At 73.1% G+C, this 113,900-nt stretch carries 93 protein-coding genes and 2 pseudogenes (2 of these 95 cut by a window edge); 46 read left to right on the plus strand and 49 right to left on the minus strand.

What is annotated here, in order from left to right:
• The 4 genes from IE178_RS08195 to IE178_RS08210 form a co-directional block, all read right to left on the minus strand.
• Positions 1-2,767 carry the 5' portion of a family 78 glycoside hydrolase catalytic domain gene (locus IE178_RS08195; protein WP_193511772.1) on the minus strand. Its footprint begins 482 nt before the window's first position, so the window shows 2,767 of its 3,249 coding nt (coding positions 1-2,767); its start codon is at positions 2,765-2,767; its stop codon lies off the left edge, out of view.
• 265 nt (positions 2,768-3,032) lie between these two features.
• The gene (locus IE178_RS08200; RefSeq protein WP_193511773.1) at positions 3,033-6,461 is read right to left on the minus strand and encodes a glycosylhydrolase-like jelly roll fold domain-containing protein; all 3,429 of its coding nucleotides are present in this window, start codon (positions 6,459-6,461) and stop codon (positions 3,033-3,035) included.
• Positions 6,462-6,521: 60 nt separating this feature from the next.
• Positions 6,522-9,086 (minus strand): glycoside hydrolase family 127 protein, encoded by a 2,565-nt coding sequence (locus IE178_RS08205; RefSeq protein WP_193511774.1) that lies wholly within the window; start codon positions 9,084-9,086, stop codon positions 6,522-6,524.
• A gap of 284 nt (positions 9,087-9,370) precedes the next feature.
• Positions 9,371-12,376 (minus strand): glycosyl hydrolase, encoded by a 3,006-nt coding sequence (locus IE178_RS08210; protein ID WP_193511775.1) that lies wholly within the window; start codon positions 12,374-12,376, stop codon positions 9,371-9,373.
• 192 nt (positions 12,377-12,568) lie between these two features.
• Here IE178_RS08210 and IE178_RS08215 point away from each other — a divergent pair, with 192 nt between their 5' ends.
• The 5 genes from IE178_RS08215 (at position 12,569) to IE178_RS08235 (ending at position 17,402) form a co-directional block, all read left to right on the plus strand.
• Positions 12,569-13,225 carry an HAD family hydrolase gene (locus IE178_RS08215; protein ID WP_193511776.1) on the plus strand — a complete coding sequence of 219 codons (657 nt, stop codon included), beginning with the start codon at positions 12,569-12,571 and terminating at the stop codon, positions 13,223-13,225.
• Positions 13,226-13,319: 94 nt separating this feature from the next.
• Positions 13,320-14,486: an FUSC family protein gene (locus tag IE178_RS08220; RefSeq protein WP_318279928.1), complete on the plus strand. Its 1,167-nt coding sequence runs from the start codon at positions 13,320-13,322 to the stop codon at positions 14,484-14,486.
• A 464-nt stretch (positions 14,487-14,950) separates the two neighbouring features.
• Positions 14,951-15,925, plus strand: coding sequence for an SDR family NAD(P)-dependent oxidoreductase (locus IE178_RS08225; RefSeq protein ID WP_193511778.1), 975 nt, complete (start codon positions 14,951-14,953; stop codon positions 15,923-15,925).
• Positions 15,926-16,005: 80 nt separating this feature from the next.
• Positions 16,006-17,037: an SDR family oxidoreductase gene (locus IE178_RS08230; protein WP_193511779.1), complete on the plus strand. Its 1,032-nt coding sequence runs from the start codon at positions 16,006-16,008 to the stop codon at positions 17,035-17,037.
• Between the two features lie 68 nt (positions 17,038-17,105).
• Positions 17,106-17,402: a hypothetical protein gene (locus IE178_RS08235; protein ID WP_184762645.1), complete on the plus strand. Its 297-nt coding sequence runs from the start codon at positions 17,106-17,108 to the stop codon at positions 17,400-17,402.
• A gap of 15 nt (positions 17,403-17,417) precedes the next feature.
• Here the strand turns inward: IE178_RS08235 and IE178_RS08240 are convergent, their stop codons facing one another.
• Both IE178_RS08240 and IE178_RS08245 read right to left on the minus strand, forming a co-directional pair.
• The gene (locus IE178_RS08240) at positions 17,418-18,707 is read right to left on the minus strand and encodes an ROK family transcriptional regulator (RefSeq protein WP_193511780.1); all 1,290 of its coding nucleotides are present in this window, start codon (positions 18,705-18,707) and stop codon (positions 17,418-17,420) included.
• Positions 18,708-18,798: 91 nt separating this feature from the next.
• On the minus strand, positions 18,799-19,779 hold the full coding sequence (locus IE178_RS08245; RefSeq protein WP_193511871.1) for a phosphotransferase family protein: 981 nt from the start codon (positions 19,777-19,779) through the stop codon (positions 18,799-18,801).
• A gap of 169 nt (positions 19,780-19,948) precedes the next feature.
• On the opposite strand from IE178_RS08245, the gene IE178_RS08250 reads away from it, so the two are divergent.
• The 4 genes from IE178_RS08250 (at position 19,949) to IE178_RS08265 (ending at position 24,204) form a co-directional block, all read left to right on the plus strand.
• Positions 19,949-20,437 (plus strand): FBP domain-containing protein, encoded by a 489-nt coding sequence (locus IE178_RS08250; protein ID WP_184762643.1) that lies wholly within the window; start codon positions 19,949-19,951, stop codon positions 20,435-20,437.
• Positions 20,438-20,563: 126 nt separating this feature from the next.
• On the plus strand, positions 20,564-21,799 hold the full coding sequence (locus IE178_RS08255; RefSeq protein ID WP_193511781.1) for an aromatic acid exporter family protein: 1,236 nt from the start codon (positions 20,564-20,566) through the stop codon (positions 21,797-21,799).
• Between the two features lie 55 nt (positions 21,800-21,854).
• Positions 21,855-22,913 carry a hypothetical protein gene (locus tag IE178_RS08260; RefSeq protein ID WP_193511782.1) on the plus strand — a complete coding sequence of 353 codons (1,059 nt, stop codon included), beginning with the start codon at positions 21,855-21,857 and terminating at the stop codon, positions 22,911-22,913.
• A 94-nt stretch (positions 22,914-23,007) separates the two neighbouring features.
• Positions 23,008-24,204: a lactonase family protein gene (locus IE178_RS08265; protein WP_184762640.1), complete on the plus strand. Its 1,197-nt coding sequence runs from the start codon at positions 23,008-23,010 to the stop codon at positions 24,202-24,204.
• Here IE178_RS08265 and IE178_RS08270 read toward each other — a convergent pair.
• Together IE178_RS08270 and IE178_RS08275 are read right to left on the minus strand one after the other, a co-directional pair.
• The gene (locus tag IE178_RS08270) at positions 24,172-24,900 is read right to left on the minus strand and encodes a DUF2470 domain-containing protein (RefSeq protein ID WP_193511783.1); all 729 of its coding nucleotides are present in this window, start codon (positions 24,898-24,900) and stop codon (positions 24,172-24,174) included. The two genes, IE178_RS08265 and IE178_RS08270, sit on opposite strands and share 33 nt — an antisense overlap.
• Positions 24,901-24,987: 87 nt before the next feature.
• Positions 24,988-25,596, minus strand: coding sequence for a TetR/AcrR family transcriptional regulator (locus IE178_RS08275; protein WP_193511784.1), 609 nt, complete (start codon positions 25,594-25,596; stop codon positions 24,988-24,990).
• A 109-nt stretch (positions 25,597-25,705) separates the two neighbouring features.
• Here IE178_RS08275 and IE178_RS08280 point away from each other — a divergent pair, with 109 nt between their 5' ends.
• Complete coding sequence (locus IE178_RS08280) at positions 25,706-27,196, plus strand: cytochrome P450 (RefSeq protein ID WP_193511785.1); 1,491 nt, start codon at positions 25,706-25,708, stop codon at positions 27,194-27,196.
• 209 nt (positions 27,197-27,405) lie between these two features.
• Here IE178_RS08280 and sigJ read toward each other — a convergent pair whose 3' ends face one another.
• The 10 genes from sigJ to IE178_RS08330 form a co-directional block, all read right to left on the minus strand.
• Positions 27,406-28,311 carry an RNA polymerase sigma factor SigJ gene (sigJ, locus tag IE178_RS08285; RefSeq protein ID WP_193511786.1) on the minus strand — a complete coding sequence of 302 codons (906 nt, stop codon included), beginning with the start codon at positions 28,309-28,311 and terminating at the stop codon, positions 27,406-27,408.
• The gene (locus IE178_RS08290; RefSeq protein ID WP_193511787.1) at positions 28,308-29,051 is read right to left on the minus strand and encodes a PIG-L deacetylase family protein; all 744 of its coding nucleotides are present in this window, start codon (positions 29,049-29,051) and stop codon (positions 28,308-28,310) included. Before IE178_RS08290 ends, sigJ begins: the two co-directional genes overlap by 4 nt.
• Positions 29,052-29,130: 79 nt before the next feature.
• The gene (locus IE178_RS08295; protein ID WP_193511788.1) at positions 29,131-30,432 is read right to left on the minus strand and encodes an alpha/beta fold hydrolase; all 1,302 of its coding nucleotides are present in this window, start codon (positions 30,430-30,432) and stop codon (positions 29,131-29,133) included.
• A 101-nt stretch (positions 30,433-30,533) separates the two neighbouring features.
• On the minus strand, positions 30,534-31,559 hold the full coding sequence (locus IE178_RS08300; RefSeq protein ID WP_184762633.1) for a LacI family DNA-binding transcriptional regulator: 1,026 nt from the start codon (positions 31,557-31,559) through the stop codon (positions 30,534-30,536).
• A 122-nt stretch (positions 31,560-31,681) separates the two neighbouring features.
• Positions 31,682-31,834, minus strand: coding sequence for a hypothetical protein (locus IE178_RS08305; protein WP_193511789.1), 153 nt, complete (start codon positions 31,832-31,834; stop codon positions 31,682-31,684).
• A gap of 14 nt (positions 31,835-31,848) precedes the next feature.
• Complete coding sequence (locus tag IE178_RS08310; protein WP_184762631.1) at positions 31,849-32,169, minus strand: L-rhamnose mutarotase; 321 nt, start codon at positions 32,167-32,169, stop codon at positions 31,849-31,851.
• Positions 32,170-32,199: 30 nt separating this feature from the next.
• Complete coding sequence (rhaS, locus tag IE178_RS08315; protein ID WP_184762630.1) at positions 32,200-33,285, minus strand: rhamnose ABC transporter substrate-binding protein; 1,086 nt, start codon at positions 33,283-33,285, stop codon at positions 32,200-32,202.
• 28 nt (positions 33,286-33,313) lie between these two features.
• On the minus strand, positions 33,314-34,327 hold the full coding sequence (locus IE178_RS08320; protein WP_193511790.1) for an ABC transporter permease: 1,014 nt from the start codon (positions 34,325-34,327) through the stop codon (positions 33,314-33,316).
• Positions 34,320-35,360, minus strand: coding sequence for an ABC transporter permease (locus tag IE178_RS08325; RefSeq protein WP_184762628.1), 1,041 nt, complete (start codon positions 35,358-35,360; stop codon positions 34,320-34,322). Before IE178_RS08325 ends, IE178_RS08320 begins: the two co-directional genes overlap by 8 nt.
• Entirely contained in the window at positions 35,357-36,874 is a 1,518-nt protein-coding gene (locus IE178_RS08330; protein WP_184762627.1) for a sugar ABC transporter ATP-binding protein, read from the minus strand. Before IE178_RS08330 ends, IE178_RS08325 begins: the two co-directional genes overlap by 4 nt.
• A gap of 261 nt (positions 36,875-37,135) precedes the next feature.
• Between IE178_RS08330 and rhaI the strand changes: the two genes are divergently transcribed.
• The 9 genes from rhaI to IE178_RS35785 all read left to right on the plus strand — a co-directional run bounded on the left by rhaI (position 37,136) and on the right by IE178_RS35785 (position 47,399).
• Positions 37,136-38,296 (plus strand): L-rhamnose isomerase, encoded by a 1,161-nt coding sequence (gene rhaI, locus IE178_RS08335; RefSeq protein ID WP_193511791.1) that lies wholly within the window; start codon positions 37,136-37,138, stop codon positions 38,294-38,296.
• 117 nt (positions 38,297-38,413) lie between these two features.
• Positions 38,414-40,453, plus strand: a complete 2,040-nt coding sequence (locus IE178_RS08340; protein WP_193511792.1) for a bifunctional aldolase/short-chain dehydrogenase — start codon at positions 38,414-38,416, stop codon at positions 40,451-40,453.
• Complete coding sequence (locus tag IE178_RS08345) at positions 40,450-41,898, plus strand: rhamnulokinase (protein ID WP_184762624.1); 1,449 nt, start codon at positions 40,450-40,452, stop codon at positions 41,896-41,898. Before IE178_RS08340 ends, IE178_RS08345 begins: the two co-directional genes overlap by 4 nt.
• 73 nt (positions 41,899-41,971) lie before the next feature.
• Positions 41,972-42,727, plus strand: a complete 756-nt coding sequence (locus tag IE178_RS08350) for a (Fe-S)-binding protein (protein ID WP_184762623.1) — start codon at positions 41,972-41,974, stop codon at positions 42,725-42,727.
• On the plus strand, positions 42,724-44,211 hold the full coding sequence (locus tag IE178_RS08355) for a LutB/LldF family L-lactate oxidation iron-sulfur protein (RefSeq protein WP_193511793.1): 1,488 nt from the start codon (positions 42,724-42,726) through the stop codon (positions 44,209-44,211). Before IE178_RS08350 ends, IE178_RS08355 begins: the two co-directional genes overlap by 4 nt.
• A complete protein-coding gene (locus IE178_RS08360; protein WP_193511794.1) occupies positions 44,208-44,849 on the plus strand; it encodes a LutC/YkgG family protein in 642 nt (213 codons plus the stop codon). Before IE178_RS08355 ends, IE178_RS08360 begins: the two co-directional genes overlap by 4 nt.
• A gap of 125 nt (positions 44,850-44,974) precedes the next feature.
• The gene (locus IE178_RS08365) at positions 44,975-45,766 is read left to right on the plus strand and encodes an ABC transporter ATP-binding protein (protein WP_438874356.1); all 792 of its coding nucleotides are present in this window, start codon (positions 44,975-44,977) and stop codon (positions 45,764-45,766) included.
• 3 nt (positions 45,767-45,769) lie between these two features.
• Complete coding sequence (locus IE178_RS08370; protein WP_193511796.1) at positions 45,770-47,080, plus strand: FtsX-like permease family protein; 1,311 nt, start codon at positions 45,770-45,772, stop codon at positions 47,078-47,080.
• A 91-nt stretch (positions 47,081-47,171) separates the two neighbouring features.
• Complete coding sequence (locus IE178_RS35785; RefSeq protein WP_438874357.1) at positions 47,172-47,399, plus strand: VWA domain-containing protein; 228 nt, start codon at positions 47,172-47,174, stop codon at positions 47,397-47,399.
• A 25-nt stretch (positions 47,400-47,424) separates the two neighbouring features.
• Here IE178_RS35785 and IE178_RS08380 read toward each other — a convergent pair whose 3' ends face one another.
• Entirely contained in the window at positions 47,425-48,264 is an 840-nt protein-coding gene (locus IE178_RS08380; RefSeq protein WP_193511797.1) for a patatin-like phospholipase family protein, read from the minus strand.
• 134 nt (positions 48,265-48,398) lie between these two features.
• On the opposite strand from IE178_RS08380, the gene IE178_RS08385 reads away from it, so the two are divergent.
• Positions 48,399-50,165 (plus strand): PASTA domain-containing protein, encoded by a 1,767-nt coding sequence (locus tag IE178_RS08385; protein WP_193511798.1) that lies wholly within the window; start codon positions 48,399-48,401, stop codon positions 50,163-50,165.
• A 10-nt stretch (positions 50,166-50,175) separates the two neighbouring features.
• Here the strand turns inward: IE178_RS08385 and IE178_RS08390 are convergent, their stop codons facing one another.
• The 5 genes from IE178_RS08390 to IE178_RS08410 all read right to left on the minus strand — a co-directional run bounded on the left by IE178_RS08390 (position 50,176) and on the right by IE178_RS08410 (position 55,353).
• Positions 50,176-50,535 (minus strand): cupin domain-containing protein, encoded by a 360-nt coding sequence (locus tag IE178_RS08390; protein ID WP_184762616.1) that lies wholly within the window; start codon positions 50,533-50,535, stop codon positions 50,176-50,178.
• 143 nt (positions 50,536-50,678) lie between these two features.
• The gene (locus tag IE178_RS08395; protein ID WP_184762615.1) at positions 50,679-51,293 is read right to left on the minus strand and encodes a sigma-70 family RNA polymerase sigma factor; all 615 of its coding nucleotides are present in this window, start codon (positions 51,291-51,293) and stop codon (positions 50,679-50,681) included.
• Between the two features lie 154 nt (positions 51,294-51,447).
• Positions 51,448-52,104 (minus strand): hypothetical protein, encoded by a 657-nt coding sequence (locus tag IE178_RS08400; protein WP_193511799.1) that lies wholly within the window; start codon positions 52,102-52,104, stop codon positions 51,448-51,450.
• A 339-nt stretch (positions 52,105-52,443) separates the two neighbouring features.
• The gene (locus IE178_RS08405; protein WP_193511800.1) at positions 52,444-54,345 is read right to left on the minus strand and encodes an SMI1/KNR4 family protein; all 1,902 of its coding nucleotides are present in this window, start codon (positions 54,343-54,345) and stop codon (positions 52,444-52,446) included.
• 42 nt (positions 54,346-54,387) lie between these two features.
• Positions 54,388-55,353, minus strand: a complete 966-nt coding sequence (locus IE178_RS08410; RefSeq protein ID WP_193511801.1) for a pirin family protein — start codon at positions 55,351-55,353, stop codon at positions 54,388-54,390.
• Between the two features lie 87 nt (positions 55,354-55,440).
• On the opposite strand from IE178_RS08410, the pseudogene IE178_RS08415 reads away from it, so the two are divergent.
• Positions 55,441-55,595 (plus strand): annotated as a pseudogene (locus tag IE178_RS08415) (MarR family transcriptional regulator); the annotation flags it as partial.
• A gap of 165 nt (positions 55,596-55,760) precedes the next feature.
• Positions 55,761-56,108: a tetratricopeptide repeat protein gene (locus tag IE178_RS08420; protein WP_184762609.1), complete on the plus strand. Its 348-nt coding sequence runs from the start codon at positions 55,761-55,763 to the stop codon at positions 56,106-56,108.
• 69 nt (positions 56,109-56,177) lie between these two features.
• Here IE178_RS08420 and IE178_RS08425 read toward each other — a convergent pair whose 3' ends face one another.
• Positions 56,178-57,593 carry a PepSY-associated TM helix domain-containing protein gene (locus IE178_RS08425; RefSeq protein WP_193511802.1) on the minus strand — a complete coding sequence of 472 codons (1,416 nt, stop codon included), beginning with the start codon at positions 57,591-57,593 and terminating at the stop codon, positions 56,178-56,180.
• A gap of 129 nt (positions 57,594-57,722) precedes the next feature.
• Here IE178_RS08425 and IE178_RS08430 point away from each other — a divergent pair, with 129 nt between their 5' ends.
• The gene (locus IE178_RS08430; RefSeq protein WP_184762607.1) at positions 57,723-58,367 is read left to right on the plus strand and encodes a peptide deformylase; all 645 of its coding nucleotides are present in this window, start codon (positions 57,723-57,725) and stop codon (positions 58,365-58,367) included.
• Positions 58,368-58,891: 524 nt separating this feature from the next.
• Here the strand turns inward: IE178_RS08430 and IE178_RS08435 are convergent.
• On the minus strand, positions 58,892-60,337 hold the full coding sequence (locus tag IE178_RS08435) for a dihydrolipoyl dehydrogenase family protein (RefSeq protein ID WP_184762606.1): 1,446 nt from the start codon (positions 60,335-60,337) through the stop codon (positions 58,892-58,894).
• A 118-nt stretch (positions 60,338-60,455) separates the two neighbouring features.
• Here IE178_RS08435 and trxA point away from each other — a divergent pair, with 118 nt between their 5' ends.
• Positions 60,456-60,851, plus strand: coding sequence for a thioredoxin (trxA, locus tag IE178_RS08440; RefSeq protein ID WP_184762605.1), 396 nt, complete (start codon positions 60,456-60,458; stop codon positions 60,849-60,851).
• A gap of 42 nt (positions 60,852-60,893) precedes the next feature.
• On the opposite strand, the gene IE178_RS08445 is transcribed toward trxA, so the two are convergent.
• The 3 genes from IE178_RS08445 to IE178_RS08455 form a co-directional block, all read right to left on the minus strand.
• Complete coding sequence (locus IE178_RS08445) at positions 60,894-62,327, minus strand: aldehyde dehydrogenase family protein (protein WP_193511803.1); 1,434 nt, start codon at positions 62,325-62,327, stop codon at positions 60,894-60,896.
• 122 nt (positions 62,328-62,449) lie between these two features.
• Positions 62,450-63,490, minus strand: a complete 1,041-nt coding sequence (locus tag IE178_RS08450; protein ID WP_229875813.1) for a LacI family DNA-binding transcriptional regulator — start codon at positions 63,488-63,490, stop codon at positions 62,450-62,452.
• 60 nt (positions 63,491-63,550) lie between these two features.
• Entirely contained in the window at positions 63,551-64,213 is a 663-nt protein-coding gene (locus IE178_RS08455) for a TetR/AcrR family transcriptional regulator (RefSeq protein WP_193511804.1), read from the minus strand.
• 119 nt (positions 64,214-64,332) lie between these two features.
• On the opposite strand from IE178_RS08455, the gene IE178_RS08460 reads away from it, so the two are divergent.
• Positions 64,333-64,896 carry an NAD(P)H-dependent oxidoreductase gene (locus IE178_RS08460; protein ID WP_184762601.1) on the plus strand — a complete coding sequence of 188 codons (564 nt, stop codon included), beginning with the start codon at positions 64,333-64,335 and terminating at the stop codon, positions 64,894-64,896.
• Between the two features lie 182 nt (positions 64,897-65,078).
• Here the strand turns inward: IE178_RS08460 and IE178_RS08465 are convergent, their stop codons facing one another.
• From IE178_RS08465 to IE178_RS08480, 4 genes are read right to left on the minus strand one after another with little or no spacing between them, the layout of a single operon-like run.
• A complete protein-coding gene (locus IE178_RS08465) occupies positions 65,079-66,254 on the minus strand; it encodes an XdhC family protein (RefSeq protein WP_193511805.1) in 1,176 nt (391 codons plus the stop codon).
• Positions 66,247-68,379: a xanthine dehydrogenase family protein molybdopterin-binding subunit gene (locus IE178_RS08470; RefSeq protein ID WP_193511806.1), complete on the minus strand. Its 2,133-nt coding sequence runs from the start codon at positions 68,377-68,379 to the stop codon at positions 66,247-66,249. The genes IE178_RS08465 and IE178_RS08470 overlap by 8 nt, the downstream gene beginning before the upstream one ends.
• Positions 68,376-69,368 carry an FAD binding domain-containing protein gene (locus IE178_RS08475; protein WP_193511807.1) on the minus strand — a complete coding sequence of 331 codons (993 nt, stop codon included), beginning with the start codon at positions 69,366-69,368 and terminating at the stop codon, positions 68,376-68,378. Before IE178_RS08475 ends, IE178_RS08470 begins: the two co-directional genes overlap by 4 nt.
• Positions 69,365-69,922 (minus strand): 2Fe-2S iron-sulfur cluster-binding protein, encoded by a 558-nt coding sequence (locus IE178_RS08480; protein WP_184762597.1) that lies wholly within the window; start codon positions 69,920-69,922, stop codon positions 69,365-69,367. Before IE178_RS08480 ends, IE178_RS08475 begins: the two co-directional genes overlap by 4 nt.
• Positions 69,923-70,190: 268 nt before the next feature.
• Between IE178_RS08480 and IE178_RS08485 the strand changes: the two genes are divergently transcribed.
• Positions 70,191-70,784, plus strand: coding sequence for a TetR/AcrR family transcriptional regulator (locus IE178_RS08485; RefSeq protein WP_193511808.1), 594 nt, complete (start codon positions 70,191-70,193; stop codon positions 70,782-70,784).
• 6 nt (positions 70,785-70,790) lie between these two features.
• Here the strand turns inward: IE178_RS08485 and IE178_RS08490 are convergent, their stop codons facing one another.
• On the minus strand, positions 70,791-71,696 hold the full coding sequence (locus IE178_RS08490; protein WP_184762847.1) for a LysR family transcriptional regulator: 906 nt from the start codon (positions 71,694-71,696) through the stop codon (positions 70,791-70,793).
• 174 nt (positions 71,697-71,870) lie between these two features.
• On the opposite strand from IE178_RS08490, the gene IE178_RS08495 reads away from it, so the two are divergent.
• Positions 71,871-72,107: a hypothetical protein gene (locus IE178_RS08495; RefSeq protein WP_193511809.1), complete on the plus strand. Its 237-nt coding sequence runs from the start codon at positions 71,871-71,873 to the stop codon at positions 72,105-72,107.
• A gap of 78 nt (positions 72,108-72,185) precedes the next feature.
• Positions 72,186-73,376, plus strand: a complete 1,191-nt coding sequence (locus IE178_RS08500; protein WP_193511810.1) for a CaiB/BaiF CoA transferase family protein — start codon at positions 72,186-72,188, stop codon at positions 73,374-73,376.
• 69 nt (positions 73,377-73,445) lie between these two features.
• On the opposite strand, the gene IE178_RS08505 is transcribed toward IE178_RS08500, so the two are convergent.
• Entirely contained in the window at positions 73,446-74,093 is a 648-nt protein-coding gene (locus IE178_RS08505) for a phosphoribosyltransferase (RefSeq protein ID WP_193511811.1), read from the minus strand.
• A 130-nt stretch (positions 74,094-74,223) separates the two neighbouring features.
• Here IE178_RS08505 and IE178_RS08510 point away from each other — a divergent pair, with 130 nt between their 5' ends.
• Positions 74,224-74,679 carry an archease gene (locus IE178_RS08510; RefSeq protein WP_193511812.1) on the plus strand — a complete coding sequence of 152 codons (456 nt, stop codon included), beginning with the start codon at positions 74,224-74,226 and terminating at the stop codon, positions 74,677-74,679.
• Positions 74,680-74,719: 40 nt separating this feature from the next.
• Positions 74,720-75,172, plus strand: coding sequence for a YbhB/YbcL family Raf kinase inhibitor-like protein (locus IE178_RS08515; protein WP_184762592.1), 453 nt, complete (start codon positions 74,720-74,722; stop codon positions 75,170-75,172).
• A 12-nt stretch (positions 75,173-75,184) separates the two neighbouring features.
• Here IE178_RS08515 and IE178_RS08520 read toward each other — a convergent pair whose 3' ends face one another.
• Positions 75,185-75,610: a CBS domain-containing protein gene (locus tag IE178_RS08520; RefSeq protein WP_184762591.1), complete on the minus strand. Its 426-nt coding sequence runs from the start codon at positions 75,608-75,610 to the stop codon at positions 75,185-75,187.
• Positions 75,611-75,804: 194 nt separating this feature from the next.
• Here IE178_RS08520 and IE178_RS08525 point away from each other — a divergent pair, with 194 nt between their 5' ends.
• A complete protein-coding gene (locus IE178_RS08525) occupies positions 75,805-77,064 on the plus strand; it encodes an MFS transporter (protein WP_193511813.1) in 1,260 nt (419 codons plus the stop codon).
• A gap of 49 nt (positions 77,065-77,113) precedes the next feature.
• Here the strand turns inward: IE178_RS08525 and IE178_RS08530 are convergent, their stop codons facing one another.
• The 3 genes from IE178_RS08530 to IE178_RS08540 all read right to left on the minus strand — a co-directional run bounded on the left by IE178_RS08530 (position 77,114) and on the right by IE178_RS08540 (position 79,074).
• A complete protein-coding gene (locus tag IE178_RS08530; protein ID WP_193511814.1) occupies positions 77,114-77,542 on the minus strand; it encodes a VOC family protein in 429 nt (142 codons plus the stop codon).
• A 159-nt stretch (positions 77,543-77,701) separates the two neighbouring features.
• Positions 77,702-78,499 carry a nucleotidyltransferase domain-containing protein gene (locus tag IE178_RS08535; RefSeq protein WP_193511815.1) on the minus strand — a complete coding sequence of 266 codons (798 nt, stop codon included), beginning with the start codon at positions 78,497-78,499 and terminating at the stop codon, positions 77,702-77,704.
• 38 nt (positions 78,500-78,537) lie between these two features.
• Positions 78,538-79,074, minus strand: a complete 537-nt coding sequence (locus IE178_RS08540; RefSeq protein WP_184762846.1) for a cysteine hydrolase family protein — start codon at positions 79,072-79,074, stop codon at positions 78,538-78,540.
• 144 nt (positions 79,075-79,218) lie between these two features.
• Between IE178_RS08540 and IE178_RS08545 the strand changes: the two genes are divergently transcribed.
• Complete coding sequence (locus IE178_RS08545; RefSeq protein ID WP_193511816.1) at positions 79,219-80,646, plus strand: amidase; 1,428 nt, start codon at positions 79,219-79,221, stop codon at positions 80,644-80,646.
• Between the two features lie 45 nt (positions 80,647-80,691).
• Positions 80,692-81,138 (plus strand): type II toxin-antitoxin system PemK/MazF family toxin, encoded by a 447-nt coding sequence (locus IE178_RS08550; RefSeq protein WP_184762586.1) that lies wholly within the window; start codon positions 80,692-80,694, stop codon positions 81,136-81,138.
• Here the strand turns inward: IE178_RS08550 and IE178_RS08555 are convergent.
• Positions 81,092-81,976 (minus strand): TIGR02452 family protein, encoded by an 885-nt coding sequence (locus tag IE178_RS08555; protein WP_193511817.1) that lies wholly within the window; start codon positions 81,974-81,976, stop codon positions 81,092-81,094. The genes IE178_RS08550 and IE178_RS08555 overlap by 47 nt on opposite strands.
• A 302-nt stretch (positions 81,977-82,278) precedes the next feature.
• On the opposite strand from IE178_RS08555, the gene egtA reads away from it, so the two are divergent.
• Genes egtA through egtD form a run of 4 tightly spaced genes read left to right on the plus strand, consistent with a single transcriptional unit; the run spans position 82,279 to position 86,712 of the window.
• Positions 82,279-83,637: an ergothioneine biosynthesis glutamate--cysteine ligase EgtA gene (gene egtA, locus IE178_RS08560; protein WP_318279916.1), complete on the plus strand. Its 1,359-nt coding sequence runs from the start codon at positions 82,279-82,281 to the stop codon at positions 83,635-83,637.
• Complete coding sequence (egtB, locus tag IE178_RS08565; RefSeq protein WP_193511818.1) at positions 83,634-84,950, plus strand: ergothioneine biosynthesis protein EgtB; 1,317 nt, start codon at positions 83,634-83,636, stop codon at positions 84,948-84,950. The genes egtA and egtB overlap by 4 nt, the downstream gene beginning before the upstream one ends.
• Positions 84,950-85,753, plus strand: a complete 804-nt coding sequence (egtC, locus tag IE178_RS08570; RefSeq protein WP_184762583.1) for an ergothioneine biosynthesis protein EgtC — start codon at positions 84,950-84,952, stop codon at positions 85,751-85,753. Before egtB ends, egtC begins: the two co-directional genes overlap by 1 nt.
• Positions 85,750-86,712 (plus strand): L-histidine N(alpha)-methyltransferase, encoded by a 963-nt coding sequence (egtD, locus tag IE178_RS08575; RefSeq protein WP_193511819.1) that lies wholly within the window; start codon positions 85,750-85,752, stop codon positions 86,710-86,712. Before egtC ends, egtD begins: the two co-directional genes overlap by 4 nt.
• A 63-nt stretch (positions 86,713-86,775) precedes the next feature.
• Here the strand turns inward: egtD and IE178_RS08580 are convergent, their stop codons facing one another.
• Positions 86,776-88,029, minus strand: a complete 1,254-nt coding sequence (locus tag IE178_RS08580; protein ID WP_193511820.1) for an extracellular solute-binding protein — start codon at positions 88,027-88,029, stop codon at positions 86,776-86,778.
• 227 nt (positions 88,030-88,256) lie between these two features.
• Between IE178_RS08580 and IE178_RS08585 the strand changes: the two genes are divergently transcribed.
• The gene (locus IE178_RS08585; RefSeq protein WP_184762580.1) at positions 88,257-88,472 is read left to right on the plus strand and encodes a dodecin; all 216 of its coding nucleotides are present in this window, start codon (positions 88,257-88,259) and stop codon (positions 88,470-88,472) included.
• A 78-nt stretch (positions 88,473-88,550) separates the two neighbouring features.
• Here IE178_RS08585 and IE178_RS08590 read toward each other — a convergent pair whose 3' ends face one another.
• On the minus strand, positions 88,551-89,042 hold the full coding sequence (locus tag IE178_RS08590; protein ID WP_184762579.1) for a phosphatase domain-containing protein: 492 nt from the start codon (positions 89,040-89,042) through the stop codon (positions 88,551-88,553).
• A 65-nt stretch (positions 89,043-89,107) separates the two neighbouring features.
• On the opposite strand from IE178_RS08590, the gene IE178_RS08595 reads away from it, so the two are divergent.
• The 3 genes from IE178_RS08595 to IE178_RS08605 all read left to right on the plus strand — a co-directional run bounded on the left by IE178_RS08595 (position 89,108) and on the right by IE178_RS08605 (position 91,957).
• On the plus strand, positions 89,108-90,127 hold the full coding sequence (locus tag IE178_RS08595) for an LLM class flavin-dependent oxidoreductase (protein WP_193511821.1): 1,020 nt from the start codon (positions 89,108-89,110) through the stop codon (positions 90,125-90,127).
• Between the two features lie 565 nt (positions 90,128-90,692).
• Positions 90,693-91,037, plus strand: coding sequence for a thioesterase domain-containing protein (locus IE178_RS36900; protein WP_438874358.1), 345 nt, complete (start codon positions 90,693-90,695; stop codon positions 91,035-91,037).
• Positions 91,028-91,957 (plus strand): beta-ketoacyl-[acyl-carrier-protein] synthase family protein, encoded by a 930-nt coding sequence (locus IE178_RS08605; protein WP_193511823.1) that lies wholly within the window; start codon positions 91,028-91,030, stop codon positions 91,955-91,957. Before IE178_RS36900 ends, IE178_RS08605 begins: the two co-directional genes overlap by 10 nt.
• Positions 91,958-92,128: 171 nt before the next feature.
• Here IE178_RS08605 and IE178_RS08610 read toward each other — a convergent pair whose 3' ends face one another.
• From IE178_RS08610 to IE178_RS35795, 4 genes and pseudogenes are all read right to left on the minus strand, one after another.
• Positions 92,129-92,743 (minus strand): TetR/AcrR family transcriptional regulator, encoded by a 615-nt coding sequence (locus IE178_RS08610; RefSeq protein WP_184762845.1) that lies wholly within the window; start codon positions 92,741-92,743, stop codon positions 92,129-92,131.
• Between the two features lie 160 nt (positions 92,744-92,903).
• On the minus strand, positions 92,904-94,340 hold the full coding sequence (locus IE178_RS08615; RefSeq protein ID WP_184762575.1) for a flavin monoamine oxidase family protein: 1,437 nt from the start codon (positions 94,338-94,340) through the stop codon (positions 92,904-92,906).
• A 250-nt stretch (positions 94,341-94,590) separates the two neighbouring features.
• Positions 94,591-101,292 (minus strand): type I polyketide synthase, encoded by a 6,702-nt coding sequence (locus tag IE178_RS08620; protein WP_193511824.1) that lies wholly within the window; start codon positions 101,290-101,292, stop codon positions 94,591-94,593.
• Between the two features lie 49 nt (positions 101,293-101,341).
• Positions 101,342-106,999, minus strand: a pseudogene (locus IE178_RS35795) (type I polyketide synthase); the annotation flags it as partial.
• A 303-nt stretch (positions 107,000-107,302) separates the two neighbouring features.
• On the opposite strand from IE178_RS35795, the gene IE178_RS08645 reads away from it, so the two are divergent.
• From IE178_RS08645 to IE178_RS08665, 5 genes are all read left to right on the plus strand, one after another.
• Entirely contained in the window at positions 107,303-107,680 is a 378-nt protein-coding gene (locus IE178_RS08645; RefSeq protein ID WP_184762572.1) for a YybH family protein, read from the plus strand.
• Positions 107,681-107,732: 52 nt separating this feature from the next.
• Positions 107,733-108,149 carry a YybH family protein gene (locus tag IE178_RS08650; RefSeq protein ID WP_184762571.1) on the plus strand — a complete coding sequence of 139 codons (417 nt, stop codon included), beginning with the start codon at positions 107,733-107,735 and terminating at the stop codon, positions 108,147-108,149.
• Between the two features lie 204 nt (positions 108,150-108,353).
• On the plus strand, positions 108,354-109,529 hold the full coding sequence (locus IE178_RS08655; RefSeq protein WP_193511825.1) for an acyl-CoA dehydrogenase family protein: 1,176 nt from the start codon (positions 108,354-108,356) through the stop codon (positions 109,527-109,529).
• A 21-nt stretch (positions 109,530-109,550) separates the two neighbouring features.
• Positions 109,551-110,768: a cytochrome P450 family protein gene (locus IE178_RS08660; protein ID WP_193511826.1), complete on the plus strand. Its 1,218-nt coding sequence runs from the start codon at positions 109,551-109,553 to the stop codon at positions 110,766-110,768.
• 17 nt (positions 110,769-110,785) lie between these two features.
• Complete coding sequence (locus tag IE178_RS08665) at positions 110,786-111,040, plus strand: ferredoxin (RefSeq protein ID WP_184762568.1); 255 nt, start codon at positions 110,786-110,788, stop codon at positions 111,038-111,040.
• 202 nt (positions 111,041-111,242) lie between these two features.
• On the opposite strand, the gene IE178_RS08670 is transcribed toward IE178_RS08665, so the two are convergent.
• From IE178_RS08670 to IE178_RS08680, 3 genes are all read right to left on the minus strand, one after another.
• Positions 111,243-112,115 carry an NAD(P)-dependent oxidoreductase gene (locus IE178_RS08670; RefSeq protein ID WP_184762567.1) on the minus strand — a complete coding sequence of 291 codons (873 nt, stop codon included), beginning with the start codon at positions 112,113-112,115 and terminating at the stop codon, positions 111,243-111,245.
• Between the two features lie 530 nt (positions 112,116-112,645).
• Positions 112,646-113,593 (minus strand): DUF2382 domain-containing protein, encoded by a 948-nt coding sequence (locus IE178_RS08675; RefSeq protein WP_193511827.1) that lies wholly within the window; start codon positions 113,591-113,593, stop codon positions 112,646-112,648.
• Between the two features lie 103 nt (positions 113,594-113,696).
• Positions 113,697-113,900: the end of a lysophospholipid acyltransferase family protein gene (locus IE178_RS08680; RefSeq protein ID WP_193511828.1), read on the minus strand. It continues 597 nt past the right edge of the window; the window shows 204 of its 801 coding nt (coding positions 598-801); the start codon falls outside the window, past its right edge; the stop codon is at positions 113,697-113,699.

Consider the following 113,900-nt stretch of genomic DNA (forward strand, 5'->3'; position numbering starts at 1 on the left):
TGTCGTCGCGCCCCGCCCCGCTCAGCACCCGGAAGGCGGCGGGCAGGGAGATCTCGCCCAGGATCAGGTGGTTGCCCGCGTCCTTGATCGCGGTGGTGAGGTGGGTGAGCAGGCGGTCCCGCTCCCCCTCCGGGTAGGCGCCCATGTCGAGGGCGAGCGCCTCGGCCCCGTGACCGCCGCCGCCGAAGGTGCCGGTGCCGGCGTCGTAGTACTTCGCGGACAGGGCCTTGGCGCTGGCGTCGGCCTTGGCGCGGTACTCGTCCGCGGCACCCTCGTCGCCGAGGACGGTGGCGATGCGGCTGAGGGCGTCGGCGACCCGCCAGTAGCCGTACGTGCCGGCCACGGCGCGCGGGAAGGTCCGGTCGGGCGTGAACCAGTCGCCGAGGCCGTAGTCGAGGATGCCGTCCTTGACCTGGGTCTCCAGGAAGGCCGCGTACTGCCGCATGCGCGGGTAGTACGTCTCGAGGGTCTGCTTGTCACCGTAGGTGGTGTAGAGCTGCCAGGGGACGAGGACGAAGGCGCCGCCCCAGTTGGAGTCGTTGCGGTAGCCGCCGGGCAGGCTGGTGTACTCCGGGACCGTGCTCGGGATCAGCCCCTCGGTGGTCTGCGCGTCCGCCATGTCCTGGACGATCTTGCGCAGGTAGGCCTGCATGTCGTAGTTGCCGGCGAGGGCCGGGAAGACCAGCTGGTTCTGTTCCAGCCAGCCCAGCTTCTCGCGGCTCGGACAGTCGGTGAGGACGCTCATCATGTTGCCCTCGATGGAGCGGCGGATCAGCGAGTGGATGTCGTTGATCAGCGGGTCGGAGCTGGTGAAGTCACCGGCGGAGGTGTTGTCGGTGTGCAGGACGTGTCCGCGCACGCTCACCGTCGCGCCCTCGGGCACACCCCTCAGTTCGAGATAGCGGAATCCGTGGTAGCTGAAGCGCGGGTGCCAGGTCTCGTCGCCGCGGCCCCGGGCGGTGTAGGAGTCCCACAGGGGGGCTCCGACGTTGCTGATGGACTGGAAGGCGTGGCCGTCCTTCAGGCTCTCCGCCGGGTAGACGCGGATCGCGGTGCCCTCGGGCGCGCTCACGGTGATCTCCGGCCAGCCGGCGATGTTGCGTCCGAGGTCGAAGACCCGGCTGCCCTCGGCGCCGTCCACCTCCCGGCCCTGGAGCGTCTCGACGACCCGGATGGGCTCGGTCTCCCGGGCGCTGAGCGCGGCGGGCCGTTCGGTGGTGCCGGGGCCCGCCACCACGGTCGCATGCCGCCAGTCGGAGTGGTCGCCGGCGGGCTCGTCCCAGCGGGGGATCTCCCGGCGGGCGTCGTAGTCCTCGCCGCCGTACCAGTTCGAGGAGGTGGTGGGCCCGAGGGTGGTGCGCCAGTCGTCGCCGCTGGTCAGGGTGCGGACCCGGCCGTCGGCCAGGGTGACTTCCAGCCGGGCGATCAGCTTGGGGTCGGACAGGTTGCCGTAGAGCTTGCGGTAGCGGTCGGCGGTGCTGACGACGTTGGACATGCCGTTGCCCAGGGCCACGCCGATGGTGTTGGAGCCGGTGCGCAGGCGCTCGGTGACGTCGTAGGTGGCGTACTGGACGCGCTCGGCGTAGTCGGTGTTGGCCGGTTCGAGGACCGCGTCGCCCACGGGCTCGCCGTTGACGCTGGCGTCGTAGATGCCGAGTCCGGCGATGTAGAGGCGGGCGCTGCGCACCGCCTTGGGGAGGGTGAAGTCGTCGGCGAGCAGGGGCAGTCCGGCCGGCAGGTACGGGGTGGGCGGCCGCTGGCCGGTGACCCGGGTGAGCGTGGTGAACGGGCCGGTCGCGCTGTCCGCGGAGGAAACGGAGTAGTCGACGGGGAAGTTGGGCACGCGTCCGTCGTCGGTGAGGACGTCGGCGCGCGGGTACAGCGCCAGTTCGTCGAAGGTCTTCACCGACTTCAGGTCGAGCGTGAGGGTGACCGGGGCGGCGGAGACGTCCGGGCCGGTGTGCGGGGCGCTCGCGTAGCCTGCCGCGGTCTGCAGGGCGCTGTTGGGCAGGCCGTCCACCGTCAGGGCGGGTTCCCAGGTCTTGCGCAGCGTGTTGCTCTCGGACGCGGTGACCGCGGCGCCGCGGGCGAGGCCTGTGGTGGAGGTGGTGGAGTCGCGGACGTCGATCTCACCGAGCTGGAGCCGCCAGGCCCGGTCGGGGAAGGACTCGGCGAGCGGCAGGCCGAGCCGGGTGACGTCCAGGCGGACGTAACGGGCGGTGGTCCTGGGGAGCCGTACCACGACGGGTTCGGCCGTGCGCTTGCTCAACTGCCAGTCGGGGTGGGTGATCCAGTCGGCTCCCCAGTCGGACCGCTTCGTCAGGCCGGTCTCGAAGACGGCGGTACGGCTCCAGTCGCCGTCCCTCTGTCCGGGCCCGGACCAGAGCATGACGCGCCAGTAGACGCGTGCGCGGGACCCCAGTTCCTTGCCGTCGTACGTGGTCCCCGGCACGGCCGAGTCGACGCGGCCGGAGTCCCACAGGTCGGGGCGGGAGGAGTGGAGCAGCCGGGGCGAGGTGGCGGCCTGCACCCGGTAGGCGGACTGCCGGGCGTTGGGGTTGTCGGCGTCGATCTCCCAGCTGAGTTCGGGGGTGGTGTCGTCGATGCCGAGGGCCTGGGTGAGGTGCTGGGTGCGCAGCCGGGTCGGGGAGACGCTGCCGGTGGCGGCGTCGGCGGTGACCGCGCCGGCGAGCACGGTCGCGAGGGCGGTGGCCGTGGCCAGGGCGGCGGACCACCCGGGTCTGCGGTGCGGGTGCGGTATGGACATGTGGCTTCCTGCCGGATGTAGGTGGGACGGACGGGGACGGGGGTCACTGCACGGTTCCGGGACCGCGGTCCTTCGCGGCCTCGGAACCCGGGGGCTTCGCAGCCTCGGGATTCGGGGCCTTCGCACCCTCGAAACCGGCGGGCCTCGCGGCCTCGGAACCGGGGGTTCCGCACGGTCCTGAGGACGGAGGCCTGCCCCGGTCGCGCGGGCCGGGGCAGGCCTTCGCGGCGTCGGCGCGGAGGCCCGTCGAGGTCCCGGAACGGGCTCAGACGCGGCGCAGTTCGACCGTGACGCGGCGCCGGAACCGTAGGGTCACGGGGCCGAGCAGGCCGGACGGCAGGGGCTTCTTGCGCTCGTTGGACAGCGTGTTGGAGACGCGGACCCGCAGGGTGTTGCGTCCGGGGCGGAGCCGTTCGGTGACGTCGGCGACGAATGGTGCCCACAGCAGCGGCGGCAGCGCGGTGCCGTTGACGGTGACCTCGGCGACGTCGCGCACGTCCCCGAGGTCCAGCAGGACGCGGCGTCCGCGCAGCCGGGCGGCGTCGACGTCGATCTCGGTGGTGTAGGTGCCGCTGCCGGAGAACAGCGAGTCGTGCACGGTCCAGCTGCCCAGCGGGGCGGTGACGGGGGTGGCACCGTCGCGTTCGAAGGTGAACGTCCAGTCCCCGGTCACCGGGACGGGCTCGAGCGGGTCGTCGACGCGTACGGTGCCGCGGTGCAGGTGGCTGCCGTCGGTGCCGGCGAGGGTGTGGGTGCCGGGCGCGGCGGCCTCCACGGTGGCCCTGAGCACCGCTGCGTGGCGTTCCACGGACAGCACCGGCAGGGGGGAGTCCGTGAGGTGGGGCTCGTGCCGGACGCCGGGGCGCACCACGACGACCACGGTCTGGTAGGGCTCCAACTCCAGCGGCAGCCGTACGCCGTCCTTGGTGCTCCGGTGCAGCGGCGCCGGGCCGCCGGTGCCGGTCTGCGGGTCCCAGATCTGCGGCGCGCCGACGACGGGCAGGGCGGCGACGGTCTCGACCCGTTCGCCGCTCTCGTTGTTGAGCAGGAAGACGGTGTCCGCGCCCTGCCGTACGCGCAGCACCCGGACGGCGTCCCGCGGCGGGTCGAGGACGGCGGCGGCCGTCCCGGCGTCGGTCGCGGCGGCGCCCAGCGCGCCGGTGTCCGCGACGCGTACGGCCTGTCCGCGCCCGAGGGTGCGGCTGCCGGGAACCCGGTCGCCGAAGAGGTCGCGCAGTCCGTGCGTGAGGGTGCGGTCGCCGCCGTCGGCCTCGTCGGTGTCCAGGGCGCCCACCGCGATCACGGTGCCGCCCGCGCGGACGAACTCGCGCAGCACCCGCAGGCCGTCCGCGTCCAGGGTCGGCGTCTCGGGAATCACGACGAGGTCGTAGGCGGCGGCGCCGACCACGAGCCTGCCTCCCCGGACGTCGGCGTGGGCCCGCAGGGCCGGGTCCCCGGTGAGGGCGCCCTCGTGCAGCAGGTCGAAGTCGACCTGGGACCGTTCCAGGGCGTAGGCGGCGTCGGCGAGCGGGCCGTCGACGTCGCCCTGCCGGTCGGTGCCGGTCGACTGCTCGGCTGCGCGCTGCGGTTGCAGCAGCGCGGTGCGGGCGGCGGAGGTGCCGCGGCCGGCCTCCATGAGCCGTCCGATCCACTCGGCGAGCGGGCGCATCGCCCACCACCAGGGCGCGCGCGGGCCGAACGGCGGCGGGAAGTACACGCGGGTCTCGTCGGTCCACAGCGCGTGCAGCACCGTCAGGTTGACGCCGCGGGCCGCCTGCGCGCCCACGGTCGCGTGCACGAACCCGGGGGTGACCTGCCAGCCCATGTTGCCGAACATCTCCAGCAGGGCCCGTTCGCGGCCCATCTGGTGGGCGACGGAGACCGGGTTGCGGGGGATCATGGTGGGCTCGCCGGCCTTGTACTCGGCGGTGATGATGTCGCCGCCGGGAACCTGCGCCCACTGGTTGACCTTGTGCAGGTCGCCGGTGGTGACGATGCGCTTGGCGGGCGCCGTCTCGTCGTAGAGCGGGTTGGTGATGAGGGCGACGCCCCACTCGTCGTACAGCCGTGCCTGCTTCTCGAAGGCCTTGGCGAAGCGGTCGGAGACGGCCTGCCAGAAGCGGCCGCGGACGGTGCGGCCCGCGCGGCCGAGGTCGTCGAAGGCGGCGGCGTAGGCGGCGCCGGGGGTGACTCCGACGGCGCGCAGGGCCCCTTCGAGGGAGGGCGACCACGGCAGGCGCTTGAAGTGGGCCTCGGCGGAGGCGAAGAAGGGCTCGTCGTCCCAGAAGCCGGGGACGACCGTGCCGAAGTACCGTCCGAAGCGGCGGTGGTACTCGGCGGGGACGATGTCCAGGAACAGCTCGACCGGTTCGTCGTCGAGCAGGTCGACGTAACTGCGGCTGTAGCCCTGGGAGTCGTCGACGAGGAGGACCCCGCCGAAGAGGTCCACCTGCCACTCCCCCGCGGGCACCTGCCAGGTGTGGTCGCCGGAGAGCCGGCCGGTGAGGTCGGTGACGTCGGCCGCGTCGGCCGATCCCACGGGGCGTGCGGCAGCGGCGGCGACCGTGAAGTCCCCGGTCGGCAGCTCCTTGTCGGGGAAGGCCCGTGCGGCGGAGGCCTCGTCGAAGGCCGCGTCGTACAGGACGGCCCCGTCGGCGCCTTCGACGGTGAGGTTCTCCCAGAGGGCGCGCTGGTCGTCGACGGCGCGCACGCCGGCTCCGCCCGTGGCGTGGGCGGAGTCCCGGACGGTGCCCTTGTCCCGGCCGTCGAGGGTGACGGACACCGTGTCGGCGCGGACGGTGACCCGCAGGGTGTGGAACTTGGTCTTGTTGAAGCCGTCGGTGCGGGTGCTGCGCAGCAGCTCGGCGGGTTCCGCGCCGGGGGCCAGCCGGTGGACGGTGGTCACGCCGGTCTGGTCGAAGGTGACGGCGTACCCGGAGCGTCCGTCGGCCGAGCCGCGTACGACGAGTCCGGCCGCGCCGTGCTCGGCCTTGGCGCTGCCGGTGACGGTGTAGTCGCCCCAGTCGGCGCTGTCGCGCAGGACGGTGGCGCCGTGGAGGACCGCGGAGTCGGCCACCAGGCGTCCCGCCTCTACCCCGACTCCGGTGCTGCGGCGCAGGTCGACCGTGGCCGGTCCGCGCACCACGGTGGTCGAGCGGGCCAGTGCCTTCAGGCGCAGGTCGGGCCGGGGGGCGTAGGTGCGGCTGCCGACCTGTCCGCCCTTGACGATGAACTCCCCCGCGCGTCCGCTGGGGAAGTGGTCGTCGTTGAACAGCCACACGCGCATGCCGGTGCGCTCGGCGGTGCGCAGGACGTGGCCCACGATGTCGAACCACTCCTCGGTGAAGAACACCGGGCGCATCTCGGCGTTGTCGAAGGAGAAGAGGATGACTTCGTACATGCCCTTGTCCCGGAGGTCCGCCATCTGGCGGTCCACCAGTTCGGGCGTGACGGGGCCGTTCCAGTACCAGTAGACGGTGGGGCGGCTGTCGCGGCGCGGGTCGGCGAAGTGCCGGGGGGAGAAGGCGTCCTGCTGGTGTCCGGCGGGTGCCTGCGCCGCCGCGGCGGCGTGGGCGGCCTCGGGGATGCCGACGGCGACCAGGGCGCCGGTGGCGCCGGCGGCTGCCACGAACCGGCGTCGGGAAAGGGCGCCCTCGGTGCCAACGGTGCGTTCGGGTGTCGCCTCTTCGGGCATGACGGAACTCCTGGAGTGGGTGGTGGTGGGGCGGGCGGACCGTGGGCGCGGGCGCGCCGGTCAGCCCTGGGCGAGCTGCCGGACCTCGTCGGCGGTGAGGGCCCGGTTGCCCAGCCGGAAGTCGCGGAACGCTCCGCTCAGGCGGGGGTGGGTGCTGTTCTGCGAGCGGCCGAGGAAGTTGCGGCTGGTGCGGCCGAGCAGGAGGGGGCCGGCCACCATGGCCGTGTTGCGGCCCGCTTCGGCCCCGTCGATGTAGAGCACGCCGGTGCCGCCGCCGAGGGTGAGTGCCACGTGGATCCACCGGCCGGTCGGCAGCGGGCCGGTGGCGTCGATGACGTCCTCCCGCTCCATGCCGGAGATCTTCAGGGCCGCGCGGGCGCGGCCGGCACCCGTGGTCGCGGCGAGGAAGAGGTAGGTGTCCTTGTGGTAGCCGAGGTCGAAGACGCGCGCGGAGGGCACGAGGGCGTCCACGCGGACGCGTACGGCCACGGTCACCTCGTCGAGGCCGCTGGGCAGTCCGGCGGGGAGCGCGATGTGGCCGTCTCGTCCGTCGAGGGCCACCGCACTCAGGCCGCCGTCGGTGCTCCATGCGGCGCCGCCGGCGAGGGTGGCGTCGGCGAAGGTTCCGGTGCGGTCCGCGGCCGAGGTGCCGGTCCCCTCGTCGAGGGGGTAGTGGGCGACGTCCCGGGCGGGCGTGCGGCGCGGTGTGACGGCCCAGTACACGTTGTAGTGCTGGTGGTGGACCTCGTGGAAGGGGCGCAGCGAGACGCGCCGTCCGTCCGCCACGGCGCTGAACACGGTGCTCCCGCCAGGCGTACGGCGCAGTGTGTCGGGGCGCACGGTGGGCAGGACCGCGAGGTCGGTGTCGCCGTACTCCCCGGCCAGCACCAGCGGGCCGTACGACAGCGATGCCACCTGTGGATTGTCGGGCGCCGGGCGCCAGACGGGGACCCGGGGCAGGACGAGTTCCACGCGGTCTCCGGTGCGCCAGTGCCGCGTGACGGTGGCGTAGGTGCCCGGTTCGAGGCGCGTCCCGGCGGTGCGGCCGTTGACCTTCAGCACGGCCCGTCCCCCGGTCTCGGCGACCCACGCGGGGATGCGGATCCGCAGCGAGAAGCGCGCCTGTCCGTCGGTGACGGTGAGCCGGGTGCGGTCGCCCGTGGGGTACCCGGTCTCCTGGCGGAGCGTCACCCCTGTTTGTTCCCAACGGACTTCGGACGGAATGAACAGGTTGACGTACAGCTCGGGTCGGCGTGTGCCGCCGGTGCGGAAGTAGATGGTGTCGGCGAACTTGGTGTGGGTCTCCAGGCCGGTGCCGTGGTCGCAGGAGAAGTTGTCGTAGTCCCCGCTGTAGCTGCCGGGGGCGGCGCCCAGTCCCCCCTTGGGCTCCCGCTGCGAGCCTGCCCACAGTCCCGTGTAGTAGGTGACGAAGCCGTGGGCCGAGTCGGGGTCCTGCTCGCCGAGCATCTGGTTGTACAGCGTCCACTCGTAGTGGTCCAGGTACTCCGTGCGTTCCGGCTGGTGGCGGAAGAGGTGCCGGCCGAGCTTGAGCATGTTGTAGCTGTTGCAGTTCTCGCAGGTGACCTCCGAGAGCCGGCTGACGATCTCGTCCGGAGGGCCGAAGAGCTCCTTGTCGGAGTTGCCGCCGATGGCGTACGAGTGGTGGCGTACGACGGTGGTCCAGAAGGTGTCGGCGATGTCCAGGTAGCGCCGGTCACCGGTGGCCTCGTAGCTCGGCACGGCTCCGACCACCTTGGCGATCTCCGTGTTGGCGTGGCGGCCGGCGAGTTCGTCGCGGCCGGCGGCCAGGGGCGCGTAGAGCTCGTCGTGGTCGAAGCGCAGGGCGGTGCGCAGGTGCACCGGGTTGCCGGTCTCCAGGTACAGCTGGGTGAGTACGTCGTTCATGCCGCCGAACTCGACCTTCAGCACGCTCTGCATCCGCTCGCGGGACAGCGGCGCCGTGCGCGCCTCGGTCCAGGCGGCCATCTCCAGCAGGACGTCCAACGCCTGCTTGTCGCCCGCCAGCCGGTACTGGTCGAGCAGACCGGCCATGATCTTGTGCAGCGTGTAGTACGGCGCCCACGGCTTCCCGCCGGCCTCCAACTGGTCGAAGACCGACTCGGGGAACGCCGAGAGATAGCCCCGGTGGAATCCGGCCGCCGGAGCCGCCCGCTGGCACTCGGCCAGCGCGGAGACGAGGGAGCGGGCCTTGTCCGCGTAGGCGGTGTCGCCGGTGTGGGCGTGGGCCTGGGCCAGGGCGCTGAGGAGGTGTCCGGTGGTGTGGCCGCGCAGTTGGACGTCGGGGGCCTCCCACCCGCCGCACGGTTCCGCCGAGGTCGGCAGGCCGACGTTCAGCCGGAAGGTGTGCAGCAGCCGGTCGGTGTCGACGAAGAGCAGATAGGCGCAGGTGCGGCGCATGTTGGCGAGGAAGGGGCTGTCGAGCAGCCGGACGTCGGAGAGCGCGAACGCGTCCAACACCGGTGCCGGGCCGCCTCCCTTGACGGGTCCTGCGGGTGCGGCGGCGGCAGCCGGTGCGGTGGTCACCGCCGCGGCGGCGGCCGCGACGGATGCGGTGAACAGGATCTGACGTCGGGACGGGGCGGGTCTGCCGGACTCTGCGGGCATGACACGTGGCTCCCTTCACTGGCAACGGCGGCGGGCTGATAAGGGACGGCGCCGGGAGACCGACGGGAAGATTGAATCGTTTTACTCGACTCGGCGCAGACGCTAAGTGCCGCTCCCGCGAGCGTCAAGAGTTCTCACAAGATGCGAGCGAGACAGCAACTGACACGATGACGTGCACGGCTGTGGCGCCAAGCGGGCATGCCGCGGTGCGGACGGGCGCTCGCACCGTCCGCACCGCGGATACCTCATCGTCGGGTGGAAAGAAGGACGATTGAATCGTTCAATCAGATGGCGGTCTGCGCGTACGGCACCAGCCGCACCGGCCCCACGAGGCCATGGTCCTGGCGGGCGAGGGAGCCGAAGACCTCCGGACGGGTCGTCCTGAGGCGGTTCACGAGCGGCGTCGCCACCTCGACCTCGATCGTGTTCTCGCCGCGCCGCAGCAGCGGTCCGACGTCGATGACGGGGCACAGGCGGTCGGCGGGGCCCGTGTCCCTTCCGTTGACCGTCACGCGGAAGGTGTCACTCACCTGTCCCAGGTCCAGGAAGGCTCCGTGGGAGGAGGTCCAGTCGTCCGGGAGCACGACGGTGGTGCGGTACCGGCCGATGCCGGCGGAGTCCGCCAGTTCGGGAATGCGCGACCAGGGCAGCAGCGTGTCCAGCACCAGGTTCCGGCGCACGGTCTCGGTCCGGGTCACATCGGAGCCCGGGAACCAGTCCTCCACCTGAACATCCCATCGGTCCGGCTCGATCGCGGCCGGCACGGACGGGAGGGTGGTGGTGACCGTGCGGCCCTGGGACAGCCGCGTCCGGTACGTACCCGCCGTACCGGCCCGCACGGTGAGTCCGTCGCGGGTGAACAGCACGTCGTCGGCGTCCGACGAGACGGCGTGCGGACGCGCGCCGTTCCGGTCGCCGAACAGTCCCGGACGCCCCAGTGCGACGATCATCGTCTGGCCCGGCCGGAGCGCGACGCGCAGGGTGATCTCGTCGCCCTTCTGCGTGTAGCGGCCCACCCGTACGGCCTTTCCGGTCCAGGCATCGAGCAGATAGGGCACCGACCGGCGTCCGCGGGTGCAGCGCAGCGTGACGTCGTGGTCGATCGCGGCGACGGGCGGCTTGACGGTCTCGGCGTGCTTGCCGTTGCACAGGTAGTAGAAGTCCGCCTCCTCCGTCACACGGTGCGCGTTGAGGAGCGTCGAGGAGGACGCGTAGCGGGTGTCGGGGCTGACACCGAGGGCGGTGAGGGCGTCGCCGACCGCGGCCTTCTCGGTGACACGGACCACGTTGGACAGGGCGAGCAGGCGGGTCAGGACCTCCCGCAGCCGCTCCGTCTCGCCCGACGCCGGCACACCCGGCGTGAGCGCCTGGTCGAAGGCGCCGAGGAGCACCATGGGCAGCCCGGCCTCGGCGAGGCGGAGCAGCTTGCGGGCGTCGGCCAGGGCGAGGGTCGGGGTGGAGCCGTAGAAGAAGTCGCCCTCGACGAACAAGGCCTTGTAGGCCGGACCGTCCGGGGCCAGGCGCCCGCCGGACACCTTGGCGCTCGGCAGGTCCAGCAGCGGACCGCTGAGGAACTGGTGGGTCCACCCGAGCGGGACGCCGGTCGAGGTGAACCAGGACGCGCCGATGCCCGTGGCGGTGTAGCCGGTCTGCCGGTAGACGGCCACGTCCGCGCGGACCGTGCCGGCCTGCAGGACCTGGTGCACGCGGCCGAGGTAGCCGGAGATGTCCTCGACGTGCCGCCAGGTCGGCTGCCGGGGCCCCCATGACTCGCCGTATCCGGGGGTGCCGTTGTAGGGGCTGAAGGCGGCGAAGCCGGGCCACTGCGCCTCCGGGGCCTTCGCGTAGGAGAACCCGTGCAGGACGGTCTGGTTGACGCCCGCCGCGTAGGCACCGCCCATGGTGCGCAGTACGCGGTCCCAGGTCGTGCTGTAGGCCGAACCGTTGTACGCGCCCGACTCGCAGGAGAGCACGGTGTGCCCGGCCATGTCCCGGCCGCCGGCCAGGCACCGGTAGTCGTCCAGGTTCTTGAAGCCGAGGGACTCCCCCTCGGCGATGTCGAGGATCGCGGCGGACTGAATGGCGTCCGTCTGCAGGCCGTAGGGCTGCGAGCGCAGGGTCATGTCCAGGGTGTGCGCCCAGTCCCGGAGGGCGCGCAGGTGGTGACGGTTGAACAGGTCGGACACGGTGGCCCAGAAGTCGTGCCTGATCTGCCGGGTCAGCTGGGCATCGAAGGCGAACACCTGGTTGCTGTCGTCCAGGACGACGGCGGGCAGGTGGGGCAGCAGCGGGCGCCCCGTGCGCTTCTCGAACTCCTCCGGCAGCCGCTCCGTCCAGAGCAGCCCTTCGGTCTCCATTTCCACGGAGTCCTCGAAGAAGGCACCGCCCGCCGCTGCCAGCAGGCGCCGCAGGGAGTCGGTCAGGATCCGGCGCTCCCACAAGTCCGTGACGGCGGTGGTGCCGGCCTGGCTGAGGTGGTCGACCACGTAGGCGGCGGGGGCGGAGTGCGGTCCGGATTCCGGCTGCTGGCCGGAACCGCGCTGCCAGTAGGAGAGCAGCACCCACTCACCCTCGGCGGGCGCCGTCCAGGTCAGGGCACCGTCGGTGACGTCGGCGGTCAGGTCGCGGACGCTGTCCGGGTCGAGTCCGGTCTCCTTGCGCGTGGAGTGGGCGGCCTCGACACGAGCGGCCTGTACGGCGAGGAGACGCGCACCGGTGACACCGTGGGCTGCCTCACGCACGGGCGGGGGCACCGGCCCCCGGTAGGTGGCGCCGCCGGCCAGGGAGACGCGTCCGTGGACGAGTTCCTTGGCCGCGGCCTCGTCGTCGGGGGTGACACCGGGGACGGCCACCGGCCAGCTCGGGCCGAGGGTGATGTCCACGGTCAGGCCGCGTCGCGCCGCCCGGCGCAGCGCCGCCTCGACGCCGTCGCGCCAGGGTCTGCTGCCCCAGCCGTGCCGGGCGGTGTCCAGCAGCGACTTGTCCCTGATGCTGTGGTGAACGGCGGCGATCTCGACGCCGCCGAAGCCCGCGTCCGCGATCTGGTCGATCTCGCGGGCTATCTCGTCGGTGTCCACGAGACCGTCCGGCCACCACCACCGGAACTTCGGACGCACCGACCGGTCGGGGGCGGCGAACCAGTCGGCGGTGGGCCCGGTGCCGCCCGCGCCGGGAAGTGCGGCGGCGCCGGGCGAGGCCGCTCCGAGGGCGGCCGCGGCCCCCACGGTCACTGCCGCGGCCAGGACCGTGCGCCGGGACATCCCGCCACGCTGCGAGACGGATTCGTACATGAGTGCACCCCAGAGGAGAAGTTCAAAACGCGTTGAATCGTTTCAATCGCTACTAAACGCGGGAACGCTAAACCGCGCGGCTCGGCCTGGTCAAGGTGTAAAGCACCAGGTGTTTTTCGGAAGGCGCCTTCCGGAGTGACGGACGGCCGAGGTGGTACCCGTACGGCACACGAGGAGACGGAGGGACCACCTATGGAACGGGCGGCCGTGTTCGACGTCGACGGCACTCTGGTCGACACCAACCATCTGCATGTGACGGCCTGGTGGGAGGCCTTCCGGCAGGCGGGCCACCGGGTGCCGATGCACGCCGTCCACCGGGCCGTGGGCCTGCCCTCCTCCGACCTGGTCGCCCAGCTGCTCGGCGAGGACCGGGACACGGACCGCGACGGCGAACTGAGCGCCGCGCACAAGGCGTTGTACGGGCAGTACTTCGACCGGCTGCCCGCGCTCCCGGACGCCGGCCGGCTGCTGAAACGATTGCACCGGGAGGGCTGGACCGTGGTGCTCGCCACCTCGGCCGGGGGTGCCGAGCTGAGCGCGCTGCGCCGCGCGATCGACGCGGACGAGGCGATCCGCGCGACGGCGAGCGCCGACGACGTCGAGGAGGGAAAACCCGCCGCGGAGCCCGTCGAGCACGCGCTGGAGCTGGCCGGGGTGCCCGCGGAGCGGGCGGTGTTCGTCGGTGACACGGTGTGGGACATGCGGGCGGGCAGCCGCGCCCGCGTGCGCTGCGTCGGCGTGCTGTGCGGAGGCATTCCGCGCATCGACCTGCTGGAGGCCGGCGCGGACGCGGTCTACGACGACCCGGCGCATCTCCTGGCGTCCCTGGCGGACAGTCCCCTCGCATGAGGTACCGGTGGCATGAGGTCCCTCACGATGGGAGTACCCACAGCGCATGACGTGTATGAAGGAAGAGCTGCGGCAGGGGCACGCCGTCCGGCGGATGGCCCCGGTGACCCGGGTGGCGGGCGCCGTACGGCGTGACGCGCGGTCCTGCGGCCGGGCGGCGCGGGCCGCGTGGCGGGGGCCCGGGCGGGAGCGGGATCTGCTGGTCCAGTCCCTGAAGGCGGCCGGGGCGGCGCTGCTGGCCTGGCTGGTGGCACGGGTCTGGCTCGCCGACCCGATGGCCCTGATGGCGCCCTGGGTGGCGCTGGTCCTGGTGCAGGCCACCGTCTACAGCTCGCTGGTCCAGGCGGCTCGGCAGTTCACCGCCATCTGCATCGGGGCCCTGGTGGCGTCCGGGGCGCAGGCGGTCACCGGCGACACGACGGGCGCCCTCGCGCTGTCGGTACCGGTGCTGGTGCTGCTGTCGAACTGGCCGCGCTTCGGCGACCAGGGCATCTACGCCGCCACCACGGCGGTGTTCACGATCGCCTCGGGGACGGTGAGCGCGGTCGCCGTCGGGCACCGGCTGGGGCAGGCGGCGCTCGGCGCGGTCATCGGTGTCGCCGTGAACGCGCTCGTCCTGCCCCCGATCCATCTGCGGGACGTACGGGAGAACCTGGCGGCGCTCGCCCGGGAGGCGGGCGATGTGCTGCACGCCGTCGCCGCGGATCTGCGCGAGGGCGAGTGGGACGCGCAGACCACCGCCCGCCGGCTCGACGCGTCGACGCGCCTGCACAACCGGGTGGACGCCCTGAGGTCGGCCCGCAGCTGGAGCAGGGAGAGCCTGCGGCTGACCTCGGGCGCCCTGCGCGCCCTGCACCGGGTGCCGACGAAGGCCGTACCCCCGGAGGACGAGGACGAGCGGTTCGGCCGCGTCACCGGCCACGTCACGGCGCTGACCCGCACGCTGGCGGTGGCCGCCGACGAGAAACGCACACCCGCCGCACCGGACGCCGAGGTGCTGCGCTGCTACGCGGAACTGCTGGAGCTCATCGGCGACAGCTGCCGCGCGGAGGCGGACCGGCTGCTGGACGGCGGTGCGCGAACGGACCCCCTCCTGGATGAACGGACCGACGCGGTGATGCGGGACCTGCACGCGAGGCTCCAGGACGGGTTGCGGGAACACGCCGGGCAGGGCGCCGCGCGGACGGCCGTCCTGGGCACACTGCTGCTCCAGGCCGAGAACCTCTGGGCCGAACTCGACGACGGGGCGCGGGGGCGATGACGGCCGCCGGGGCCCCGACGACCGTGCGCCGGTGACACACGTCACCTTCACAGTTCGGCGAGCGCGGAACAGCCGGAGCTGGTTGCCCGTTGAACAGATCGTGGGTGCGGATGGGACAGTGTCCCCGGGCCTCACCATCCGCCCACAGGGACGATCGTTCGGCTGAAGCCCTGTGGAGCCTTCCGCCGAGAGGCGACCGCCATCCGTGCCCACCACTTGGCCGCCCCGGCCGTGATTCCCCCGTCGCGGTCGGGGCTTCCCCTTTTCACCGCACCGCTGCCTTCGTCGCACCGGTGTCATCACGGGCCCCGGTGTCTTCCCGGGGGCGTGTTGTTTTCCCGGGCCCCGATGTTTTCCCGGGGCCTGTTGTTTCCCGGGCGCCGGTGACTTCCCGGGCCCCCGTGTCTTCGCCGCCCCGGGCGTCGCTTGACTTCGAGAACGCTCCAATTCGTAGCGTGACGGACATGAACAACAGCAGCACCGCACAGCACAGGATCGGCTCGGGCTTCGGTGCCCGCAGCACCGCGGACGACGTCCTGCACGGCATCGATCTGACCGGCCGGGTCGCACTCGTCACCGGCGGCTACTCGGGGCTCGGCCTGGAGACCACCCGCGCCCTCGTCAAGGCCGGCGCCCAGGTGGTCGTCCCCGCCCGCCGCCCGGATTCCGCGCGGGAGGCCCTGGACGGCCTGCTCCGCGTCGAGGTGTCCGGGCTGGACCTCGGCGACCTCGAGAGCGTGCGCGCCTTCGCCGACGGCTTCCTCGCGTCCGGACGGACCCTCGACATCGTGATCGGCAACGCGGGAATCATGGCCTGCCCCGAGACCCGGGTCGGGCCCGGCTGGGAGGCGCAGTTCGCCACCAACCACCTCGGTCACTTCGCCCTCGTCAACCGCCTGTGGCCGGCCATCGAGCCCGGCGGCGCCCGCGTCGTCTCCGTCTCCTCGCGCGGACACCATGCCTCCGGCATCCGCTGGGACGACATCCACTGGGAGCGCGGCTACGACAAGTGGGAGGCGTACGGGCAGGCGAAGACCGCCAACGTGCTGTTCGCCGTCCACCTCGACCGGCTGGCCCGGGACCGCGGCGTGCGCGCCTTCTCCCTCCACCCCGGCGGCATCCTCACCCCGCTCCAGCGGCATCTTCCCCGGCAGGAGATGGTGGACCGGGGCTGGATCGACGAGCAGGGCGCACCGCTGAACCCCGAGGGTTTCAAGACCCCGCAGCAGGGCGCGGCCACCCAGGTCTGGGCCGCCACCTCCCCCCGGCTGGACGGCATGGGAGGGGTCTACCTGGAGGACTGCGACATCGCCGAACCGGCCCCGGACGGCGAGGAGCGCACCGGCGTCAAGGACTGGGCGGTCGACCCCGGGCAGGCGGCCCGTCTGTGGGAGCTGTCGGCCCGTCTGACGGGCGTGGACGCGTTCGCCGCGCGGTAGGCCGGCTCCCACGCGATCGGGCCGCGCCGGCAGGGGTACCCGGTCGGCTCCGCGGAGCGTGCGGCCGAGAGGAGCGGAAGGTGAGCAGCGGAACGGGTAAGAGGGTCGTCGTCACGGGCGCCACCGGCAATGTCGGGACCAGCGTGGTACGGGTCCTCTCGGAGGAGACGGAGGTCGGGTCCGTACGGGGTCTGGCCCGGCGGCTCCCCGAGTGGTCGCCGCCGAAGACCGAGTGGTCGGCGGTCGATCTGGCCTCGGACGGGTCCGATCTCGTCGAGGAGTTCTCCGGCGCGGACGCGGTCATCCATCTGGCCTGGGCGTTCCAGCCGACGCACGACCCGGCGAGTACCTGGCGCACCAATGTGCTCGGCAGCATGCGGGTGTTCGACGCGGTGGCCGAGGCGGGGGTGCCGGCGCTGGTGCACGCCTCGTCGGTCGGGGCGTACTCGCCGGGCCCGAAGGATCGGGCGGTGACCGAGTCGTGGCCGACGCACGGCTGGCCGGACGCCGCGTACTGCCGGGAGAAGGCCTACCTCGAGCGGGCGCTGGACACGTTCGAGCGGGATCACCCGGGGACGCGGGTGGTGCGGATGCGGCCGGCGTTCCTGTTCAAGCGGGAGTCGGCGAGCGAGCAGCGCCGTATCTTCGGCGGCCGGTTCCTGCCGGGTCAGCTGGCGCGGCCCGACCTGCTGCCGCTCCTCCCCGACATCCCGGGACTGCGGGTGCAGGTGCTGCACACCGACGACGCCGCCCATGCCTATCGGCTGGCCGTGCTGTCCGCCGACGCCCGGGGCGCCTTCAACCTCGCCGCCGAGCCGGCCGTCGACGCGGACCTGCTCGGGGAGATGCTCGGCACCCGCCGGGTACGGCTGCCGCGTACCGCGGCCCGCTCGGCGGTCGCCGCCGCCTGGGGACTGCGTCTGCTGCCCGCCTCTCCGCATCTCTTCGACGCGGTGCTGAGGCTGCCGTTGATGGACTGCACGCGGGCGCGCGTGGACCTCGGCTGGCGGCCGGTGCGCGCGGCGACGCAGGTGGTGGAGGAGTTCCTGCTGGGCATGCGGCAGGGCGCGGGGGAACGCACGGAACCGATGCGGGGGCGCAAGGTGGGCTGAGCCCCGGGTTTCGCCGGCCCGCCGGGAGGTACCCGCGAGGGCTCATGGAGGAACGAAGGGAGAGCGCCGTGACCGACCATCGCCTCGAAGGACCCGGGGAGAACGGCGTCGGCGTCCCACGGGACCTGCCCGACCAGCAGGCCGGCGCCGGCGAGGACCCCTGGGAGGTGGCGCCCGCCGCCGCGGAGCGGGAGAGCGAGTCCCGTGAGCCGGAGGAGCCGACCGAGTCGGACGAGCCGTCGGAGTCCGGCGGGACCGGGCCCGACGTCCCCGACACGGACGAGGCCGGCACGGGTCGGCAAGGGGCCCCGCACTCGGCGTCCGGCAACCCGGAACAGCCCGTACCGGATGAATCCTCCGCGTGACGCGGAATGACGGTGTCAGCGTGGGGCGCGGTCCTGGAGCGCCGTGTGCCAGGCGGGCGGCGGTGCTTGCGGGTCCGGCTCGGGGCGCCTGCCGCCACGGGCGAAGAAGTCGGCGAGCGGCAGGATCGCGGCGCCCACGGTGACCGCGTCGGGGCCGAGGCGGCCCAGTTCGATCGTCACCTTCTCGGCCGGGTGGCGCAGCGCGTACGACAGGGCGTGCTTGCGCACGGCGGGCAGGAACCGGGCGCCGAGCTGGAGGCCGGCCCAGCCGCCCATGAGGATGCGTTCCGGCTGGAAGAGGTTGATCAGGTCGGACAGACCCGCGCCCAGGTACTCGGCGGTCTCCTCCAGTACGGCGAGCGCGACCGGGTCGGCGGCCGTGTCGTCGGCCGGGTAGGCCGCGGCGAGCATGGTCGTCAGCGCCGTCTCCTCGTCCGTGTCCTCGGGCACCCGGCCGCCCTCCTCGCGCCACCGGGCGAGCAGCGACTCGGCACCGGCGTACGCCTCCAGGCAGCCGAGCGCGCCGCAGCGGCAGCGGCGCCCGCGGACCCTTACGGTCAGATGCCCCCATTCGACCGCCCGGCCGTGTTCCGCCTCGGGCGTGACCAGGCAGGCACCCACGCCGGAGCCGAAGAGCACCACGAGGGCGTTGCGGGCGCCGCGTCCGGCGCCGAACCACATCTCTGCCTGCCCGAGGGTCTTGGCTCCGTTGTCGATGAAGTAGGGCACCGTGCCGGGCAGGGGGGAGTCGGTGCGGAGCAGGGACTCCAGGGGGATCGCGTTCCAGCCGATGGTCTGCCCGTGCACCACCGCGCCCCGGTCCGGGGTGCGCTCGACGATGCCGGGGACGCCGATGCCGACGCCGAGGAGCCGCTCGGGGGCGAGGCCCGCGGTGGCGAGCACCTCGTCGATGCCGGAGCGGATGTGGTCGACGATGACCTCGACCTCGTAGCGCTGCTGCTCCAGCGGGAGTTCCGCGCGGGCGAGCTCGGTGAGGGTCAGGTCGAAGAGTTCGACGCGGACCCGGGTCTCGCCGACGTCCACGCCGATCATGTGGCCGCTGACCGGTGCCACCCGCAGCAGGGTGCGCGGACGGCCGCCGTCGGAGTCGACGCTGCCGGCCTCCTCCACCAGGCCGTCGGCGACCAGGTCGGCGACGACATTGCTCACGGAGCCGGAGCTGAGCCCGGTCGCGGGACCGAGTTCGAAGCGGCTGAGCGGGCCGTCGAAGTACAGCCGTTGCAGCACGGCCGTGCGGTTGGCCCGCCTGAGGTCGCGTACCGTGCGCCCGTTCCGCCCCGCCATGTGGCTCCTTCCGAAACCCTGCCCGACCTGCAACATACCGCCGAAAACCGGATCGGCGCGACTTTCTCCCACCCTTATTTCATGATGTGAACTAACACAGCTCGGTGATCTCGTCCAGCGCGGCCCCGAGTTCCGGGGCGACCGCCTCCTGGACCCAGCGGTCGTGCTCGTCCCCGGCCGCCCGCGGAATCGTCTCCGTGAGCATGATCAGGTAGAGGTAGGCGCGGTAGAGGGCGAGGCGGACCCGGGCCGCCGGGTCGAACACGGCGCGGCCCCCGGCCTCCCCGTAGCCGGCGAGGAACGCCTCGTCCTTCCTGATGTCGCCGAGCAGGGCCAGGGAGACGAAGTCGGCGAGCGGGTCGCCCCAGAACATGCGCTCCCCGTCGATGAGCCCGCCGATCCGGGCCCGGCCCGCCGCCGGACGGTCCACCAGGATGTTGCCGGGCCACAGGTCGAAGTGGACGAGCGCCGGGACGGTGACCTCGTCTAGCGCCGGGGCGCCGGTACGGATCACGGCGGCCACCTCGTCGACGGCGCGGGGCAGCCGGGCGCCGTAGTGGCGGGCGTCGGCGAGCACGGCGTCGGTCATCGTGGTGAACGCCGTCCGCCAGTCGGGGGCGAGCGGACCGAGGGCGCCGGACGGATAGCCGAACCCGGGGCCGGTCACCCGGTGCAGCCGGGCCACCTGACGGCCGAGTTCGGTACACAGTGCCGCCTCCTGGCCGCCGGCCGGTGCCGTCTGCGACCACGGCGAGCCGGGGCAGGCGGTCATCAGCAGATACGGTGAGGCGGTGTCGCCGCCGACGGACACGGCGCGCGGCGCCGGGACGCCGGCCTCGGCGGCTCCGGCGCAGTAGCGGGCCTCGGAGACGAGGAGGCGCCGCTCGTGCCGGAGGCCGTCAGTGGCGGGCCCGGGTGGGACCTTGAGCACATAGCGGTTCCCGTCGGTGAGGACGAGCTCCTCCACGGTGTTGTAGGTGCCCCCGTTCAGCGGGCGCACCCGGGCCAGGGCGTCGGGCGGCAGCCCCGCCTCCGCCAGCACGCGCCGGGCCCGCGCCCAGGAGTCCCCCATCGTGTCGTCCACCCCTCCCCCTCGGCGACTGCGGTCGGTACAGCGTACGGAACGCACGGGGGCCTGGTCCCGGGGAAAAATCATTGGCTCCCCCGCCCGCCGGATCCCTACCCTGACCCCAGAAACCTAGACCCCCTAGGTTTCGACAGTACGCGCCAGGAGACGACCCATGAGAGCACTCACCGAACAGGACATCCGCACGTCGTTCATCAACTGCTCGAAGGGAGAGGCCAAGCGGCTGGCCATCCCCCGTGACCTGGGTGAGCAACCGTGGGACGACCTCGACTTCCTGGGCTGGCGCGATCCGGGAGCACCCGACCGCAGTTATCTCGTCACCGAGCGCCAGGACCGCCTCGTCGGGGTGGCCATGCGCTTCCAGCCGGCCCAGCGCGGTTTTCTGCACCGCAGCATGTGCTCCCTGTGCCTGACGACCCATCCGCGCGGCGGTGTCTCGCTGATGACCGCGCGCAAGGCGGGCACGGCCGGCCGCGAGGGCAACTCGGTGGGCGCCTACATGTGCACCGACCTCGCCTGTTCCCTCTATCTGCGCGGCAGGAAGGTACCGGAGACCGGGGCCCGCTTCGAGGAGAGCCTCACCCTGGAGGAGCAAATCGCCCGCACGCGGCGCCACCTGTTCGCCTTCCTCGACAAGCTCTAGACCGGTTCCACGACGGGGCCTGGACGGACAGCCCCCCGAAGGAGAACAACCTGGTTCGCACCCCCGGCCGATTACCGTCGTGTCCGGAAACGTTCGACGCGCCGGGGGAAGGGGAACCGTCCGAGGATGCGAGAGGTACGTGAGTGGACAACGTTGGCCCTGCAGTTCGTCAAGCGACGCCGGGATCCGGTGACGGTGCAGACCCTGCGGTCGGCGGCCGCGGCGACGGTAGCCTACGTCATCGCGCTGCGGCTGAGTCCGGAGGCCGCCCCGCTCACCGCTCCCCTGACCGCGCTGCTCGTCGTCCAGGTCACCCTGTACTCCACGCTCACCACGGGTGTGCGCCGGGTGAACTCCGTGGTGGCCGGGGTCATGGTCGCCATCGCCTTCAGCCTCCTGGTGGGCCTGACCTGGTGGAGTCTGGGACTGCTGATCCTGGCGTCGCTGGTCGTCGGGCACGTCGTCCGCGTGCACGAGTTCGTGCCCGAGGTGGCGATCAGCGCGATGCTGGTGCTCGGGGTGACCACCGTCGGGGACACGGCCTGGGCGCGGATCCTGGAGACGCTGATCGGCGCGGTCGTCGGGCTCGGCTTCAACCTGCTGCTGGCGCCGCCGGTGTGGGTGGAGGAGGCCGGGGAGTCGATCGAGGGGATGGCCCGCCGGGTGCGGCAGTTGATGCTGCGCATCGGTGAGCAGGCCGCGGTCCGTACGCCCGTGCACCACGCGGCGGCCCGGCTGCACGAGGCCCGCCGTCTGGACCACGACATCGTCGAGGTGGACGCGGCCCTCCGGCAGGCGGAGGACAGCCTGCGGCTCAATCCGAGGGTGCGGGAGGGGCTGCTGCACCGGGTGGTGCTGCGCACGGGCCTGGACACCATGGAGATCTGCACGGTCGTCCTGCGGGTGCTGGCGCGCACGCTGACCGACCTCGCCAAGGAACGCGAGTCGGAGCCGCTGTTCGAGCCGGAGACGGGCGCCACTCTGGAACAGTTGCTGTCCGAGATCGCCGACGCCGTGGTCAGTTTCGCGGTGCTGGTGACCACCAGTGTCAGTACGAGCGCCGAGTCGGCGGAGGAACGGCTCGCCTCCCAGCTGCGGCAGGCCGCCACCACCCGCGACAAGCTGGCGCAACTGCTGCTGGAGGGGGTACAGCGGGACGCCCGTGAGTGGCAGTTGCAGGGCGCGGTGCTGGCCGAGGTCAACCGCATCCTGGACGAGATGGACACCGAGCACCGGTCGCGCCGGCTGCTGGAGGAGCTGGACCGGCACACCCGCGAGCAACGCGAACGGATGCCGCGGATCGGCCGGCTGTGGGAGCGGCTGCGCCGGAACCGTCGTGGCGTCTTTCGACGTTCCACGTGAGACAGCCGGCCGAGGCGCACACGCCGTGGCCGAGGAACAGGGAGGGGGCGCGCGGATGACCGACACCACCGTGCGGATCGACGGGAACACCTTGCGGCTGCCGGGCGGTGTGGCGGTGCGGTTCATCCGTACGCTGCGGCTGCCGGAGCGTGGTACCCACGCGCTGCCGCCGGGCCTCGGGGAGTTCCCGGTCCGGCGTGTCGCGGACTACGGGGACGCGGTGCCCGAGGCGTGGCGGGCGCGCGGCGGGGTGATGCTGCCGGTGTATCTGCGCGAGGCCATGTGGCTGAGTTTCGCGGGTACGAGCGAGCCGGCCGCGCTGCAGGTCGGGGTGGGCAAGGTGTGCGCGGTCTCGGGCCGCCCGTGGAGCGACCGCCTGGAGCGCGGGCCGCAGAACTACGTCGTGCTGCCTCGCCAGCCCTGGCTGGACGGCATCAACTCCGGGAAGGGCACGGTCCGCCAGTTCGTGGCGGTGCCGCTCGGGCTGGGGGCGACCGTCGAGGGCCAGGTCACCGGTGAGGAAGTGTGGGGCGGCGTCCAGTTGCAGTCGTTCCCGCTGAACGACCGGGAGCTGGCCCGGTGGCGCGAGGAGCAGCGGCGGCGGGCGGAGCGGGCCCGGTCGGCGGTGCCCCTCGGTGCCGTTCACGACGGCCCGGCCCTGATGTCGGCACCGCCCGCGCCGGGTGCCGCACCGGCCTACGGCGCGGCTCCCGGGGCCGCGCGCCGGGCCGCCGCGGCGATGGGTCTCGGGGTCGGCGGTTCCCTGCGGCAGGAGGTCTACGAGGACGACCGGCCGCCCGCGGCCTGGTCGGAGCGGCCCGCGGGGCGCGTGTTCGTCCATCTGGTCACACCGCCGCAGTGGCGGCGCATCACGGGCGAGGCGGCGCCCCCGTCGCCGGTGGACCGGGCCGCCTACACCCGGGCCGGTCTGCCCTGGTTCGACTACTACGACCAGGACGCGCGGGACCTGGACCCGGCGGACACGCTCCAGGAGGTGAGACCGGCCGGCGACTGGCTGGGCGACGACCACGAACCCTGGCAGGCCCCCTCGCCCCACCAGGTGAAGCCCTTGGGGGACGCTTCGGGCGCGCCCGTGCGGGACGGCGAATGGTAGCCCTCCCGCGGGGCGGATCCCGCTTGCACGCCGCGGGTGATCGACGCCAAGGTGGCTGTGGCGAAGGGGACGAGCGACGACCCGAGGTGTGTGGATGAGCAGGGCTGACTGGAGCAGGCGCCGTTTCGTCGGCGCCCTCACGGGGGCGGCCGCCGCGGCGGCGCTCCCGGCGTGCGACGACACGCCACCGCCGGGGGACTCGCCGTCCCCGAAGGCCCCCGGGACCGGCACGGGCCCGCGGCGCGAGAGTGATCGGCCCTCGGGTCCGCGCCCCCTCTACGTGGGCACGTACACCTCGGTCGACGGCGGCGGCAAGGGCATCGGGCTGGCCACGTACGACCCGGGGACGGGACGGATCACCGGCACCGGCACGCTCACCGGTGTCGGCGATCCGTCGTACCTGGCGGTGCACCCGGACGGCCGGACGCTGTACGCGGTGGACGAGCGGGAGGACGGTGCCGTGACCGCCGTCCGGCTGTCCGACCGGAAGGTCCTGGGCAGCCGGAGCACCGGCGGCGCGAGCCCGTGTCATCTGTCGGTGCATCCGGACGGGCGCCACCTGCTGAGCGCGAACTACGGATCCGGCAGTGTCGCGGTGCACCCCGTCGACGCCTCGGGGGCGCTCGGGGAACGCACCGAACTGGTCACGCACTCCGGTCCACCGCCGGGCCCCGGTCAACAGGGGCCGCACGCCCATCAGTTCCTCACCAGCCCGGACGGTGGCCATGTCCTCGCCGTCGATCTGGGCACGGACACGGTCTACAGCTACCGCCTCGACGTCGGCGCCGGCACCCTCACCGAGACGGCCCGGGCGAGTACCCGGCCCGGCGCCGGACCACGCCATCTCACCTTCCATCCCGGGGGCCGGTACGCCTATCTCGCCAACGAGGTCGACAACACCGTCGCGGTGTGCGCGTACGATCCCGGCTCGGGGCGTCTGAGGATCGGCGAGGCGCAGTCCACGGGTACGGGTGCGGGCACCAGCTACCCGGCGCAGATCCTCGTCACCGGCGACGGCCGGTACGCGTACCTCGCCAACCGCGGCCACAACAGCCTCACCCGATACGCCGTCGAGGCGGACGGCGCCCGGCTGAGGCTGCTGGACACCGTGCCGGTGGGCGGTGACTTCCCGCGCCAGATCGCCTTCTCCCCCGACGGCGCGCTGCTGTTCGCGGCGAACCAGAGGTCGGGCACGGTCAGCGTGTTCCACGTGGACCGGGTGAGCGGTGAACTGCGGTCCGCGGGCGAGCCGTTCGCCTCACCCGTCGCCGTCTGTGCGCTGCCGCTGTAGCGCCCGGGGGCAGGGGGCGGCGCTCGCCCGGGAGAGCAGCACACGCATGCGTTCGGTGAGCTCGCCCACGTTGTCGGCGGGCGCGTGGAACGGCAGTCGTACGTCGCCGCCCGCGCGGACGCGTTCGATGCGCAGGGTCAGTCCGTGCCGGTCGACGGCGAGCGGCTGGACGCGGACCGCGCCGTGCAGGCTTCCGGTGTCGACCAGGCGGGTCAGCCGTTCGACCGCGTCGGCGTGGCAGTCGGCGAGGTGGGTCAGCAGCCGGGCCTCGGCGGTGGCGAGCGGGTCGGGCGCGGCGGCGGCGAAGTCGTCGACGTCGACGACCACGGCGCCGGACGGCTGCCGGAGCACCACGCGCGTCGGCCGGAAGACGACGTGGCCGTCCCGGACGGAGAACCAGCCGGCGAGCCACAGCCGGGCGCGGATCCGGTTGCGGACGGGGACGGGGGCGACGTCGGCGAACTCCAGCACGGCGGACGGCTCGCCGCGCGGAGCGCAGATCGCGGCGGCGAACAGGGCGCTGTCCTCGGGCACGTGCAGCAGCACCCGTCCGTCATCGGTCACGCCGTGCGCGCCGACGAGCTCCTCCCGGACCCCCTCCGCGGTCACCGCGCAGGACCATGCGGCGGCGAGCACCGAGCGGGCCCGCTCGGCCGCGCCGGGCGCGGCCGTCCACCTGGGCGTGTCGTCACCCATCCCGAACCTCCTCTTAGGTAAGCCTTGCCTAACCTATCGAAGATCGGGGTGCGCGCCAACCGGGTGGCATGATCTCTGCGAGATGCGTCAGGGCGTGAGCACGCCCAGCAGGGCGCGGGCGCACAGGTCGCGCACCTGCTCACGCCCCACCTCCGAGCCGCGCAGCCACTCCAGGCAGACCGCGGTGGTGAACGCCAGCCAGCCCCGCACGGCGAGGCGGGTGTCCGGCCGCGCCTCGCAGACCGGGCCGAACTCGGGATCCTCGGCGAGCGCGGCCAGGATCTGCCGCTCCTGCGCGGCCAGGGCCCGCTGATAGACCCGGCGCACCGCCTGGTCCCCGGCCGCGTCGGCACGGTGGAAGGCGCGGTAACCGTGCGCGTGGGCCTCCACGTACTCCAGATATGTGTCGAGACCCGCCGTGAGCTGCTCGCGCACCGGGACTCCGGGGACCGCCGCCGTCATGCGCAGCATCCGCTCGCTCTCGCGCTCGACGACCGCCGCGAAGAAATCCCGTTTGGTCGGGAAGTAGTGGTACAGCAGCCCGCGCGACACCCCGGCGATCTCCGCGACCCGCTCGATCCACACGTCGTCGTAGGGACTCTCGGAGAACAGCCGCGCGCCGACCGACAGAAGCTGCGCCCGGCGCTCCTGCGTGCTGAGCCGGCGGCGCGTGCGTCCTCCCTGGTTCACGGCCATCCGGGCACTGTACTTGACGCCGGTTCGACGACCGGACCACACTGAGCCGCGTTATTGAACCCGCGTACAACACGTCGCACTCGCTCGCCGGGTCGAAGGGGATCGCGTCATGGCGGAGACGACGACCAGGGCCAAACTGCCCAAGGGATTCCGCAGCGCTGAGCTGGGCTGGCCCGAACTGCACCGCATCCCGCACCCTGCGTACCGCGTCCCGCTGCTCGGCGACGTCCTCGGGGCGAGCCGGCGCACTCCCCTCCAGGACTCACTGAAGTACGCCCGCCGGCTGGGGCCGATCTTCCGACGGAACGCGTTCGGCAAGGAGTTCGTGTTCACCTGGGGCGCCGGGCTGGTGGCCGATCTGGCCGACGAGTCGCGGTTCGCCAAGCACGTCGGGCTGGGCGTGGCCAATCTGCGGCCGGTGGCCGGGGACGGCCTGTTCACCGCGTACAACCACGAACCGAACTGGCAGCTGGCGCACGATGTGCTGGCCCCCGGGTTCAGCCGGGAGGCGATGGCCGGCTACCACGCGATGATGCTGGCCGTGGCGGAGCGGCTGACGGAGCACTGGGACCGTGCGGCGGCCGGGGGCCGGTCGGTGGACGTGCCCGGGGACATGACCAAGCTGACGCTGGAGACGATCGCGCGGACCGGGTTCGGGCACGACTTCGGGTCCTTCGAACGGCCGCGCCCGCACCCGTTCGTCACGGCGATGGTCGGCACGCTCACGTACGCCCAGCGGCTGAACAGCGTTCCCGCTCCCCTGACCCCGCTGCTGCTGCGCCGGGCGAGCCGCCGCAACGCGGCCGACATCGCCCACCTCAACCGCATCGTCGACGAGGTGGTGCGGATCCGGCGCGCCGACGGCGGAGGGAACGGGGACCTGCTGGACCGGATGCTGGAGACCGCCCACCCGCAGTCCGGGGAGCGGCTGTCGCCCGAGAACGTCCGCCGCCAGGTCATCACCTTCCTGGTCGCCGGCCACGAAACCACCTCGGGCGCGCTCTCCTTCGCCCTTCACTACCTCTCCCGGCACCCCGATGTCGCGGCCCGGGCCCGCGCGGAGGTGGACCGCGTCTGGGGCGACACGGCGGCGCCCGGCTACGAGCAGGTCGCCAGGCTTCGTTACGTCCGCCGAGTCCTTGACGAGTCGCTGCGGCTGTGGCCGACCGCACCCGCCTTCGCCCGGGAGGCCCGGGAGGACACGGTGCTGGCCGGGGAGCACCCGATGCGGCGCGGCGCCTGGACGCTGGTGCTGACGCCGATGCTGCACCGGGACCCGGAGGTGTGGGGCGCGGACGCCGAGCGGTTCGACCCGGACCGCTTCGACGCGCGGGCGGTGCGCTCCCGTCCGCCGCACACCTTCAAGCCGTTCGGGACGGGGGCGCGGGCCTGCATCGGGCGGCAGTTCGCGCTGCACGAGGCGACGCTGGTGCTGGGGTTGCTGCTGCGCCGGTACGAACTGCGGCCCGAGCCCGGGTATCGGCTGCGGGTGACCGAGCGGCTCACGCTGATGCCGGAGGCGTTGCGGCTGCGGCCGGAACGCCGGGTCGCGGCACGTTGGCATGAGCCGCCTGTTCCGGCGGGGCCCGAGTCCTCCTGAGGCGCGTGGGTGCGGTGCGGGTGGGGTTGCGCAGACCGCCGCTCGCGGGGTGCCTCCCCCGCTTCCGGCTCCGCCCGAGCGGGAGGTACCGGGGGAGGCACCGAGGGAGGCACGACTGCCCGCGCGGAACGGCACGGCCGGCCGCGCGGCACGGCCGGCCGCGCGGCACGGCCGGCCGCGCGGCGGGGTCGGCCGCGCGGCGGGGTCGGTCAGCTGTTGTCGTTCGGTAGGTCCAAGCGTTCGAGGCGGTCCGGGTCGGTCAGGATGTACAGGCCGGTGATGCGGCCGTCGGTGCTGGTGACGGACGTGACCGACCGGATGCGTCCGTCGACCACGCTGAGCAGGCCCAGCGCGTCGTTGACCAGGACCACCCGTGACGCCGCGGTGTACTGGGCGAACAGGAGCGCCGACTCGGCCACCGTCTTCGCGCCCTGGAGCGTCTTGGACGCCGCCATCCCTCGGACCAGTGCGCCCGCGTCGGCCCGCAGCACCACGTCGGGATGGAGGACTGCGACCAGCGCCTCGAAGTCACCGCCGCGCGCGGCGGCCATGAAGGCGTCGAGCACCTGCTTCTGCCGGCCGAGGTCGGGCTCGGACGAAGGGGCCGCGTCCCGCACCCGGCGGCGGGCCCGGCTGGCGAGCTGTCGGGTCGCGGCCGCGCTGCGCTCCACGACCGGGGCGATGTCGTCGAACGGCACCGCGAACAGGTCGTGCAGCACGAACGCGAGCCGCTCGTCCGGCTCCAGCCGCTCCAGGACGACCAGCAGCGCCACGCCCACCGAGTCGGCGTGCAGCGCCTGCTGTTCCGGGTCCACCTGGGAAAGGTGCCTGATCACCGGGTCCGGCACGAAGGTCTCGTCCATCGGCTGCTCGCGGCGCGCGGTGCGCGAGCGCAGCAGGTCCAGACAGATCCGGCCGGTCACGGTGGTCAGCCAGCCGCCGAGGTTGTCGATGCCGTCGGTGTCGGTACGGCCCAGCCTCAGCCAGGTCTCCTGGACGGCGTCCTCCGCCTCGGTCAGTGAGCCGAGCATGCGGTAGGCGACCGCCTTGAGATGTCCGCGGTGCTCCTCGAAGCGCCGCGCCAGTACTTCGTTGTCGTCATCCACGGGGGTCACCGGGGAACCAGCTCGAAGGCGACCGCGGGCCGGCCCCCGAAGCGCTGTCCCGTCTCCTGCGCGGTCCGCGTGAGGAAGCCGCGGGCGTGGGCCTCCGGGTCCTCGTCGGTCAACGCCTCGATGTAGGACCGGTGTTCGAGCAGGGAGCGCACCGCCCGCTCCAACCCGTCCGTCGCGTCCACGGCATGCGTGGGGGTACTGGAGCCGGCGACCGCCACCCAGCGGACGCCGTCCCAGGGTTCGAGACCGCGCTCGACCAGTTCCGGGAAGATCCACCGGTTGCCGGCGTCACCGGCCGCGTCGAGTGTGGCCCGCCCGACGGCCACGTGGTCCGGGGTGTTCCAGTAGGTGCCGCCCCAGCTGTCCCGGTGGTTCAGGGTGATCACCAGTTCGGGCCGGTACCGGCGGATGGCGGCGGCGATGTCCCGGCGCAGCGCGGGGCCGTACTCGATGACCCCGTCCGCGTGGTCGAGGAAGTCGACCTGCGACACGCCGACCACGGCCGCGCTCGCCCGCTGCTCCCGCTCCCGGAGCGGGCCGCACCGCGCCGGCTCCAGCGAGTCGATGCCCGCCTCGCCGCGGGTCGCCAGGACGTAGGCGACCTCGCGCCCGGCGTCGGTCCAGGACGCGACGGCCGCGGAGCAGCCGTACTCGAGGTCGTCCGGGTGGGCGACCACGGCCAGGGCCCGCTGCCACCCGCCGGGCAGGGGCGCGAGTTGACTGATCGTCGGCTCGGTCATGCCCGCAGACTAACCCGCCGCGCCGACATCGCGCCGGGGCCGCCGCACCGGCCTCGCACCGGGGTTCTCCCGGTGCGGCTCACACCTCGTCCCGTGCCAGGGAGAGCAGCCGGTCCAGGACGCGGGGGCCGCCGGCCCGGACGCCGTCGTGCTCGAACTCGTCGGTGACCCAGGTGCGCAGGCCGCGGATCGCGCGCGCCGTCCGCAGGGAGTGGGCGGTGTCGACGTACATGTCGTCGTGGTAGACGGCGGCCGCGACCGGGACCTCGTTGACGGCGAGGCGCGCCGGGTCGTACAGGGGCGTCCAGTCGGTGCGGGCGGCGAGCAGTTCGGCCGTCTCTCGCAGCGGGCGCAGCGCGGGGTCGCAGTCGAACATCCACGGGTGGACGGTCTCGCCGGTGAACAGCAGCGGCTCGTCGCCGGCGAGCGCCTTGGCCGCGTCGAACTGCGGGAACTCGGCCCGCACGCGCTCGGCGGACCAGGCGGTGGGCCGGGCGTCCCGGCCGTAGATCGCCTCGTGGACGAGCGCGTACAGGGGGTGGCCGGCGTACGACAGCAGGCCCTGCGCCTGCTCCTGGAAGGCGTCGGAGAGCGCGGGGCCGCCCGCGGTGCGGACGAAGGCGTCCTCCAGGAGGTAATGCAGCCGGTGACTGCCCTCGCTGCCGCCGAGCATGATGCCGAGGGACTGGAACGCCTCGACGGTGAACCGGTAGCCGCTGGGGAGGACGACCTCGTGGGTGAGGAGGTGGTCGGCGATGCGGCGCGCGCGTTCGACGTCCTGCGGGTAGCGGGCGTAGTGCGCGGCGACCTTGCGTTCGATGCGCGGGTAGGCCGCCCGGTAGACGTCGTCGGCGTGGGCGTCCAGGGCGGGCAGGCCGCCGGTGACGAGGGCGGTGTCCAGGCCCTCGGGGGCGGTGGACAGGTAGGCGACGGTGCAGAAGCCGCCGAAGCTCTGGCCGAGCACGGTCCAGGGTGCGCCGCCGGTCACCTCGGGGCGGATGGCCTCGCAGTCCCGCACGATCGAGTCGGCGCGGAAGCGGGTGAGGTAGTCGGCCTGTTCCGCGGGGCCGCCGCGCAGCGGGAGGGTCTGCCGGTTCGCCGGGGTGGAGCTGCCGGTGCCGCGCTGGTCGAGAAGGAGGACCCGGTAGTCCTGGACCGCACGGCCGAGCCAGGCCTGCTTTCCGGTGAAACGGGTCGCCCCGAAGCCGGGGCCGCCCTGGAGGTAGAGCAGCCAGGGCAGGTCCTGGCCGGCCTTGTCACTGGCGACGACCTCACGCGCGTACAGCTCGATCGTCTCCCCCGAGGGGTTGTCGTGATCGAGGGGCACGGTGAACCGGCGGTCGGTGAGGACCAGTCCGGGCTGACGGTAGCTGACGGTCAACGGGGCTCCCGGGACGAACGGATTGTCGGACCGTGACCCAGTTCAACACATGTTCGTCCGGCCAACGAGGCCGGGATCATGGAAGTTTTACTGAACGATGGTCAGCGGGCCGAGAGGCTGGAGCGCCGGACCACCAGTTCCGGGCGGAGGACGACCCGCCGGTGCTCGTGCGGCGTGGCCGCGCTCTCGCTCTCGGTCTCCTCCAGCAGCAGCTCCGCCGCCAGGGCTCCCATGGTGACGGCGGGCTGCCGCACCGAGGTGAGCGGAACGGCCGCGGCGGCGGCGAACTCGATGTCGTCGTAGCCGACGATGGCCAGGTCGTCGGGAACCCCCACGCCGGCGGCGTACATCGCCTGGAGTACGCCGAGGGCGAGCAGGTCGTTGGCGCAGAACACGGCCGTGGGGCGGTCGGCGAGTCCGAGGAGGCGGGCTCCCGCGTCGCGTCCGGCGGCCACGTCGAGCCGCTCGGTGGGCAGCTCGCGCAGGCACTCCGGTCCGAGCCCGGCCTCGGCGAGGGCGTTCAGGGCGCCACTGCGGCGGTCCCGGACCTGGCTCAGCCCGGGCGGGCCGCAGACGTACGCGATGGAGCGGTGCCCGGCGTCGACGAGGTGGCGCACGGCCAGCGCGCCGCCCGCCACGTCGTCCACGGAGACCGAGCACTCGGTGGTGCCCTCGGCGACCCGGTCGACCAGGACGAAGGGGATGCCGTGCCGGCGGAACGCCTCGATGTTGCGGCCGGTGGCGTCCGCCGGGGTGAGCAGCACGCCCCGCACCCGCTGCTCGGCGAAGAGGGAGAGGTACTCGGCCTCCTCGCCCGGGTTCTGGGCGCTGTTGCAGACCATCACGCCGAGCCCGGCCTCACGCGCGGCGCGTTCGGCGCCGCGCGCCACGTCGACGAAGAACGGGTTGCCCATGTCCAGCACGAGCAGCCCCATGATGCGGCTGCGGCCCGCGCGCAGCTGACGCGCCGACTCGCTGCGGACATAGCCGAGCCGGTCTATGGCGGACAGCACCCGCGCCCGGGTCTCGGCGGCGACCGTGTCCGGGCGGTTGATCACGTTGGAGACCGTGCCGACGGAGACTCCGGCGACGCGGGCGACGTCCTTGATACCCACCGACTGGGCCATCGGGCAGGGACCTCCAGGGAGACGGGGGTGGCCGGGGGGCCATCACACTACCGGCACGGCCACCCCGCGACGGTCGGGGTCTTTCGTTCGGATCGGACCTGTTGCGGGCGAAGGGCCCTGGGTCAGGCGGGCAGTCGGAAGTCGACCACGTGCGGGGGCGAGGTAGTCGTACCGATGAAGGGGCCGGGGCCGGCGGCCCGCGCCGTGCCGGAGGCGGGGGCGGGGGCCGCCACGGTGCCGAGGAGTGCTCCGGCCGGCGGAGTGCGCCGTCTCATCTCGGGCTCCGTCGTCAGGCGAGGTGGAAGACCTCGGTCAGCGGTTTCATCGCCTCGTCGGGCCGGGAGCCGTCGAGGGACTCGAAGAAGGGGGCCATCTCGGTCTGCCAGCGGGCGTTGACCTCGGTGGCCTCCATGCCGGCCTTGGCCGCCTCGAAGTCCTCGGTCTCCAGGTAGCCGACGAGCAGGCCGTCGTCGCGCAGGAAGAGGGAGTAGTTGTGCCAGCCGGTGGCCGAGAGCGCCTCGCGCATCTCGGGCCACACGGCGGCATGGCGTTCGCGGTACTCGGCGATCCTGTCCTGGCGGACCTTGAGCAGGAAACAGACGCGTTGCATGAAGTACCGCTCCTTGGCTGCGGGGTGGGATCAGAAGTCGAACTGGTCGATGTTCTCGGCGTTGAACACGGTGGGCTTGCCGAGGTTGATCACACCGTCCTTGCCGATGGTGTACTCGCCCATCGCGCCGGCCTTGAAGGTCTCGCCCTCCTTGCCGGTGATCTGACCGGAGGACAGGGCGATCGCGGTGCGGGCGGCCAGCTCGCCGAGCTTGGCGGGGTTCCAGAGCTCGAACGCCTCGACGGTGCCGTTCTTGACGTACTTGCGCATGTCGTTGGGGGTGCCGAGGCCGGTCAGCTTGACCTTGCCCTTGTACTTGGAGCCGGACAGGTACTGGGCGGCGGCCTTGATGCCGACGGTGGTCGGGGAGATGATCCCCTTCAGGTTCGGGTACTCCTGGAGCAGGCCCTGGGTCTGCTGGAAGGACTGCTGGGCGTCGTCGTTGCCGTAGGCGACCTTGACCAGCTTCATGTCCTTGTACTCGGGCTTCTTGAGTTCGTCCTTCATGAACTCGATCCAGGCGTTCTGGTTGGTCGCGGTCTGCGCCGCGGACAGGATCGCGATCTCGCCCTTGTAGTCGATCTGCTCGGCGAGCAGCTGCACCTCGGTACGGCCCAGGTCCTCGCCGCTGGCCTGCGAGATGAAGGCGTTGCGGCAGTCGGCGGTGGTGTCCGAGTCGTAGGTGACGACCTTGATGCCGTTCTTCATGGCCTGCTTCAGCGCGGTGCACAGGGCGCCGGGGTCCTGCGCGGACACGGCCATGGCGTCGACCTGCTGCTGGGTCAGGGTGTTGACGTAGGAGACCTGGCCGGCGGTGTCGGTGGCGCTGGACGGGCCGACCTCCTTGTAGGTGGAGCCCAGTTCCTTCACGGCCTTCTCGCCGCCCTTGTCGGCGGTGGTGAAGTAGGGGTTGTTGACCTGCTTCGGCAGGAAGCCGACGGTCAGGCCCTTCTTGGTGGCCGCGTTCGGGTCGGCCTTGCCGGCCGAGGCCGCCGCGCCGCCGCCGTCGTTCTTCACGTCCTCCTTGGTGGTGCCGCCGCAGGCGGTGGCGGCCAGGGCGAGGGAGGTGACGGCGGCGAGGGCCGCGCAGGTACGGCGGATGGATGCCTTGCGCATGGTGGGTTCCTTAGAGGGCGAGAAGGGTTCAGGGGGTGGGAGTGGGGGCCTTGGAGACCGGTGGTGACGCGGCTGCCCGGCGTCCGGCCCTCGCGACGGCGATCTGCCGGGCGACACGCGGTCCGAGCACGGACAGCACCAGGAGCACACCGGTGACGACGATCTGCGACTGCGCGGAGACGTCCTGGAGGCTCATCACGTTCTGCAGGGCGCCGAGCAGGAAGACGCCCGCGATCGCGCCGCCCAGGGTGCCCTTGCCGCCGTCGAAGTCGATGCCGCCGAGCAGTACGGCCGCCACGACGGAGAGTTCGAGGCCGGTGGCGTTGTCGTAGCGGGCGCTGGCGTAGTGCAGGGCCCAGAAGATGCCGGTGAGGGAGGCCATCAGGCCGGTCAGGGTGAACAGGATCAGCTTCTGCCGCTTGACGCGGATGCCGGCGAACCGGGCGGCCTCCTCGCTGGCGCCGATCGCGAACAGCGACCGCCCGAACGGAGTGGCGTGCAGGGCGACCACGGCGATCGCGAGCAGCACCAGGAAGGGCAGGAGCGCGTACGGGACGAAGGTGTCGCCGATGCGTCCGGCGGCGAAGTCCAGGTACTGGACGGGGAAGTCGGTCACCGCGTCGGAGCCGAGCACGATCTGTGCGATGCCCCGGTAGGCGGCGAGGGTGCCGATGGTGACGGCGAGGGACGGCAGTCCGAGCCGGGTCACGAGCAGGCCGTTGATCAGGCCGCAGACCACACCCAGCAGCAGGCAGATGGGGATGATCGCCTCGATGGTCATGCCCTGGTTCCACAGGGCGCCCATCACCGCGCCGGACAGGCCGGCCGTGGAGGCCACGGACAGGTCGATCTCGCCGGAGACCACGAGCAGCGTCATGGGCAGCGCGATCAGCGCGATCGGCAGGGTGTTGCCGATCAGGAACGACAGGTTGAGCGCGTTGCCGAAACCGTCGACCGTGGTGAACGACAGCAGCAGGACCACGACGAGCAGGGCGCCCACGACCGTGTCCCAGCGGACCGCGCGCGTGAGGGACTCAGGCATGGCGGGCGTTCCTCTTCTTCAGGGCGGAGGCCACGCGCAGCGCGACGATCCGGTCGACCGCGATGGCGAGGATGAGCAGGATGCCGTTGATGGCGAGCACCCACACGGAGCTGACGCCGAGGGCGGGCAGCACGCTGTTGATGGAGGTCAGCAGCAACGCGCCGAGTGCCGCGCCGTAGACGCTGCCGGAGCCGCCGGTGAAGACCACACCGCCGACCACGACCGCGCTGACGACGGTGAGTTCGTAGCCGTTGCCGGTGCCGGAGTCGACGTTGCCGAACCGGGCCAGGTACATCGCGCCCGCGAGGCCGGCGAGGGCTCCGCAGAAGGTGTAGGCGGCGAGGATCCGCTTGCGCACGGGGATGCCGGCGAGGCGGGCGGCCTCCGGGTTGGAGCCGAGCGCGTACAGCTCGCGCCCGCTGCCGAAGTGCTTCAGGTAGTACGCCGTGGCCACGAGCACCGCGAGGGCGATGAGGGCCAGGTAGGGCACGGCCGAGATGCCGCCGGACCCGAAGTCGACGAACCCGGCGGGGAGATCGGCGGCGGTGATCTGGCGGGAGCCGACCCAGATGGAGTCGATGCCTCGGATGATGTAGAGGGTGCCGAGGGTGACCACGAGGGCGGGCACCTGGCCGAGGCTGACGAGCAGGCCGTTGAGCAGTCCGAAGCCGATGCCGAGCAGGACGGCCAGGGCGATGGCGACGACCGGGTTCCCGCCGCCCTGGAGATAGGTGCCGGCGGCGAAGGCGCTGATGCCGAGGGTCGAGCCGACGGACAGGTCGACGTTGCGGGTGATGACGACCAGGGACTGGCCGGTGGCGACCAGGACCAGGATGGTCGCGTTCAGCAGCAGGTCCTTGATGCCCTGCTCGGACAGGAACTCGCTGTTGCCGGCCTGGGTGACGGCGATCATCACCAGGAAGACGAGCAGGATGGCGAGTTCGCGCATCTTGAAGACGCGGTCGACGAGCCGGGTGGCGCCGGCCTTGGGCACGTCGGCTACGGGGGCGGGGTTGGGGCTGATCACCGTCATGCGGCTGTCCTCCCCGTGGCTGCGGCCATCACGGTTTCCTCGGTGGCGTCGGTACGGGAGATCTCGGCGGTGAGCCGGCCCTCGTGCATCACCAGCACGCGGTCGGCCATGCCGAGGATCTCGGGCAGGTCGGAGGAGATCATCAGGACGGCGACGCCGTCGGCGGCCAGCTGGGACAGCAGGCGGTGCACCTCGGCCTTGGTGCCGACGTCGATGCCGCGCGTGGGCTCGTCCACGATCAGCACCTTCGGCCCGGTGGCGAGCCACTTGGCGAGGACGACCTTCTGCTGGTTGCCGCCGGACAGGGTGTTCACCGTGTCGGCGATCCGGGCGTACTTGACCTGGAGCTTGACCGCCCAGTCGAGGGAGCGGCTGCGCTCGGCGCCGCGGTCCATCAGGCCGGCCTTCACGGTCGTACGGAGTCCGGTGAGGCCGATGTTGCGCTCGATGGACATGTCCATCACCAGGCCCTGGGCGCGCCGGTCCTCGGGGACCAGGGCCAGGCCCGCCGCCATGGCGGTGGACGGGGCGCCGTTGGTGAGCTCGCGTCCGTCGACCTCGACCTCCCCGGCGTCCCAGCGGTCGATGCCGAACACGGCGCGGGCCACCTCGGTGCGCCCGGCGCCGACCAGTCCGGCCAGGCCGACGATCTCGCCGCGCCGCACGTCGAAGGAGACGTCGGTGAAGACGCCCTCGCGGGTCAGCCGGCGCACGCTCAGGGCGACCTCGCCCGGGCTCACGTCCTGCTTGGGGTAGAGCTCCTCCAGGTCGCGGCCGACCATGCGGCGCACCAGGTCGTCCTCGGTCATGCCGTGGAGCGGTTCACTGGCGATCCAGGCGCCGTCGCGCAAGGTGGTGACCTTCTGGCAGATCTCGAAGATCTCTTCCAGGCGGTGGGAGATGAACAGCACGGCGGCGCCCTGTTCGCGCAGGGTGCGCACGACGCCGAAGAGGCGGGCGACCTCGCTGCCGGTGAGGGCGGCGGTCGGCTCGTCCATGATGAGGACGCGGGCGTCGAAGGAGAGCGCCTTGGCGATCTCGACGATCTGCTGGTCGGCGATGGACAGACCGCGGGCCGGACGGTCCGGGTCGAGTTCGACGCCGAGCCGCTGCATCAGGGCCGCGGTCGCGGCGTGCACCGCCTTGTGGTCGATCCGGCCGAGAGCGCGCCGGGGCTGCCTGCCCATGAAGATGTTCTCGGCGATCGACAGGTCGGGGAAGAGCGTGGGCTCCTGGTAGATGACGGCGATACCGGCGTCGCGGGCGTCACCGGGGCCGTGGAAGACCACGGGCGCGCCGTCGAGCAGCACCTGGCCGGCGTCCGGCCGGTGCACTCCGGCGAGCGTCTTGATGAGGGTCGACTTGCCGGCTCCGTTCTCGCCGGCGAGGGCGTGCACCTCCCCGGGGAACAGCTCCAGGGAGACGTCCCGCAGTGCGCGGACCGCGCCGAAGGACTTGGAGATGTCCCTCAGCGCGAGGACCGGGGCCGAACCCGTGTCGGACGGGTGGGTCATGAGGGCTCCTCGACGACGCCGGGGGGCTGCCCTCGCGACGTCGTGAAAGGTTTCAACTGGATTGCCGGGACGTTAGGCGCGCGACGCATGTCACGTCAATGGTTCCCGGTCGAAAAAGTTTCGACAGCTTCAGGTCACACGCTGGTCACGGAGGACGGTCTTGGCTCAAGGGGTTGACACCCCTGCGGGGGCCCCATAACTTCCCGTCCTGAATCGTTTCACTCTGTGGTCGATACGACCCGATGTCACAGGAGCCCCCACGTGACCGAGCTCGCCGCGGCGAAGGCCGCTCTCAAGACCCAGGCCGTCGAGACGCCGTCGTGGGCGTACGGGAACTCCGGGACCCGGTTCAAGGTCTTCGCGCAGCAGGGCGTCCCCCGCACCCCGCAGGAGAAGCTGGACGACGCGGCCCAGGTGCACGCGTTCACGGGGGCCGCGCCGACCGTGGCGCTGCACATCCCGTGGGACAAGGTCACCGACTACGCGGCACTGGCCAAGCACGCCGAGGACCGCGGTGTGAGGCTCGGCGCGATCAACTCCAACACCTTCCAGGACGACGACTACCGGCTGGGCAGCATCTGCCACCCGGACGCCGCCGTGCGCAGGAAGGCCGTCGATCATCTGCTGGAGTGCGTCGACATCATGGACGCGACCGGCTCCAAGGACCTGAAGCTGTGGTTCGCCGACGGGACGAACTATCCCGGGCAGGACGACATCCGGGCACGGCAGGACCGGCTCGCCGAAGGGCTCGCCGAGGTGTACGAGCGGCTCGGCGAGGGGCAGCGGATGCTGCTGGAGTACAAGTTCTTCGAGCCGGCGTTCTACACGACGGACGTTCCGGACTGGGGCACGGCGTACGCGCACTGCCTGAAGCTCGGACCGCAGGCACAGGTCGTGGTCGACACCGGACACCACGCTCCGGGAACCAACATCGAGTTCATCGTGGCGACCCTGCTGCGGGAGGGGAAGCTCGGCGGGTTCGACTTCAACTCGCGGTTCTACGCCGACGACGACCTGATGGTGGGCTCCGCCGACCCGTTCCAGTTGTTCCGGATCATGTACGAGGTCATCCGTGGCGGCGGGTTCACGCCCGAGGTCGCGTTCATGCTCGATCAGTGCCACAACATCGAGGCGAAGATCCCGGCGATCATCCGTTCCGTCATGAACGTCCAGGAGGCCACCGCCAAGGCGCTCCTGATCGACCGGTCGGCGCTGGCCGAGGCCCAGGCCTCCGGCGACGTGCTCGGGGCCAACGCCGTGCTGATGGACGCCTACAACACGGACGTGCGGCCGCTGCTCCGGGAGGTGCGCGAGGAGATGGGGTTGGACCCCGACCCCATCGCGGCATATGCCCGGTCCGGGTGGGCGGAGAAGATCGCGGCCGAGCGGGTCGGCGGCCAGCAGGCCGGCTGGGGCGCGTAGGCGTCCGCCGGGTTTCGTCGTTCGTCGCGGGCCGCGGGTCGTATGTGGCCGGTCGCGCAGTTCCCCGCGCCCCTGGGGATATGCACTCACCCTCTTTCGAGTAAGGACTGAACGTTCATGGCATCGCATCCTGAAGCCGCCGCGCTCCTCGCCCGGTCCCACCGGCTCGGCGCCGACGCCCGCAACACCAACTACGCCGGAGGCAACACCTCGGCGAAGGGCACCGAGACCGATCCCGTCACCGGGGGCGACGTCGAGCTGATGTGGGTCAAGGGGTCCGGTGGGGATCTCGGGACCCTGACCGAGGCGGGGCTGGCCGTGCTGCGGCTGGACCGGCTGCGGGCGCTCACCGACGTCTACCCGGGCGTCGAGCGCGAGGACGAGATGGTCGCCGCGTTCGACTACTGCCTGCACGGCAAGGGGGGCGCCGCGCCCTCGATCGACACCGCGATGCACGGCCTCGTCGACGCCGCGCACGTGGACCATCTGCACCCCGACTCGGGGATCGCGCTCGCCTGCGCGGCCGACGGGGAGAAGCTGACCGCCGAGTGCTTCGGCGACACCGTGGTGTGGGTGCCGTGGCGGCGGCCGGGATTCCAGCTCGGCCTGGACATCGCCGCCGTGAAGGAGGCCAACCCGCAGGCCGTCGGATGCGTGCTCGGCGGGCACGGGATCACCGCGTGGGGTGACACCTCCGAGGAGTGCGAGCGCAACTCGCTGCACATCATCCGCACCGCCGAGCGGTTCCTCGCCGAGCGCGGCCGGCCGGAGCCCTTCGGGCCGGTGATCGAGGGCTACGCCGCGCTGCCCGAGGAGGAGCGGCGTGAGCGGGCCGCCGCCCTCGGGCCGTATGTGCGGGCCATCGCCTCGCAGGACCGGCCGCAGGTCGGGCACTTCGACGACTCCGACGCCGTACTCGACTTCCTGGCCCGGGCCGAGCACCCGCGGCTGGCCGCGCTGGGCACCTCCTGCCCGGACCACTTCCTGCGCACCAAGGTCCGCCCGCTCGTCCTCGACCTGCCGCCGGCCACCCCGCTGGACGAGGCCGTCGCCCGGCTGAAGGAACTGCACGCGGCCTACCGCGAGGAGTACGCCGCCTACTACGCGCGGCACGCCGAGCCCGACTCCCCCGCGATGCGCGGCGCCGACCCGGCGATCGTGCTGGTACCGGGCGTGGGCATGTTCAGCTTCGGCAAGGACAAGCAGACCGCGCGTGTGGCCGGTGAGTTCTACATCAACGCGATCAACGTGATGCGCGGCGCCGAGGCGGTCTCCACGTACGCGCCGATCGAGGAGTCGGAGAAGTTCCGCATCGAGTACTGGGCACTGGAGGAGGCCAAGCTCCAGCGGATGCCGAAGCCCAAGCCGCTCGCCACCCGGGTGGCGCTGGTGACCGGTGCGGGCAGCGGGATCGGGAAGGCGATCGCCCAGCGGCTGGTGGCCGAGGGCGCGTGCGTCGTCGTGGCCGACCTGAACGGGGAGAACGCCGCGCAGGTCGCCGAGGAACTGGGCGGCTCCGACAAGGCGGTCGCGGTGACCGTGGACGTGACGAGCGAGGAGCAGATCGCCGGCGCGTTCCGGGCGGCGGTGCTGGCCTTCGGCGGCGTCGACCTGGTGGTGAACAACGCCGGCATCTCCATCTCCAAGCCGCTGCTGGAGACGTCCGCGAAGGACTGGGACCTCCAGCACGACATCATGGCCCGCGGCTCCTTCCTCGTCTCGCGCGAGGCGGCCCGGGTGATGACCGCCCAGGAGCTCGGCGGCGACATCGTCTACATCGCCAGCAAGAACGCCGTCTTCGCCGGTCCCAACAACATCGCCTACTCGGCGACCAAGGCCGACCAGGCCCACCAGGTGCGGCTGCTCGCGGCCGAGCTGGGTGAGCACGGCATCCGGGTCAACGGCGTCAACCCGGACGGTGTGGTGCGCGGTTCCGGGATCTTCGCGGGCGGCTGGGGCGCGAAGCGCGCGGCCGTGTACGGGGTGCCGGAGGAGAAGCTGGGCGAGTTCTACGCGCAGCGGACGCTGCTGAAGCGCGAGGTGCTGCCCGAGCACGTGGCGAACGCCGTGTTCGCGCTGACCGGCGGCGACCTCACGCACACCACCGGCCTGCACGTCCCGGTCGACGCCGGCGTCGCCGCCGCGTTCCTGCGATGAGCGCCGACGTGACGTCGTACGCCGCGGTCGACCTCGGCGCGTCCAGCGGGCGCGTCATGGTCGGCCGCGTCGGCCCCGACAGCCTGGAGCTGTCCGAGGTCCACCGCTTCCCCAACCGGCCCGTGCGCGTGCCGGAAGGGCTGCGCTGGGACGTCCTCGGGCTGTACGCCGGTGTGCTGGCGGGGCTGGGGGCGGCCGGCCCGGTGGATTCCGTCGGGATCGACAGCTGGGCCGTGGACTACGGGCTGCTGGACGCGGACGGGGCGCTGCTCGGCAACCCCGTGCACTACCGCGACAGCCGTACCGACGGGGTCGCGGAGAAGGTGTGGGCGACCCTGCCCGCCGAGGAGCTGTACGCGGCCACCGGCCTGCAGTACGCCCCGTTCAACACCCTGTACCAGTTGACGGCGGCCCGCGGCTCGGCCCAGCTGGCACAGGCGGAACGGCTGTTGCTGATCCCGGACCTGCTGTCGTACTGGCTCACCGGTGAGCAGGGCACGGAGCTGACCAACGCCTCGACCACCCAGCTGATCGACCCGCGCACCCGGGACTGGGCGCACGGGGTCGCGGAGCGCCTGGGCATCGACCTCGGGCTGTTCGCACCGCTGCGCCGGCCCGGGGACCCGGCCGGAGTGCTGCGGCCCGAGGTGCTGGAGGAGACCGGGCTGACCGGGCCGGTCCCGGTGACGGCGGTCGGGTCGCACGACACCGCGTCCGCGGTCGCCGCGGTGCCCGCCGACGGCGAGCGGTTCGCCTACATCTGCACCGGCACCTGGTCGCTGGCCGGTCTCGAGCTGGACGCGCCGGTGCTGACCGAGGAGAGCCGGGCCGCCAACTTCACCAATGAGCTGGGGCTGGACGGCACGGTCCGCTATCTGCGCAACATCATGGGTCTGTGGCTGCTCCAGGAGTGCGTACGGGCCTGGGGCGAGCCGGATCTGGGCGCGCTGCTCCTCGAGGCGGCCGAGGTGCCGGCGCTGCGGTCGGTGGTCGACGCCGGGGACGCCGCGTTCCTCGCGCCGGGGCGGATGCCGGAGCGGATCGCCGAGGCCTGCCGGGCCTCGGGGCAGCCGGTGCCGGTCTCCCCCGCCGAGGTCACGCGCTGCATCCTCGACTCGCTCGCCCTGGCCCACCGCAAGGCGGTCGAGGACGCCCAGCGGCTCGCCGGGCAGCAGGCCGACGTCGTGCACATCGTGGGCGGCGGCACCCGCAACGCCCTGCTGTGCCAGTTGACCGCGGACGCCTGTGGGCTGCCGGTGGTGGCCGGGCCGACGGAGGCGGCGGCACTGGGCAACGTGCTGGTGCAGGCCCGCGCGCACGGGCGGGTCGGCGATCTCGCCGGGATGCGGCGGCTGCTCATCCGTACGCAGCCGCTGACCCGGTACGAACCGCGCGGCGGGACGCGACCGTGGCAGGCGGCGCAGGCCCGCCTCGCCGGGGCCTGACCGGGGTCTCCCCCGGTCCCCCGCTTCCGCACTACCCTGCATTCACCCGATGATCGATTCACTAGGAGCCGCGATGCGTGTCGCCCTGTTCCTGACCTGTGTCAACGACACGCTCTATCCGGACACCGGACGCGCCGTGGTGAAGCTGCTGACCAGGCTGGGCGTCGAGGTCGACTTCCCGATGGCGCAGACCTGTTGCGGGCAGGCGCACTACAACACCGGGTATCGGCACGAGGCGGAGCCGCTGGCCCGGCATTTCTCCGATGTCTTCAAGGACTACGAGGCGATTGTGACGCCGTCGGGGTCGTGCGGGGCGATGGTGCGGGAGCTGTATCCCCGGATGGGCGAGCGGGCCCGGGCGGAGGGGCGCGGGGACACCCTCGCCGCGACGCTGGCGCCCGTGGTGCCCAAGACGTACGAACTCACGGAGTTCCTGGTGGACGTGCTCGGGGTGACCGATGTCGGGGCGTACTACCCGCACAAGGTGACCTACCACCCGACCTGTCACGGGCTGCGCGGGCTGGGCCTGGGCGAGCGGCCGACGCGGCTGCTGCGGGCGGTCAGGGGGCTGGAGCTGGTCGAGCTGCCGGGAGCGGAGGAATGCTGCGGCTTCGGCGGCACCTTCGCCCTGAAGAACTCCGATGTCTCGGCGGCGATGGGCACCGACAAGGTGCGCAACGCCGAGTCGACGGGCGCCGGGGTGCTGTGCGCGGCGGACAACTCGTGTCTGATGCACATCGGCGGAACGATGACCAGGCTGCGGACCGGCATGCGGCCGGTGCACATCGCGGAGATCCTGGCGAGCACGGAGGAGGAGCCGGCCGTATGAGCGGGACTTTCGTCGGGATGCCGGCGTTTCCGGTGGCCGCCCGGGACGCGGTGCGCGACACCACCTTGCGCGGCAATCTGCGGCACGCCACGCACACCATCCGGGCCAAGCGTGCGAACGCCGTCGCGGAGCTGCCCGACTGGGCGGAGCTGCGGGAGGCCGGCAAACGGATCAAGGACCACACGCTCCGTCACCTCGACCGCTACCTGGAGCGGTTGGAGGAGTCGGTGACGGCGGCGGGCGGCACCGTGCACTGGGCCGCCGACGCCGACGAGGCCAACCGGATCGTGGCGCGGCTGGTCAAGGAGACCGGCGAGTCGGAGGTCGTCAAGGTCAAGTCGATGGCCACGCAGGAGATCGGGCTCAACGAGGCGCTCCTCGAAGAGGGCATCCACGCCTACGAGACCGACCTCGCCGAGCTGATCGTGCAGTTGGGCAAGGACCGGCCCTCGCACATCCTGGTCCCGGCGATCCACCGCAACCGCGGGGAGATCCGGGAGATCTTCGCCCGGGAGATGAGCGAGTGGGGCCGCCCCGCCCCCGAAGGGCTGACCGACACGCCCGCCGAACTCGCCGAGGCGGCGCGGCTGCACCTGCGGGAGAAGTTCCTGCGCGCCAAGGTCGGCATCTCCGGCGCCAACTTCATGGTCGCCGAGACCGGCACCCTGGTAGTGGTGGAGTCCGAGGGCAACGGGCGGATGTGCCTGACCCTGCCCGAGACGCTGATCTCGGTCGTCGGCATCGAGAAGATCGTGCCGACCTGGCAGGACCTGGAGGTGTTCCTGCAGACCCTCCCCCGCTCCTCGACCGCCGAGCGCATGAACCCGTACACGTCCACCTGGACCGGCACCACGGACCGGGACGGCCCGCGCACCTTCCACCTGGTCCTGCTGGACAACGGCCGCACCGACACCCTCGCCGACGAGGTGGGCCGTCAGGCGCTGCGCTGCATCCGCTGCTCGGCCTGCCTGAACGTGTGCCCCGTGTACGAGCGGGCCGGCGGCCACGCCTACGGCTCGGTCTACCCGGGCCCGATCGGCGCCATCCTCAGCCCGCAGCTGCGGGGCACCGGCAGCGAGATCGACGCGTCCCTGCCGTACGCCTCCTCGCTGTGCGGGGCCTGCTACGAGGTGTGCCCGGTCGCCATCGACATCCCCGAGGTGCTGGTGCACCTGCGGGAACGTGTGGTGGAGGGCGGCCCGGTGACGCGGGCGGGCAACAAGGTGGTGCTGCAACCCGCCAAGGGGCACGCCGCCGAGCGGGCCGCCATGCGCGCCGCACGCTGGGCGTTCACGCGTCCGGGGGTGCTGCGCACCGGCCAGCGCCTCGCCTCGCGCACCCGCCGCCTCCATCCGCGTACCCTGCCCGGCCCCGGCCGGGCGTGGAGCGGGACCCGGGACCTGCCGCCGGTGCCGGCGGAGCCGTTCCGGGACTGGTGGCAGCGTACGCAGGGCGTCGACGGCGGGAAGGGAACGGCGAAGTGAGCAGCAGGGAACGGATCCTGGGCCGGGTGCGGCGCGCCCTCGCCGACGTCCCGGAGGACGACACGCCGTACGAGCGGGCGGTCGCCCGTGACTATCTGCGCGAGCACGGTGAGCGCACGGCCGAGCAGACGGTGGACCTCCTCGCGGAGAACCTGGCCGACTACCGGGCGCTCGTGCACCGCACCGATGCCGAGGGACTGGCCGGGGTCCTCGCGGGGCTGCTCGCGGCCCGGGGCGCGGCGACGGTGCTCGTGCCGCCGGGACTGGACGAGGGCTGGCTGGCGTCCACTGACGTGACCCGGGTGGCGGACCGGGCCGAGAGCACCCCGCAGGAGCTGGACCGGGTCGACAGCGTGGTGACCGCCTGCGCGGTGGCCGTCGCCGAGACGGGCACCATCGTGCTGGACGGCTCCCCCGACCAGGGCCGGCGCCGGATCACCCTCGTCCCCGACCACCACATCTGCGTCGTCCGCGTCCCCGACCAGGTCGTCTCCTCCGTGCCGCAGGCTCTCGGGCGCCTCGACCCGGCCCGTCCGCTCACCTGGATCTCCGGCCCGTCGGCGACCAGCGACATCGAGCTCGACCGGGTGGAGGGCGTGCACGGACCGCGCACCCTGGAGGTCGTGCTGGTCGGCTGACCTCCGTCCGCGCCCCTCGGGGGGTGTCGCTGAGTACACCCCCCGATACGGGTTCCGCGCCCAGTGTGCCGCGGCCTTCGGGTCCGTAGCGTCTTCGGCGGGGCACAGGGCGTGCCGGACGGAGGATGACCATGGTGCGCAGCGGGGCACGACACGACCACGACACGGGACCCGCCCCCGAGGCGCTGCGGCTGGTGAAGGTCACCAAGTCGTACGGCACCGGGGACAGCGCCGTGACCGCCCTCGACGGGGTGACGCTCGGCCTGGCGCGGGGGACGTTCACCGCGGTGATGGGGCCGTCGGGCTCGGGCAAGTCGACGCTGTTGCAGTGTGCGGCGGGTTTGGACCGGCCGGACAGCGGAATCGTGCAGGTGGACGGGACCGAGCTGACGGGCGGCAGCGAGGCGGAGCTGACGAAGTTCCGGCGCGGGCGGATCGGGTTCGTCTTCCAGCAGTACAACCTGCTGGAGACCCTGACGGTCGCGCAGAACACGGTGCTGCCGCTGAAGCTGGCCGGCAAGCGCGTGGACCGCAGGCGGGCCCGGGAGATCCTGACCGCCGTCGGTCTGGGTGACCGTCTCGGACACCGGCCCGACCAGTTGTCCGGCGGTCATCGGCAGCGGGTGGCGATCGCCCGGGCGCTGGTCACCGAACCCCGGGTGATCTTCGCCGACGAACCGACCGGTGCCCTGGACACGCGCAGTGCCCGGGAGGTGCTGACGCTGCTCCGGCAGGCGGTGCGGGTGCACGGGCGGACCGTGGTGATGGTGACGCACGACCCGGTCGCCGCCTCCTACGCCGACAGCGTGCTGTTCCTCGCGGACGGCAGGCTCGCCGGACGGCTTCCGGCGCCGACCGCGGAGGCGGTGGCCGAGCGGCTGGCGCACCTGGGCGACGACGTGATGACGGGGGTGTGAGCGATGTTCGTACTGGCGATGCGGTCGATCCGGCAACGGCCCGGACGGTTCCTCGCGACGCTGCTCTCCGCCTTCCTGGGCGCGGCGATCATCATGACGTTCCACTCGATGCACGACACCGCCGGGCAGCCGGGCGTGGACTCGGTGAGCGCCGGGACGCTGGGGACGGCGGCCGGGGTGGTCGGCGGATACGGCACGCTGCTGGTGTTCTTCGCCGTCGCCTCGACTCTGACGGTGAACGTGCGGCAGCGGGCGGCCGAGCTGGAGCTGCTGCGCTGCTCGGGGGCGACCCCGGCGCAGCTGAAGCGGATGGTCGTGGGTGAGGCGGCCGTGGTGGCCCTGGTGGGCGCGGGGCTGGCGATCCTCCCGGCGATGCTCGGCGGGAGGCTGCTGCTGGAGGTGTTCCAGGACAGCGGGCAGGTCGCCCGGTCCGTCGAGCACTCCTTCGGCACCATCGCGCTGACGTCCGGCATCGGCATCACGCTGCTCGCGGCGGCGGGCGCGGCGTTCCTCGCGCTGCGCCGGGCGGCGCGGGGGCATCAGCGGCGGGGCAGGGCGCGGGTGTTCCTCCCGTACGCGGCGCTGGTCGCCGGTGCCCTGGCGGTGTGCTCCACCTTCGCCTTCTCGGCGACGGACTCCGCGCTGATGGCGCCGCCCGCCTACGGGTCGATCCTGCTGTCGGTGGGGTGCGCGCTGATGGCGCCGCGGCTGCTGAGGGGCGTACTCGACCGGCTGACGCCGGGCGGGGCGAGCGGGTGGCTGGCGGTGCGGAATCTGCGGCAGCGGTCCGGGCAGCTCGCCGGGATCCTGATGTCGCTGATCCTCTTCACGGCGGTGTCCACGGCGACGCTGACCATGCAGGCGGTGGAGAGCGAGGCCGTCGAGGCCTCGGGGCTGGTGAAGTCGGTCGACGCCAAGAACCTGGAGACGCTGAACTTCACGGTGGTCGGCATCATCGTGGTCTTCGTCTGCGTGATGCTGGTCAACTCGCTGTACGCGGCGACGACCTACCGCGGCCGGGAGTTCGGGCAGCAACGCCTCGCCGGGGCGACGCCCGGGCAGGTGCTGGGCGTGGTGGGGGCCGAGGGACTGGTCCTCACGGTCACCGGGGTGCTGTTCGGCACGCTGGCGGCGCTGGCCGGGATCGTGCCGTTCACCGTGGTCCGCGGTGACAAGGTGCTGCCGGGACAGATGGCCGGTGTGTGGGCCGCGGTCGCCTCGATCGGCGCGGCGGCGACGCTCGGGACGGGCCTGGCCACGGCCCGGCGCGTGCTGCGCACGCCGGCGGTGAGGGCTGTCGCGTCGACCGCCTGACACAAGAGCGGTGAGCAAGCGCTTGGATGGAGCCGGGTATCCCGACGGGTGCCCGGACTCCGTCGTTCCCGCGCTCAGCCGGAGGAATCTGTTGTTCACATCCGTCGACGACGTCTCCGCACGCCTCGCCGCGAACCTCCCGGCCGTGCGCGGGCTGCTCCGGCGCGCCCGGCGGCTCCACTGGCTGAACCCCGAACCGCGCTCCCACCGGGGCACGGGCGACTCGGCCGCACGCGCGTACGCCGCCCTGGTGGACATGCACGAGTGCCGTACCGTCCACCAGTTGAACGCCCTGGTCGGCCGGCTGCTGCCGGTGTGAGCGGGGTCTTCGGCGTCGGTCCCGCTCAGTCGTGCCAGACGGCTCGGAGCTGCTCGGCGTACCCGGCCGCCTGCCGCACTCCCGCGCGGGCGGCGCCCGGGATGCGGGAGGCGTCCAGGGGGTCGCGGCCGAAGGCCCGGCGGGCTTCCCGGTCGGGGACCAGCGCGGCGGCGCGGACACCGCCCGCCGTCAGCGCGGCCACCTGATCGACGGCGCTGGGGCTGGCACCCGGCCCCTTGGGGATCGGGGCCAGTACCACGACCCGCCGGCAGCCCTCCATCAGGTCGGCGTTGGTCGTGGACCGCACGCCTCCGTCCATCCAGCGCCCCTCCCCGATCGTGATCGGGGGGAACAGGGGTGGCAGTGCGCAGGTGGCCGCCACGGCCCTCAGCAGGTCGACCCCGCTGTCGGCGTCGAAGCCGGTGGGCCGGCCGGTGAGCGCGTCGACGGCGAACAGCCGCACCGGCCTCTCCGGCCAGTCCCGGACCGGCAGTTGGGGCCGGATCGCCTCGCACACCTCGGCCTCCGACACATCGCGCACCGCCAGCGCGAGTCGCCCCAACCGCTCGACCACCTTCTCCGGCCGGCGCGAACCGAGGGCGGCCCACAGGTACTTGACCGTCATACCGAAGGTGAAGTCGACGTCCAACATGGCCCGCCTCCGGTTGACGTGCTCCTCGTACAGGTCGGCCGGCGCCGCCCCCGTCGCCAGTTCCAGTGCGAGCAGTGAGCCGGCCGAGGTGCCGGCCAGCACCTCGGCACCGGCCAGGTCGACCCCGGCGTCGGCCAGACCCGCCAGCACGCCGATCTCCCACGCGTACGCGGTCAGTCCGCCCCCGCCCAGCACCAGCGCCGTCTCGGACACGCCGTCTCCTCCTCCCCAACGGGGACCTGTCCCCGTTTCACCCGGGTGACGCTATCACGTAATCGGGGAGCACTCCCCACTTAGTGCGGTCCCCTACGTACTGACGTAGATCGACAATCGGCTAACATCCCGGCATGTCCGACACCGCCGCGCAGCGTCTGCTGCGCAATGACTCACGGACCGCGACGGTCGCGGCCCACGAGTTCCTTCCGATACCGGCCACCGGGGTACAGGCCCTGCTCCGCGCCCTGCGCACCGGGGAGACCGTGCTGGCCCTGTATCGCCAGGGCCTGTCGTTCGCCGCGCTCACCGGGGACGCCCTGATCCTGTTGAACGCGGGTTCCACGACGCGGGTGCCGAGGCCGCTGGCGATCCTGCGTCCCGCGTACGGCGTCCGGCAGAGCGTGGACGTATCGGCCGGCGGACGGCGCGTCACCCTCTGGGGGTCCCGGGTCGACAAGGACGGCGGACTCCTCGTACGGGCGGGGGAACCGGTTACCGCTCCGCCGTCGCAGGAGGACCCTCTCGCCGCGGTGACCGCCGCGGGCGAGAGCGTCTCTCTCCCCGACGGCCACAAGAAGGTGCTGGTGGAGGAGCTCGAGCCCGGCGAGGCGGTCCGGGCCGTCTACCACGACGGCTGGGGCTACGCCGTACTCACGACCAACGGCCTGGTCCTGCTCGGCAACCTGGCATCGCCCAGGGCCCGCCGCGTCCCCCTGCCCCTGCCCCTGCTCCGCCGGGCATCGGGGATGCTGGACTCCGTCGAGATCCTCGTCGACGGCAAGCCGCGCACGCTGCACGGCTCGAAGATCGATCCGAAGGGTGAGCTCCTCGAAGCGGCGGGGGATCCCCTGCCCGCCGGCTCCCCCCTCCGGCCTGGGCGGGGGACGCGGATGTCCACGTGGGTGCGGCGGCATCCGGTTCTGGTGTCGGTGCTCGCGATCGGGGTGGTCCTCGCCGGGCTGTCCTCCGGCTCCGGCTCCGGCTCCGGCGCCGGCTCCGGCGATGAAGCGCCCGTGGCGCAGGATGCCGGGAACCGGACCGCTGCCGTCGTCCCCGACTTCCAGGGGTCCACGCTCACCACAGCCGCCGCGCAGGCCCGTGACGCCGGCTGGCGTACGGTGTCGGCGTCGGACGCCACCTCCGCCTTCCGGCCGGTGGAGACGGACGCGCCCGGCTGGCGGGTCTGTTTCCAGAGCCCGTCGCGCGAGGAGACGTTGATTCCGTCCGGCAGGACCCTGCGGCTGTACGCCGTCCCCGAGCGGGAAGAGTGTCCGACACGCCTGCACGGTCCCCGGCACGTCGTGATGCCGGACCTCGTCGGAGAGCGGTTCGACGATGCCTCGCGCATCCTCGGCGACCTCGGCCTCCAGTCCGTCTTCTCGTTCCACGCCCACACGGGCAAGCGTCTGGACGGGGAGGGGCGGGATCTGGCCGACTGGCGGGTGTGCCGTCAGCAGCCGGACCCGGACACCAAGACCTCGGCCCTGGAACAGGTCGACCTGTGGCTGATCGGACCGGGCGATCCGTGCACCGAGCCCAGCCCGAATCCCGAACCGAAGCCGAAGCCCAAGCCCGAGCCGAAGCCGGCCCCGAAGCCCGACCCCCAGCCGTCGTACCACAGCACTTCGGGCGGCGGCTCCACGGGAGGAGCCACCGGTGGCAGCTCTGGAGGCACCACAGGTGGCGGCACGGGCGGCACCACAGGTGGCAGCACGGGCGGGAGCTCGTCTAGCGGCGGTGGCTCCCCCGAGGGTTCCGGTTCCGGTTCTGGTTCCGGCGTCGGGTTCGGGCAGTCCTGCTCGCCCGTCGGTGCCACCGCGACAACCGCCGACGGCCGTCCCGCGAAGTGCTTCATGGGCAAGGACGGCCAGGCGCGCTGGGGATACAACTCCGGGTGAGCGGGGGGCGTCAGTCCGCCTTCGCGTACTCCTGCGCCATGCCGCCCGCGAAGTCGTACACCACGACCTGGTCGTCACCGACGACCCACGCGTCATGTCCCGGCGAGCACACGAAGACGTCGCCGGGGCCGACCTCGCTCTCCCCTCCGTCGTCCATGCGGATGTGCAGACGGCCCTGGACGACGTAGCCGTTGTGGTGGATCCGACAGCTTTCCGTCCCCGCGATGGGTCCGACGGACTCGGACCAACGCCACCCGGGCTCGAAGGTGGCCACGGCGAAGTCCAGCCCCGACATGTGGACGGCTTCCAGGTGTCCCCTGGGGAAGTCGCGCCGCTCGTCCGGCTTGTCCAGCATCTTGATCTCGAGCATGACCCTTTCCCTTCCGACCGTCGTTCCGCACGGTCGGGTCCGGTCTCCGTCTGCCGCGAACGGCACCGGCGGGGCCGGGCCCACCACTCCATCGTCCGTCTGTCCACTCGGGGGCGCCATTCGGGTGACGGGGCCGGGAACGCTCAGTCCGGACGCCGTCTTCGCGCGGACGGGCCCGCCTGCTCGGCCTCGGCGACGAGGGCGGCGAGCGTCCTTCGCGCGCGGGCCACACGGGAGCGGACGGTGCCGACCGGGCAGTCGCCGAGGACGGCCGCCTCCGTGTACGGCAGCCCGAGCAGCTGGGTGAGGACGAACGCCTCGCGCCGCTCGTCCGGCAGCAGGTCCAGCAGGTCGAGCAGCGCGATCCCGTCGTCGAAACCGGGCAGCCCGCGCGGCTGCGCCCGTTCCACGGTCAGCTGCCAGTCGGGCACATCGGCCGTACGGGGCCGTACGGCCGTGTACCGATGGCTGTCGGCCACCGCGCGCCGGGCGATGGCGAGCAGCCATGTGCGGGCCGAGGAACGGCCCTCGAACCGGTGCAGGCTGCCGAGGGCCCGCACGAACGTGTCCTGCGTCAGATCGTCCACCGCCTGCGGGTCGGCGCACAGAAGGGCGACATAGCGGATGACGTCACGGTGCAGGGCCCGGACGAAGTGGTCGACGGCGTCGGCGTCACCACCGCGCGCGGCCAGCGCCCAGGCGGTCGCCGCGTCGTCGATGGGTCTCCCGGGAGGCGTGGGCAGGGCAGAAGTGATCACCTGATGTCCTTCGCGGAGGAACCGGAGACCGCGGGCGTGCGCGGTCCGGTGAGCGGGGAGACGGCCGCGTGCGGTACGGAGAACGAGCAGGGCGTACCGGTACACGACCGGGACCCGGGGCGTACAGGGACGGCCCGGGTGTCACCGGCTGCCGTCAGACGGCAGCGGCCCCGGCGGGCGGACCGCGAGGGGTGATCGCGTGTACGAGGAGGAGAGAACGCGGCGCGCGGTCCCCACGGCGCCGCCGGCGAACGTGAAGGGACGGACGGTGCGGCGGCACGGCTCCGACGAACAGCAACCGCAGCGGGGCCGCCAGCCATCCGGCGACGGCCCGCAACAGCCGGAACGTGGCCCGTTCCCCGTACCCCAGCCACAGACCGCACAGCAGCGCGGCCAGCAGGTGGGCGGCGAACATGCCGAGCGAGGAGTCGCCGGAGGGCGCCATGTGTCCGTGCACGGCGTGCCCGGCACCCGTGGGCTCAGCCATGGACGTCGGCATGGGCATCGGCGTGGAGTGCCGCATGCCGTGCGGCATCGCTCCCCTGTCCATGGCGTCGGCGGGATGCACGAGGGAGAAGGCGGAGTGCAGCACCGTCTGGGCGACGACGGCGACGGCGACGATCGGCGGCAGCCCGCGCTCACGCCCCGCGAGGCCCCAGCCCACGGCGCCGGTCGCTGCCCAGCCGGCCGCGAGCGTCCAGAGCGGGACGTGATCGCCGGACATCATGACGTGTCCCAGGGCGGCGAGCACGACACAGACGGCCGCGAACACCGCGGCCCGCCCCGTGCGAGCACCCCACCCAGCAGTCATGGCCCCTCATCGTCGCATCCGGGCCCTCACCGGTCACCCGTGGATACGGTTCCTCCCACGTTCGCGAGTCATTCCCCGGCTTGTGATCCCGAACACCTTCCGCGGCGGCACGAGAGGCCGGACGGCAGCGGAAGGGCCCGGACGACCGCGGTCCCGTACTCGGGCTGTGGGGCCGCCCCAACCCTGCTGACCCTGCTGGTCAGCCAGGCAACAGGGCACCGCTCGGGTCACGAAATCCCCGCCACGCCCGGACTCCGCGACCGCGTCCGGGCCGTCGTGTACGCCTCCCGCCGGGGCCGGGCGACCTCACCGGCGCCCATGTGCCCGCACGTCCTGGACCTACCTGGTCGTGATCGTGATCGTCGCATATCCCTCTCCGGGCCCCGGCGGCCTGCTCCGCGGCTGTGCCGAAAGCGTGGGCAGTCTGCCGTGGTCGAGGGCGAACCGGGGCAGTGAGACGTCGAACGCCGCCGCTATCGCGTCCAGCGCACGGGCCTCGTCCGAGCGATCGGCGGCGGGCCCGGCAGGGTCCGGGAACAAGTGATCGGGTGAGAGCGCGGCAGGGAGTGCGCCCGTCAGGTGGCGCTCGGCCTGGTGGACCGTGAAGGCGTACCGCTGTTGGCCGTCCTCGGCGCAGGCGAAGTGGAACAGGCCCGGCTTCCGCCGGACGGTGAGGGCGCGGGTGCCGTGCGAGAGCTCCGTTCCGGGGTGGGTCAGGCGGGTGGGGTCGGGGCGCAGCCGGTGGGCCGACTCGAAGGCGAAGCTCCAGCCGTCCCGGGCGCCGATCCGCGCCACGGGGCCACCGGACCCCTGCTGCGGCCGGGAGAACTGCAGGTCCCACGCCTCGGCCTCGCTCGCCACCGGCTCCAGTGGGCCCCTGCCGAACCGCTCCGCCAGCTCTTCGGGGGATATGCCCTCCACGAGAACGAACCGGTACACCTCCCGGAGCGGGGCACCTGCCGGACGACTCCGGGCCAGCCACCCGAGCCCGTCGCGCACCGCCTCCGTCTCCCCCCTGGCCTCCGCGACGGGCGCGGGCCTCTCCCCCGTCCGCCCGGCACGGGGCGTGGTCAGTAGCTGCCGGCCCCGCTCCGGTGTGACGACCGGCCCGAGCAGCGGATCCCCGAGCAGACCGAACGGCGCCACATGGTCCTCCCGGTACGGCTCCCACTGCGGGACCGCCGCCGCGAGTACCCGCCAGGCGCCGTCCGTGTCGCCCCACCGCGCCCGCTCGCGGGCCTCCTTGACCGCGTGCCCGAAGGGGCCCGGTGAGGCGTACTCGTAGGTGCGCTGCCTGAGCTGCGCCAGGACGACAGCGGCCCGCTCCCTGTCCGTCGCGTAGTCCTCGGTCGCGGGGCCGAGCACGAAGGAGTCGTCTCTCCACGCTTCGCGCAGGTGGTTGCGCGCTTTCAGGGGCAGTACCTCGGCGGCGTACAGCGGGTCGTCCATCCGCGGATCGACCGGTACCCAGCCGCGCCCGCCGTCGAGCAGTGCCCTCAGCTGTGAGGCCAGCAGGCCGGCCCGTGGTCTGCCGAGTTCCCCCGCCTCGTCGAAGACGGCGAGTGCGGCGTCCACCTCGCCTCTGAGGCAGGCCAGTCGGGCCTCTTCCACCTTGGCGTCGAGTTCCCGCGTCACGGCGGTCGCGAAGTCGGGGTGGTCGCCGCCCAGGCGGTAGAACTCCTTGTACATGGCCTCCATGAACGCGCGGAACGACTCATACCGATCCGGTGGTTCGCCGCCCCACCCGTGATACACGTACACCGCCCATTCCCCGTCCGCGTCCACATCGCCCGGGTCGAGCAGCACGTCGGTCAGGTCCGAGTCGAGCGACAGCTGCAGCGCCCGGCCCCACATGCCGGCCAGCAGCACGTCCTCATCGGCCGGGTCCGCGCCCAACCGCTCCTCGTACATCTGCCGCAGGCCGTACGGATCCCCGTACGGCCTGATGTCCTCGGCCCCCGCCAGCAGATGGACGGAGCCTCCCGCATGGCGCCAGCCGTCCGTCGTCCCGAGGAAGGAGCGCAAGGACGGCGGCAGCGGCACCTCTGTCCCCAGTCCGCGGATCCGTTCCTCCAAGGCCGCCAGCCGCGCCGGATCGGCCGGAGCGAATCCCAGCCAGCGGTTCTCCACGAAGTCCTCGCCCAGCAGCTCCTCGAACTCCTCCGGCTCCTCCGCCGCCAGTGCTTCCAGCCATTCCTCGCTCCACCGCTTGAGCAGCGGCCCCCACTCGACGTTCCTCATGCGCGCCATGGTGGCACTCACCACTGACAGTGGATCATGGGATCAACGGACCCTTCCTCGCGGTTTCAGGGGCCCCGGCGGCAGCTCGGGGGCCGGCAGCGGGGCGCCGGCGTATCCCTTCACCTCGCCGAACCGCGTGCCGTCCATCCAGTCCCGGCGGGCCTGCGCGATCTCCTCCTGGGACCGGCCGATCCAGTTCCAGAACATGATCAGCTCCTCTTCGAAGGGCTCGCCGCCGAGCAGCATCAGGCCCGCGGCCGACTCGGCGCGCAGCGGGAGTTCGCTGCGGCCGCAGCCGAGGTACAGCATCGAACCGGGAGGGACCGGCACCCCGTCCACCTGTGCCTCGCCGGACATGGAGAGGACCGCGTACTCGAAGTCCGGCTCCAGCGGCAGGCGTACGTCCGCGCCGGAGGCGAGGGCCAGGTCGGCGCCGACGATGGGGGTGTAGGCCGTGCCGGGCGAGGTGGCGCCGTCGAGGTCGCCGAGGATCAGTGTGGCCTCGATGCCCCGCCCCGTGACGACGGGCAGATCGGCGTGGTGCTCGAAGCGCGGGTCGGTGTGGCGGTGGCCGTCCGGCAGGGCGACCCAGAGCTGGGCGCCGTGCAGGTAGCGGGCGTGCGAGCGAGGGCTCTCCTCGGAGTGGCTGATCGCCCGGCCGGAGGTCATCAGGCCCAGCTCGCGCGGGCGGATCGTCTGGAGGCTGCCCGTGGAGTCGCGGTGCAGCACCTCGCCCTCGTGCAGCCAGCTCACGGTCTGCAGCCCCATGTGCGGGTGCGGCGGCACCTGCATGCCGGGCTCGTCGGCGATGTCGTCGGGCCCGTAGTGGTCGACGAAGCACCAGGCGCCGACCATGCGCCGTCCCAGGTTGGGCAGCAGCCGCCGCACCTCGCTGGATTCGCCGAGCTTGACGTGCCGGGGGCTGAGGAGTTCACGCACCGGCTCCGCCACCACGAAGCCCCGGCCGCCGCACAGTGCGGGAACCGCATCGCGCTCAAGATTGCTCATGCCGGACAACCTAGCCCCGTGGGTCACGGTCCGTGAGGCGGACGCTCGTGTCCGGAACCGTCCGCACACAGTAGTCGCCGTGTTGACATGAGTTCGGCATACGCGGCCGCCGCACCCGGGTCTCTGGTCCGGCGGCTGTCCATGAAATGGCGCGTGGCGGTCGACCGGGCGGTGGCCCCGCTGAGGCCGACGCACGCTCGTACTCCGTGGTCGCGACCCTGTACGGGATGCGCCACTCCGGTGTGATCCACGCGGACATCCCCGGGGCGGACCTCGCCGCCGCCGGGCGGGTACTCGCCCTGGTCACCGAGCGGGCCGACGCGGAACTGGCCGACGCGACCGACCACGCACGGTTGGTGGAATATTCAACCAACCGGGTCCGTTGACGGCCTCGAAGGAGGTCACCAGTGGAGACCACGTACTACGACCACGGAACGCCGGCCGAGCGCTGGGAGCGCGCCGGGATGTTCTTCGACGCCAAGGACTACACCGCCGCCGCGCGTGTCCTGGGTCCGCTGGTCGAGGAGGTGCCGGAGCAGACGGGACCGCGGCTGCTGCTGGCGCGCTCCTACTACCACTCGGCTCAACTGCGCCGCGCGGAGGCCGAGTTGCGGGTCATCGTGGAGCGCGACCCGGTGGAGCACTACGCCCGGCTGATGCTCGGGCGCACCCTCCAGCGGCAGGGCCGGGACGACGAGGCCCAGCCGCATCTGCGCCTCGCCGCCGCGCTGGGCGGCGAGTTCGACGAGGAGTAGGCCGTCGGCAGCGCTGATCGGTGCCCGGTTCCCCCCGGGGAGCCGGGCACCTGCGCATGAGGGCCTGCGTCAGCGCACCGTCGTGCCGCTGGCGTACGTCCGCCTGCCTCGGCGGTGGGCGATCTCCCCCAGCACGATGTCGACGGCGAGGAACACCGCCAGCGGGATGCCGAGCAGCGGAACGAAGTAGCCCAGTACGGCGATCAGCGCCAGCAGCGGGACGAGGAGGTACGGCGGCACCTGCTGCCACGCTCCCCGTGGGATCGGCTTTCCGAAGGCGGAGCCCCGGCCCCGCTGCCACCACATGCGGTAACCCCAAAGGATCAGCAGGATCAGGGCGAGGGCGAGCACCATCAGTGCGATCTGGTTCACCAGGCCGAACAGATTGCCCGTGTGCAGATCGATGCCCCAGCGGGTGAGTTTCGCGAGCACCGGATAGTCGGCGAACCGCAGGACGTCGGTGACCTGGCCGGTGGCGGGGTCGACGGCGACCGAGTCCTGCTTCTCGGGCCAGCTGCGCTGGATCTGCTGTACGACGTAGGCGGACTTCGCGTCGGCGGGCGGCACGATCTCCACCGGGTTGCCCAGGCCCTCGGCCCGTGCCGCCGCGAGGACCTTGTCCAGGCCGACCCCGTGCGCCGCGTCGCCCGCCGTGGCGCCGGCCGAGCCGTGGCCCGCGTGTTCGCCGGCCGCCGCGGCCGACACCGACGGGGTCTCCTGGCCGAGGGAGGCGCGCAGGTCGCCGATGTTCGCACCGGCGTAGGTGGACCAGGTCAGGCCGGTCGCCGAGAGGAAGATGAAGCCGGCCGCCGCCCAGACGCCCACGCCGCCGTGCAGGGCCAGCGTGCGGCGCCGTCCGCTGGTGCCGCGCACCTTGCGCAGGGCGCGGCGCCGGGAGAACCACAGCACCAGTCCGCCGCCCGCGATCACCCACAGCCAACTGGCCGCGAACTCGCTGTAGAGGCGGCCCGTTTCACCGAGGTGCAGATCGCGGTGGAACTCGTCGATCCAGGTGCGCAGCGGCAGCGCGCCCGTGGAGCCGTACTGTTCCAGCGCGCCGCGCACCTCCCCGGTGTACGGGTCGACGAACACGGCCAGGGTGTGGTCGGGGTCCACGCCCGGTATACCGGACAGCATCACCCTGGTGGTGGCGTTGGGCTCGGGTGAGGGACGTACGGCGGCGACCGTGCCCTCGGGATGGGCCTCGCGGGCGGCGGCCACCTGTACGGAGACGGGCAGTTCGCGGTCGCCGACGGGGACGGTCAGCTCATGGTCGTAGGCGATCTTCTCGGCCTGGAAGGAAGCGGCGTACAGCAGGCCGGTGAGGGCGGCGACGAGGAGGAACGGCGCCACCAGCACTCCCGCGTAGAAGTGCAGGCGCAGGACGAGGGGGCGCAGACCGGCCCATGCGCTCTTCGCGGGTGCGGGGGCGGGGGCGGGTGGTCGGGGGGCGTCGTCCGTGGTGGGCGAGGGAGCGGTGGTCATCGGTGGGGTTCTCCCGGGGACGTCTCGGCGGGCGGGGTGGTGGTGCAGTAGTCGGAGTGGCGGGGCGCCGAGTTCCCGGGGAACGTGTGTGATCTGTGACACACGTGAGGGACGTGTCATCCTGACGGGATGGGAGTCCCGGACGATCGCGCGCCCTTGGCCGAGCGGATCGAGCAACTGCTCGCCGCGGAGCAGCCGTTGCCCATCGTGGCGGCCGGTGATCCCGTGCTGCGCCGCGGTACCGAGCCGTACGACGGTCAGCTGGAGCCCGCTCTCCTGGCCCGGTTCGTGGAGGCGCTGCGGGTCACCATGCGCGCGGCGCCGGGTGTCGGACTGGCCGCACCTCAGGTCGGGGTGGGGCTGCGGATCGCGGTGATCGAGGATCCCGCGCCCGTTCCGGAGGAGGTGCGCCTGGCGCGCGGGCGGGTGCCGCAGCCGTTCCGGGTGCTGGTCAATCCGGTGTACGAGCCGGTCGGCACCGGGCGTGTCGGGTTCTTCGAGGGATGCCTGAGCGTGCCGGGGTATCAGGCGGTGGTGGCACGGCCCACCGAAGTGCGGCTGACCGGGCAGGACGAGCACGGGCGGGCGCTGGACGAGGTGTTCGCCGGGTGGCCCGCGCGGATCGTGCAGCACGAGACGGACCACCTCGACGGCACGCTGTATCTCGACCGGGCCGAACCGCGCTCGCTGTCGGCCCATCAGGCCGTGGCGGAGCACTGGTCGCAGCCGACGCCGGAGCGGGCGGCGCGGGCCCTGGGCTTCGACCTGCCGTAGCCGGTCCGTCGGACGGGCGGACGGCGAACGAGCGGGACGGGCGGGACGGGCGGACGAGCGGGACGAGCGGACGGCGAACGAGCGGGCGGACGGCGAACGAGCGGGCGGACGGCGAACGAGCGGGCGGGCGGGCGGCCGGCGGACGAGCGGGACGGGCGGGCGGCGGACGAGCGGGACGGCCGGATCGCGGTATCCCGGCCCGGGCTCGGGGGATGTGACCCCGTGGTGCGTCCGATGGCCGTCGGACGGTACCCGCGCCGAGGCGGCGGCCGCGGGACGCCCGCTCCGGGCCGCGAAGGGGGCACGCGCCCCGGCCGAGGAAGAGCACCCCGGCGGTGGCGAAGCCCCACCCCCGCGCCCACCCGGCCCGCCAGGCCACGCGCCTCGGACGCGGCGGGTCACGCACCCCCGCCCGGGAAGGTCACACCGGCCGCGCGGAGGCCCCGCCCCGGCCCCGGGAGGACTCGCCCCCGCGGAGGCACCTCCGCCGCGAAGGGCGCCCGCCCGGCGCGTGAGCCGCAGGCTCAGGCGTCCCGGTACGCCTCCAGCAGGCGCAGCCACACCTCGCTGATCGTCGGGTACGACGGGACCGCGTGCCACAGCCGGCCGATGGGTACCTGGGCGGCGACCGCGATGGTCGCCGAGTGGATCAGTTCGCCGACGCCGGGGCCGACGAGGGTGAGTCCGCGCAGGATCTCGTCCTCGAGGTCGACGACCATGCGGGCGCGGCCCTTGTAGCCGTCGGCGTACAGGCCGGCGCCGGCGACCGAGGACAGGTCGACGTCGACGGCGCGGACGCGGTGGCCCTCCTGTTCCGCCTCGGCCAGCGAGAGGCCGACGGAGGCCACCTCCGGGTCGGTGAAGACGACCTGCGGGACGGCGGCGTGGTCGGCTGTGGCGGCGTGGGCGCCCCAGTCCTCCGCGTGTACGGGCTCGCCGGCGGCGCGGGTGGCGATGGCGGCGCCCGCGATCCGGGCCTGGTACTTGCCCTGGTGGGTGAGCAGGGCACGGTGGTTGGTGTCGCCGACGGCGTACAGCCAGTCGTGGCCGCTGACCCGCAGGCTGTCGTCCACGCCGAGCCACGCGCCGGGCTCGATGCCGATCGTCTCCAGCCCGATGTCGTCGGTGCGCGGGGCGCGGCCGGTGGCGAAGAGGATCTCGTCGGCCTCGATCCGGTCACCACCGTCGGTGACGACGAGGACGGTGCCGTTCTCCCTGGTCACCGACTTCACGGAGGTGCCGGTACGGATGTCCGCGCCGGCCTCGGTGAGGGCCTCGGCGACCATGTCGCCGGCGAACGGCTCCATGCGGTTCAGCAGGCTCTTGCCGCGTACCAGGACGGTGACCCGGGAGCCGAGCGCCTGCCAGGCGCAGGCCATCTCGGTGGCGACGACACCGCCGCCGACCACGACGAGCCGGCCGGGCACGGACTGGGCGCTGGTGGCCTCCCGGCTGGTCCACGGCTTGACCTCGGCGAGCCCGGGCAGGTCGGGCAGCTGGGCCCGGCTGCCGGTGCAGACGACGACGGCGTGCCGGGCGGTGAGGACCCGCCGGCCGCCGTCGGATCCGGTGACGGTGACGGTACGCGGACCGGTGAGCCGTCCGTGGCCGCGGTACAGGTCGGCGCCGATGCCCTCCAGCCACCGGACCTGGCCGTCGTCCTTCCAGTGCGAGGTGAAGTAGTCCCGGTGGGCGAGTACCGCGGCGGCGTCCAGGGGGCCCTGGACCGACTGGCTCAGGCCGGGGACACGGCGGGCGTCGGCCCGGGCGATGACCGGGCGCAGCAGGGCCTTGCTGGGCATGCACGCCCAGTAGGAGCACTCGCCGCCCACCAGTTCGCTCTCCACGACCGCGGTGGTGAGTCCGGCGGCGCGGGTGCGGTCGGCGACGTTCTCACCCACGGGCCCGGCGCCGAGCACCACCACGTCGTAGGCGGTGGATTCCATGTGCGTCGATTGCGTTTCCGTCATGGCGTCAGTCTGGTCGGTGGTGTGCCCTGTGGCCACATGGGTAGGGGCGCGGAATACGCGACCGGCCCGCCGTGTTGTGCCGACGGCCCGACCCGACACCAGGAAGAGGACACACGCCATGAGCAGCACCGTGGAGCTCACCAAGGAGAACTTCGACCAGATGGTCACGGACAACGAGTTCGTGCTGATCGACTTCTGGGCGGCCTGGTGCGGTCCGTGCCGTCAGTTCGCGCCGGTGTACGAGAAGGCGGCGGAGGAGAACCCGGACCTGGTCTTCGGCAAGGTGGACACCGAGGCGCAGCCGGAGCTGGCCGCGGCCTTCGGCATCCAGTCGATTCCCACGCTGATGATCGTGCGCGACCAGGTCGCCGTGTTCGCGCAGCCGGGTGCGCTGCCCGAGGCCGCGCTGACGGACGTCATCGGACAGGCCCGCAAGCTGGACATGGACGACGTCCGCAAGCAGATCGCCGAGCAGCAGGAGCAGCAGGGTGAGGCGGGGGCGCCGAACGCCTAGAACGGGTGCGGCGAACGCCTGGAACGGATGAGGCGAACGCCTCTAGAACGGGTACCGCGCGACGTCTGAGCGCACCGTCGTCCAGCGCAGGTCGGTGAACGCCTCCCGGTTGGCGTCGCCGCCGAAGCGGGAGCCGGTGCCGGACGCGCCGACCCCGCCGAAGGGGGCGACGGCCTCGTCGTTCACGGTCTGGTCGTTGATGTGCACGATCCCGGTCGGAATGCGTTCCGCGAGGTCCAGGCCGCGGGCCGGGTCCCGGGTGACGATGCCGAGCGCCAGTCCGTAGGTGCTCGCGGTGGCCAGTGAGACCGCCTCGTCGACGGTCGCGAAGGACCGTACGGGGGCCACCGGGCCGAAGACCTCCTCGGTGTAGGCGGGGGTGCGGTCGTCCGCGTCGGCGAGGACCGTGGGCCGGTAGAAGAGCCGGTCGTGGGTGCCGCCGGCGGCGAGTTCGGCACCGTGGGCGGTACTGCCCTCGACCAGGCCGTGCACCTTGGCGAGCTGGGCACGGTCGATGAGCGGGCCGAGATGGACCTGCTCGCGGTGCGGGTCGCCGACGGTGAGCGAGTCCGCCTTGGCGGCCAGCCGGTCGACGTACTCGTCGTACAGCGAGGCGTGGACCAGGTGCCGCCCCGCCGTCATGCAGATCTGACCCTGGTGGAAGAACGATCCCCAGGCGGCCGTGGAGATCACCGCGTCGAGGTCGGCGTCCTCCAGCACGATCAGGGCGGAGTTGCCGCCCAGTTCCAGGTGCGCCCGCTTCAGATGGCGGCCGGCGGCCTCCCCGACGGCGCGCCCGGCGGCGGTGGAGCCGGTGAAGGAGATGACGGGGACGCGCGGGTCCGCGACCAGTGCCCGGCCGGCCTCCGGCCCGCCCGGCAGCACACGCAGCAGCCCTTCGGGCAGTCCCGCCTCCTCGAACACGGCCGCGAGCGCCAGTCCGCCGCAGACCGCGGTGCGCGGGTCGGGTTTGAGGACGACCGCGTTGCCGAGCGCCAGGGCCGGGGCGACGGAGCGGATGGACAGGATCAGCGGCGCGTTGAACGGGGCGATCACGCCCACCACGCCGACCGGCACGCGCCGGGTGTACGACAGCCGGGGTTCCTCGGTGGGCAGCACCTGTCCGGCCGGACGGGAGGCGAGGGCGGCGGCCCCGTAACACTCCTGGGCGGCGACATGGAGTTCGAAGTCGGCCTTGCCGGGGATGCTGCCGGCCTCGCGGATCAGCCATTCGCGGAGTTCGGCGTGGGCGGCGAACTGGTCGCCTGCCCTGCGGAGCACTCCGGCCCGGACGAAGTGCGGGGCCCTCGCCCACGCGGTCTGCGCTGTGCGGCCGGCCTCCGCCGCGGCCTCGACGTCCTCGGCGGTGGCGAGGGCGACCGTACCGAGGGTGTCACCGGTGGCGGGCTCGGTGACGGTGTACTCGGGTCCCGTGAGCCGGCGGGACGGACGGGTCGTGCGGTCGAGCAGCGTCATGACGGCTCTCCGATCGGTCACCGCGCGCCGTGAGGTGGCGGCGGCCCGGCTGTCCTCTCGCCTGCCCGTCCGGTCGGGCGCGCAACATCCCGGTCGTCGACCGGCCGCCGTCTTCCACGATGTCAGGTGGACTCGCGTCGCACCACCGACGCCCCCAGCACCTTGTGGGCCGAGGGCGCGGCGGCCGGGTCGCGCACCGCGCGGTCGACCAGTTCGGCCAGCTCGCGGCCGGACGGCAGTTCGAGGTGGACGGTGGTCAGCCGGGGCCGCAGCAGCCGGCCCAGCATCAGGTTGTCGGCGCCGATCAGGGCGGTCTCCTCGGGGATGCGGACGCCCTCGTCCTGCAGCGCGCGCATCAGCAGCATCGCGTACTCGTCGTTGTACGTGAACACGGCGTCGAGGCCGAGATCGCGCCAGCGGGCGGCGAGCCGTGCGGCGGCGCCCTCGTCGTGGGCGAGCGGCAGCTCGGTGACCGTGGCGTCCGTGCCGCGCAGGGCGGCGCGCACCCCCGCCAGCCGGGGCGCGGAGAACGCCTCCAGGCCGGGCTCTCTCGGGACGATCACGCCGATCCGGCGGTGGCCCCGGTCGAAGAGGTGGGCGCCGGCGCTGTGGCCGACGACGTCGTGGTCCATGAGCAGAGCGTGCGCGCCCTCGACGGACTCGGGGCCGAGGGTGACGACGGCGCGGGCGCCGGAGCGTTTGAGCACCTCGACGCCCCGGGGGCCGAGTCCGGAGCCGGGGACCAGGACCGCCACGGGCCGCAGTTCGGCCCAGGCGCGGGCGGCCTCGTCGTCGTGCAGGCCGACGGTGCCGTACTGCACGACCGTGTAGTCGAGGCGGCCGAGGGCGCCCTGGAGGTCGTTGATGAACTGGCTGTACAGCGGGCCGACCGGGAAGGACGGCGCGGGCATCAGGACCATCCGGCTGTGCCCCGCGCGCAGGCTGCGGGCCGCCGCGTGCGGCACGTACCCGAGTTCCCTCGCGGCCTCGCGGACCCGGCGCCGGGTGGGTTCGCTGATCCGGACGGTGCCGGCGTTGTTCAGGACGTACGAGACGGTCGCGCGCGAGACACCGGCCAGGCGGGCCACATCGGCGCTCGTGGGTACGGAGCGCGTCGGTGCGGGGGACGCGGGCGCGGGCGGCGGGTTCGTTATCTGCACCATGACGTACGGCATCCTTGCAGAAGCCGTAACGGGGCCGACCGCCGGGTGAGTTGGGGCCCGTCAGCGGGAGGGCGCCGAGCCCGTCACCCGGTCGACCAGGTCCACCCAGGCGGCTTCCAGCCGTTCCGGCGGCATGCCGCACTGCCGGATCAGATGGTGGATCAGGGCGGGGTCGAGCTGGGCCATCAGCGTGTGGGCGAGGAGTTCGCAGTCCGCGTCCGGGACCGCCTCGCGCAGCAGCAGGGTGACGTGATGGCGCAGCACGCGGCGGGGCGGGCTGGTGAAGCGGCGGCCGGCCTGCGGTTCGGCGGCCAGTTGCAGTTCCAGTTCGTCGACGGTCCGGCGGAGCATGGCGCGGCCGAAGGCGCGCAGCCGCTCGGCGGGGGGTGCGCCAGGGCCGAGCGGTGGGGGGCCGGCGAGGAAGGCGGCCTGGAACTTCTTCTCGGAGTGGTCGAGGAGCGCCGTGAGCAGTCCGGTGCGGTCACCGAAGCGGCGGAAGACCGTCCCCTTGCCCACGCGGGCCGCTGCCGCCACCTCCTCCATGGTGATGCCGTCCGCCCCGCGCTCGGCGACGAGCAGCGCGGCCGCCTCCAGCAGCCGGGCCCGGTTGCGGGCGGCGTCGGCGCGCAGGCAGGGTTCGTCGGCGCCGGTGCCGAGCTGCAGCAACTCCTGGGGCCCGATGGGCTCCTGAGGCGTCGGGGCGGGCGGCGGTGCTGCGGACATGAAGCCAGCGTAAAGCATCGGGAAGAAACTGGACCACGGTCCGGTTGAACTGCTACACAGGTAAGTGGACCCCGGTCCGGATTGTTAAGACCACGTTTCAGCGCCCTTGGAGTCTCGCCATGTCTGTTCGCATCCTTGCCCTCGTCGGAAGCCTTCGTGCGGGTTCGCACAACCGCCAGCTCGCCGAGGCCGCGGTCAAGCTCGCTCCCGCGGGCGCCGAGGTGGCGCTGTTCGAGGGGCTGGCGGAGATCCCCTTCTACAACGAGGACATCGACGTCGAGGGCGATGTCCCGGCCGCCGCCGCCAAGCTGCGCGAGGCCGCCGCCGGCGCCGACGCCCTGCTGCTCTTCACGCCCGAGTACAACGGCACGATGCCGGCCGTCCTGAAGAACGCCATCGACTGGCTGTCCCGCCCCTACGGTGCCGGCGCCATCAGCGGCAAGCCGGTCGTCGTGATCGGCACCGCCTTCGGCCAGTACGGCGGTGTCTGGGCGCACGACGATGCCCGCAAGTCCGTGGGCCTCGCCGGCGGCAAGGTGATCGAGGACATCAAGCTCTCCATCCCGGGCTCCGTGACCCGCTTCGCCGAGACCCACCCGGCCGACGACAGCGAGGTCGCCGAGCAGCTGACCGAGGTCATCACCCGCCTGCACGGCCACGCCGCGGAGCCGACGGCTGCCTGACCCGCAGGGCGAGGGGGGCCGGAGCCAGGATGGCTTCGGCCCCCCTGGCCATGAGGTCGGTGACCTCGGGCGGGCCGGCTCCCACTCCCCCGCGCTCGCCCCGCACAGGCCGTCACCGGACGGTCACACCGGTCGGGAGGGGGCCGGCACCTCGCCCGCGCCGGCCGCCTCCCGGTGTGTGATCAGGCGGCTGCCGACGTCTCCCGCCCGTCGTGGTGGATCGGCGTTCCCGATCCCGTCAGGGGGACGCCCGTGCCGCCCCGGCGGGCCGCGACGATCTCCGCCGCGATGGACAGGGCCGTCTCCTCCGGCGTACGCGCGCCGAGGTCGAGGCCGATCGGGGACCTGAGACGGGCCAGGTCCCCTTCGGTCACGCCCGCCTCCCGCAGCCGCCGCTCGCGGTCGGCGTGGGTGCGGCGTGAGCCCATCGCCCCCACGAACGCCACGGGCAGGCCCAGGGCCACCCGCAGCAGGGGCACGTCGAACTTCGCGTCGTGGGTGAGCACGCACAGCACCGTGCGGGCGTCGGTCCCGGTGCTCCGCAGATAGCGGTGCGGCCAGTCGACCACGATCTCGTCGGCCTCCGGGAAGCGCGCCGGGGTGGCGAAGACCGGCCGGGCGTCGCAGACCGTGACGTGGTAGCCGAGGAACTTGCCCGCCCGCACCAGCGCCGCCGCGAAGTCGATCGCGCCGAAGACGATCATGCGGGGCGGCGGCACCGACGACTCCACGAACAGGGTGGGACCGCCGGGGCAGTACGCCCCTCCCCCGGACTCCGTCCGGGGGGACCCCCGTCTCGCTCCGCCCGCCGCGAGGCCGACCGTGCCGGTGCGTCCGGCGTCCAGCAGGACCCCGGCCGCACCTGCCGCCGTCCGGTCCAGCTCCGGGAGCCCGCCGAGGCCGCCCTCGTACGACCCGTCCGGGCGGACGAGGAGGGCACCGCCGAGGAGTTCCGCCGGGCCCTCGACGATCCGGGCGAGCGCCCCCGGTTCGCCCCGGACGACCGCCGACAGGGCCGCCCGCAACACCTGCCGGACGGGGGCCTGCCCGCCGACCGGGGTCACCATGATGTCGATGACCCCGCCGCAGGTCAGGCCGACCGCGAAGGCGTCCTCGTCGCTGTAGCCGAACCGTTCGACATGGGTTTCGCCGTCCTCGAGCGCCTGCGCGCACAGGTCGTACACCGCGCTCTCCACGCAGCCCCCGGAGACCGAGCCGATCACCGTGCCCCCGCTGTCGACGGCGAGGGCGGCGCCGGGGCCGCGCGGTGCGCTGCCGCTCACGGACACCACCGTGGCCACGGCGAACTCCCGGCCCTCGGTCAGCCAGTCGTGCAGCTCACCGGCGATGTCAAACACGCGGTCCTCCCGCCTCCAGCACCCGGTCCGGACGGATGGGCAGGCTCCGGTGGCGTACGCCGGTCGCGTGCCAGACCGCGTTGGCGACGGCCGCGGCCGCGCCCACGATGCCGACCTCGCCGATGCCCTTGATGCCGACCGGGTCGTCGGGGTCCGGGTCGTCCACCCAGTCCGCCTCGACCGCCGGCACGTCGGCGTGGGTCGCGACGTGATAGCCGGCCAGGTCGGGGCCGTAGAGGCCGCCCGAGGCGCCGTCGCGGACGGCCTCCTCGTGCAGGGCCATGGAGATGCCCCAGATCATGCCGCCGACGAGCTGGCCGCGCGCGGTGAGCGGGTTGACGATCCGGCCCGCGGCGAAGATGCCCAGCATCCGGCGCACCCGCACCTCTCCGGTGGTGACGTCCACGGCCACCTCGGCGAACTGCGCCCCGAAGGAGTGCCGCTCCTTGCGCGCGAGGGCACCGATGGCGGCGGTGGTGTCGGAGCGCACGGTGATGCCCTCCGGCGGCACGACGCCCCCGGGGAGGAGCCGGTGGCGCAGTTCCCCGGCGGCGGCCGTGACCGCCCAGGCCCAGGAGCGGGTGCCCATGGAGCCGCCCGCGATCCCCGCCGGGCCGAAGTCGCTGTCGCCGATCCGCACCCGGACCCGGTCGGGCGTCACCCGCAGCGCGTCGGCGGCGACCAGGGTGAGCGCGGTACGGGCCCCGGTGCCGATGTCGGCCGCCGCGATCCGCACGGTGAAGGTGCCGTCCGCCTCCGCGGTCACCGCGGCCGTCGACGGGAGGGCGCCCGCCGGGAAGGAGGCCGCGGCCGTGCCCGTGCCGAGCAGCCAGCGCCCCTCGCGGCGCATCCCGGGGCGCGGGTCGCGGTCTGCCCAGCCGAAGCGGCGGGCGCCCTCCCGGAAGCAGGCGGCGAGGTTGCGGCCGGCGAACGGCAGCCCGGAGACGGGGCCGAGCCCGGGCTCGTTGCGCAGTCGCAGCTCGATCGGGTCGACCCCGCACCGCTCGGCCAGTTCGTCGAGCGCCGCCTCCAGCGCGAACGACCCCGGCGCCTCGCCCGGCCCGCGCATCCAGCTCGGGGACGGGACGTCCAGCCGTACGACCTCGTTCGCGGTGCGGTGCGCGTCGGCGTCGTACATCACGCGCGCCACACCGGCGCTCGGCTCGACGAACTCCCAGACCGTCGACGTCCGGCTCAGCGAGCGGTGGTCCAGGGCGCGCAGCCGGCCGTCGGGGTCGGCGCCGAGCCGGACGCGCTGGGTGGTGGGGCTGCGGTAGCCGGTGAGCGAGAACATCTGACGGCGGGTCAGGACGACACGGACCGGCCGCTGCAGGGCGGTCGCGGCCATCACGGCGGACACCTGGTGGGCCCGGATGCCCTTGCTGCCGAAGCCGCCGCCGACGTGCTCGGAGCGCACCCGCACCACGGAGGCGTCCAGCGAGAACATCCGCGCGAGCTCGTCGGCGACCCAGCTCGTGCCCTGGTTGGAGTCGACGACCTCGAGCCGGCCGCCGTCCCACCGGGCGGTCGCGGCGTGCGGCTCCATCATGCCGTGGTGTTCCTCGGGCGTGGTGTACTCCACGTCCACCACGTGGGCGGACGCGGCGAGTTCGGCCTCCAGGTCACCCTTCTGTGTCACCCCGGGCATGTGCCCGTCCACCGGGTAGGCGTCCGGGTGGTCGGCCGTGAGCGCGATGTCGTGCGGCTCCCGCTCGTAGGTGACGACGAGTGCCTCGGCGGCCTCCCGGGCCTGCTCGGGCGTCTCGGCCACAACAAGCGCGACGGGCCACCCGGCGTGCGGGACGCGGTCGTTCTGGAAGACCGCGGCGGTCGGGTCCGGCGGAACGCCCAGCGAACCGATGTAGTCGATCTCCAGGCGCGGGGCGTTGCCGTGGTGCAGCACGGTGAGCACGCCCGGCATGTCGAGCACGGGAGCGGTCTCGACGGAGAGGATCCGGCCGCGGGCGACGGTGGACACGACCAGCCAGCCGTGGGCGAGGCCGGCGAACGGGATCTCGCCGGCGTAGCGGGCGGCCCCGGTGACCTTGTCCCGGCCCTCGACGCGGGTGTGGGCGGTGCCGACGGCGCCCGTCACCGTCGTACGGCCGGACGTGGCGGTGGTCATCGGGCGGCCTCCTCGGCGAGTTCGGACAGCACGGCCACCACGAGGTTGCGCATGAGTGTCACCTTGTATCCGTTGTCGGGCAGCGGCCTGGCGGCCGCGAGTTCGGCGTCCGCCGCCGCGGCGAAGTACTCCGCGGTGGCCGGGGCCCCGGTCAGCACGCGTTCGGCGGCATGGGCCCGCCACGGCCGGGACGCGACCGCGCCGAAGGCGAGGCGGGCGTCGCGCACGACTCCGCCGGAGACGTCGAGGGCGGCGGCGACCGAGCCGATCGCGAAGGCGTACGAGGCGCGTTCGCGGACCTTGCGGTAGCGCGAGCGGGCGGCGACCGGCACCGGCGGCAGGGTGACGCCGGTGATCAGGGCGCCGGGCGGCAGGGCGGTCTCCCGGTGCGGGGTGTCACCCACCGGCAGATAGAAGCCGGCCAGCGGCAGCTCCCCCGGCCCGTCGGCCGTCTCGTACGAGACGACGGCGTCGAAGGCGGTCAGGGCCACACCCATGTCGGACGGGTGGACGGCCACGCAGTGGTCGGAGGCGCCCAGGACGGCGTGGTTGTGGTGCTCGCCCCGGACGGCGGGGCAACCGCTGCCGGGCGCCCGCTTGTTGCAGGGCTGGGTGAGATCGGTGAAGTAGCCGCAGCGGGTGCGCTGGAGCAGGTTGCCGCCGACGGTGGCCATGTTGCGCAGCTGTCCCGAGGCACCGGCGAGCACGGCCTGGGTGAGGGCCGGGTAGCGGTGGCGGATCCCGGAGTGTGCGGCGAGGTCGCTGTTGGTGACGGTGGCGCCGATGCGCAGCCCGCCGTCGTCGGTCGGCTCGATCCGGTTCAGCGGGAGGGCGCGGACGTCGACGAGCCTGGCCGGGCGCTCGACTCCGGTCTTCATCAGGTCGACGAGGTTGGTGCCACCGCCGAGGTAGCGTGCCTCGGGGTCGGCGCCGAGCAGCGCCACCGCGCCGGGGACGTCGTCGGCGCGCCGGTAGTCGAACTCCCTCATGCGGCGGCCTCCTCGGTCTCGGTGCGGGTCTCGGCGGCGGCGCGGGCGACCGCTTCGGCGATCTGCACGTAGGCGCCGCAGCGGCACAGGTTGCCGCTCATGCGTTCCTTGATCTCCTCGGGGGTCAGGGGCGGCGGTGCCGCTTCGGGGCGTACGTCCTCGGTGACGGCGCTGGGCCAGCCCGCGGCGTGCTCCTCGATGACGCCGATGGCCGAACAGATCTGCCCGGGGGTGCAGTAGCCGCACTGGAAGCCGTCCAGGTCGAGGAAGGCCTGCTGCACGGGGTGCAGCCGGTCCCCCTCGGCCACGCCCTCCACGGTGGTGATCTCACGCTCGTCGGACGCGACGGCCAGTTGCAGGCAGGACACGGTGCGGCGGCCGTCGACCAGGACCGTGCAGGCACCGCACTGTCCCTGGTCGCAGCCCTTCTTGGTGCCGGTCAGATCGAGCCGCTCGCGCAGGGCGTCGAGCAGGGTGGTGCGGTGGTCGACGGACAGCGTGTGCTTCTCGCCGTTGATGTTCAGGGTGACGCTGCTGGACGTCGAGGAGGCCATGAGCAGCCTTCTTTCACGGATCTGGAAGGCGGACGAAATCGGTGAAGTGGGGGGTGAGCTGTACGGAACGAGGAGTGTTCGGGAACATGTGGGGGCGGGAGGGCGGGGACGCCGGTCGTCGCACGGCATGCGGAGGGGCCGTCCCACGCCGTCCGTGTCCGCCGATACGATCGGAACGAAGCGGACAGCTGTCCGTTACGCAAGAACGTATTGGACAGCTGTCCGGTTAGCAAGGGCGGGTTTCGGCCATGCCCCGTGAGGAGGACGAGTGGGGCAGCACAAGGCGCCTCAGCGCGCGGAACCACCCCAGCGCGCCGACGCGCAGCGCAACCGCGAGCGCATCCTGGAAGTGGCCCTGGTCGAACTCACCCGCTCGGCGGACACCCCGCTGAGCGTGATCGCGAAGAAGGCGGGCGTCGGACAGGGCACGTTCTACCGGAACTTCCCCAGCCGTGAGGCACTCGTCCTGGAGATCTACCGGTACGAGGTGCGGCAGGTCGCCGACAGCGCGACCCAGCTGCTGAGCACCCGGGAACCCGATCGCGCCCTGCGCGACTGGATGGACGACCTGGCCCGGTTCGCCATGGCCAAGGCCAGACTGGCGGACGCCATCCGGCAGGCCACCAGCGGGCCGGGGAGCCCGGCGAAACCGGGATACGCCGCGATCACCGAGGCGAGCGAACTGCTGCTGCGCGCCTGCGAGGAGGCCGGACTCATCCGCCCGGGCGTCACCGCGGACGACTTCTTCCTCGCCATCGGCGGCCTGTGGCAGATCGATCCGTCCGGCGACTGGCAGCCGCGCGCCACCCGGCTGCTGGACCTGATCATGGACGGCCTGCGCGCGGGGGCACCCGGCCCCTGACCGGCCTCAGGCGACCGCCGTCGGGGCCAGCTCCCGCAGTTCGCGCAGCGCGGCCGCCACCGCGGGGCGGGCGTGGCCGCCGCCCCGGGTACAGGTCAGCAGCCTGCGGTGCGGGTTGCCCGCGCAGCGCACCCGGGTGATCGGCAGATCCGGGGTCAGATGGGCGAGGCGCGGGATCAGGGCGACCCCGAGCCCGTGGGCCACGAGATGGGCGGTGACGTTCCAGTCGAGGGCGTGGTGGACGATGTCCGGGGCGAACCCGGCCGCACCGCACGCGGCCATCACATGCGGCCGGCAGGGACTGTCCGGCACCGGCGCGATCCACGACTCGCGGGCCGCCTCGGCGAGGTCGATCCGCTCGCACCCGGCCAGCGGATGCCCCCTCGGGACCACCAGGTCGAACGGATCGTCCAGCAGGGGCTGCTGGTCGAACCGCGTGTCGCTCAGCGGCGGGTTGTCCGGGGTCGACTCCACGACGGCCAGATCGGTGGACCCTTCGAAGAGCAGGTCGAAGCTCCGCGGCACCCCCGCCTCCGCGATCCGCACCGACAACCGCGGGTGGCGCTCGCCCAGCCGGGCGGCCATCGGCGCCAGCAGCACCGAGATCGCCACCGGGAACCCGGTCACGCGCAGCAGCCCGGCCGGGGCGTCCAGGTCGGCCCGCAGGTCCCGTTCCGCCTGGTCCCAGCGCGCCTGGATGGCGTCGGCGTGCGCGAGCAGGCTCTCGGCGGCCGGGGTCAGCCGGACCCCGCGCCCCTGCGGCTCCAGCAGGTCGACGTCCAGGTCGCGGGCGAGCTGACGGATCTGCTGGGAGGCGGCGGACGGGGTGAAGTGCAGGGCACGGGCCGCCGCGGTGACCGTGCCGTAGTGGGCGACCGCCCTGAGGACATGCAGCCGGCGCAGGTCAATCATGTAGTCCACGCTTCACGGTGGTGTGCACAAAGTCAACCTGGACGTGTACGGATGTGACGACGCACCCTTGCTGTGTCGCGACGTTCGAAGGCCCCGCTGATCGGGGGGCCCGTGTGGTTCGACAGGCCCCGACCAGTTCGACAGGGCACACGTATCAGGAAGCGAGGAGTCACCATGACCAGCATGACCGGCGCCGCGGGTACGACCGGCACCTTCTGCCCGTACTGCGGGTGGCCGGACGACGCCGCGCCGTTCCAGGTGGTCTCCCGGCACGGCACCGCGGCGGGCAGCACGCTGTGGACCCGCTGCGGCTGCGGCTCGCTCCAGGTCCGTGCCGTCGACGACCGCGGCGCCCGCGTCGTCTCCCGCAGCCGGCCCGCCGACGTCCCGTTCAGCCGGGCCGACCAGTGAGCGCAGGGGGCGGCCGTTGACAGGCGGCCTGCCCGGCCGTACTAATCGAGGCCGGTGCTCCCGGAGCAGGCAGGAGGCGTGGACGTGCGGGAACTCCCCTTGTCCGGGGTCACGGTGGTCAGCGTGGAGCAGGCGGTGGCCGCGCCCTACGCCACCCGGCAACTGGCCGATCTCGGCGCCCGCGTGATCAAGGTGGAACGGCCGGGCGAGGGGGACTTCGCCCGGCGCTACGACACGACCGTCCACGGCCACTCCAGCTATTTCGTGTGGATCAACCGCTCCAAGGAATCCCTCACCCTCGACCTGAAGGACCCCAGGGGCCGCGCGATCCTGCACCGGCTCCTCGAGGACGCCGACGTGTTCGTGCAGAACCTCGCGCCGGGCGCCGCCGACCGCCTGGGCCTGGGCACCGACGAACTCACCCGCCGCTACCCCCGGCTGATCCCGTGCACGATCTCCGGCTACGGCACGAGCGGCCCGTGGGCGGACCGCAAGGCGTACGACCTGCTGATGCAGTGCCAGACGGGCCTGGTGTCGCTGACCGGGACGCCGGACGAGAGCGCGCGCACCGGAATCTCCGTCGCCGACATCGCCGCGGGGATGTACGCGTACAGCGGTGTGCTCACCGCCCTGTACACCCGCGCGACCACCGGCACGGCCCACCCCGTGGAGGTGTCCCTGTTCGAGGCGCTGGCCGAGTGGATGGGCCAGCCCGCCTACTACACCCGTTACGGCGGCGCGCAGCCCCCGCGGCTGGGCACCCAGCACGCCACCATCGCCCCCTACGGGACCTATCGGGCCGCCGACGGCCGCGACGTGCTGTTCTCCGTGCAGAACGAGCGCGAGTGGGCCGTGCTGTGCGCGGAGTTCCTCGGCCGGCCCGAGCTGAGGGACGATCCGCGGTTCGCCACGGGCTCCGACCGGGTGGCCCACCGGGAGGAGCTGAACGCGATCATCGCCGAGCGTTTCGCCCGTGACGACGCCGAGGAACTGCTCAAGGACCTGGAGGCGATCGGCATCGCCTGCGCGGGGGTCAACGACGTCGCCGCGTTCCTCGACCATCCGGTGCTCGCCGCCCGCGACCGCTGGCGTGAGGTGGCGGTGCCGGGCGCGACGGTGGCGGCGCTGCTGCCGCCCGCCGACCTCGCGGGCCTGCCGGCGCGCATGGATCCGGTGCCGGCGGTGGGCGAGCACACGGAGGCGATCCTGACGGAACTGGGCCGGTCCCCCGAGGACATCGAGGCCCTGCGCGCGGACCGTGTCGTCTGAGCCGCCGTGTCCGGGGCCCGTCCGACCATTGCCGTCGTTGCCCGAAGGAAAGTGTCGGACAGGCCCTAGCTAGGCCTGCCGCTGGTGCAGCGCCGCCAGGACGTCCTCGTCCGTGAGCTGGTCGAACTCCTCGTACCACTGGCCCACGGCCATGAACGCGGCCGGCTCGTACAGACACACCACCTCGTCGGCCTCGTTGCGCATCAGCGCGGCGGCCTCCGGCGAGCCGACCGGGGCGGCGAGCACGAGGTGGCCGGAGACCTGCGAGCGCAGCGCGCGCAGGGCGGCGCGGGCGGTGGAGCCGGTCGCCAGTCCGTCGTCGACGACGATCACCGTCCGTCCGCGCAGTTCGGGAGCGGGCCGGCCGTGGCGGTAGAGCTCTTCACGACGGCGCAGTTCGGTGCGCTCGCGCTCGACGACCGGCGCGAGGTCGGCCTCGCTCAGGCCCAGTCGGCGCAGGGAGTCCTCGTCGAACACCGGAACGCCGTCACCGGCCATCGCGCCGACGCCGAACTCCTCGTGGAAAGGGGCGCCGACCTTCCGTACGACGAGGACGTCGAGCGGGGCGTCCAGGGCCCGGGCGACCTCGGCGGCGACGGCGACACCGCCGCGGGGCAGGGCCAGCACGACCGGGTCGGGCAGGGCGCCCTCGTCCCGCCTCTCCCGCAGCCGTGCGGCCAGTTCGCGGCCGGCCTGCCGACGATCACGGAACCGCATGGCGGATGCCCTCCCTCCGCGCCGGAGACGGCACCTGAAGCACCTGGTCGGCACCCGCGTACCCGCTCCCGGTGCACTCGAAGCCCCTGCCGCCCGGCATGGTCGGGCGGGTGTCGGGCAGGCGTGGTGCATGGTCGGTGACACGGGCGACTACGGGCAGGCGCGACGGCCGGACGCGAGCGGACACCGGGCGGTGGCGCAGGAGGACGACGTCCGGGTCGAGGCATGGGCGGCGAGCCGGGAGAACTGTCTGGCGGAGGCGGTGGTGGCGATGGTGGAGTGCTTCGCCGATGTCTCCGGGGTGCGGCCCACCGGCGTGGGGCGCATCCGGCTGGACGAGGCCAGCGACGACGATCTGCTGGCCTCGCTGCTGGACGAGATCCTCTACCGGCTCGAGGTGTACGGGCAGGTGCCGGTCGATGTGGAGGCGGACGAGGCCGAGGGCGGCCTCGATGTGCGGCTGGCCGTCGCGGGCCTGACGGAGGTGAGGGTCACCGGGCCGGTGCCGACGGACGTGGCCTGGGAGGAGCTGCGCATCGGGCCGGGTCCGTACGGGTGGTCCTGTTCGGTCACGATCGACGGCTGAGGCGTCGCATGCCCGGGTGGCGCGGGGGTACTCCGGGCACATGACCGGCATCGACATCGGCAGTGACGCCTTTGACGACCACGCGTTCCTCGCGCGTCGGCACGCGTACGAGGGAGCCAATGTGTCCCCGCCGCTGGAGTGGAGCGGCGTGCCGGACGACGCGTCGGAACTGGTGCTCCTCTGCGAGGATCCGGACGCGCCGTCGGGCAGCTTCGTGCACTGGGTCGTGGTGGGGATCGACCCCCGCAGCGGTGGGGTCGGCGCGGGTCAGAGTCCGCCGCGGGGGACCGAGCTCGTCAACGGCTACGGCGAACGGGGCTGGGGCGGACCGCATCCGCCGCCGGGGGACGACGCGCACCACTACATGTTCCGGCTCTACGCCCTCGCCGAACCGTGTGTGCTGCCCGACGCGCCCCGTGCGGAGCAGGTGCACGAGGCGGTCGGGAAGACGGAGATCGCGAGCGGCACGCTGGTGGGGCTCTACCAGCGCTGAACGGGCCCGGGTTCAGTGGGTGGGGGCCGCCGTGCTGATGTCCGCCAGGGCGGAGTGCGGGTCCTCGGTGACGGCGAGGTCGCCGAGGCTGACCATGCCCACGGGGCAGCCGCCCCGTTCGACCACCGGGAGCCTCCGGACCGCGTACCGCCGCATCAGCTCGACGGCGTGCTCGGTGGTGTCCTCGGGGTCGAGCGTCACCAGGGGCGGGCGCGTGCACAGCGAACCGACCGTCGTGGCCTCGGGGTCGCTGCCCTCGGCGACGGCCCGCAGCACGATGTCGCGGTCGGTGAGCACCCCGAACAGATCGCAGTCGTAGGCGACGAGGACGTCGCCGATGTCCTGCTCACGCATCAGGCGCGCCGCCCGCGCCACCGTGGTCATGGGCTCGACGGACGCGGTGTCCGCGGACATCACGTCCCGTATGCGCCGGGTCATGGGCACCTCCCGGTCAGTGGCCGGCCTGAATTCCCCGTGTCCGCCGCGTAGCCCGCTGCGCGGCGCGTAAACCGGCCACCACGACCGGTCGCGCGCTGCCCGGCCGTGCGCCGTTTGCCCGGCCGACGCTCCACCCGCTTTGATGTGCCGGTCGCCGACGGCCGTCGCCGGCGGGGCACGAGGGCGAGCGGGGCATGGTGGAGGGGCGGACGCCGGGTCGGTTCGGGTGGCTGTGGGCGGCCTACGGGGTCAGCACGTTCGGCACCAGGTTCGCGTTCGACGCGTTCGCGCTGGTCGCGGTGCTGGTGCTGGACGCCCATCCGGTCGAGGTGTCGCTGCTGGCGGCGGTGGGGCCGGCGGTCGGCGCGGTGCTCGCGGTGCCGCTCGGGCCGTGGGTGGAGTTCCGCCGCAAGCGGCCGGTGATGATCGCGACGGATCTCCTGCGGTGCGCGGTCCTGCTCAGCGTTCCGGTCGCGTACGCCCTCGACGCGCTCACCGTGGGTCAGCTCCTGGTCGTGTCGGTCGTGGTCGCCGCGGCCGACATCACGTTCCACGCGGCCGTCGGGGCGTTCCTCAAGGAACTCGTGCCGAAAAAGGAACTGCTCGTGGCGAACGGGCGGTTCGAGGCGACGAACTGGACCGCGACCATGCTCGGGCCGCCGCTCGGCGGGGCGGCGATCGGATGGCTGGGTCCGATGACGACGGTGGTGGCCGACGCGGCGAGCTATCTGCTGTCGGCCGGTGCGCTCCGCGCGGTCGGCGGTACGGACAGGCGTCCGGCGCGTCCCGACGAGGGCGCTCGGCTTCGGGCGGGTGACCTCCTCGACGGATGGCGGTACATCCTCGCCAGTGCGGCGCTTCGGCCGCTGTTCTTCAACACCGTCCTGGTGAACGGGCTGATCATGGCGTCCTCGCCGCTGCTCGTCGTGCTGATGGTGGGCCCGCTCGGGTTCGCGCCCTGGCAGTACGGGCTCGCCTTCGCGGTGCCCTGTGTCGGCGGTCTGATCGGCTCGCGGCTGTCCCGGCGGCTGGTCGCGCGGTTCGGGTCGCAGCGGGTGCTGCGTGTCGCGGGGGCCTCGCGGGCGTGCTGGTCGCTCGGGCTGGCGTTCGTCGGACCGGGCACGTGCGGACTGGTGCTCGTCATGGTGGTCGAGTTCGGGCTGATCGCCTGCATGGGCGTGTTCAACCCGGTGTTCGCCACCCGGCGGCTGGAACGGACCCCGGCGGACCGGGTCGTCCGGACGCTGTCCGCGTGGTCGGCGACGAGCAAGGCCGCCATCGCCGCGCTGACCGCCCTGTGGGGACTGCTGGCCGCCCTCACCGGCCCGCGCACCGCGATCGGCCTCGCCGGCCTCCTGCTGCTGGCCACACCGCTGCTGCTCCCCCGCCACGACCATGACACCGGGCAACCGCACGATCCGGCACCCGCGCCGCTGCCCGCGGAGGGAAGCTGAGCGGCCGGGACGAGGCGGTGTGGCCCGCCTCACCCCGGCCGCCTTGCGTCTAGACGGCCCCGGGGACTTCCTCCGTGACGCCGTTCAGCGGCGAGGCGGGATCGGTGCCGTAGGGGCGGGTGATGGCTTCCAGGCCGTGGCCGGCCGGGTCCTGGAAGTAGACGCCGCGTCCGCCGTCGTTGCGGTTGATGTGGCGCGGGTGCCTGCCGTGCGGATCGGCCTGGATGGGGACCCCGGCGTCCACGAGCCGGGCGAGAATCCCGTCGAAGTCGTCCTCGGAGACGAGGAACGCGTAGTGCTGCGTCGGAATGTCGATGCCGACGGTCGCGAAGTCCAGGGTGACTCCGTTGGCGGTCGTCACCGGCAGGAACATCCCGGCGGGTTCCCCGACCTCCAGCCCCAGGATCTCGGCGAGGAAATGGGCGGACTTCTCCCGGTCACGGGTGAGAACGATGGTGTGATTGAACTCGACTGACACGGTGTCAATGCCTCCACGGGCATCCGCGGTACCTCCATGCCTCACCCGACCGGTGACCGACACGCGATGCCGCGCGCAGCAGCTTAGACAGCGGTGGCGAGGGCTGTCGAGCGGGAATCGGGGCGAAGAGGTGGCCGGCGTCGCCCCGTCCCCGTCACCTCAGCCGGTGTGGCCGCCCTCGGCCTCGACGGCCTCGTCCACGCGTGCGGCCACCCAGGCCAGGAAGTCCCGCACCGCCGGCCCGGGCAGCGTGAGCGCGGACTCCCGGGGGCGTTCGAAGCTGCGCAGGGCGTCGGTGACCAGCGGCCGGAAGGCCTCCTCGGAGGCGGCGATCACCTCCGCCGCCCTGCGCTTGGCGAACCAGTGGCCCGTGCGGCAGTACACCACGGAACGGCAGCCGTTGAGCACCCGGTTGTCGGCCACGTGCCCCTCGCCCTCGGTGTGTTCCCGTACGGAGGCGCGGAGTGCGGCGAGCACGGTGGGCCGCTCCGGTGCGGCGATCACGTCCCGCACCGGCCTGCCGAAGAGCGGGAGGCCGCACTGGTGGGCGAGGGACCGGTCGAGGACGTACCAGAACGCCGGTGCCTCCCGCGGGTCGTAACTGACCCGCTCGGGCAGGGACGGTCCGGTGTTGAGGTCCAGCAGATACCCCGCCTCGCCGGACGGACCGGCGGCGAGGTCTGCGGGGTACGCGACCAGTTCCAGCCCGGCCGCCGGGCACGTCAGGGCGGGGTGCGCCAGCGCGTCGGCCAGCTCGGGCAGCGCCCGCCGGGGCAGCGAACGGTCCACCACGACCGTCACGTCGACGTCGCTGCGTCCGTGCCGGTAGTCGCCGAGGGCGAGGGACCCGACGGCGAGGACGCTCACCAGGTGGGGCCCGCAGACGGCGCGGGTGCGGTGGACCAGTTCGTCCAGGTAGGGGCGGAGCTCGCGGGGCGGAAGCAAGGGACGGCTCATGGGACCAGTGTCCGCCCGGTGACGCACGGCACCGTCCGTCAGCGCCACAGTTCGTCGCTGTCGCACACGTGCGCGCCCATGTTGCGTTCCATCATGCGCAGGGCGGCGTCCGCCAGGTCGGCGTGGATGTGGGCGACGGCGTCCCGCGGGACGACCACGTCGATGTGACGGATGTGCGCGTCGAGCGAGGAGTAGAGGACGCACTGCTCCGTCACCTGGCCGCACAACACCAGTCGCTCGATGCCCTGCTGGGCGATCAGATAGCCCAACGGGGTCTCGAAGAAGATCGAGTGCCGGGCCTTGACGACGAAGAGGGAGGACCCGTCCGGCCGCAGCGGCTCCACGAGGGACGCGTGCGGCCCGGACAGAGCCCTGTCCACCAGCTCACCGTGGTGGGAGCGCCACTCGCCGAAGTTGTCGTTGACGTAGATCACCGGCACGTCCCGCCGCCGTGCCCGTTCCAGCAGGGCGGCGACGACCGGTACGACCGACTCGGCGGACGGGATCAGCTGTTCGGCGTCCGGGTGGTCGTAGGTGTTGATCATGTCGATGACGATCAGCGCGGTCTTGCCCATGCCACCCACGTTCCACCCGCGAAGCGGGTCAGACATCTTTTGCTCCTGCCACCGACCCGGAGCGAGACGCTCGCGCCGGGGGCGTTCCCTCGTTGCCCCCCGGAGGTTACCGTTCGGTAGACGCGTCGCTCAGGAGGTGCCCGCATGTCGATCGACCGTGCCGCAGGCCTGGCGGAGACCGCCCGTGCGCTGGCCGCCGGGGAGATGACGTCGCGGGAGCTCGTCGAGCAGGCACTGACGCGGATCGAGGCGACGCAGTCCTCCCTCAACGCCTTCCGGATCGTGCGCACCGACGCCGCGCTCCTCGAGGCCGAGGCCGCCGACCGGCGGCTGGCCGCCGGGGAGCGGCTGCCGCTGCTCGGGGTGCCGGTCGCGGTCAAGGACGACATGGACGTGGCGGGCGAGCCGACCGCCTTCGGCTGCCGGGGCGAGTTCCCACCGGTCGCGGCGGACGGCGAGGCGGTACGGAGGCTGCGGGCGGCCGGCGCGGTGATCGTCGGCAAGACCAACACCTGCGAGTTCGGGCAGTGGCCGTTCACGGAGGGGCCGGCCTTCGGGGCGACCCGCAACCCGTGGAACACCGAGCACACCCCGGGCGGTTCCTCCGGCGGCTCCGCCGCCGCCGTCGCGGCCGGCCTCGTGCCCGCCGCGCTCGGCTCGGACGGCGCCGGTTCGGTGCGCATCCCCGCCGCCTGGACCCATCTCGTGGGCATCAAGCCGCAGCGCGGCCGGATCTCCACCTGGCCGCGCGGTGAGTCCTTCCAGGGCATCACCGTCAACGGCACCCTCGCCCGCACGGTCGCCGACGCCGCCCTGCTGCTGGACGCGGCGAGCGGCAATCACGACCTGGACCCGCACCGTCCGCCGGCCGTCGACGCGGTCGGGGCGGCCCGCCGCGACCCCGGGCGGCTGCGGATCGCGCTCTCGCTGAAGCCGCCGTTCACCGCGGTGCCCGCCCGGCTCGACGCCGAGGTGCGCGCCAGGGTCCTGGAACTGGCCGGGAAACTGGCCGCGTTGGGGCACACGGTCGAGGAGGCCGACCCGCCGTACGGACGGATCGGGCTGACCTTCGTGCCCCGCGCGACCGCGGGCATCGCCGAGTGGGTGGGCGAGGCGCCGTTCCCCGAACTGCTCGACAGGCGCACCCGGGGCGCGGCACGGATGGGCCGGCTGCTCGGCGGGGTCCCGCTGCGGGCGGCGCGGCGCGCGGAGACGGTGCTGCAGCGGCGTATCGGCGGGTTCTTCACGTCGTACGACGTGATCCTCGCGCCCACCACCGCCGCTCCCCCGCCGCGCATCGGCGCGCTGCTCGAACTGAGCGGCCTGGCCACCGACCGGGCGATGATCGCGGCCTGTCCTTACGCCTGGCCGTGGAACGTCCTCGGCTGGCCGGGGGTCAACGTGCCGGCGGGTTTCGTGAACGGCGGTCTCCCCGCGGGCGCCCAGTTGCTCGGCCCGGCGAACAGCGAGCCGGTGCTCGTGGGTCTGGCCGCGCAGCTGGAGGCGGAGTCGCGCTGGCACGAGGTGTGGCCGCCGCGGCCGACGGCGGCGGTGGACTCCCCGGCCGCGTGAGAGGGCCCCGCCGGGGGTGCCGCCGGGGTGCCGTACGGTACGCCTGTGACCGCCTACAGCCCTGAGAACGCCCCGGGCCGCCACGGCCCTTCCGCCACCGTCGAGGCCGCGCCCCGCGAGGTGGGCCGGGTGCGCACCGAGTACTCGCCCGCGCACGACGGCGACCCCGATCCCGGGGAGATCGTGTGGACCTGGGTGCCCTTCGAGGAGAACGACGGCCGGGGCAAGGACCGTCCGGTGCTCGTCGTCGCCCGTGAGGCGGCCGGCACCTTCCTCGCCGTGCAGTTGTCCAGCAAGCGGCACGCCGGGGACCGGGAGTGGGTGCCGATCGGCAGCGGACCGTGGGACCGGTCGGGCCGGCATTCCTGGGTCGACGTGGACCGGGTGCTGCGGCTGCACGAGGGGGGTATGCGCCGGGAGGCGTGCGCGCTGGACCGGATGCGGTTCAACCTCGTGCGTCAGCGGCTGCGGGAGCGGTACGGCTGGAGTTGAGCACCGCCGCATCCGACAGCGAGTCCGCGAACGTGCGCTCGAACGCCGCGCGGACCACGCTGTCGCGGGTGCGGTCCAGGATGGCGAAGACCACGTGCTCGAAGGCCCCCGAGAAGCGCCCGCCCGGCTCCAGATGCGCCCGGAAGGCGGCCGCCACCTGTGCCGGGTCGTTGCGGAACACCCCGCAGCCCCAGGCGCCGAGCACCAGCCGCCGGTAGCCGTGGGCCAGGGCGGTCTCCAGCACGCGCCCTGCCCGTACGGCCAGGGCGCGGGGCAGCTCCCGGGCGCGCTCCGGTGTCCTGGAGAGGATCACGCCCGCGTTGGGCGCGGGCGAGGTGAGGAAGCCGGCCGTGAACGGCTCGTCCAGGAGCCGGCCGCGGTCGTCACGGAAGACCGGCACGGCGGGTGAGTGGATCACCCGGTCGGTGTAGAGCGGGTCGCGGTGGGCGCGGTGGTGGTCGTAGAAGCCGGGGGCGCGCAGCAGGCAGGTGTACAGCGCTGAGGCGCGGCACAGGGCCTCCTCCTGGGCCTGGGCACCGTTCAGGTATCCGCCGCCGGGGTTGCGGGCGGAGGCGAAGTTCAGCACGGCCGGCCCGCCGTCCGCGCCGGCGAGGCGGCGCGCCGCCTCCAGGCTGCTCTCGCCGGTGACCTCGAACCGGGTCTCCGCCGGACGGAACGCCGGGACCGGGACCGGTTCGGGGCCGTGCGTCCGGGTACCGCGCGCCGCGGCCCCGATCGCCGCCGCGAGGGACACCTCGTGCCCGCCGGGTGCGCGGTAGGAACCCGCCGCCACGATCTGTTCGGTCTCGCGGGCGATGCCACGCAGGCGCGCGCTCACGGCGCCACCCCCGTAGCCGCCGTGACCGCGCGCCGCGCGATCTCTCTCGTCGTGCTCACGCAAGCATCCTGAGCGATGCTGGTGAAGCGGCGCAACGGAGTTTCCGCCTCCCCCGAAAGCCCGGGGAAACGGACGGGAAACCCCGCGGGAACAGGCCGGAAGAAAGGATGACCGACCCGGAACGCCCCACCAGGCGCCCTTGTGCCGGGCGACGTGAAGGTTTTGGGTGGACGAGTTGGTGCCGGCCGGGGCCACTGGATCCCCGGGCCGGCGACATGGTGGAATCTCAGGAGGACTCCGACATGTCCGATTCGGCAGGTGGCTGTATCCAGCCACGTACCGCCGTCACGGAAGCCGAGGTGGAAGCCCTGGTGCGGGGCATCTGCTTCAAGACCGGACCGCCGCGCCGCCTCGGGGTCGAGGTGGAATGGCTCGTCCACGAGCTGCGGGAACCGCGGCTCCCCGTGTCACCCGAACGACTCGAAGCGGCCTACGCCGCCCTGCGGACCGTGCCCCTGAGGTCGGCGCTCACCATCGAGCCCGGCGGCCAGCTGGAGCTGAGCTCGCCGCCCGCCGCCTCCCTGATGGAGTGCATCGGTACCGTCTCCGCCGACCTCGACGCCGTCCGCGCGGTGCTCCGCCGGGACGGTCTGCGACTCGTCGGGCTCGGCCACGACCCCTGGCACACGCCCCGCCGGTTCCTGCGCGAACCGCGCTACGACGCCATGGAGGCCTGTCTCGACCGTACCGGTCCCGCCGGGCGGGCCATGATGTGCACCTCCGCCTCCGTGCAGGTGTCCCTGGACGCCGGGTACGAGGAGCCCGGACCCCTCGGCCATGTACGGCGCTGGTGGCTGGCGCACCAGCTGGGCGCGGTCCTGGTCGCCGTGTTCGCCAACTCCCCGTTCGCCGGTCACCGGCCGACCGGCTGGCGGTCCACGCGGCAGCTGCGCTGGGCGCAGATCGGCGCCGGCCGGGCGGGCGGCCCCGTACTGGACTCCGACCCGCGCGGCGCCTGGGCCCGGCATGTGCTGGACGCGCCCGTCATGTGCGTACGGCGCGACAGCGGGCCGTGGCAGGTGCCGGACGGGCTGACGTTCCGGGAGTGGACCAGGTCCCACGCGCCCAGACCACCGACCAGGGAGGACCTCGACTACCACGCCACGACCCTGTTCCCGCCGGTCAGGCCGCGCGGCCATCTGGAACTGCGCATGATCGACGCGCAGCCCGGTGACGACGGCTGGATCGTGCCGCTGGCCGTGACGACCGCGCTGTTCGACGACCCGGAGGCCGCCGAGACCGCCTACCGGGCGGTGAAGCCGCTGGCCGAGCGCACGCACGGCATGCCCGCGCCGCACAACCCGCTCTGGCGGGACGCGGCCCGTGACGGGCTGTCCGACCCGGAGCTGCGCGAGGTGGCCGTCGCCTGTTTCGCGGCGGCGCTGCGCGCCCTGCCCCGGCTCGGCGCCACCACCGACATCGTCGACGCCGTCGAGGCGTACGCCGACCGCTATGTCGCCCGGGGCCGCTGTCCGGCCGACGACCTGCTCGACGAGCTGCTCGCCGAGCCGCGCACCACGGCCCTCGGCACCTCCTCCTCGAACGCCCCGGGCACACACCCCGACGACACGCACCCGCACGGGAAGGACACCCCCTCATGACCGACCCCGCCCTCGACGCCGAAGCCCTGCGCGAGCGCGCGGTCGCCTCGCTGATCACCGCACGGGACCGCACCACGCTGCTCACCAGCTGCGTCGACGAGCCCGATCTGACCGCGCAGCACTCGCCGCTGATGTCCCCGCTGGTGTGGGACCTCGCCCACATCGGCAACCAGGAGGAGCAGTGGCTGCTGCGGGCCGTCGCCGGCCAGAAGGCGATACGGCCCGAGATCGACACCCTCTACGACGCCTTCGAGCACCCGCGCGCCGAACGCCCCGGCCTGCCGCTGCTGCCGCCGGACGAGGCCCGCCGGTACGCCGCCGATGTGCGCGGCAGGGCGCTGGACGTGCTGGAGGGCGCCGCGTTCCACGGGACACGGCTGACGGAGGCGGGTTTCGCCTTCGGGATGATCGCGCAGCACGAACAGCAGCACGACGAGACCATGCTGATTACCCATCAGCTCCGCCGGGGCCCGCAGGCCCTGACCGCCCCGGACCCTGAGCCGGTGCCGCTGTTCACCGGGGCGTCCGAAGTGCTCGTCCCGGGCGGCCCGTTCACCATGGGCACCTCCGACGAGCCATGGGCGCTGGACAACGAACGCCCCGCGCACCGGCGCGAGGTGCCCTCCTTCTTCATCGACACCACCCCGGTGACGAACGCCGCGTACCAGGCGTTCATCGAGGACGGCGGCTACGACGAGTCACGCTGGTGGACCGCCGAGGGCTGGGCCCACATCCGCCGCAACTCCATCAGGGCGCCGCTGTTCTGGCGCCGTGACGGCCGGCAGTGGCTGCGGCGCCGGTTCGGCGTCACCGAGGTCGTGCCGCCCGACGAGCCCGTACTGCACGTGTGCTGGTACGAGGCCGACGCCTACGCCCGCTGGGCCGGGCGCCGGCTGCCCACCGAGGCCGAGTGGGAGAAGGCGGCCCGTCACGATCCGGCCGGCGACCGTGCGATGCGCTACCCGTGGGGCGACGCCGACCCCGGGCCCGAGCACGCCAACCTCGGTCAGCGGCACCTGCGTCCGGCGCCCGCCGGAAGCTACCCGGCCGGTGAGTCCCCGCTCGGAGTGCGACAGCTGATCGGCGACGTGTGGGAGTGGACGGCGAGCGACTTCCTGCCGTACCCCGGGTTCAAGGCGTTCCCGTACAAGGAGTACTCGGAGGTGTTCTTCGGGCCGGACCACAAGGTGCTGCGCGGTGGTTCGTTCGCCGTGGACCCGGTGGCCTGCCGGGGGACGTTCCGCAACTGGGATCTGCCGATCCGGCGGCAGATCTTCTCCGGGTTCCGCACGGCGCGCTCGGAGGACGTCTGATGTGCCGTCATGTGGCCTACGTTGGTCCGGAGGAACCGCTCGGCGGGCTGCTCGTGGAGCCCGCGCACGGGCTGTACCGCCAGTCCTGGGCGCCCCGGCGGCAGCGGTACGGCACGGTCAACGCCGACGGTTTCGGCGTGGGCTGGTACGCGCAGGGCGATCCGGTGCCGGCCCGGTACCGCCGGGCCGGGCCGGTCTGGGCGGACCTGTCGTTCGCGGATCTCGCCCGTGTGGTGCGGACCCGGGCGCTGCTCGCCGCCGTACGGGACGCGACCCTGTCGGGTGCCGACGCGGAGGCCGCGGCCGCGCCGTTCGCCGCCGGGACCTGGCTGTTCAGCCACAACGGGGCGGTGCCGGGCTGGCCGGGCTCGCTCGCGCCGCTCGTGCCGGCCCTGTCCGCCGAGGACGTCCTGTCGCTGGAGGCCCGCAACGACTCCGCGTTCGTGTGGGCCCTGGTCCTCGCCCGGCTGCGGGCCGGTGACGAGGAGGGCCGGGCGCTGGCCGACACGGTCCTGGAGGTCGCCGCTGCGGCACCCGGGTCCCGGCTCAATCTGCTGCTCACAGGCGGCGACACCGTCACCGCGACCGCCTGGGGCGACACGCTGTGGTACCTCACCCGGCCCGGCGGCGGCACCGTCGTGGCCTCCGAGCCCTACGACGACGATCCGCACTGGTGCGAGGTCCCCGACCGCACCCTGCTCGTGGCGAGCCGCACGGACGTCGCGCTGACCCCGCTCAAGGAACCCGGCGACGCCCTGACGTCCGCCGGCGCGCCCGCACCTGCGAAGGAGCCCCTTACGTGAGTCCGTTCCTTCTCACCCGCACCCTGCCCGAGGACGCCACCGACGCCGCCCTGCGCGCCGACGTCCGGGCGGGCCTGACCGGCAGCCCCAAGACGCTGCCGCCGAAGTGGTTCTACGACGCGCACGGCAGCGAGCTGTTCGAGGAGATCACCGCGCTGCCCGAGTACTACCCGACGCGCGCCGAACGCGAGATCCTGCTGGCCCGCGCCGGTGAGATCGCCGCCGCGTCCGGTGCCCGCACCCTGGTCGAACTGGGCTCCGGCTCCTCGGAGAAGACCCGGTACCTGATCGACGCCCTCACCGGGCTGCACACCTACATCCCGGTCGACGTCAGTGAGAGCGCCCTCACCCTGGCCGGGCAGGCGTTGGTCGCCGAGCGGCCGGGGCTGGACGTGCACGCGCTGATCGCCGACTTCACCGCCCGGCTGACACTGCCCGACACGCCGGGACCGCGTCTGGTGGCGTTCCTCGGCGGCACCATCGGCAATCTGCTGCCCGCCGAGCGTGCCGCGTTCCTCGCCTCCGTCCGTGCCCTGCTCGCCCCGGGCGACGCCCTGTTGCTGGGCACGGACCTGGTGAAGGACGAGACGGTGCTGGTCCGGGCGTACGACGACGCGGCCGGTGTGACGGCCGCCTTCAACAAGAACGTCCTGACCGTGATCAACCGGGAGCTGGAGGCCGACTTCGATCCGGCCGCCTTCGACCACGTGGCCCTGTGGGACACCGAGCGGGAGTGGATCGAGATGCGGCTGCGCTCCCGTACCGCGCAGTCGGTGAAGATCCCCGGTCTGGATCTCGCCGTGGACTTCGCGGCGGGCGAGGAACTGCGCACCGAGGTGTCGGCGAAGTTCCGGCAGGAGGGAGTGCGTGGGGAGTTGTCGGCCGCGGGGCTGGACCTGGCCCGGTGGTGGACGGACGGGGAAGGGCGGTTCGCGCTGTCACTGAGCATCGCCCGCTGACGGCGCCCGGCCTGCCGGAGCGCGCCGGGCCCCGCGTCTGCGGCACGAGCCGCCGGACAGGCCCTAGTCGAAGGCGAGGGCCTCGGTGATGCGTCGTGCGGCGCGCCCGGCCTCCGTGGCCGGGTCGGATCCGGTGAGCACCTTCGTCATGTACTCCTTGATCGGGTTGTCCGCCTCGACCGCGCCCCACTGGGGTGTGCTGGGGGTCGCGCGTCCCTGTGCGGCTCCGGCCGCCATGGCCGCGACCCCCTCCTCCCCCGCCACCGCGTCGGCGAGGCCGGCCTTGTTGGGGACGTAGTTCATCGTGCGGGCCAGTTCGGTGTTCCACCGGGCGCCGGTGAGCGCGGCGACGACTTCGATGGCACCCTCCTTGGCGTCGGTGTTCGCCGGGACGACGAGGTCGGAGCCGCCGATGAAGACGGCACCGGGCTTGCCGGCGGTTCCGCCGGGGACGGGGAAGTAGCCCAACTCGCCGTTCAGGCGCGGGTTCTGTTCGACGATGGCCCGGGCCGTCCCGGGCACGGCCACGATCTGCGCGACCCGCCCCTCGGAGAACACGCCCGCCTGCGGCGGGTGTTCCTCGTCGGCGTCGACGGGTCCGTCACCGAGCGCCTGGAGCCGGCGGTAGAAGTCCATGCCGCGCAGGGCCGCCGGGCTGTCGAGTGTGCCGCGCCAGACGCCGTCCCGTTCCTTGGCGAGGTCTCCGCCGTCCTCCCAGATGAAGCCGGCGAGGGTGTACCAGTCCTGTCCGGCGAGGTAGATGCCCTGGTTTCCGCCGGTGTCGAGCTTCTCGGTGAGGGCGAGCCACTCGTCGCGGGTCTTCGGCGGGGCGGTGACGCCGGCCTCGCGGAAGAGGTCCTTGCGGTAGATGACGACGCGGTTGGCGGCGTACCAGGGGATGCCGTACTGCTGGGAGCCCCACCGGCCGGGTTCGGCGAGGCCGGGCAGCCATGCGTCGCGGCCCCAGTCCCGCATGGACTCCAGGGTGAGGTCGAGCAGTCCGTCGCCCTCCGCGTACTGGGTGACCTGGGTGTTGCCGACCTCGATGACGTCGGGTCCGTCCCGCTCGTCCGTCTCCAGCGCCTTCTGCACCTTCGCGCCGATTCCGGTCCAGTCCTGGACGCGGATGTCGACGTCGAGTCCGGGATGCTCGCGCTCGAACTCCTTCGTGAAGCGGTCCAGGAACTCCTGCGAGGCGCTGTGCTGCATCAACCACACGACGACCGTGCGCCGTTCGGCCCCGCTGTCGGGTAGCAGCCCACAGCCGCCGAGCAGGGAGGCGGACACACAGACAAGGGCGAGCAGACGGCGTCTCACGAGGGGTCCTGTTTCTGTCTGGAGGGACAGGGCGGGCCCGACGTGGGGGGCGAGCGGAAGCTCGGGCGGGTGACCAGCATCTTGGTATGGACCAATGAGTAGGTCAAGCTCGTCAGGCGAACGGGGCCGACGCCTCGCGCTCCGCCGCCCCGTGGGGCACGGTGGAGTGACGTGTGACGTACGCGGCCCCGTGCCAGGGGCCGGCCGTCGGGGAGAGGAGCACCCGCATGTCGAACCACACCTACCGGGTCACGGAGATCGTCGGCACCTCGCCCGAGGGCGTCGACCAGGCCGTACGCAACGGCGTCGAGCGTGCCTCGCAGACGCTGCGCAATCTGGACTGGTTCGAGGTGACCCAGGTGCGCGGCCAGATCGAGGAGGGGCGGATCGCGCACTGGCAGGTGGGGCTGAAGGTCGGCTTCCGCCTGGAGGGGACGGACTGAGACGGGCCGGAGCGCGGGTCCGCTCTTCCCGCTCGGGTCCCGCTCAGTCCGTCCTTGCCGCTCGGGTCCGCCTTCCGCTCAGGTCCGTCCTTCCCGCTCCTGCGCGTCCTTCAGCTCCCCGGACGGGGCCGTCCAGCGGGCCTGGACGACGGTGAAGCCCGCCCTCCGGGCATCCAGGCAGACCAGCTCGTCGTCGTCCACGAGCACGCGGATCTCCCGGGTACGGGCGAGGCGGCGCAGGACGGCCAGCTTGGTGTGGCGGGCGGGCCTGCGGTCGGCGTTGCCGCGCATGTGCACCTCGCCCGCGGGAAGCCCCTGTGCGGCGAGCCAGTCCAGCGTGTCGCGCCGGCAGCGCTCGGGGCGCCCGGTGAGGTAGACGATCTCGCACTCCCGGGCGCTCTCCCGGACCAGCGCGATGCCCTCGGCGAGCGGCGGGTCCTGCGGGGCGGCGGCGAAGAAGGCGTCCCAGTCGCGCGGCCTGCGCTCCAGGAACCGCTGCCGGTGCGCCGTGTCGGCGAGGGTGTTGTCGAGGTCGAACACGGCCAGCGGCCGCTCGCTGCGGTCGGTCACACCGCACAGCCTAGACGGGGCGCGGCCGCGCGGAATCATGTGGAGCGCCGGGTGTTGAGACTGGTATGAGTTCCGTGATCGCCTCGACCCGTTTCTCCGTCCTCGACCGCTCCCGCACGCGCGAGGGGCACTCCGGCCCCGAGGCGCTGCGTGACACCGTGCGCCTGGCGCGCGAGGTGGAGCGGCTCGGCTACCACCGGTTCTGGGTCTCCGAGCACCACGGGGTGCCGGGGGTCGCGGGTTCGGCGCCGACCGTGCTGGCCGCAGCCGTCGCCGGGGCGACCCGGACGATGCGCGTCGGTACCGGCGGGGTCATGCTGCCCAACCACCGGCCGCTGGTCGTGGCCGAGCAGTTCGGGGTCCTCGAATCGCTGTTCCCGGGGCGCGTCGACATGGGTCTGGGCCGCTCGGTCGGCTTCACCGACGGGGTACGCAGGGCGCTGGGACGCGACAAGGGCGACGCGGAGGACTTCGCGGCCCAGCTCGACGAGCTGCTGGGCTGGTTCCGCGGCACCTCCCCCACCGGCGTGCACGCCCGGCCGGCCGAGGGCCTGACCGTGCCGCCGTTCGTGCTGGCCATGGGTGAGGGCGCCACGATCGCGGCCCGCGCGGGCCTGCCGATGGTCATCGGCGACCTCCGCGACCGTGACCGGATGCGTCGCGGCATCGACCGGTACCGCGACCTGTTCCGCCCCTCGGAGTGGGCGAGCGAGCCCTACGTGGTCGTCTCCGGGACGGTCGCGGTGGCCGCCACCCCCGAGCGGGCGCGCCGTCTGCTGATCCCGGAGGCCTGGTCGATGGCGCACTCCCGTACGCACGGCACCTTCCCGCCGCTGCCGCCCGCCGAGCGGGTCGAGGCGCTGTCCATGACCGCCAAGGAGCGCGACCTCTACGAGTCGGGGCTCACCGGCCAACTGGCGGGCACCGAGGAGGAGGTGGCGCACGGACTGGAGTCGGTGCTGAAGGAGACGGGCGCACAGGAGGTGCTCGTCACCACCAGCACCCACGACCGGGAAGCGCTGCTGGACTCCTACCAGCGGCTCGCCGCGATCGCGGGGCTGGACGGCGGCACGACGCGCCGGTGACCTCGCACCGGGGCGTCGTACCGGCTCGCACTCGGCAGCGACTCGTTGCCCGCCATCGAGGTGGTCGGTCGCCTACGGGGCGAACCAGGGATCGAGGGACTCGATCCGGACTCCCTTCGAGGCGCGGGCCACCGCCAGTCGGCGGCCCGCGCCGACGCCCCCGCCGCCGTCGCTCGGCCCCGGCTGCACGTGTCGTCCTCGACGAGTCTCCCCGACTCGCCGTTCAGGACGAGGCCGGCGTCGTCGACGGCTGGTCCGGCCGGGCCGATGCCCGTGCGGTGGGGAATCGGCCCGGCCGAGGGTCCCGGGGAGGGTTTCCGTCGGTGAGCACCCCTCGCGCGTGACGGCCCGGGAGAGCGAGGTGGCGCGTCGCGTGCCTCGCCCGATAGCAGGATCGTCGTCCGTGGCCGGTGCGCGGGGCAAACGGCGGCGTCCACGAATGTCACTTTTCCGTCCGCCGCGGGGCCGCTTTGTGCGTTCCTTGTCCGTGCTTTGAGTCGCCGCCCGCAGCATGGGGGCGTGGCCTGGCGGCCATGACGTCGGAGTGCGAGGCAGGAGAGTCGAAGTGGGCAGCGAGTGGTTGCGAACGTGCGCTCCGGCCGGGACGGTGCCCGCCGGTACGGGCCCGCCGGTACGGCTGGTCCGCTTCCCGCACGCCGGTGGCGCGGCCAGCGCCTTCGTGTCGTTCGCCCGGCTCCTGACGCCCGCCTGCGCCGTGCTGGGCGTGCAGTACCCGGGCCGGCTGAACGATCACCTCGACGCCGTCGGCCGGACCGTCACCGCCGCGCTCGCCGCACCGGCCCGGCAGCCGACGTACGCCGGGTTCCCCGCCGCGGGAAGCGTGTCGCGGGCCGAGACCTCCGTCGCCCCGGGCGGCGCGTCGACGGGGCCGGGTGGCCCATGGCGATGACGCTCCCGCCCGAGCTGTACAGCACGGAGGTCACCGCTTGGCCCGACGTGTGGATCGGCGCGGCGGCCACCGCTGTTGGTGCGCCGCCGCCGTATGACGCGGTGACAGGAACGCGCCGCCGCGCCGGCCACCGCCGGCCGGGCGCCGATGACGGAGCGGACGCCGACGGCGCCTTGCTGCGTGCCGCTCGTGCCGCCCGTCGGCGGTCGGGCGTGCCCGACGGAGGGCTGGACCTCGTCATCCACGCCCCGACCGGGGCGGCGGGTGCGCGGGACGGCACCGCCGCCGCGGTGGTGCGCGGGCTCGGGTGTCCGCGGGCCACCGCCTGGGAGGTGCGGCGGCCCACCGGCGGCGCCCTGGTGGCGCTGCATCTGGCGGCGCAGTACGTGTCGGGCCGGCCCCGGACGCCGCTGACCGCCCTGGTCACCACCGCGGGCGGGGATCCGGTGCCGTACGACCGGCTGTCCGCGGGGCAGGCGACCGGGCTCGTGCTGACGGCGTCGGCCGGGGTGGCGCGGGTGCTGGCGACCGCCGTGCTGGGCGGCGGCCCGCCCCACGGGTCCCTGCTCCGCTCCGACCTCGCCTGGAGCGTGCCCGAACGGCACACCCCCCGGTGGCGCAGGAGAGGACACAGCCGCGGCACCGCCGCGGCGGCCGGCCCCGCCGGGCTCGGGGAACGACAGTGTGAGGTGGTGCGGCTGGCGCTGGCCGCGTGCGGACGCGCGGAGGACGACGTCGTGCGGTTCCTCCCGTCGCCGGCGGGGAGCGGGCCCTCGTGCGACGGGCAACTCGCGCAGCTTCCCCGGCTGTTGGAGGAGGAAGGGCCGCAGCGCGGGGAGACGCTCGTGCTCGCCGACGGGGACGCGCGCGGCTTCGGGTGTGCCGTCGTGGAGATCACCCGAGTTGGACGGTCGCTCTAGGGCCTGTCTGACCATTCGCGTCGTCGCCCGCAGGGCGGCCTCGCGGCGTCAGGTGCGTGCTCTTGGCGTGCCGGGCGCAGAGCCTCGTACGGGATGTACTCGGCTCTGCGCCCGGTGCGGCGAGAGGGCGTGCATGGCGTCGCGAGGCAGGCGGGAAGCGTCAGACAGGTCCTAGCGGTAGGAGGCGATCAGGCGGGACAGGTGCTGGCCCGCCACCTCCAAGGGGCGGCTGCTGCGGGAGACCTGGGCGGCCAGTTCCGCGCCCTCCAGCGTGCTGATCACCGTGTGGGCGAGGTCGCGGGCGTCGCTCTCGCCGACGCCGGACTCCAGGAGCCGGTCGAAGACGATGCCGCGCCAGCGGGCGAAGGCGTCCGCCGCGGCCGACTGGATGTCCGGCAGCCGGCCCACGGTGCCCAGGGCGGTGGTGGTGATGGGGCAGCCGTCCACCCAGTCGGAGGCGCGCAGGCTCTCCACCAGGTTCCGGGTGAGCACGACGACCGCCCTCGCCGGATCGGGGTCGCCGGCCAGGCCGGCCCGCAGGACCTCGACGAATTCCTGGTCCCCGCGGCTGATGGCCGCGAGGGCCAGCTCCTGCTTGCCGCCGGGGAAGAAGTGATAGACGGAGCCGAGCGTGGCTCGGGCCTCCTGGGAGATCTGCTTGATGCCCGTGCCGTCGTAGCCTTGCCGTTGCATGAGCCGCGAGGCCGCCCGAATGATGCGCTCGCGCGTAGCGGGCACCGGCTCCTCGGTGGCTGCCGAGCGGCTTGTATCGTCCGGTGGCTTCATCTTCACCCGTCGATGGTATCAGTAGAGCGTTCTTTTCAGCCTGGACGTTCGAAGGAAGGTCGGGAGCCCCCGCCGGCACGGGGCTCCCGCTCGCGGCCGTGAAAGGGCCCTCCGCCCGGCCGGGCGGAGGGCCGGGGGCCGTGACGCCGGAGCGCGTGGCTCAGACGAGAGCGGCCACCTGCTGCGCCGCGCGCATCCCCGTCTCCACCGCGCCCTCGATGAAGGCGCCGTTCCAGCCGGAGGCGATGTCGGCACCGGCGAAGACCATGCGGCCGTGCGGCTGATGGAGCGCCGGCAGCTGCCGCAGCAGCTGGGTCGGGCGCCGCAGGCCCCATCCGCCGCGGGCGTAGCGGTCGGCGCCCCACTGCTGGGCGCGGTAGCTGACGAGGGTGGCGCCCGGTATGTAGGTACGGACGGCGGCCTGCACCGCCGCCTTGTCCGCCACGTTCAGGGACGAGCCGGCGAACCCGACCATCAGCCGGCCGCCGCCGGACAGCTCCTGCTGCGGGATCATCAGCGGCAGGGCGGAGTTCTCGGTGCCCTGCGCGTAGACCGCCTCCACGCTGCCGCTCAGCTGCATCCAGATCTTGGTGGACAGGGAGACGCCCACGCCCTCGGTGGTGGCGGCGGTGTGGGCGCTGGGCAGCGCCGGGCTGAACTGGATGGTCTTCCACGTGTTCACCGGCGTCGCCACCACCACCGCACCGGCCTTGTAGACCTGGCCGCTGACGAGCTTGACCTGGACGCCGTCCGAAGCGCTGGTCACCGCGGCGACCGGCGAGGACAGCTTGAGGGCGATGCCGGAGGTGGCCAGCATCTTCTGCAGGAGCTCCGTCATGCCGCCGGCCGGCTTGTAGGCGGTCTGCTTCTCCCAGCCCTCCATGCTCCAGCCGCCCAGGGCCCACCACTGGGCCATGGACGTCATGGCACGGCGGCTGTTCTCGTTGCCGGTGTAGGCGGTGAAGTAGCCGGCGAGCCACTCCTTGTCGAGCTCGGACATCGACAGCTGGGCGATGCGGTCGGTGAACGAGAGCTGGTCGATCTGCTGGAGCAGGTCCGCCCGGTACAGCGGGTCGTGAGGGCGGGCGAAGTACTCCTGCGAGCCCTCGTGGAACTGCTCGAACAGGGTGCCGAGGTGCGCGTTGGCCTCCGCCGGGCTCATCGCCTGGAAGCCGTTCGAGGACGGCATGACGGACTGGACGGGCACCACGTCGCCGACGTTGGTCAGGCCGTAGCGCTGCATCTCGTGGGCGACCAGCTCGTGGTCGGGGCTCAGCCAGCCGCCGCCCAGCTCGATCCGCTGCCCGGCGAAGGTGTCGGTCCATATGCGGCCGCCGATGCGGTCACGGGCCTCCAGGACCGTCACCTTCAGGCCCTGAGCGGCCAGTTCCCGGGCGGCGGTGCCGCCGGCGTACCCGGCGCCGATCACGATCACGTCGGAGGTGGCTCCGTCCGCCGCGTGGGCGGTGGAGCCGCTGTAGGGCGTCGCGCCGATCGCCCCCGCGAGCGCGGTGGCGCCGGCCGCCTTGAGGAACAGACGGCGTCCCGGCGATGCGATGGCGCCGTGCCGAGGTGCGAAAACTGGTCGTGAACTCATCGGCGAACCTTCTCTTTTTTCATGGAACGACCGCTTGTGGAGCAGCGGGACGTGGCTCGTTTCAGCCAGTGCCAGCTAACCGGATAGGTGGCTGAAACCGGTCACCGTGCGGTAATTGGACGGTTTACCTCCGTCCCCAACGGGGAACAGGCCACTCCCCTTGCGTGCGGCGCCGCCTCCACCTGCCGGTGGGCACAACACAGCGGCCGGCGCCACGGGGGCGCCGGCCGCTGCAGTCGTCTCGTACGGGTCAGGGAGCCGGGAAGTGACCCGTGTCGACGAAGTACCGCACGTACGTGGCGAAGAGCTCTTCGTCGATGGCCGGGCAGACGATGCCGCTGCCGGCCAGGGCTGCCTCGGTCTCGGTGGTGTCCATGGGCGGATAGAACCGGTCGGTGTCGCCGGTCATCATCTCGAAGGCGTGCAGCAGCGGCAGGATCGCGTTTCCGCGGTCCCCCTCGACCCGCGCGCGCCAGTCGTCCCAGTCCGTCTCCTCCAGGGTGTAGCCGAGCGCCCGCAACCGGCGCACGCACTCGCGCAGGCTGACCGCGCTGGAGTTGAACAGGTGGAAGGTGCCGCCCGCGGACTTCGGCCTGCGCGACACCCGCAGGATCGCGGCGCTCACGTAGTCCACCGGCAGCAGATGGAAGCGTCCGCCGACGTCCGCGGGCACCGCGCCCGCCTGGAGCAGGCCCTTCATGCTCAGCCACACGAAGTCGCTGGTCTGGCAGGCCCCGTTGACCTGGTCGCCGGAGACGACGTCCACCCGGTACACGGACACCGGCAGGCCGCGCGCGACCGCCTGGGCGGCGAGCTGCTCCGCCACCCACTTGCTCTGCAGGTAGCCGCTGGGCAGCCGCTCGGCGGGACCGGTCGGATCGGTCACCCGCAGCGCCCGTCCGTCCGGGGCCGCGTCGGCGAACACACCGACGGTCGACACATAATGGACGGGTACGCTGCGCCGCCGCGCGGCCAGCCGCAGCACCTCCTCGGTGCCGCGTACGTTGGCCGCCCGCAGCGTCTCGTACGGGTGCAGCCAGTGCACCTGGGCGCCGTTGTGGTACACCACGTCGACCGTCGCGGCCAGCGTGTCGTAGTCGTCCTCCGACAGGCCCAGCCGGGGCTGCGCAAGGTCACCGACCACGACGGCGAGGCGGTCCGGCGCCATGTCGTCCCACACGCCGTACCGCTCCAGGTTCCGCCGCAGCCGCTCCCACGCGGTGCGCTCGTCGGCGGCTCGCACCAGGCAGTGCACGGTGGCCCGGGTGGTGCGCATCAGGTCGCGCAGCAGGAACGCGCCGAGGAACCCGGTCGCCCCGGTCAGTAGCACCTGCCCCGGGTCGGTCACGCACCGGACCACCTCCGGGGCCGGGCGCACGTCCTCGGCGAGGACCGCCTCGGCCGCGAAGTCCGGCGTGCGCGGCCCTTCCTGCCTCTCGGCCCCGTCCGCCGTCAGGGCGGTGCGCAGATGGGCGGCGAGCGCGGCCGGGGTGGGGTGGTCGAAGACCAGGGTGGCGGGCAGCCTCACACCGGCCAGCGCACCGATCCGGTTGCGCAGCTCCACCGCGGTCAGCGAGTCGAACCCCAGCTGCTGGAAGAGCCGTTCCGCCTCGACACCCTCGGTGCCGGTGTGCCCGAGTACGGCCGCGACCTCCGCCTTGACGACCTCGGTGACGAGCCGCAGCTGCTCCTCGGGCGCGAGGCCCGCCAGCCGGGCCCCGAGCGGTTCGGCGGCCGGTGTGTCCTGGGCGGGGCGACGGCGAACGGTGCGCACCAGCTCGCGGAACAGGGGCGGGACGTCCGTCTGGTCGCGCAGTGCCTGTGCCCGTGCGACCGGCGCCGATGTGGCCCGTGCCGGTACGGTGTGTTCGCGTCCCGCCTGTTCGCGTGCGGCGGCCAGATCCAGCGGCGAAGCCACCAGGGTCGGCCGGCCGAGGCCGAGGGCCGCGTCGAGAACGGCGGGGCCGGCCGCCTCGGTCACCGGGCGGAACCCGCTGCGGGCGATGCGCCGCAGGTCGGTCTCGCTCAGACCGCCGGACATCCCGCCCTCCTGCTCCCACAGGCCCCACGCCACCGAGGTGGCGGGACGCCCCTGGGCGGCGCGCAGTTCGGCGAGGCCGTCCAGGAAGGAGTTGGCGGCCGCGTAAGTGGACTGGCCGGGGCCGCCGACGACGCCCGCGACCGAGGAGAACAGCACGAACGCGGCCAGGTCGGCGTCGGCGGTCAGCTCGTGCAGGTGCCACGCGGCGTCGGCCTTCGGCCGCAGCACGTTCGCCAGCCGCTGCCGGGTCTGGGCCCCGACCAGCCCGTCGTCACGGACGCCGGCCAGATGGATCACGCCGGTCAGCGGGTGTTCCCGCGGGATCCCGGCGAGCAGTGCCGCCGTCTCGTCCCGGTCGGCGACATCGCAGGCTGCGATGGTGACCTGGGCGCCCAGTTCCTTCAGCTCGGCGACCAGCTCACCCGCTCCGGGCGCCTGTTCACCGCGGCGGCTGACGAGCAGCAGCTCCTGCACACCGTGCCGGCGGACCAGGTGCCGGGCGAACAGCGCGCCCAGCGCGCCGGTGCCGCCGGTGACCAGCACCGTGCCCGTGCCGAACCGGGGCGGGGCGGCTACCGGGGGGACCGGGACGGGCCGCAGCCGGGGCGCGTACACCTGTCCCGCCCGCACGGCGGCCTGCGGCTCGCCGCAGGCCCACACCGCGTGCAGCACGGCGTCCGGTTCGTCGGTGTCGCCGGCGTCGACCAGGAGGATCCGGCCCGGCGCCTCCGACTGCGCGGACCGCAGCAGACCCCACACCGCGGCGACACCGGGGTCGCAGGTGTCGTCGGGCCGTACCCGGATCGCGTTCCGGGTCACGACGACCAGCGGGATCTCCGCCAGCCGCTCCTCGGCGAGGTACCGCTGCACCGCCTCCAGCGCCTCGCCCGTCGTGCGGTGCACGGCCGCCATGTCATCGGTGCGCGGCGGCATGTGCCACAGCAGCAGCGCGTCCAGGGGTGTCGCGGCGAGCGCGTCCGCCGCCTGCCCGGCGTCGGCGAACCTCGGCGCCCGGACCTCGTCGGGCGCCCCGCCGAGCAGCGCCCACCGCACCGGCCGGGGGGACGGCGCCCCGGTCAGGGCGGTCCAGTCGAGGCCGAAGAGGCTGTCGGCGGGGCGGGCCGCCGCCTGCACGATCTCGTCCGGGGCGGGCGCCCGCGTCGTGAGGGAGCCGACCTCGCCGACCGGCAGCCCGGCCCGGTCGGCCAGCGCGAGCGCGGTCGCCCGGTCGCCGTCCAGGGTGAGCCGCACCCGTACGCCCGCGGCGCCGCGGGCGAGGAACCGCACGTCCCGCCAGCGGGTGACGGCCTGCGGTACGGCCTCCTCGGTGCCCCGCGCGACGGCGTGCCCGACGTGCACGGCGGCGTCCAGCAGCGCCGGGTGCAGGACGTACCGCCCGGCCTCGGCCGCCGCCGGGGCGGGCAGTTCCAGATCGGCGAAGACCTCGTCCCCCCGCCGCCACGCTGCCGCGACCCGCCAGCCGCCGTCCTGTCCCGGCAGCGCGGGGAGGAGGGCGGTGGGCAGGGGCTGGGCGCCGGTGGGGGGCCATGGGGTGGGGGCGGTGTGCCGGGCGGGGCTGGTGTCCGTGGGGGTGATGTGCGGCGCGGGGCCGGTCTCCGGTGCCTGGCGGGTGTCTTGCGTGGGGGCGGTGCGCGGCTCGGGGGCGGTGTGCGGCTCGGGGGCGGGGTGCGGCGCCCAGCGATCGCTGCCCAGGAGGCCCCGGGCGTAGCGGGTCCACGGCACCTCGGTGTCGTCGGGCCGGGCGTGCACGGTCACCTCGCGGCCGTCGGGGCGTGCGGGGCCGACCCGGACCTGGAGTTGCAGGCCGGCGCCGTCCGGGAGCACCAGCGGCGCCTCCGTCTCCAGCTCGTGCAGGACGGTGCAGCCCAGCTCGTCCCCGGCGCGGACCGCCAGCTCCAGGAGCACCGACGACGGCAGCACCGCCCGGCCGGCCACGGTGTGCCGCGCGGGCAACGGCCGGGTGCGCGGCGAGAGCCGGCCGGTGAACAGCACCTCGTCGGTGCCGGCCGGGTGCACCGCGGCGCCGAGCAGCGGATGCTCGCCAGGGCGCAGGCCCAGATCGACGGCGTCCTGACCGCCCTGGTCCTGTGGCGCCACCCAGTAGCGCTCGCGCTGGAAGGCGTACGTCGGCAGGGCCACGCGCCGTGCGCCGGTGCCGGCGAAGAACGCCGCCCAGTCCACCGCCACGCCCCGGTTGTGGAGCCGGGCCAGGCCCGCCGTCAGGGTGTCCGCCTCGGCGTGTCCGGCGCGGAGCAGGGGCACCGCGGTCAGGCCGTCTTCGGTCTGCGCGGCCAGCGGAGCGAGCACCGCGTCCGGGCCGATCTCGACGACGGTGGCGGCGCCCTGCGTCCGCAGCGCGCGCACCGCGTCGGCGTACCGGACGGTGCCGCGCAGTTGCGCCGTCCAGTAGGCGGCGCCGCGCAGGTCGTCGTCGCGGGCGGGCTCGCCGGTGAGGGTGGAGACCACGGGGATGCGGGGCGCGTGGTAGGTCAGGCCGGCCGCGGCCCGCCGGAAGTCGTCCAGGACGGCGTCCATGTGCGGGGAGTGGAAGGCGTGGCTGACCTCCAGGGAGCGGGTGCGCCGGCCGCGTGCTTCCAGTACGGCCCGTACCTCGGCCGCCGCGTCCGCGTCCCCGGCGATCACGACGGACGACGGCGCGTTGACGGCGGCGAGCACCAGGTCCGCGCGTTCGGCGAGGAGTTCGGCGACCTCCGCCTCGTCGGCCTGCACCGCGACCATGGCGCCGCCGCGCGGGGCGGACTGCATCAGCCGGGCCCGGGCCGCCACCAGCGTCGCCGCGTCCGCCAGGTCGAGGACGCCCGCGACATGGGCGACGGCCAGCTCGCCGACCGAGTGCCCGGCGAGCAGTGCGGGCCGCACTCCGAAGGACTCCAGCAGCCGGTACAGGGCCACTTCGACCGCGAAGAGGGAGGGTTGGGCGCGGACCGTCTCCGACAGGCCCCGGCCGGTGCGGATCACCGTGGCCACCGGCTCGTCGAGGTGCGTGTCGAGGGCGGCGGCCACCTCGTCGAAGGCCACCGCGAACGCGGGGAAGGTCTTGTACAACTCGCGGCCCATGTCGACCCGTTGCGCGCCCTGACCCGTGAACACATAGGCGGTCGAGCCGTGGTGGCGGGTGTCCTGCCAGACGCGCGGGTCCCGCTCACCGGCGGCCAGCGCGGTCAGTCCCGCCACCAGGTCCGCGCGACCGGAGCCGACGATCGCGGCGCGGTGGTCGTGGGCGGTGCGGGTGGTGGCGAGGGAATGGGCGATGTCGAGGGCGCGGGGCGGGCGGGCGTCGAGGTCTGCGTCCGGGCGGGTGTCCGCGGCCGGGTGCGGGTCGCCGTCGCGGTCTGCGTCCGGGGGGTTCTCGAGGTGGCTGAGGAGGCGTTGGGCCTGGGCGCGCAGTGCGGTCGCGGACTTGGCGGACAGCAGCCAGGGCAGGACCGGCAGCGGGCGGGCGGCGGGCGCCGGGGAGTCGGGCTCCTCGGCCGTGTCGGTGGCGGGCGCCTCCTCCAGGATGACGTGCGCGTTCGTCCCGCTCACCCCGAACGCGGACACGGCCGCGCGACGCGGGCGCCCGGCGTCGGGCCAGTCCCGCGGCTCGGTCAGCAGCCGTACGGCGCCGGAGCTCCAGTCGACCATCGGGGTGGGCCGGTCGACGTGCAGGGTGCGGGGCAGGACACCGTGCCGCATCGCCTCCACCATCTTGATCACACCGCCCACGCCCGCAGCGGCGACCGTGTGCCCGATGTTGGACTTGAGCGAGCCGAGGTAGAGGGGGTTCCCGGCGGGCCGCTGCCGGCCGTAGGTGTTGAGCAGGGCCTCGGCCTCGATCGGGTCACCGAGACGCGTACCGGTGCCGTGCGCCTCGACCGCGTCCACATCGGCCGGTTCGAGGCCCGCGTCGGCCAGTGCCTGCCGGATGACACGCTCCTGCGCCGGGCCGTTCGGCGCCGTCAGACCATTGCTCGCCCCGTCCTGGTTGACCGCGGAACCACGCAGGACGGCCAGCACCGGATGGTTGTTGCGCCGGGCGTCGGAGAGACGCTCCAGGACGAGGACGCCGACACCCTCCGACCACGACGTACCGTCGGCCGCCGCGGCGAACGACTTGATCCGACCGTCCGGCGCCAGCCCCCGCAACCGGGAGAAGTCGACGAACCCGCTCGGGGTCGCCGTCACCGTGGCCCCGCCGGCGAGGGCAAGGGTGCACTCGCCCGCGCGCAGGGACCGCGCCGCCAGATGCAGGGCGACCAGGGACGACGAGCAGGCGGTGTCCACCGACACGGCCGGGCCCTCGAACCCGAACGTGTAGGCCACCCGCCCCGACGCCACGCTGGACAGCCGGCCGGTGAGCAGATGGCCCTCCAGGTCGCGCGGGCCGTCCAGACCGAGGTAGCTCTGCTCGATCACACCGGCGAAGACACCGGTCGCACTGCCCCGGAGGGTCGCCGAGTCGAGGCCCGCGTCCTCCAACGCCTCCCAGGCCGTCTCCAGCAGCAGCCGCTGCTGCGGGTCCATGGCCTGCGCCTCACGGGGTGAGATGCCGAAGAAGGGGGCGTCGAACAGGGCTGCGTCGTGCAGGAATCCACCCTCCCTGGTGTACGTGGTGCCGGGCCGGTCGGGGTCGGGGTCGTAGAGCCGGTCCAGGTCCCAGCCCCGGTCGGTGGGGAACGGCGAGATGCCGTCGGCCCCGTCGGCGACCAGCCGCCACAGGTCGGCCGGTGAGGCGACGCCTCCGGGGAAGCGGCAGGCCATCCCGACGATCGCGACGGGTTCGCTTTCGCCCGCCTCCAGTTCGGCGATGCGCTGCCGGGCCTTGTGCAGGTCGGCGGTGACCCACCTGAGGTAGTCGACGAGCTTCTCTTCGTTTGACTCGTAGGCCATGCGTGATCGATTCTCCTCGGCACATGTGGGGGTGGGCTCGGGAAGGCGGTCAGTGCGCGGACCGGCCGAGTGTGGAGTCGATGAAGGCAAAGAGCTCGTCGGCCGAGGCCGCGCCGACGTCCACGCCGCCGGACGGGGCGTTCACGGGGGCGTCCACGGCGTTGTTCGTCGGGGCGTTCACCGCGTTGTTCGGCGAGATGGGCTCGGGGCCGTGCAGGGTGGCCGCTAGGGCCCGCAGCCGTTCGGCGATCTCCGCGCGCCGAGCCGCCTCCGCGGGCGGTGCGGCCAGCAGGGCCTCCAGCCGGTCCAGGCCGTCCCGGAGTTCGTGTGCGGGGGCGCCGCCGTCCGCCGGGGCCAGCCGCTCGTGCAGCAGGGCGGCGAGCGCGGCCGGCGTCGGATGGTCGAAGACGGCGGTGGCGGGGAGCGGGGTGCCCGCGGCGGCGCTGAGCCGGTTGCGCAGCTCGACCGCGGTCACCGAGTCGAACCCGAGCTCCTGGAACGGCCGTTCCGGTGCGATCGTGTCCGCGGACGTGTGTCCGAGGACCGCGGCGACCCCGGCGCGGACCAGCTCCAGCGTCCGGCGCTCCCGCTCCGCCTCCGGCAGTCCGGCGAGCTGTTCGGCCAGCGGGGCGACGGTGTCCGACGCGGCCTGCGCCCGTGGCCGCAGACGTGTGGTCGCGGTCAGGGCGGCCAGCAGGTGGGGCGGGCGCGGCGGGGTACCGGCGCGCCCGGTGGGAGTGCTCGACGGGGCGTCGGCCTCGCCGGTCGGAGTGCTCGACGGCGCGTCGGCGCCGACCGGGTCCCCGGCACCGGCCGGCGACTCCGTATCTGTCATGTTCCTGACATCGATCGCTTCTTCGGCACCTGCCGGGGCCGGCGCCACGGCGATCGGGGCCGGGGTGTCCGCGACCATGGCGCGGTCGAACAGGGCCCACCCGTCCACGGCCCTCAGCGGCCGGAACCCCGCGGGCACGGACTCGGCCGGCTCCCGGTCCCCTTCCCCGTCGTCGCTCTGCCACGGGCCCCACGCGAGGGCGGTCGCCGGCCGGCCCTCGGCCCTGCGCCGCCGGGCCAGACCGTCCGCGAAGGCCGCGGCCGCGGCGGCTCCGGCCCTCCCCGCCCCGCCGAGCAGCCCGACGGCATCCGAGCAGACGACGAACGCCGCGAGGTCCGCGTCCCGCGTGGCCCGGTGCAGCGCCCACGCACCGTCGGCGCCCGCGCGCAGCGCCTCCTGCCAGGCGGGTGAGCCCTCGGGGTGCGTGTCGGCGGCGCGGGTGCCCTCCGCGTGCACGACACCGGTCAGCGGGTGCGCGGCCGGGAGGGACGCCAGCAGGCCGGTGACCGCGGCCGGGTCGGTCACATCGCACACGGCCACCGTCACCTCGGCCCCCTGGGCGCCGAGTTCGGCCGCCAGCGCGGCCGTCGCCTCGGCCCGCCGCGCGTCCGGCGCGGTGAGCAGCAGGCGGCCGACCCCCTGCCGGGCGACCAGGTGCCGGGCGAGTCCGGCGCCGAGCCGCTCGGCGGCTCCGGTGAGCAGCACCGTGCCCGCCGGGTCCCAGGCCGGTGCCGCGGGCGGCTCGGCGCCGGCCGGCAGGCGCCGCAGCCGCGGCGTCAGGACCGTACCCGCGCGGACCGCGGCCTCGGGCTCGCCGAGGGCCCACAGGGCGGAGAGGGACCCGGCGGAGATGTCGCCGTCGGTGTCGACCAGCATGAGCCGTCCGGGCGCCTCGGCCTGCACCGACCGCACCAGAGCCCACAGCGCGGCCCGCTCCGGTTCCGGGGCCTCCGCCGCCGACACGGCCACCGCACCGCGGGTGAGCACGGTCAACGGCCGCCCGGCGGACCGTTCGTCGGCCAGCCAGGCCCGCACCGTCTCCAGCAGGCGCGCGGCGTGTGCCGCCAGGTGTGCCGGTTCCGGCGCCGGGCAGGGCAGGACCACGGCGTCCGTGTCCGCACCGCCGGACAGCGCCGCGTCGACGTCCGGGTACGGCCCGGAAAGGCCCGCGGCCGCGACGGCCGCCGCCCCGTCGTCCGCACCGGAGCGCAGCACGCTCCAACGCGTCGGCGACGCGTCGGCCCCTGCGCCCGCTACGGCGTCGGCAACCGCGGGGGCCCCGGCCCCACCGGTGTGGGCCGACGTCCACTCCACGTCCAGCAGCAGTCCGCCGCCGGCACCGTGCGCGACGCGGAACTCGTCCGCCGGAACGTCTCGGAAGCCGACCGAGTCCACCGTGGCGACGAGCCGCCCGGCGGGATCGGTGAGCCGTACGGACACCGTGCCCGGCTCCCGCTCGGTGACGCGGGCGTGTACGACGGTGGCGCCGGCGGCGTGCAGCCGTACGCCGCGCCACACGACCGGGACCGGTACGTGGTCCGGGACGGGCCGGTGCGCGAGGGAGCTCAGGGCCGCGTCGAGGAGGGTGGGATGGATGCCGTACCGCTCGGCATCGTCGGCCTGTTCGCCGGGCAGCCGGATCAGCGTCCCGCCGGACGGGCCCGCCACGGGGTCCCCGGATGCGGCCGGGCGGTCCGGCGCGAGGCTGCCCTCGGCGTGCAGGCCCCAGGGGGCGTCGTCCCGCCCGGCGTGCGCCGCGACCACCGGCCGGGAGTGCACGGTCAGGTCGCGCCCGCCGTCCTGCCGCAGCCGGCCCGCCCGGACCTGGATCTCCACCGTGCCGTCGGCCGGCAGCACCAGCGGCGCCCGCAGACGCAGCACGTCGATGCCCGGGCAGCCGGTCTCGTCGGCGACGCGCAGGGCGAGTTCGACGAGCGCGGAGGCGGCGACGACGTCCGTGCCGAGCACGCTGTGCCGCAGCGGTGAGGGAACCGTGCGCGCGGAGATCCGCCGCGTGAACAGCACCTCCCCGAGCCCGGCGACGGCGGTGGCCGGTCCCAGCAGCGGATGCCCTGCGGCCGGCGCGCCCACGCTGTCGGTGACCGGCTCCAGCCAGTGGCGCTCCTGGTCGAAGGCGTACGTCGGCAGGTCCACCGTCCGGGCCCCGGTGCCGTCGAACAGGGCGGCCCAGTTCACCGCGGCGCCCCGCACGAACACCTCGGCCAGGGCCGACAGCAGCGAGGGGGCCTCGGGCCGGTCGCGGCGCAGCGCGGCCACCGTCGTCCTGCCCTCGGGTTCGCGCAGGCAGTCGGCCGCCAGAGCGGCGCAGACGTTGTCCGGGCCCACCTCCAGGAAGGCGGTGACGCCCGCCGCCTCCAGGGTGCGCACCGCGTCCGCGAAGCGGACAGTCGCTCGGATCTGCTCGACCCAGTACTCGGGCGACGACCACTGCCCCTCGGCGACGGCCGCACCGGTGACCGTGGAGACGGCGGCGACGCGCGGCTCGTGGTAGGTCAGCCCGGCGGCGATCTTCCGGAACTCGTCGAGGACACCGTCCATGTGCGGGGAGTGGAAGGCGTGGCTGACGGTCAGCCGGGTGGTCCGGTGCCCCGCCGCGCGCAACTGTCCCGCCACCTCCTCGGCGGCCTCGCTGTCACCGGCCAGGACCACGGAACGCGGTCCGTTGACAGCGGCGACGGCCAGGTGGTGCGTGTGCCCGTCGAGCAGGGCGGCGACCTGCTCCTCCGTGGCCTGTACGGCGATCATGGCGCCGCCGGGCGGGGCGCTCTGCATGAGCCGGCCCCGGGCGGCGACCAGGGCCGCGGCGTCCGCGAGGTCGAGGACGCCGGCGACATGGGCGGCGGCGAGTTCCCCGATCGAGTGGCCGGCCACGACGTCGGGTGTGGCGCCGAAAGACTCCAGCAGCCGGTACAGGGCCACCTCGACGGCGAACAGCGCGGGCTGGGTCACGGCCGTCTCGTCGAGACGGTGCCCGGTGCGCAGCGCCTCGCCGAGCGGCTGGTCCAGATGTGGGTCGAGCGCGGTGGCGACGGCGTCGAAGGCGCGGGCGTAGGCCGGGAAGGTGTCGTACAGCTCCCGGCCCATGCCGATACGCTGCGCGCCCTGCCCGGTGAACAGCCAGGCGGTCTTGCCCACTGCGGTCTCCGCCCGGGCCGTGCCGGGTGCCGTACGGCCCTCCGCCAGCGCCCTCGTGCCCGCGAGCAGACCGTCCAGGTCCGCCGCCAGCACCACGGCGCGGTGGCGGAAGACAGTGCGGGTGGTGGCGAGGGAATGGGCGATGTCGAGGGCGCGGGGCGGGTGGACGTCGAGATCTGCGTCCGGGTGCGTGGCGCGGTCCGGGTCCGGGGGGTTCTCGAGGTGGCTGAGGAGGCGTTGGGCCTGGGCGCGCAGTGCGGTCGCGGACTTGGCGGACAGCAGCCAGGGCAGGACCGGCAGCGGGCGGGCGGCGGGCGCAGGGGAGGCGGGCTCCTCGGCCGTGTCGGTGGCGGGCGCCTCCTCCAGGATGACGTGCGCGTTCGTCCCGCCGAAGCCGAAGGAGGACACGGCCGCGCGACGCGGGCGTCCGGCGTCGGGCCAGTCCCGCGGCTCGGTCAGCAGCCGTACGGCGCCGGAGCTCCAGTCGACCATCGGGGTGGGCCGGTCGACGTGCAGGGTGCGGGGCAGGACACCGTGCCGCATCGCCTCCACCATCTTGATCACACCGCCCACGCCCGCAGCGGCGACCGTGTGCCCGATGTTGGACTTGAGCGAGCCGAGGTAGAGGGGGTTCCCGGCGGGCCGCTGCCGGCCGTAGGTGTTGAGCAGGGCCTCGGCCTCGATCGGGTCACCGAGACGCGTACCGGTGCCGTGCGCCTCGACCGCGTCCACATCGGCCGGTTCGAGGCCCGCGTCGGCCAGTGCCTGCCGGATGACACGCTCCTGCGCCGGGCCGTTCGGCGCCGTCAGACCATTGCTCGCCCCGTCCTGGTTGACCGCGGAACCACGCAGGACGGCCAGCACCGGATGGTTGTTGCGCCGGGCGTCGGAGAGACGCTCCAGGACGAGGACGCCGACACCCTCCGACCACGACGTACCGTCGGCCGCCGCGGCGAACGACTTGATCCGACCGTCCGGCGCCAGCCCCCGCAACCGGGAGAACTCGGTGAACGCCACGGGCGTCGCCATCACCGTCGCCCCGCCGGCCAGGGCGAGCGTGCACTCGCCCGCGCGCAGGGACCGCGCCGCCAGATGCAGGGCGACCAGGGACGACGAGCAGGCGGTGTCCACCGACACGGCCGGGCCCTCGAACCCGAACGTGTAGGCCACCCGCCCCGAGGCGATACTGCCCGCGCTGCCGCTGAACAGGTATCCCTCGGCGTTGCGGGCCGGCAGGCCGGGCCGGGAGCCGTAGTCGTTGTACATGACGCCGGTGAACACGGCGGTGCGGCTGCCGTGCAGGCTCCGCGGGGCGATGCCCGCCCGCTCCAGCGCCTCCCACGCGGTGTGGAGCAGCAGCCGCTGCTGGGGGTCGGTGGTCAGCGCCTCCCGGGGCGACATGTCGAAGAACCCCGGGTCGAAACGGTCGGCGTCGTGCAGGAAACCTCCTTCCCTGCTGTAACTGGTTCCCAGCCGTTCCGGATCGGGGTCGTAGAGGCTGTCCAGGTCCCAGCCCCGGTTGTCCGGGAACGGGGTCACGGCGTCGACGCCGTCGGCCACCAGCCGCCACAGGTCGGCGGGCGAGGCGACACCGCCCGGGAAGCGGCACGCCATCGCGACGATCGCGATCGGCTCGCGCTGTCTGGACTCCACCTCGCGCAACCGGTCACGTGCCTCTTGGGCCTCCACGATGGCTCGCTTGAGGTAGTCGCGAAGTCTTTCCTCACCCGCCATGGTGCTCAGCTCCCCGGTGTGAAGTATGTGCTTCCGATGCGCGCAGGCCCAGGCGGCTTCCGCCCTTCCCGCCTTCCGCTTTTCCAGCAGCCAACTCCGGCGATTTCGCTCCGGTTATCCAATCGTGCGCCGATCACCTTTCGGTAATCCGAAGGAAATGCCGCGACCTGCGGCCGACAGTTACTTGTCAGTGGGTGGCCGGTTGTCCGGCTGTCGTTACCCTCCCGGCGGGAGCCATGAAATTCACGATGCCTTGCCACTGCGCGAGAGAAGGAAACGACGAACATGGCGCAACTCACCCACGATGTCGAGAAGCACACCGCCCTCTACGTGGAGGCGTTCAACGCCGGTGACGTGGACGCGGTGAACGCGATGTACACACAGGACGCGGTCGCGGTCTGGGAGCCAGGTGTGCCGCTGGCGGGTCAGGCCCGCATCGACTCCGTCCGTGACTTCCTGTCCCGTGGGCCGCGGATGACGGCGGTGCCGCGACAGTCGTTCGTCACGGACGACACCGCCCTGCTGGTCGTCGACTGGACCATCGACACCACCGACGAGGAGGGCAACCCCGAGCACCTGGAGGGCGTCGGCCTCGACGTGCTGTGCCGGGGCGCGGACGGCAACTGGCGGTACGCCATCGACGACCCGTACGGCGAGAAGTGAACCGCACGGCCCGGCCCACCGACCCGTCACGGCAACCGGAGGTTCTCCAGCCATGAGTTTCACCGTCGACATCGACTTCGACAAGCCCGACCTCACCGCCGACACCGACACGCAGAACGAAATCTTCCTGCAGGTCTTCAACTCCGGTGACGGCGAGCTGTTCGACAAGCTCTACCGCGCGGACTCCATCTCCAACTTCTCCGGCCAACCGCTGACCGGCGCCGCCCGGCTGGCGTTCTTCAAAGAGTTCCTCGCCACCAAGCCGAAGCTCCAAGCCGAGGTCACCCACGCGTGGGTGGCCGGCGACGCCGCGCTGATCGGGGTGCGTTTCACCATCGACGGCACCGACCAGGACGGCAAGCCGATGCACCTGGAGGGCACCTGCACCGACGTGCTGCGCCGGGGCGCGGACGGCCGGTGGCTGATGGCCGTCGACCGGCCGGTCGCCGGGAGCCTGCTCCCCGAGTAACGCGGCAGCGGCCACCAGCACCCGTCCACCGGCAACCCCCCGGGCCCGATTCCGCTCAGTGGCCCGGGGGTTCTTCATGTCCGGCCGGTGGGCGCCCTGTTGCCGCGCGATGGGCGGCCGATTCCGCACCCCGCCTACGGTGAAGTCCCCGCGAATGGGAAAGGTCAATACCGCGGAAATCAAGAACTGGCTATCGGAGGCAGAATGACCCGGCTCGGCACGGAAGCGCAGCACATTCTGGACACGGTGCAGGACGCGGTGCCCACCCTCCGCCGCAACGGTGCGGACACCGAGAAGCAGCGCTGGCTCCTCGACGAGAACATCCAGCTCCTGGAAAAGGCCGGCGTTTTCCGCATGGTGGTGCCCGAGCGGTTCGGCGGGCTCGACCTGCCGGTGGCCGACCAGGCGAAGATCCTCGCCGCGATCTCCCAGGGCTGCGGCTCGACGGGCTGGGTGTGCATGGTCTGGGTCTCCAGCGCCTGGATCGTCAGCCTCTTCCCCGACCGCGCCCAGGAGGAGGTCTTCGCGGGCGGCTCGGTGCGGGTCTCCGGCGGCTTCACCCCGTCCGGGACGCTCACCCCCGTCGAGGGCGGCTACCGGCTGAGCGGCAGCTGGCGGTTCAACACCGGTGTGCCCGGCGCCCAGTGGAACATTCACGCGGCGATGGTCGAGCACGCCGACGGCCGGCACGAGGAACTGTTCGCGCTGGTGCCGGCCGAGGACATCACCGTCGCCGACGACTGGGACGTCTTCGGCGCCGCGGGCACCGGCAGCGCCACCTCCACCGTGAAGGACGTCTTCGTGCCCGCGCACCGCGTGGTCGACACCTCGGTCTACGACGCCTCCACCGGCGACCGCTGGAACGCCGACGCCAAGGGCCGCAACTACAACATGCTCAGCTATGTCCTGGCCACCTGCGCCCCGGTGTACCTGGGCATCGCCCGCTCCGCGCTCGACCTGTTCACCGAGCGGGTCGCCGGCAAGCCCATCACCTACACCAACTGGGCCGACCAGCGCGAACACCCCTACACACAGGTCACGGTGGGGCGCGCGGCGAACCAGATCGCCGCCTGCGAGGCGTTGTCCCAGGACTGGCTGCGCGTCCTCCAGGAGCGCGCCGACCGCGGCGAGAAGATGACCGTCGAGGAGAAGGCGACGGTCCGCGGACAGGTCGGCTACGTGGTGGAGGCCACCAAGGCGGCCGTGGAGATGCTGTACGACATCAGTTCCGCCTCCACCATCGTGCGCAGCAACCCCTTCCAGCGCGCCTTCCGCGACATCGCGGCGCTGTCCCTGCACGCGCTGCTGACTCCCATCAGCTCCCTTGAGGCGCACGGTCGTGTACTGCTCGACCTGGAACCAGGAACCGACTACATCTGAGCCGTTTCTCGGAGGCCGACCGTGAACACCCGCTCGCAAGCCCCTGTCCTGTTCGACTCCGCTTATTACCACGACCCGTACGCGGTCTACGACTGGCTGCGGGTCCACGACCCGGTCCACTGGTTCCGCTTCCCCGTCGGCGACGTGCCGATGGTGTTCCTGTCCCGCTACGACGACGTCAAGGCGCTGCTGAGCGACCAGCGGTTCAGCAACGACGGTGAGGCGTGGGGCAGCGACACGTTCCGGCGCTCCGGGATGGTCTTCGGCGCGGGCACGCTGATCGGCCGTATCCTCACCGTCCTCGACCCGCCGGACCACACGCGGGTGCGCCGGCTGGCGATGGGCGCGTTCACGCCGCGCCGGGTGGCGGCCTGGAAGGAGCCGGTGGACCGGATCGTCGCCGAGTGCCTGGCCCGTCTGGAGAAGTCGGACCGGCCCGACGTGATGGACTACGCGGGCCGGATCCCGGCCGATGTCACCGGGGAGATCCTCGGATTCCCGCTGAAGCGTTTCGGTGAGATGCTCGACGCGATCGAGCGGGCGTTCCATGCCGACCCCGACAACCCCGACCAGGAGGCCGAGGTCGCCGCCGCGTTCGAAGAGCTCGTGAACTACGGCCGCGAACTCATCGTCGACAAGCGCCGCAACCCGGGGGACGACCTCACCTCCCACTTCGTCCAGGCCAGGGACGGCGAGGACCGACTGTCGGAGGACGAGCTGGTCTCGCTTGTCGCTGTCATGATCATGGCAGGCATCGACACCACCCGGAACCTGATCGGCTCGGCGGTGCTGGCGCTGCTGGACCACCCCGACCAGATGCGGCTGCTGCGCGAGCACCCCGAGCACACGCCGACCGCGGTCGAGGAGTTCCTGCGCTACGACGGCGCGTTCTGCGTCGGACTGTTCCGGCTGGCGAAGGAGGACCTGGAGATCGGGGGCGTGCGCATACCCGCCGGCACTCCCGTCGTGGCCGGTCTGCAGTCCGCCAACAACGACCCGGAGAAGTACGCGGATCCGCGGCGGCTGGACATCACCCGCGCCGGGGAGCGGCACCTGGCGCTGGGCCACGGGCTGCACAACTGCATGGGGGCGGCACTGGCCCGCCTGGAGACGGGGGTCGCCGTCCCCGCCCTGCTGGAGAGGTTCCCCCAGCTGCGTCTGGCGGTGCCCCGTGAGGAGATCCACTTCGAGGAGAACTGGCTGCTGCGCAGCCTGCCGTCACTGCCGGTGGAGCTGTGAGCGAGAGGGGAGACGACATGGCCGACACGCCCCAGGCGGCACAGTCCGGCAGGCGGATGCTGCTGTCGATCGACGCGGCGGTGTGCACGGGCGCCGGGACGTGCGAGGCGATGCACCCGGAGCTGTTCCGGGTGGGGCCTGCGGGCCACGCCGTGGTGAGCCGCACGGAACTGACCGCCCCCGAGGACATCGAGGCCGCGACCGGCGTCCTGGACGTCTGTCCGACGGAGGCGGTACGCCTGGCCCTGGCGGACGCGGCGGGGCAGGCGTGACACCGCCGTGACGGCGCATGCCCTGCATGCAGGAGGGGCGCCGCGCTCACCCGCGTTTTCCTCACGCGGGTGAGCGCGGCGCCCTTCGTCGTGCCCACGTTCGGCCTGCCCCGTGCCGAAGCCCTCCTGCCGCGTTGCCGTCACCCGCGGCCGGAGGGGCCCGTGGAGGTGTCCGATGGACGTACCGCGAGCGCTCAGCGCGTCACACGGACTTCTTCATCAGCTCGACGATGCTGGAGAAGCTGTCGGCCGCGTGGCCGTCGTCCATGGCGCGGCGGAACAGGTCCACCACCGTGGCCTGGAACGAGGTGTCCACGCCCGCGTCGCCGATGGTGTGCATGACGTGCTCCACGCTCGCCAGGCCCATCGCCAGGCGGTCCACATCGCCCTCGTGGTTGCCGGCGTCGATGCGCTCGGCGTAGAAGCCGAGGAAGTGCGGCATGGCCAGCATGGTGTCGTTGGCGTGGAACAGGATGTCCGCCGCCTTCAGGCCATTGGCCTCGGCGAGGGCGATCGCCTGCCAGTAGCTGAGCATGGACGGCCAGAACATCGCCATGCCGATCTGGTACATCAGGGCCGCGAGCCCCGGCTCCTCGCCGCGGAAGTCGGTTCCGGAGATGACCTCCAGGCTGGTGCGGTGCTGGTCGAAGGCGGCACGGGGGCCGCTGTAGAAGGTCTTCGACTCGGCCTTGCCGATGCCGGCGGGCGGGACCGTCACGCCGCCGGTGAGGTGCGTGCCGCCGCGCTCGGTGATCCAGCGCGAGCCGGCGCGCGTCTTCTCCGGGGTGTCGGAGCTGAGGTTGACGAAGACACGGCCCGACAGCGCGTCGGACGCCGGCTCCAGGACGGCGTACAGGGCCTCGTAGTCGGTCAGGCTCAGGATCACCAACTCGTTGGCACGGACGGCGTCCTCGACGCTCCCGGCCAGGACGGCGCCGCGGGCCACCAGGTCGTCAGCCCGGGAGGCGGTGCGGTTCCAGAGGGTGACTTCGTATCCGTTGTCGAGGTAGGCGTTGACCATCGCCTGCCCCATGGGGCCGAGCCCGATGACGGTGACGGACTGGTTACTGCTCATTACCGAAAGACCTCCGTTGGTCTGCTGTGCGTCACTACTAGAACGAGCGATCTACTGAGCGCCCGGCAAAAGTAGCACACCTTTAGGACGAACGCTCTAATTAGAGCGACCGGAGGTCAACGGTGCAGGTCAGCGACCAAGCGTGCATGCGTACGCAGGTGACGGTGGGCGCGATGGACGACGCACCCGAGGTGGACGACCACGCGTCGTACCGGCTGTTCACGGTGCGAGGCGCGTGCGCATCACCCATGGGAAGGCACCGAGTTCAAGGGGGCCTACCCGGGCGAGGGCGGCGAATGTCTCGTTCAGGGAGAGCAGGGTGCGCGTCCCGGGGCCGCGGCTCGCTCACCGTGCGCCGAGCTGCGCGTGAGGGGATGCCACTACCTGGCCCGGCCGCGGGGCAAACGCCCGTGCGGCCGGGCCGGCGGACATCGCGAGGGCGTCGTGTCGCTCCCACGAGCCGTGACGACGCCCTGCCGACCGCCACCCCCCTCACCGAGAGGCGGGTGGCGACTTCGGCGCGGAGCGTGTCACGACCCCGCGTCAGGACCCGACGCGTCGCGGCCGCGAGGCCCCGCGTCGTCTTCCATCTCCGTCTCGGCCTCGATGCGCTCCTTGCGGACCCGGCCGCGGACGGTCTCGTCCGTCGTCTTCTCCTCCGTGCTCAGGCGCACCCGCTCGACCGGTACCGCTTCGGTCTCCACGACGGGGCGCTCCTCGTGCAGCGTGACCTCGTACTCGTCCTCCGAGAGGTCCGGACCCGACATCGCGTCGCCCCGGTTGGCCTCCGTGATCGGCTCGCGCTCCACGCGTACTTCCTCGTGGCGCAGCGGCACGGTCTGCTGCACCTCCTCGGTGACCACGTACTTGCGCAGCCTGGCCCGTCCCGTCTCGTGCCGCTCGACGCCGACGTGCATCCGCTCCTCGGAGCGGGTCATGGCGTCGTCGTCGCGCGCACGGGCCTCGCCCCGGCGACCGGTGGTGCCGGCGGTCTCGGCCATGCCCGCCGTGCCGGCCGCGCCCGCGGTTCCGGCTGTGCCCGGCATGCCTTCCGTGCCCGCCGTGCCCGCCGCTCCGGCCGCGCCCGCGGCGCCGGCGGTACCCGCCGTGCCCATGCCGGGACCCTGGTCACGTTCCCCGGGCTCGGTCAGGACGGTGCCCCAGTCGATGCCGTAGTAGTCGTACAGACGGTGTTCCTCGTCCATCGACAGGTGTCCACCCGCGTCAATGTCGACGTTGGGCGCACCCTTGACCTTGTCCTTGCGGTAGGGGACCTCCAGGTGGTCCTGCACCAGAGCGGCGTCCCGGATGGGTATGAACGACTCGCTGGAACCGAACAGACCCGTTTTGACGGTCACCCACTCGGGGCGTCCACTCGCATCGTCCAGAAAGACGTGCTTAGCCTCGCCGATCCTGTTGCCGTCCCCGTCGTACACGGGGTGATCCAGCAGGATCGAGATCTCTTCGCGGGTGATCATCTTGCATCACCCTCCCTTCAGGGGTCGCTCCTCCCCGGTTCTCCTGACCAGCTCGTCGAAAACGGTACAAAAGCAACAAATTTCGCTTATTTTTCGACAGTGCTCATGAGAGGTGGCCCTCTTCCTGCCGCGCGTCGGCCGCCGGCTGCGCCGCGCGCGCCAGGGAGCGACGGTCGGGGTGGCGCCCCGGCGGGAGGGCGGCCCCCACCTCGACCTCGGCGACCACCCCGCGGGCGGACGCCACTCGCCACAGGGAGGCGAGCAGCGTGTCGTCCCCGACGAAGGCCGGTGCGGTCGCCGGTACTCC

It is taken from the genome of Streptomyces griseoloalbus, assembly GCA_014650015.1.
Classification (GTDB): Bacteria; Actinomycetota; Actinomycetes; order Streptomycetales; family Streptomycetaceae; genus Streptomyces; species Streptomyces griseoloalbus.

What these genes read in the sequence shown, in the direction of transcription:
- IE178_RS08200 (WP_193511773.1), bottom strand. Translation starts at nt 6,461, where the DNA reads ATGCCCGAAGAGGCGACACCCGAACGCACCGTTGGCACCGAGGGCGCC.
- IE178_RS08205 (WP_193511774.1), bottom strand. Translation starts at nt 9,086, where the DNA reads ATGCCCGCAGAGTCCGGCAGACCCGCCCCGTCCCGACGTCAGATCCTG.
- IE178_RS08210 (WP_193511775.1), bottom strand. Translation starts at nt 12,376, where the DNA reads ATGTACGAATCCGTCTCGCAGCGTGGCGGGATGTCCCGGCGCACGGTC.
- IE178_RS08215 (WP_193511776.1), top strand. Translation starts at nt 12,569, where the DNA reads ATGGAACGGGCGGCCGTGTTCGACGTCGACGGCACTCTGGTCGACACC.
- IE178_RS08220 (WP_318279928.1), top strand. Translation starts at nt 13,320, where the DNA reads ATGGCCCCGGTGACCCGGGTGGCGGGCGCCGTACGGCGTGACGCGCGG.
- IE178_RS08225 (WP_193511778.1), top strand. Translation starts at nt 14,951, where the DNA reads ATGAACAACAGCAGCACCGCACAGCACAGGATCGGCTCGGGCTTCGGT.
- IE178_RS08240 (WP_193511780.1), bottom strand. Translation starts at nt 18,707, where the DNA reads ATGGCGGGGCGGAACGGGCGCACGGTACGCGACCTCAGGCGGGCCAAC.
- IE178_RS08245 (WP_193511871.1), bottom strand. Translation starts at nt 19,779, where the DNA reads ATGGGGGACTCCTGGGCGCGGGCCCGGCGCGTGCTGGCGGAGGCGGGG.
- IE178_RS08250 (WP_184762643.1), top strand. Translation starts at nt 19,949, where the DNA reads ATGAGAGCACTCACCGAACAGGACATCCGCACGTCGTTCATCAACTGC.
- IE178_RS08255 (WP_193511781.1), top strand. Translation starts at nt 20,564, where the DNA reads ATGCGAGAGGTACGTGAGTGGACAACGTTGGCCCTGCAGTTCGTCAAG.
- IE178_RS08260 (WP_193511782.1), top strand. Translation starts at nt 21,855, where the DNA reads ATGACCGACACCACCGTGCGGATCGACGGGAACACCTTGCGGCTGCCG.
- IE178_RS08265 (WP_184762640.1), top strand. Translation starts at nt 23,008, where the DNA reads ATGAGCAGGGCTGACTGGAGCAGGCGCCGTTTCGTCGGCGCCCTCACG.
- IE178_RS08270 (WP_193511783.1), bottom strand. Translation starts at nt 24,900, where the DNA reads ATGGGTGACGACACGCCCAGGTGGACGGCCGCGCCCGGCGCGGCCGAG.
- IE178_RS08275 (WP_193511784.1), bottom strand. Translation starts at nt 25,596, where the DNA reads ATGGCCGTGAACCAGGGAGGACGCACGCGCCGCCGGCTCAGCACGCAG.
- IE178_RS08280 (WP_193511785.1), top strand. Translation starts at nt 25,706, where the DNA reads ATGGCGGAGACGACGACCAGGGCCAAACTGCCCAAGGGATTCCGCAGC.
- IE178_RS08290 (WP_193511787.1), bottom strand. Translation starts at nt 29,051, where the DNA reads ATGACCGAGCCGACGATCAGTCAACTCGCGCCCCTGCCCGGCGGGTGG.
- IE178_RS08300 (WP_184762633.1), bottom strand. Translation starts at nt 31,559, where the DNA reads ATGGCCCAGTCGGTGGGTATCAAGGACGTCGCCCGCGTCGCCGGAGTC.
- IE178_RS08305 (WP_193511789.1), bottom strand. Translation starts at nt 31,834, where the DNA reads ATGAGACGGCGCACTCCGCCGGCCGGAGCACTCCTCGGCACCGTGGCG.
- IE178_RS08310 (WP_184762631.1), bottom strand. Translation starts at nt 32,169, where the DNA reads ATGCAACGCGTCTGTTTCCTGCTCAAGGTCCGCCAGGACAGGATCGCC.
- rhaS (WP_184762630.1), bottom strand. Translation starts at nt 33,285, where the DNA reads ATGCGCAAGGCATCCATCCGCCGTACCTGCGCGGCCCTCGCCGCCGTC.
- IE178_RS08320 (WP_193511790.1), bottom strand. Translation starts at nt 34,327, where the DNA reads ATGCCTGAGTCCCTCACGCGCGCGGTCCGCTGGGACACGGTCGTGGGC.
- IE178_RS08325 (WP_184762628.1), bottom strand. Translation starts at nt 35,360, where the DNA reads ATGACGGTGATCAGCCCCAACCCCGCCCCCGTAGCCGACGTGCCCAAG.
- IE178_RS08330 (WP_184762627.1), bottom strand. Translation starts at nt 36,874, where the DNA reads ATGACCCACCCGTCCGACACGGGTTCGGCCCCGGTCCTCGCGCTGAGG.
- IE178_RS08340 (WP_193511792.1), top strand. Translation starts at nt 38,414, where the DNA reads ATGGCATCGCATCCTGAAGCCGCCGCGCTCCTCGCCCGGTCCCACCGG.
- IE178_RS08345 (WP_184762624.1), top strand. Translation starts at nt 40,450, where the DNA reads ATGAGCGCCGACGTGACGTCGTACGCCGCGGTCGACCTCGGCGCGTCC.
- IE178_RS08350 (WP_184762623.1), top strand. Translation starts at nt 41,972, where the DNA reads ATGCGTGTCGCCCTGTTCCTGACCTGTGTCAACGACACGCTCTATCCG.
- IE178_RS08355 (WP_193511793.1), top strand. Translation starts at nt 42,724, where the DNA reads ATGAGCGGGACTTTCGTCGGGATGCCGGCGTTTCCGGTGGCCGCCCGG.
- IE178_RS08365 (WP_438874356.1), top strand. Translation starts at nt 44,975, where the DNA reads ATGACCATGGTGCGCAGCGGGGCACGACACGACCACGACACGGGACCC.
- IE178_RS08370 (WP_193511796.1), top strand. Translation starts at nt 45,770, where the DNA reads ATGTTCGTACTGGCGATGCGGTCGATCCGGCAACGGCCCGGACGGTTC.
- IE178_RS08385 (WP_193511798.1), top strand. Translation starts at nt 48,399, where the DNA reads ATGTCCGACACCGCCGCGCAGCGTCTGCTGCGCAATGACTCACGGACC.
- IE178_RS08390 (WP_184762616.1), bottom strand. Translation starts at nt 50,535, where the DNA reads ATGCTCGAGATCAAGATGCTGGACAAGCCGGACGAGCGGCGCGACTTC.
- IE178_RS08400 (WP_193511799.1), bottom strand. Translation starts at nt 52,104, where the DNA reads ATGACTGCTGGGTGGGGTGCTCGCACGGGGCGGGCCGCGGTGTTCGCG.
- IE178_RS08405 (WP_193511800.1), bottom strand. Translation starts at nt 54,345, where the DNA reads ATGAGGAACGTCGAGTGGGGGCCGCTGCTCAAGCGGTGGAGCGAGGAA.
- IE178_RS08410 (WP_193511801.1), bottom strand. Translation starts at nt 55,353, where the DNA reads ATGAGCAATCTTGAGCGCGATGCGGTTCCCGCACTGTGCGGCGGCCGG.
- IE178_RS08425 (WP_193511802.1), bottom strand. Translation starts at nt 57,593, where the DNA reads ATGACCACCGCTCCCTCGCCCACCACGGACGACGCCCCCCGACCACCC.
- IE178_RS08430 (WP_184762607.1), top strand. Translation starts at nt 57,723, where the DNA reads ATGGGAGTCCCGGACGATCGCGCGCCCTTGGCCGAGCGGATCGAGCAA.
- IE178_RS08435 (WP_184762606.1), bottom strand. Translation starts at nt 60,337, where the DNA reads ATGACGGAAACGCAATCGACGCACATGGAATCCACCGCCTACGACGTG.
- trxA (WP_184762605.1), top strand. Translation starts at nt 60,456, where the DNA reads ATGAGCAGCACCGTGGAGCTCACCAAGGAGAACTTCGACCAGATGGTC.
- IE178_RS08445 (WP_193511803.1), bottom strand. Translation starts at nt 62,327, where the DNA reads ATGACGCTGCTCGACCGCACGACCCGTCCGTCCCGCCGGCTCACGGGA.
- IE178_RS08450 (WP_229875813.1), bottom strand. Translation starts at nt 63,490, where the DNA reads ATGGTGCAGATAACGAACCCGCCGCCCGCGCCCGCGTCCCCCGCACCG.
- IE178_RS08455 (WP_193511804.1), bottom strand. Translation starts at nt 64,213, where the DNA reads ATGTCCGCAGCACCGCCGCCCGCCCCGACGCCTCAGGAGCCCATCGGG.
- IE178_RS08460 (WP_184762601.1), top strand. Translation starts at nt 64,333, where the DNA reads ATGTCTGTTCGCATCCTTGCCCTCGTCGGAAGCCTTCGTGCGGGTTCG.
- IE178_RS08470 (WP_193511806.1), bottom strand. Translation starts at nt 68,379, where the DNA reads ATGACCACCGCCACGTCCGGCCGTACGACGGTGACGGGCGCCGTCGGC.
- IE178_RS08475 (WP_193511807.1), bottom strand. Translation starts at nt 69,368, where the DNA reads ATGAGGGAGTTCGACTACCGGCGCGCCGACGACGTCCCCGGCGCGGTG.
- IE178_RS08480 (WP_184762597.1), bottom strand. Translation starts at nt 69,922, where the DNA reads ATGGCCTCCTCGACGTCCAGCAGCGTCACCCTGAACATCAACGGCGAG.
- IE178_RS08490 (WP_184762847.1), bottom strand. Translation starts at nt 71,696, where the DNA reads ATGATTGACCTGCGCCGGCTGCATGTCCTCAGGGCGGTCGCCCACTAC.
- IE178_RS08495 (WP_193511809.1), top strand. Translation starts at nt 71,871, where the DNA reads ATGACCAGCATGACCGGCGCCGCGGGTACGACCGGCACCTTCTGCCCG.
- IE178_RS08505 (WP_193511811.1), bottom strand. Translation starts at nt 74,093, where the DNA reads ATGCGGTTCCGTGATCGTCGGCAGGCCGGCCGCGAACTGGCCGCACGG.
- IE178_RS08510 (WP_193511812.1), top strand. Translation starts at nt 74,224, where the DNA reads ATGGTCGGTGACACGGGCGACTACGGGCAGGCGCGACGGCCGGACGCG.
- IE178_RS08515 (WP_184762592.1), top strand. Translation starts at nt 74,720, where the DNA reads ATGACCGGCATCGACATCGGCAGTGACGCCTTTGACGACCACGCGTTC.
- IE178_RS08520 (WP_184762591.1), bottom strand. Translation starts at nt 75,610, where the DNA reads ATGACCCGGCGCATACGGGACGTGATGTCCGCGGACACCGCGTCCGTC.
- IE178_RS08525 (WP_193511813.1), top strand. Translation starts at nt 75,805, where the DNA reads ATGGTGGAGGGGCGGACGCCGGGTCGGTTCGGGTGGCTGTGGGCGGCC.
- IE178_RS08535 (WP_193511815.1), bottom strand. Translation starts at nt 78,499, where the DNA reads ATGAGCCGTCCCTTGCTTCCGCCCCGCGAGCTCCGCCCCTACCTGGAC.
- IE178_RS08540 (WP_184762846.1), bottom strand. Translation starts at nt 79,074, where the DNA reads ATGGGCAAGACCGCGCTGATCGTCATCGACATGATCAACACCTACGAC.
- IE178_RS08545 (WP_193511816.1), top strand. Translation starts at nt 79,219, where the DNA reads ATGTCGATCGACCGTGCCGCAGGCCTGGCGGAGACCGCCCGTGCGCTG.
- egtA (WP_318279916.1), top strand. Translation starts at nt 82,279, where the DNA reads ATGTCCGATTCGGCAGGTGGCTGTATCCAGCCACGTACCGCCGTCACG.
- egtB (WP_193511818.1), top strand. Translation starts at nt 83,634, where the DNA reads ATGACCGACCCCGCCCTCGACGCCGAAGCCCTGCGCGAGCGCGCGGTC.
- egtC (WP_184762583.1), top strand. Translation starts at nt 84,950, where the DNA reads ATGTGCCGTCATGTGGCCTACGTTGGTCCGGAGGAACCGCTCGGCGGG.
- IE178_RS08585 (WP_184762580.1), top strand. Translation starts at nt 88,257, where the DNA reads ATGTCGAACCACACCTACCGGGTCACGGAGATCGTCGGCACCTCGCCC.
- IE178_RS08595 (WP_193511821.1), top strand. Translation starts at nt 89,108, where the DNA reads ATGAGTTCCGTGATCGCCTCGACCCGTTTCTCCGTCCTCGACCGCTCC.
- IE178_RS08605 (WP_193511823.1), top strand. Translation starts at nt 91,028, where the DNA reads ATGGCGATGACGCTCCCGCCCGAGCTGTACAGCACGGAGGTCACCGCT.
- IE178_RS08610 (WP_184762845.1), bottom strand. Translation starts at nt 92,743, where the DNA reads ATGAAGCCACCGGACGATACAAGCCGCTCGGCAGCCACCGAGGAGCCG.
- IE178_RS08615 (WP_184762575.1), bottom strand. Translation starts at nt 94,340, where the DNA reads ATGAGTTCACGACCAGTTTTCGCACCTCGGCACGGCGCCATCGCATCG.
- IE178_RS08620 (WP_193511824.1), bottom strand. Translation starts at nt 101,292, where the DNA reads ATGGCCTACGAGTCAAACGAAGAGAAGCTCGTCGACTACCTCAGGTGG.
- IE178_RS08645 (WP_184762572.1), top strand. Translation starts at nt 107,303, where the DNA reads ATGGCGCAACTCACCCACGATGTCGAGAAGCACACCGCCCTCTACGTG.
- IE178_RS08650 (WP_184762571.1), top strand. Translation starts at nt 107,733, where the DNA reads ATGAGTTTCACCGTCGACATCGACTTCGACAAGCCCGACCTCACCGCC.
- IE178_RS08655 (WP_193511825.1), top strand. Translation starts at nt 108,354, where the DNA reads ATGACCCGGCTCGGCACGGAAGCGCAGCACATTCTGGACACGGTGCAG.
- IE178_RS08665 (WP_184762568.1), top strand. Translation starts at nt 110,786, where the DNA reads ATGGCCGACACGCCCCAGGCGGCACAGTCCGGCAGGCGGATGCTGCTG.
- IE178_RS08670 (WP_184762567.1), bottom strand. Translation starts at nt 112,115, where the DNA reads ATGAGCAGTAACCAGTCCGTCACCGTCATCGGGCTCGGCCCCATGGGG.
- IE178_RS08675 (WP_193511827.1), bottom strand. Translation starts at nt 113,593, where the DNA reads ATGATCACCCGCGAAGAGATCTCGATCCTGCTGGATCACCCCGTGTAC.